The 115,343-nt window shown below is 66.1% G+C and carries 93 protein-coding genes and 4 pseudogenes (1 of these 97 running past the window's edge); 40 read left to right on the plus strand and 57 right to left on the minus strand.

What is annotated here, in order from left to right:
• The 3 genes and pseudogenes from ACSFBL_RS26615 to ACSFBL_RS26625 form a co-directional block, all read left to right on the plus strand.
• A pseudogene (locus ACSFBL_RS26615) lies at positions 1-1,172 on the plus strand (hypothetical protein); the annotation flags it as partial.
• Positions 1,162-2,085: a hypothetical protein gene (locus tag ACSFBL_RS26620; RefSeq protein ID WP_435518830.1), complete on the plus strand. Its 924-nt coding sequence runs from the start codon at positions 1,162-1,164 to the stop codon at positions 2,083-2,085. The pseudogene ACSFBL_RS26615 and the gene ACSFBL_RS26620, both read left to right, overlap by 11 nt.
• A 183-nt stretch (positions 2,086-2,268) precedes the next feature.
• A pseudogene (locus tag ACSFBL_RS26625) lies at positions 2,269-2,463 on the plus strand (SEL1-like repeat protein); the annotation flags it as partial.
• A gap of 41 nt (positions 2,464-2,504) precedes the next feature.
• Here the strand turns inward: ACSFBL_RS26625 and ACSFBL_RS26630 are convergent.
• On the minus strand, positions 2,505-3,695 hold the full coding sequence (locus ACSFBL_RS26630; RefSeq protein WP_435518831.1) for a CaiB/BaiF CoA transferase family protein: 1,191 nt from the start codon (positions 3,693-3,695) through the stop codon (positions 2,505-2,507).
• Entirely contained in the window at positions 3,688-4,620 is a 933-nt protein-coding gene (locus ACSFBL_RS26635) for a hydroxymethylglutaryl-CoA lyase (protein WP_435518832.1), read from the minus strand. Before ACSFBL_RS26635 ends, ACSFBL_RS26630 begins: the two co-directional genes overlap by 8 nt.
• Positions 4,621-4,725: 105 nt before the next feature.
• Between ACSFBL_RS26635 and ACSFBL_RS26640 the strand changes: the two genes are divergently transcribed.
• The 4 genes from ACSFBL_RS26640 (at position 4,726) to ACSFBL_RS26655 (ending at position 8,736) form a co-directional block, all read left to right on the plus strand.
• Positions 4,726-5,466, plus strand: coding sequence for an IclR family transcriptional regulator (locus ACSFBL_RS26640; protein ID WP_435518833.1), 741 nt, complete (start codon positions 4,726-4,728; stop codon positions 5,464-5,466).
• A gap of 153 nt (positions 5,467-5,619) precedes the next feature.
• Positions 5,620-6,030: a hypothetical protein gene (locus ACSFBL_RS26645; RefSeq protein ID WP_435518834.1), complete on the plus strand. Its 411-nt coding sequence runs from the start codon at positions 5,620-5,622 to the stop codon at positions 6,028-6,030.
• Positions 6,023-6,295 (plus strand): hypothetical protein, encoded by a 273-nt coding sequence (locus ACSFBL_RS26650; RefSeq protein WP_435518835.1) that lies wholly within the window; start codon positions 6,023-6,025, stop codon positions 6,293-6,295. The genes ACSFBL_RS26645 and ACSFBL_RS26650 overlap by 8 nt, the downstream gene beginning before the upstream one ends.
• Positions 6,296-6,561: 266 nt before the next feature.
• Positions 6,562-8,736 carry a malate synthase G gene (locus ACSFBL_RS26655; protein WP_435518836.1) on the plus strand — a complete coding sequence of 725 codons (2,175 nt, stop codon included), beginning with the start codon at positions 6,562-6,564 and terminating at the stop codon, positions 8,734-8,736.
• 109 nt (positions 8,737-8,845) lie between these two features.
• Here the strand turns inward: ACSFBL_RS26655 and ACSFBL_RS26660 are convergent, their stop codons facing one another.
• The 5 genes from ACSFBL_RS26660 to ACSFBL_RS26680 all read right to left on the minus strand — a co-directional run bounded on the left by ACSFBL_RS26660 (position 8,846) and on the right by ACSFBL_RS26680 (position 14,990).
• Complete coding sequence (locus ACSFBL_RS26660) at positions 8,846-10,009, minus strand: PDDEXK nuclease domain-containing protein (RefSeq protein ID WP_435518837.1); 1,164 nt, start codon at positions 10,007-10,009, stop codon at positions 8,846-8,848.
• Positions 10,010-10,254: 245 nt separating this feature from the next.
• The gene (locus tag ACSFBL_RS26665) at positions 10,255-11,520 is read right to left on the minus strand and encodes a DUF1501 domain-containing protein (RefSeq protein ID WP_435518838.1); all 1,266 of its coding nucleotides are present in this window, start codon (positions 11,518-11,520) and stop codon (positions 10,255-10,257) included.
• A gap of 136 nt (positions 11,521-11,656) precedes the next feature.
• Positions 11,657-13,156: a DUF1800 domain-containing protein gene (locus tag ACSFBL_RS26670; RefSeq protein WP_435518839.1), complete on the minus strand. Its 1,500-nt coding sequence runs from the start codon at positions 13,154-13,156 to the stop codon at positions 11,657-11,659.
• Between the two features lie 121 nt (positions 13,157-13,277).
• Positions 13,278-13,988, minus strand: coding sequence for a ProQ/FINO family protein (locus ACSFBL_RS26675; protein WP_435518840.1), 711 nt, complete (start codon positions 13,986-13,988; stop codon positions 13,278-13,280).
• 69 nt (positions 13,989-14,057) lie between these two features.
• Positions 14,058-14,990 carry a LysR substrate-binding domain-containing protein gene (locus ACSFBL_RS26680; protein WP_435518841.1) on the minus strand — a complete coding sequence of 311 codons (933 nt, stop codon included), beginning with the start codon at positions 14,988-14,990 and terminating at the stop codon, positions 14,058-14,060.
• Between the two features lie 82 nt (positions 14,991-15,072).
• On the opposite strand from ACSFBL_RS26680, the gene ACSFBL_RS26685 reads away from it, so the two are divergent.
• The 6 genes from ACSFBL_RS26685 (at position 15,073) to ACSFBL_RS26710 (ending at position 20,184) form a co-directional block, all read left to right on the plus strand.
• A complete protein-coding gene (locus ACSFBL_RS26685) occupies positions 15,073-15,390 on the plus strand; it encodes a DUF2917 domain-containing protein (RefSeq protein WP_435518842.1) in 318 nt (105 codons plus the stop codon).
• 126 nt (positions 15,391-15,516) lie between these two features.
• Complete coding sequence (locus ACSFBL_RS26690) at positions 15,517-16,695, plus strand: acetyl-CoA C-acetyltransferase (RefSeq protein ID WP_435518843.1); 1,179 nt, start codon at positions 15,517-15,519, stop codon at positions 16,693-16,695.
• Between the two features lies 1 nt (position 16,696).
• Complete coding sequence (locus tag ACSFBL_RS26695; protein ID WP_435518844.1) at positions 16,697-17,491, plus strand: enoyl-CoA hydratase-related protein; 795 nt, start codon at positions 16,697-16,699, stop codon at positions 17,489-17,491.
• A 5-nt stretch (positions 17,492-17,496) separates the two neighbouring features.
• Positions 17,497-18,660 (plus strand): acyl-CoA dehydrogenase family protein, encoded by a 1,164-nt coding sequence (locus ACSFBL_RS26700; protein WP_435518845.1) that lies wholly within the window; start codon positions 17,497-17,499, stop codon positions 18,658-18,660.
• Positions 18,661-18,703: 43 nt separating this feature from the next.
• Positions 18,704-19,960: a 6-phosphofructokinase gene (locus ACSFBL_RS26705; RefSeq protein ID WP_435518846.1), complete on the plus strand. Its 1,257-nt coding sequence runs from the start codon at positions 18,704-18,706 to the stop codon at positions 19,958-19,960.
• On the plus strand, positions 19,960-20,184 hold the full coding sequence (locus tag ACSFBL_RS26710; RefSeq protein ID WP_435518847.1) for a cysteine-rich CWC family protein: 225 nt from the start codon (positions 19,960-19,962) through the stop codon (positions 20,182-20,184). The genes ACSFBL_RS26705 and ACSFBL_RS26710 overlap by 1 nt, the downstream gene beginning before the upstream one ends.
• On the opposite strand, the gene ACSFBL_RS26715 is transcribed toward ACSFBL_RS26710, so the two are convergent.
• A complete protein-coding gene (locus ACSFBL_RS26715; RefSeq protein ID WP_435518848.1) occupies positions 20,175-21,488 on the minus strand; it encodes a zinc-binding metallopeptidase family protein in 1,314 nt (437 codons plus the stop codon). The genes ACSFBL_RS26710 and ACSFBL_RS26715 overlap by 10 nt on opposite strands.
• Before the next feature lie 111 nt (positions 21,489-21,599).
• Here ACSFBL_RS26715 and ACSFBL_RS26720 point away from each other — a divergent pair, with 111 nt between their 5' ends.
• From ACSFBL_RS26720 to ACSFBL_RS26730, 3 genes are all read left to right on the plus strand, one after another.
• Positions 21,600-23,075, plus strand: coding sequence for an MFS transporter (locus ACSFBL_RS26720; RefSeq protein WP_435518849.1), 1,476 nt, complete (start codon positions 21,600-21,602; stop codon positions 23,073-23,075).
• A gap of 150 nt (positions 23,076-23,225) precedes the next feature.
• Positions 23,226-23,990, plus strand: a complete 765-nt coding sequence (locus ACSFBL_RS26725) for a class II glutamine amidotransferase (protein ID WP_435518850.1) — start codon at positions 23,226-23,228, stop codon at positions 23,988-23,990.
• 115 nt (positions 23,991-24,105) lie between these two features.
• Positions 24,106-26,313 (plus strand): TonB-dependent receptor, encoded by a 2,208-nt coding sequence (locus tag ACSFBL_RS26730; RefSeq protein ID WP_435518851.1) that lies wholly within the window; start codon positions 24,106-24,108, stop codon positions 26,311-26,313.
• Here ACSFBL_RS26730 and gshB read toward each other — a convergent pair.
• The 8 genes from gshB to leuS form a co-directional block, all read right to left on the minus strand.
• Entirely contained in the window at positions 26,310-27,257 is a 948-nt protein-coding gene (gene gshB, locus ACSFBL_RS26735) for a glutathione synthase (protein WP_435518852.1), read from the minus strand. The two genes, ACSFBL_RS26730 and gshB, sit on opposite strands and share 4 nt — an antisense overlap.
• 1 nt (position 27,258) lies before the next feature.
• Complete coding sequence (locus ACSFBL_RS26740; protein WP_435518853.1) at positions 27,259-28,545, minus strand: benzoate/H(+) symporter BenE family transporter; 1,287 nt, start codon at positions 28,543-28,545, stop codon at positions 27,259-27,261.
• A 127-nt stretch (positions 28,546-28,672) separates the two neighbouring features.
• Entirely contained in the window at positions 28,673-30,541 is a 1,869-nt protein-coding gene (locus tag ACSFBL_RS26745) for a potassium transporter Kup (protein ID WP_435518960.1), read from the minus strand.
• A gap of 149 nt (positions 30,542-30,690) precedes the next feature.
• Positions 30,691-31,986 carry a glutamate--cysteine ligase gene (gshA, locus tag ACSFBL_RS26750; protein ID WP_435518854.1) on the minus strand — a complete coding sequence of 432 codons (1,296 nt, stop codon included), beginning with the start codon at positions 31,984-31,986 and terminating at the stop codon, positions 30,691-30,693.
• A 184-nt stretch (positions 31,987-32,170) separates the two neighbouring features.
• Positions 32,171-33,460: a glutamate-5-semialdehyde dehydrogenase gene (locus ACSFBL_RS26755; RefSeq protein ID WP_435518855.1), complete on the minus strand. Its 1,290-nt coding sequence runs from the start codon at positions 33,458-33,460 to the stop codon at positions 32,171-32,173.
• 80 nt (positions 33,461-33,540) lie between these two features.
• On the minus strand, positions 33,541-34,605 hold the full coding sequence (holA, locus tag ACSFBL_RS26760; protein ID WP_435518856.1) for a DNA polymerase III subunit delta: 1,065 nt from the start codon (positions 34,603-34,605) through the stop codon (positions 33,541-33,543).
• A gap of 6 nt (positions 34,606-34,611) precedes the next feature.
• A complete protein-coding gene (locus ACSFBL_RS26765; protein WP_435518857.1) occupies positions 34,612-35,130 on the minus strand; it encodes an LPS-assembly lipoprotein LptE in 519 nt (172 codons plus the stop codon).
• Complete coding sequence (leuS, locus tag ACSFBL_RS26770) at positions 35,127-37,769, minus strand: leucine--tRNA ligase (protein ID WP_435518858.1); 2,643 nt, start codon at positions 37,767-37,769, stop codon at positions 35,127-35,129. Before leuS ends, ACSFBL_RS26765 begins: the two co-directional genes overlap by 4 nt.
• Positions 37,770-38,065: 296 nt before the next feature.
• Between leuS and ACSFBL_RS26775 the strand changes: the two genes are divergently transcribed.
• Genes ACSFBL_RS26775 through ACSFBL_RS26800 form a run of 6 tightly spaced genes read left to right on the plus strand, consistent with a single transcriptional unit; the run spans position 38,066 to position 49,214 of the window.
• On the plus strand, positions 38,066-39,688 hold the full coding sequence (locus ACSFBL_RS26775) for an alpha-glucosidase (RefSeq protein WP_435518859.1): 1,623 nt from the start codon (positions 38,066-38,068) through the stop codon (positions 39,686-39,688).
• Positions 39,678-41,837 carry a 1,4-alpha-glucan branching protein GlgB gene (gene glgB / locus ACSFBL_RS26780; protein WP_435518860.1) on the plus strand — a complete coding sequence of 720 codons (2,160 nt, stop codon included), beginning with the start codon at positions 39,678-39,680 and terminating at the stop codon, positions 41,835-41,837. The genes ACSFBL_RS26775 and glgB overlap by 11 nt, the downstream gene beginning before the upstream one ends.
• Positions 41,834-43,891: a glycogen debranching protein GlgX gene (gene glgX, locus ACSFBL_RS26785; protein ID WP_435518861.1), complete on the plus strand. Its 2,058-nt coding sequence runs from the start codon at positions 41,834-41,836 to the stop codon at positions 43,889-43,891. Before glgB ends, glgX begins: the two co-directional genes overlap by 4 nt.
• A gap of 59 nt (positions 43,892-43,950) precedes the next feature.
• Positions 43,951-45,246: a glucose-1-phosphate adenylyltransferase gene (glgC, locus tag ACSFBL_RS26790; protein ID WP_435518862.1), complete on the plus strand. Its 1,296-nt coding sequence runs from the start codon at positions 43,951-43,953 to the stop codon at positions 45,244-45,246.
• Between the two features lie 4 nt (positions 45,247-45,250).
• Entirely contained in the window at positions 45,251-46,711 is a 1,461-nt protein-coding gene (glgA, locus tag ACSFBL_RS26795) for a glycogen synthase GlgA (protein ID WP_435518863.1), read from the plus strand.
• 31 nt (positions 46,712-46,742) lie between these two features.
• On the plus strand, positions 46,743-49,214 hold the full coding sequence (locus tag ACSFBL_RS26800) for a glycogen/starch/alpha-glucan phosphorylase (RefSeq protein WP_435518864.1): 2,472 nt from the start codon (positions 46,743-46,745) through the stop codon (positions 49,212-49,214).
• Positions 49,215-49,332: 118 nt separating this feature from the next.
• On the opposite strand, the gene ACSFBL_RS26805 is transcribed toward ACSFBL_RS26800, so the two are convergent.
• The 4 genes from ACSFBL_RS26805 to ACSFBL_RS26820 form a co-directional block, all read right to left on the minus strand.
• Positions 49,333-49,794: an ExbD/TolR family protein gene (locus tag ACSFBL_RS26805; RefSeq protein WP_435518865.1), complete on the minus strand. Its 462-nt coding sequence runs from the start codon at positions 49,792-49,794 to the stop codon at positions 49,333-49,335.
• Positions 49,795-49,811: 17 nt separating this feature from the next.
• Positions 49,812-50,510: a MotA/TolQ/ExbB proton channel family protein gene (locus tag ACSFBL_RS26810; protein WP_435518866.1), complete on the minus strand. Its 699-nt coding sequence runs from the start codon at positions 50,508-50,510 to the stop codon at positions 49,812-49,814.
• Between the two features lie 297 nt (positions 50,511-50,807).
• Positions 50,808-51,638 (minus strand): 4-hydroxy-tetrahydrodipicolinate reductase, encoded by an 831-nt coding sequence (gene dapB / locus ACSFBL_RS26815; RefSeq protein WP_435518867.1) that lies wholly within the window; start codon positions 51,636-51,638, stop codon positions 50,808-50,810.
• Between the two features lie 67 nt (positions 51,639-51,705).
• A complete protein-coding gene (locus ACSFBL_RS26820; protein WP_435518868.1) occupies positions 51,706-52,272 on the minus strand; it encodes an outer membrane protein assembly factor BamE in 567 nt (188 codons plus the stop codon).
• 86 nt (positions 52,273-52,358) lie between these two features.
• Between ACSFBL_RS26820 and fur the strand changes: the two genes are divergently transcribed.
• Complete coding sequence (gene fur / locus ACSFBL_RS26825) at positions 52,359-52,778, plus strand: ferric iron uptake transcriptional regulator (RefSeq protein ID WP_435518869.1); 420 nt, start codon at positions 52,359-52,361, stop codon at positions 52,776-52,778.
• Positions 52,779-52,887: 109 nt separating this feature from the next.
• Here fur and hprK read toward each other — a convergent pair whose 3' ends face one another.
• From hprK to ACSFBL_RS26845, 4 genes and pseudogenes are all read right to left on the minus strand, one after another.
• The gene (gene hprK, locus ACSFBL_RS26830; RefSeq protein ID WP_435518870.1) at positions 52,888-53,847 is read right to left on the minus strand and encodes an HPr(Ser) kinase/phosphatase; all 960 of its coding nucleotides are present in this window, start codon (positions 53,845-53,847) and stop codon (positions 52,888-52,890) included.
• Positions 53,848-53,875: 28 nt separating this feature from the next.
• On the minus strand, positions 53,876-54,343 hold the full coding sequence (locus ACSFBL_RS26835; protein ID WP_028251657.1) for a PTS sugar transporter subunit IIA: 468 nt from the start codon (positions 54,341-54,343) through the stop codon (positions 53,876-53,878).
• Between the two features lie 93 nt (positions 54,344-54,436).
• Positions 54,437-54,766 (minus strand): ribosome hibernation-promoting factor, HPF/YfiA family, encoded by a 330-nt coding sequence (gene hpf / locus ACSFBL_RS26840; RefSeq protein ID WP_028251656.1) that lies wholly within the window; start codon positions 54,764-54,766, stop codon positions 54,437-54,439.
• Between the two features lie 376 nt (positions 54,767-55,142).
• Positions 55,143-57,254, minus strand: a pseudogene (locus tag ACSFBL_RS26845) (ATP-dependent helicase).
• A gap of 212 nt (positions 57,255-57,466) precedes the next feature.
• On the opposite strand from ACSFBL_RS26845, the gene corA reads away from it, so the two are divergent.
• On the plus strand, positions 57,467-58,453 hold the full coding sequence (gene corA / locus ACSFBL_RS26850) for a magnesium/cobalt transporter CorA (protein ID WP_435518871.1): 987 nt from the start codon (positions 57,467-57,469) through the stop codon (positions 58,451-58,453).
• Here the strand turns inward: corA and ACSFBL_RS26855 are convergent.
• The 10 genes from ACSFBL_RS26855 to ACSFBL_RS26900 all read right to left on the minus strand — a co-directional run bounded on the left by ACSFBL_RS26855 (position 58,446) and on the right by ACSFBL_RS26900 (position 69,922).
• The gene (locus ACSFBL_RS26855) at positions 58,446-59,231 is read right to left on the minus strand and encodes a 5'-methylthioadenosine/adenosylhomocysteine nucleosidase (RefSeq protein WP_435518872.1); all 786 of its coding nucleotides are present in this window, start codon (positions 59,229-59,231) and stop codon (positions 58,446-58,448) included. The genes corA and ACSFBL_RS26855 overlap by 8 nt on opposite strands.
• Before the next feature lie 111 nt (positions 59,232-59,342).
• A complete protein-coding gene (locus ACSFBL_RS26860; protein ID WP_435518873.1) occupies positions 59,343-60,962 on the minus strand; it encodes an ABC transporter substrate-binding protein in 1,620 nt (539 codons plus the stop codon).
• Positions 60,963-60,976: 14 nt separating this feature from the next.
• Positions 60,977-61,996: a peptide ABC transporter ATP-binding protein gene (locus ACSFBL_RS26865; protein WP_435518874.1), complete on the minus strand. Its 1,020-nt coding sequence runs from the start codon at positions 61,994-61,996 to the stop codon at positions 60,977-60,979.
• On the minus strand, positions 61,993-63,012 hold the full coding sequence (locus ACSFBL_RS26870) for an ABC transporter ATP-binding protein (protein ID WP_435518875.1): 1,020 nt from the start codon (positions 63,010-63,012) through the stop codon (positions 61,993-61,995). Before ACSFBL_RS26870 ends, ACSFBL_RS26865 begins: the two co-directional genes overlap by 4 nt.
• 138 nt (positions 63,013-63,150) lie before the next feature.
• A complete protein-coding gene (locus tag ACSFBL_RS26875; protein ID WP_435518876.1) occupies positions 63,151-64,059 on the minus strand; it encodes an ABC transporter permease subunit in 909 nt (302 codons plus the stop codon).
• Positions 64,056-65,066 carry an ABC transporter permease subunit gene (locus ACSFBL_RS26880; RefSeq protein WP_435518877.1) on the minus strand — a complete coding sequence of 337 codons (1,011 nt, stop codon included), beginning with the start codon at positions 65,064-65,066 and terminating at the stop codon, positions 64,056-64,058. The genes ACSFBL_RS26875 and ACSFBL_RS26880 overlap by 4 nt, the downstream gene beginning before the upstream one ends.
• A 57-nt stretch (positions 65,067-65,123) precedes the next feature.
• A complete protein-coding gene (locus tag ACSFBL_RS26885) occupies positions 65,124-66,803 on the minus strand; it encodes a long-chain-fatty-acid--CoA ligase (RefSeq protein ID WP_435518878.1) in 1,680 nt (559 codons plus the stop codon).
• 118 nt (positions 66,804-66,921) lie between these two features.
• Positions 66,922-68,409: an NAD(P)(+) transhydrogenase (Re/Si-specific) subunit beta gene (locus tag ACSFBL_RS26890; protein WP_435518879.1), complete on the minus strand. Its 1,488-nt coding sequence runs from the start codon at positions 68,407-68,409 to the stop codon at positions 66,922-66,924.
• 1 nt (position 68,410) lies between these two features.
• Positions 68,411-68,743 (minus strand): NAD(P) transhydrogenase subunit alpha part 2, encoded by a 333-nt coding sequence (locus tag ACSFBL_RS26895; RefSeq protein ID WP_435518880.1) that lies wholly within the window; start codon positions 68,741-68,743, stop codon positions 68,411-68,413.
• Between the two features lie 48 nt (positions 68,744-68,791).
• Positions 68,792-69,922, minus strand: a complete 1,131-nt coding sequence (locus tag ACSFBL_RS26900) for a Re/Si-specific NAD(P)(+) transhydrogenase subunit alpha (protein WP_435518881.1) — start codon at positions 69,920-69,922, stop codon at positions 68,792-68,794.
• 269 nt (positions 69,923-70,191) lie between these two features.
• On the opposite strand from ACSFBL_RS26900, the gene ACSFBL_RS26905 reads away from it, so the two are divergent.
• The 5 genes and pseudogenes from ACSFBL_RS26905 (at position 70,192) to ACSFBL_RS26925 (ending at position 73,804) form a co-directional block, all read left to right on the plus strand.
• Positions 70,192-70,920 carry a response regulator transcription factor gene (locus tag ACSFBL_RS26905; protein WP_435518882.1) on the plus strand — a complete coding sequence of 243 codons (729 nt, stop codon included), beginning with the start codon at positions 70,192-70,194 and terminating at the stop codon, positions 70,918-70,920.
• Positions 70,917-71,192: a hypothetical protein gene (locus tag ACSFBL_RS26910; RefSeq protein WP_435518883.1), complete on the plus strand. Its 276-nt coding sequence runs from the start codon at positions 70,917-70,919 to the stop codon at positions 71,190-71,192. The genes ACSFBL_RS26905 and ACSFBL_RS26910 overlap by 4 nt, the downstream gene beginning before the upstream one ends.
• A 15-nt stretch (positions 71,193-71,207) precedes the next feature.
• Positions 71,208-72,596, plus strand: a pseudogene (locus ACSFBL_RS26915) (CHASE2 domain-containing protein); the annotation flags it as partial.
• 3 nt (positions 72,597-72,599) lie between these two features.
• Positions 72,600-73,340: a sensor histidine kinase gene (locus ACSFBL_RS26920; protein ID WP_435518961.1), complete on the plus strand. Its 741-nt coding sequence runs from the start codon at positions 72,600-72,602 to the stop codon at positions 73,338-73,340.
• A gap of 2 nt (positions 73,341-73,342) precedes the next feature.
• Positions 73,343-73,804: an NUDIX hydrolase gene (locus tag ACSFBL_RS26925; RefSeq protein ID WP_435518884.1), complete on the plus strand. Its 462-nt coding sequence runs from the start codon at positions 73,343-73,345 to the stop codon at positions 73,802-73,804.
• 163 nt (positions 73,805-73,967) lie between these two features.
• Here the strand turns inward: ACSFBL_RS26925 and mnmA are convergent, their stop codons facing one another.
• A complete protein-coding gene (gene mnmA / locus ACSFBL_RS26930) occupies positions 73,968-75,107 on the minus strand; it encodes a tRNA 2-thiouridine(34) synthase MnmA (RefSeq protein WP_435518885.1) in 1,140 nt (379 codons plus the stop codon).
• A 119-nt stretch (positions 75,108-75,226) separates the two neighbouring features.
• Here mnmA and ACSFBL_RS26935 point away from each other — a divergent pair, with 119 nt between their 5' ends.
• Positions 75,227-76,948 carry a long-chain-fatty-acid--CoA ligase gene (locus tag ACSFBL_RS26935; protein ID WP_435518886.1) on the plus strand — a complete coding sequence of 574 codons (1,722 nt, stop codon included), beginning with the start codon at positions 75,227-75,229 and terminating at the stop codon, positions 76,946-76,948.
• On the plus strand, positions 76,945-78,570 hold the full coding sequence (locus ACSFBL_RS26940) for a WS/DGAT/MGAT family O-acyltransferase (RefSeq protein ID WP_435518887.1): 1,626 nt from the start codon (positions 76,945-76,947) through the stop codon (positions 78,568-78,570). Before ACSFBL_RS26935 ends, ACSFBL_RS26940 begins: the two co-directional genes overlap by 4 nt.
• On the opposite strand, the gene ACSFBL_RS26945 is transcribed toward ACSFBL_RS26940, so the two are convergent.
• Positions 78,473-79,480, minus strand: coding sequence for an LLM class flavin-dependent oxidoreductase (locus ACSFBL_RS26945; RefSeq protein ID WP_435518888.1), 1,008 nt, complete (start codon positions 79,478-79,480; stop codon positions 78,473-78,475). The two genes, ACSFBL_RS26940 and ACSFBL_RS26945, sit on opposite strands and share 98 nt — an antisense overlap.
• Positions 79,481-79,555: 75 nt before the next feature.
• Here ACSFBL_RS26945 and ACSFBL_RS26950 point away from each other — a divergent pair, with 75 nt between their 5' ends.
• Positions 79,556-81,121: a phospholipase D family protein gene (locus tag ACSFBL_RS26950; RefSeq protein ID WP_435518889.1), complete on the plus strand. Its 1,566-nt coding sequence runs from the start codon at positions 79,556-79,558 to the stop codon at positions 81,119-81,121.
• 19 nt (positions 81,122-81,140) lie between these two features.
• Here the strand turns inward: ACSFBL_RS26950 and ACSFBL_RS26955 are convergent, their stop codons facing one another.
• From ACSFBL_RS26955 to ACSFBL_RS26965, 3 genes are read right to left on the minus strand one after another with little or no spacing between them, the layout of a single operon-like run.
• Positions 81,141-81,518 carry an SHOCT domain-containing protein gene (locus ACSFBL_RS26955; protein ID WP_435518890.1) on the minus strand — a complete coding sequence of 126 codons (378 nt, stop codon included), beginning with the start codon at positions 81,516-81,518 and terminating at the stop codon, positions 81,141-81,143.
• A 48-nt stretch (positions 81,519-81,566) separates the two neighbouring features.
• Positions 81,567-81,794, minus strand: a complete 228-nt coding sequence (locus ACSFBL_RS26960) for a LapA family protein (protein WP_435518891.1) — start codon at positions 81,792-81,794, stop codon at positions 81,567-81,569.
• Positions 81,795-81,844: 50 nt separating this feature from the next.
• Positions 81,845-83,275: a basic amino acid/polyamine antiporter gene (locus ACSFBL_RS26965; protein WP_435518892.1), complete on the minus strand. Its 1,431-nt coding sequence runs from the start codon at positions 83,273-83,275 to the stop codon at positions 81,845-81,847.
• A 284-nt stretch (positions 83,276-83,559) separates the two neighbouring features.
• On the opposite strand from ACSFBL_RS26965, the gene ACSFBL_RS26970 reads away from it, so the two are divergent.
• The 3 genes from ACSFBL_RS26970 to ACSFBL_RS26980 all read left to right on the plus strand — a co-directional run bounded on the left by ACSFBL_RS26970 (position 83,560) and on the right by ACSFBL_RS26980 (position 88,616).
• A complete protein-coding gene (locus tag ACSFBL_RS26970) occupies positions 83,560-84,015 on the plus strand; it encodes a glycine zipper 2TM domain-containing protein (protein ID WP_435518893.1) in 456 nt (151 codons plus the stop codon).
• 105 nt (positions 84,016-84,120) lie between these two features.
• Positions 84,121-85,947 carry an SLC13 family permease gene (locus ACSFBL_RS26975; protein ID WP_435518894.1) on the plus strand — a complete coding sequence of 609 codons (1,827 nt, stop codon included), beginning with the start codon at positions 84,121-84,123 and terminating at the stop codon, positions 85,945-85,947.
• Between the two features lie 119 nt (positions 85,948-86,066).
• Positions 86,067-88,616, plus strand: a complete 2,550-nt coding sequence (locus tag ACSFBL_RS26980; RefSeq protein ID WP_435518895.1) for an ATP-binding protein — start codon at positions 86,067-86,069, stop codon at positions 88,614-88,616.
• Here ACSFBL_RS26980 and ACSFBL_RS26985 read toward each other — a convergent pair.
• The 5 genes from ACSFBL_RS26985 to ACSFBL_RS27005 all read right to left on the minus strand — a co-directional run bounded on the left by ACSFBL_RS26985 (position 88,586) and on the right by ACSFBL_RS27005 (position 93,578).
• Positions 88,586-89,308: a response regulator gene (locus ACSFBL_RS26985; RefSeq protein WP_435518896.1), complete on the minus strand. Its 723-nt coding sequence runs from the start codon at positions 89,306-89,308 to the stop codon at positions 88,586-88,588. The two genes, ACSFBL_RS26980 and ACSFBL_RS26985, sit on opposite strands and share 31 nt — an antisense overlap.
• A gap of 274 nt (positions 89,309-89,582) precedes the next feature.
• Positions 89,583-90,083 carry a single-stranded DNA-binding protein gene (ssb, locus tag ACSFBL_RS26990; protein ID WP_435518897.1) on the minus strand — a complete coding sequence of 167 codons (501 nt, stop codon included), beginning with the start codon at positions 90,081-90,083 and terminating at the stop codon, positions 89,583-89,585.
• 65 nt (positions 90,084-90,148) lie between these two features.
• Positions 90,149-91,414, minus strand: coding sequence for a class I SAM-dependent methyltransferase (locus ACSFBL_RS26995; RefSeq protein WP_435518898.1), 1,266 nt, complete (start codon positions 91,412-91,414; stop codon positions 90,149-90,151).
• A complete protein-coding gene (locus ACSFBL_RS27000; RefSeq protein WP_435518899.1) occupies positions 91,411-92,205 on the minus strand; it encodes a DUF1365 domain-containing protein in 795 nt (264 codons plus the stop codon). The genes ACSFBL_RS26995 and ACSFBL_RS27000 overlap by 4 nt, the downstream gene beginning before the upstream one ends.
• A complete protein-coding gene (locus ACSFBL_RS27005) occupies positions 92,202-93,578 on the minus strand; it encodes an NAD(P)/FAD-dependent oxidoreductase (protein ID WP_435518900.1) in 1,377 nt (458 codons plus the stop codon). Before ACSFBL_RS27005 ends, ACSFBL_RS27000 begins: the two co-directional genes overlap by 4 nt.
• A 118-nt stretch (positions 93,579-93,696) precedes the next feature.
• On the opposite strand from ACSFBL_RS27005, the gene ACSFBL_RS27010 reads away from it, so the two are divergent.
• Together ACSFBL_RS27010 and ACSFBL_RS27015 are read left to right on the plus strand one after the other, a co-directional pair.
• A complete protein-coding gene (locus ACSFBL_RS27010; protein ID WP_435518901.1) occupies positions 93,697-94,356 on the plus strand; it encodes a sigma-70 family RNA polymerase sigma factor in 660 nt (219 codons plus the stop codon).
• Positions 94,353-95,009 (plus strand): ChrR family anti-sigma-E factor, encoded by a 657-nt coding sequence (locus tag ACSFBL_RS27015; protein ID WP_435518902.1) that lies wholly within the window; start codon positions 94,353-94,355, stop codon positions 95,007-95,009. Before ACSFBL_RS27010 ends, ACSFBL_RS27015 begins: the two co-directional genes overlap by 4 nt.
• 8 nt (positions 95,010-95,017) lie before the next feature.
• Here the strand turns inward: ACSFBL_RS27015 and ACSFBL_RS27020 are convergent, their stop codons facing one another.
• The 4 genes from ACSFBL_RS27020 to ACSFBL_RS27035 form a co-directional block, all read right to left on the minus strand.
• Positions 95,018-95,812: a DUF1295 domain-containing protein gene (locus ACSFBL_RS27020; protein ID WP_435518903.1), complete on the minus strand. Its 795-nt coding sequence runs from the start codon at positions 95,810-95,812 to the stop codon at positions 95,018-95,020.
• Entirely contained in the window at positions 95,809-96,852 is a 1,044-nt protein-coding gene (locus ACSFBL_RS27025) for an SAM-dependent methyltransferase (RefSeq protein WP_435518904.1), read from the minus strand. Before ACSFBL_RS27025 ends, ACSFBL_RS27020 begins: the two co-directional genes overlap by 4 nt.
• 72 nt (positions 96,853-96,924) lie before the next feature.
• Complete coding sequence (ydiK, locus tag ACSFBL_RS27030) at positions 96,925-97,995, minus strand: AI-2E family transporter YdiK (protein ID WP_435518905.1); 1,071 nt, start codon at positions 97,993-97,995, stop codon at positions 96,925-96,927.
• Positions 97,996-98,056: 61 nt separating this feature from the next.
• Positions 98,057-98,503 (minus strand): LapA family protein, encoded by a 447-nt coding sequence (locus ACSFBL_RS27035; protein ID WP_435518906.1) that lies wholly within the window; start codon positions 98,501-98,503, stop codon positions 98,057-98,059.
• Between the two features lie 267 nt (positions 98,504-98,770).
• Here ACSFBL_RS27035 and ACSFBL_RS27040 point away from each other — a divergent pair, with 267 nt between their 5' ends.
• A complete protein-coding gene (locus ACSFBL_RS27040; protein ID WP_435518907.1) occupies positions 98,771-101,743 on the plus strand; it encodes an ATP-binding protein in 2,973 nt (990 codons plus the stop codon).
• Positions 101,744-101,751: 8 nt separating this feature from the next.
• Here the strand turns inward: ACSFBL_RS27040 and ACSFBL_RS27045 are convergent, their stop codons facing one another.
• Complete coding sequence (locus tag ACSFBL_RS27045) at positions 101,752-102,393, minus strand: response regulator (protein WP_435518908.1); 642 nt, start codon at positions 102,391-102,393, stop codon at positions 101,752-101,754.
• Between the two features lie 143 nt (positions 102,394-102,536).
• A complete protein-coding gene (locus ACSFBL_RS27050) occupies positions 102,537-103,166 on the minus strand; it encodes a response regulator (RefSeq protein WP_435518909.1) in 630 nt (209 codons plus the stop codon).
• 367 nt (positions 103,167-103,533) lie between these two features.
• On the opposite strand from ACSFBL_RS27050, the gene uvrA reads away from it, so the two are divergent.
• Entirely contained in the window at positions 103,534-106,587 is a 3,054-nt protein-coding gene (gene uvrA, locus ACSFBL_RS27055) for an excinuclease ABC subunit UvrA (protein WP_435518910.1), read from the plus strand.
• A gap of 10 nt (positions 106,588-106,597) precedes the next feature.
• Here the strand turns inward: uvrA and ACSFBL_RS27060 are convergent, their stop codons facing one another.
• Together ACSFBL_RS27060 and ACSFBL_RS27065 are read right to left on the minus strand one after the other, a co-directional pair.
• Positions 106,598-108,739 (minus strand): KGGVGR-motif variant AAA ATPase, encoded by a 2,142-nt coding sequence (locus ACSFBL_RS27060; protein WP_435518911.1) that lies wholly within the window; start codon positions 108,737-108,739, stop codon positions 106,598-106,600.
• 6 nt (positions 108,740-108,745) lie between these two features.
• Positions 108,746-109,432 carry a toll/interleukin-1 receptor domain-containing protein gene (locus ACSFBL_RS27065; protein WP_435518912.1) on the minus strand — a complete coding sequence of 229 codons (687 nt, stop codon included), beginning with the start codon at positions 109,430-109,432 and terminating at the stop codon, positions 108,746-108,748.
• A 181-nt stretch (positions 109,433-109,613) separates the two neighbouring features.
• Between ACSFBL_RS27065 and atpE the strand changes: the two genes are divergently transcribed.
• Positions 109,614-109,856, plus strand: coding sequence for a F0F1 ATP synthase subunit C (atpE, locus tag ACSFBL_RS27070; protein WP_435518913.1), 243 nt, complete (start codon positions 109,614-109,616; stop codon positions 109,854-109,856).
• Between the two features lie 9 nt (positions 109,857-109,865).
• Here the strand turns inward: atpE and ACSFBL_RS27075 are convergent, their stop codons facing one another.
• The 5 genes from ACSFBL_RS27075 to ACSFBL_RS27095 form a co-directional block, all read right to left on the minus strand.
• Positions 109,866-110,978 (minus strand): NADH:flavin oxidoreductase/NADH oxidase, encoded by a 1,113-nt coding sequence (locus ACSFBL_RS27075; RefSeq protein WP_435518914.1) that lies wholly within the window; start codon positions 110,976-110,978, stop codon positions 109,866-109,868.
• A 32-nt stretch (positions 110,979-111,010) separates the two neighbouring features.
• Positions 111,011-111,928, minus strand: a complete 918-nt coding sequence (locus tag ACSFBL_RS27080) for an acyl-CoA thioesterase (RefSeq protein WP_435518915.1) — start codon at positions 111,926-111,928, stop codon at positions 111,011-111,013.
• A gap of 91 nt (positions 111,929-112,019) precedes the next feature.
• A complete protein-coding gene (locus ACSFBL_RS27085; protein ID WP_435518916.1) occupies positions 112,020-113,366 on the minus strand; it encodes an FAD-dependent oxidoreductase in 1,347 nt (448 codons plus the stop codon).
• A gap of 221 nt (positions 113,367-113,587) precedes the next feature.
• Entirely contained in the window at positions 113,588-114,562 is a 975-nt protein-coding gene (locus ACSFBL_RS27090) for a Bug family tripartite tricarboxylate transporter substrate binding protein (RefSeq protein ID WP_435518917.1), read from the minus strand.
• Between the two features lie 76 nt (positions 114,563-114,638).
• A protein-coding gene (locus ACSFBL_RS27095) for a Bug family tripartite tricarboxylate transporter substrate binding protein (protein WP_435518918.1) crosses the window boundary here: on the minus strand, positions 114,639-115,343 show its 3' portion. Its footprint extends 279 nt past the window's final position; only the last 705 of its 984 coding nucleotides appear in the window; its start codon lies beyond the right edge, outside the window; the stop codon is at positions 114,639-114,641.

A 115,343-nucleotide genomic window follows, 5' to 3' on the forward strand; every position in this document is an offset into this window, starting at 1 on the left:
TACTCGCCAGCTACGAGCCCGATGTGAGGACACCCGCGGAGAAAACCTACACGCCCATGGCCGAGAAGCGCGAGCGCAAGCGGCAGACCGTGGGCGGCAAGGGATTGAAGCCGAACGAGGATGAGGCCACGAGTCAGGACAAGGCGCCGCTGCATACGAGTTGCGATCCGAACAACTGGGGGATGCGCAGGCATGAGCCCGCAGGGGCTTCGGGGCAGCCTGACTACCCGGTGGCGCGGGCTTATGTGGAGGCGGTTAAGCCTGTACTCATGGGGATCGATTGGAAGCGGGGCAGTTGGCCGATGGGTGATAGTCAGCACGAATATTTGAATAGTCTGTTCAGGGCTCAACTGCGCAAGGCTTTGAATCAAGGGGCTTTCGGACTGCCGAAAGATGCGATGCCGGCGGTCCTGATTCCTACCGACCAGCAAGCCATGGACTTGGCGCTTGCCGACTTCGAGAATCCCGACCTCAAGGGCATCATGCGCCCCAAGGATTGGTTGCTCGTTGGCTACAAGGGCGGTCTGATTTCGATCTTCGATGCCGCCAACGGTGGAGGGGAGATCTCCAATGCCGTGAGGGACTTCGCGAGCACGATGTACCACGAGGCTCGCCACGCGCAGCAGTTCTTCTGGACAGCGGCGCTCGTGCAGCAGCACGCAGACGACTATGCCCACCTGCCGAGCATCCAGCGTGTGTGGGCCGACTTCATGCCGCCCGAATATCTACAGATCGCCGCACGCACGCCGCTGCCAGATGAGCCGAGCGCCCGCGTGGGCCTGCATCGGATGTGCATCGCCATGCACTACTGGTTGCTGTGCTACTACGACAGCCAGAACAAGAAGCGGCCTCACGAGCCCGGCTACATGGCCGACATCCTCCCCACCGAAATTCCATTGGCACGAAAGGCTGCATATGAACTACTTCAGGACGTTGGACTGGGCGGCAAGCCCATCGACGTGGATCAGATGGCAAAGGGGGCAGCAGGCAGCTTCGGCTACCGCATGCGGCCTTGGGAGGAAGACAGCTTCGTGTGCGACGAAGTGGTCAAGCGGTTGTGGAGCGGCAATGCTGGCGCTGTGCTGCCTCGCCCCGGTTTCTGCACAAGAGTCTTCGACATCGCTTCCGGCACGGTCCAAGGCTCAACAGGAGGGGGGCACCATGCTCACTGAGAAAGAAAGAGCTTGGGAAGCGTATCAGTCCCGCAAGCGGGCTTACCAGTCGGTCTACGACAACTTCCGCCACACCGACGCGCAGCGTGAACAGGTGATTGCATTCATCGGCGCGGCGATGAAAGTCATTCGCGGGGACGCGGAATTCGAGACCTTGAAGCGGCTGCTGCCTATCGCACGGACCCGCGTCGAGGAAGTGGACGGCCAAGCTTACCGAGGTGGAAACCGATACGCATTCGATGCGCGCTTTCTGAACGACTGGACCAGCATCTACATGCTCGGCACAACCGATGCGCAAGGCAAGGTCGAGCCGTACCACTTCCAGATTTACTTCAGGCCCGAAATGACGGTCCCGCGTGAGCGGCTCGAACAGCTGCTGCAACTCAAGGTCGGGCCGGGGTGGATTCCAGACGGCGGAAATCTCCAAACCCCCGAGGTCATGTTGCACGGTGGCGGCGTGCGCCAGCCCGCCACCTTCGAGTACAGCATTCTCAATCCGCCGCATGCGCCTTATACGGTGCACGTCAAGCTCAGTTACCTCAAGGGGGGACCGGACAAGAGCCCGTACACGGCCACCACCCTTAACAGTCTGGAAATCCGCCGCAGATACCTCCGTCCCGAAGAAATCCGTGACCGTGACCACAAGAAGCTCGGCCACCTGCCGACCACCGGCCAGCGCGTGCCCAAGCGGGGAAAATGGTTGGGCGTCTTCGCGGACGACGCATTAACCGCCTCAATACCCATGGAGCGGCGCATCTGCGGCTTTGGCGAGGGCCAGATATTCGGCCCTGTGTGGGTCTGGAGCGATGCAGCGCGTGAACGGGTGCCGGTGCAGGCGTGGTGGCAGTGGTATGCGCCCGATCCTCATGAAGAAGAACTCGAAAGGATTTTTGGCAGCAAGCGCCAAGGCTGAGGGATCCCTGCCGCATGTTCGGTGCGTGCGGCAGGACTGAAATTCCATTGGCACGAAAGGCTGCATATGAACTACTTCAGGACGTTGGACTCGGCGGCAAGCCCATCGACGTGAATCAGATGGCAAAGGGGGCAGCAGGCAGCTTCGGCTACCGCATGCGGCCTTGGGAGGAAGACCAATTCCGACCTCCGCTTCCCCAACCTAGACAAGGTGCTACCACTGCCTCCGGCTCCGCTGCCCAAGTGGGATGGCAACAAGAACACCCTGATCGAAGCGGCAAAGCAAATTGTTCCCGCGCCCGCCGTGCAGCCCACGCCGGGTTCGCAACGCACCGGCCGTGCCCACATCCCGCAAGGCTACGCACTGCCGCGCAATCCTGTGGCGTCCGCATATGAATGGCGTGGCTGGGGGGCGCCGGATCAGGCGCCGCGGGTGACTGCACTCGCCTTGAGATCTGCGATCTGCGCGTCGGTGTAGCCCACTTCGCCGAGCAGTGCGTCGGTGTGTTCGCCGAGCAGCGGGGGCTGCAGGCGGATGCCGGGGCGTTCGCCGCCCAGGGTGAAGGGCATGAGCGGCACCTTGGACTGGCTGCCGTCGTTCATGCGGATCGGTGCGAGGCCGCCGGTGGCATTGAGGTGCGGGTCGTCGAACAGGTCCTGCGGCTTGGTGATGGGGGCGAAGGGCAGTTCGTTCTTCTCGAAGACGGCGCTCAGTTCGGCTGCGCTGTGGGTCGCGAGGTGCGAGCGGAGGATGGGCATCATCCATTCGCGCGCGAGCACGCGGTCGTTGTTGGTCTTGAGGCGCGGATCGGCCAGCATCTCGTCCAGCCCGAAAGCCTTGCAGAAGATGGTCCACTGCTTGTCGCTGACGACGGCCAGGAAGATCTGCTCGCCGTCCTTGACGTTGAACACGTCGTACACGCCCCAAGCGGAGATTCGGCTCGGCATTGGGTCGGCCGCCTTGCCGGTGGCCGCGAACTGCATCATGTGCTGGGCGACGAGGAAGATGTTGTTCTCGAACAGCGCCGACTGCACTTCGCAGCCCTTGCCGGTGAGTTCGCGCTGCCGCAGCGCCGCCATCGCGCCGATGGCGCCGAACATGCCGCCCATGATGTCGTTCACGCTGGTGCCGGCGCGCAACGGGTCGCCGGCACGGCCGGTCATGTAGGCCAGGCCGCCCATCATTTGCACCACTTCGTCGAGCGCGGTGCGGTGGTCGTACGGGCCGGGGAGGAAGCCCTTGTGGCTGACGTAGATCAGGCGCGGGTTGAGCTTGTGCAGGCTGTCGTAGTCCAGCCCGAGCTTCTTCATCGTGCCAGGCTTGAAGTTCTCGCTCACGATGTCGGCGGTCGCGATCAGGCGCAATGCCGCCTCGACGCCCTCGGGCTTCTTGAGGTCGAGCGCGATGCTCTTCTTGTTGCGGTTGAAGGTCGGGAAGAAGCCGGCGCCGGAGCCCAGCAGGCGCCGCGTGTTGTCGCCCTCGATCGGCTCGACCTTGATGACCTCGGCGCCCAGGTCCGCGAGCAGCATGCCGCAGGTGGGGCCCATGACCATGTGGGTGAATTCGACGACGCGGATTCCCGCGTAGGGCAGTGGCGCGGACTCAGACATGTGCAGTTCCCTGGATGAAGCCCTTGGGCAGACCGGCCTCGGGCGTCATGCCGTAGATCGGTTCGCCCGGCAGGCCGGCGATGAGCGGCGCACGCGCCGCGATGAGCAGGTCGAGGTCGATGCCGGTGCGAACGCCCATGGCCTCGAACATGAAGACGAGATCCTCGGTGACGACGTTGCCCGAAGCGCCCGGCGCATAGGGGCAACCGCCCAGGCCGCCGAGCGACGAATCGAAGGTGCGAACGCCCTCCTCGTAGGCGGCGAGGCAGTTGGCCAGGCCGAGCCCGCGTGTGTTGTGCATGTGGGCCGCGCCCGCCTTGTCGCCCAGCTCCACGCGCAGGCGCCTGAAGAGGCGGCGCACTTGCGCCGGGTTGGCGTAGCCCACGGTGTCGGACAGGCCCGACTCGTCGGCGCCCGCAGCCACGCATTGCACCGCGAGGCGGATGACCTCGTCCTCGGGCACATCGCCCTGCAGCGTGCAGCCGAAGGCCGTCGAGATGCCGGCTTCGAGCCTGACGTGCGGCGCGATCTCGCGGCGCAGGTCGGAGATGGCACGGACTTCCTGGACCATCTCCTCGCGCGTCTTGCGGACATTGGCGAGCGAATGGGCCGCGCTGGCGGAGACCGGCATCGTCAGCTTGTGCACGCCGGCCGCGAGCGCGGACTCGGCACCCTTGCGGTTGGGCACCAGCGCCATCACGGTCAGGCCGGGCAGCGTGATCGCATGGCGCACGACTTCAGCAGCGTCCGCCATCTGCGGCAGCAGCCGGGCCGGCACGAAGGAAGCGACCTCGATCTCACGGATGCCGGCCTGATAGAGCGCATCGATCCAGCGCAGCTTGTCGGCCGTGGGCATGGTCGCCTTCACCGACTGCAGGCCGTCGCGCGGGCCGACCTCGCTGACGAGGACTTCTGGGGCTGTCATGGGGATCGTCTCCTGGAGCGGCAGAGTTTGACAGTTCTATCTTATAGAACTACATTCCGCAAAACAGAATTAGACCGGCGAGCGCGCTCCCTGTCAAGTCAGCCCATGCCACGCAAAGCCCAGACCGAATCGGTATCCGACCTCAACGCAGCGCCCGGCGGCGCCGCCGCGGTCGATCGCGCGCTGAGTCTGCTCTCCGCCTTCCAGGCCGGCGACGATGCGCTGACGCTGGCGCAGTTCGCCGAGCGCACACAGCTTTACAAGAGCACGGTGCTGCGGCTGCTCGCCTCGCTCGAACACGCGCGCCTGATCCGCCGGCAGGACGATGGCCGCTACACCCTCGGCACGGAGATCGCGCGCCTGCATGCGCTGTACGCGGCGTCGTTCTCGCTCGACGGCATCGTGATGCCGGTGCTGCGCGATCTGGTGGCCGCCACAGGGGAGAGCGCTGCCTACCATGTGCGCCAGCCCCAGGGTGATGGGTGGGCCCGGCTTTGCCTCTATCGCGTCGACTCGCCGCATCTGGTGCGCGACCACGTGCGCGCCGGCGACCTGTTGCCGGCCGACCGCGGTGCCGGCGCACGCATCCTGATCGCTTTCGGGCCTGAGGGCGAACGTCCCCGCGCCACGAAAGATCGCAAGTTCTACGCGGGGATTCGCGACCAGGGCTATTGCGCGCTGGTCGGCGACCGCACCGCCGAGCTGGCCGGCATCTCCGCGCCGGTGTTCCATGCCGACGGCACCCTGGCCGCGGCCGTCACGCTGACCATGCCGGCGCATCGCTACGACAAGCACTTCATCAAGCCGGTGCAGGCAGCCGCGCGGCGACTGAGCGGCTGGGTCTAGCGGACGCGGCGCGTGCTATTCGTCACGCTAGACACTCCATCGCCAATCCCGCAAATTCGCGTCTCGCCAGCGGTAGAGAACAGCGAAAGCCGACCTTTTCCGATGGGCACGGTCCGAATGATTTCACCGAGGCAAGCGAACAGGGAGCTGCGCATGAACCACCCCACCGACATGTCATTTGATGTGATTCACCTCATCGATCGAAACGAGCCTGACGAGCGAGCCATCATGGCGGTCCGGCGTGACGACCTCGATGCGTTGCTCGCCGCGAACCACTCCGCGGGCGAGCGATTGCAGGCGATGGTCCGGCAGCAGCGCGAGCTTCTTGGCGAAGCGCTCCAGCGCATGAAGGAGTCGGGGCTCTGCGCGGAAGGCGACCGCGAAAGCACCGACGAGCTCGCACGCAGGCTCTGGAACGAAGCCTCGATCGAGTTGAAGGCGTACACGGAAAGGGCGTTCTGTGCGCAGATCGACGCGATGGTCGTGATCGGCAAGCGCGCTGGCGAAAGAATCTTCGAGATCCGCAACCTCATCAAGGCCCATCGGCTTCACGCCCATGATTGACCACCACACCAGAGGCGTGCTGTCCGCCTTCCCGAAGGATCTGGCGTGGGACATCTTCACGCTCGACTGCATGCTGGCCACCATCGTCGCGATGGCGCTTGCCGCACTGGCCAGCCTGAGCGATGAGATCTCGCAGCGTCTCGCCGATTCCGAACAATGGATCTGGGTGACCGCGGCGACACTGGGCATCGTCGCGGTCGTCTGCTTGCTGCGACTCGTGCTCACCGACGACGAGTTCTCGCCCGTGCGCGGGTGGGACGACTGACCGCAGTCGGCCCCACCTCCCGCGGCCGCGGGGGCCGCAGTCGCGCCCCTTTCTGACAGCCCCGGCCCGACGCTGGCGCTGGCGCTGAACGCACAAACACCGACCTCTATGGCCCAATGGGGCCTGTGCCTGTTTGTCGGTCGGCGCGCGCCCTCGAGCCTCGATTACCCTCATTCCGGTCACTGATCATTCTCTTTTTCGGCTCTTACTCGCCAGTCAGGTATCGAATAAAGTCCCTGGCAGCACCCTCTCAAGGAGAAAGAACCATGACCGCCCGCACCACCGTTCACGGCCTCCAGGTCGCCGACGAACTCCACCGCTTCATCGAGGACACGGTCCTGCCCGCCACCGGCGTCGCCAGCGACACGTTCTGGAAGGGCTTCGACGCCATCGTCAGCGAATTCGCGCCGAAGAACATCGCCCTGCTCGCCGAGCGCGACCGTCTGCAGGCCGAGATGGACAAGTGGCACAAGGCCCACCCCGGCCCGATCGCCGACATGCTGGCCTACCGCACCTTCCTCGAATCGATCGGCTACCTGCTGCCGCAACCGAAGGACGTGCAGACCACCACCGCCAATGTCGACGCCGAACTCGCCCTGCAGGCCGGCCCGCAGTTGGTGGTGCCGATCCTGAATGCCCGCTATGCGCTCAACGCGGCCAACGCCCGCTGGGGCTCGCTTTACGACGCCCTGTACGGCACCGACGCGATTCCCGAGGCCGGCGGCGCGGAAAAGGGCAAGGGCTACAACCCGGCGCGCGGCGCGAAGGTGATCGAGTTCGCCCGCAACGTGCTCGACCAGGCCGCGCCGCTGGAGAACGGCTCGCACAAGATGGCGACCGGCTACAAAGTCGAGCACGGCAAGCTGTTGATCTCGCTGCAGAGCAGCAGCACCGAACTCAAGGACCCGTCGCAGTTCATCGGCTACCAGGGCGATGCATCCGCGCCGACGTCGGTGCTGCTCAAGCACAACGGCATCCACCTCGACATCCAGATCGATCGCAGCACCCCCATCGGCAAGAGCGATGCGGCCGGCGTCAGCGACGTCGTGCTCGAAGCCGCGCTCTCGACCATCCTCGACCTCGAGGACTCGGTGGCGGTGGTCGATGCCCAGGACAAGGTGCTCGCCTATTCGAACTGGCTGGGCATCCTGCAGGGCACGCTGACCGAGGAAGTCGCCAAGGGCGGCAAGACCTTCACGCGCGGCCTCAACCCCGACCGCGAGTACACCGGCGCGGACGGGAAGCCGGTCAGGCTCCATGGTCGCTCGCTGATGTTCGTGCGCAACGTCGGCCACCTGATGACCAATCCGGCCATCCTGTACGCGGGCGGCAAGGAGATCCCCGAAGGGATCATGGACGCCGTGATCACCACGACCATCGCCACCGTCGACCTGAAGCGCAAGGGCAACTCGCGCACCGGCAGCGTCTACATCGTGAAGCCGAAGATGCACGGCCCGGCCGAAGTGGCCTTTGCCAGCGCGCTGTTCGGCCGCGTCGAGGAACTGCTCGGCCTGCCCGCCAACACGGTCAAGCTCGGCATCATGGACGAGGAACGCCGCACCAGCATCAACCTCAAGGCCTGCATTGCCGAGGCAGCCGCGCGCGTGGCCTTCATCAACACCGGCTTCCTGGATCGCACAGGCGACGAGATGCACACCGCCATGCAGGCCGGCGCGATGCTGCGCAAGGGCGACATGAAGACCACGCCGTGGATCCAGGCGTACGAGAAGAACAACGTCCTGGTCGGCCTCTCGTGCGGCCTGCGCGGCAAGGCGCAGATCGGCAAGGGCATGTGGGCCATGCCCGACCTGATGGCGGCGATGCTCGAACAGAAGATCGCCCACCCCAAGGCCGGCGCGAACACCGCCTGGGTGCCCTCGCCCACGGCGGCCACGCTGCATGCGTTGCACTACCACCAGGTCAGCGTGGCCGATGTGCAGAAGCAGCTCGAGAAGATCGACGCCAACGCCGAGCGCGACAACATCCTGAACGACCTGCTGAAGGTGCCGGTCGCGCCGCACGTGAACTGGACCGACGCCGAGCGCCAGCAGGAGCTGGACAACAACGTGCAGGGCATCCTGGGCTACGTCGTGCGCTGGATCGACCAGGGCGTGGGCTGCTCCAAGGTGCCGGACATCCACAACATCGGCCTGATGGAAGACCGCGCGACCCTGCGCATCTCGAGCCAGCACATCGCCAACTGGCTGCTGCACGGCGTCGTGAAGAAGGAACAGGTCGACGCCACCTTCCAGCGCATGGCCGCCGTCGTGGACCAGCAGAACGCGGGCGATCCGCTTTACAGGAACATGGCGGGCAACTTCGACACCTCGGCCGCGTATAAGGCGGCGCAGGACCTGGTGTTCAAGGGCATCGAGCAGCCGAGCGGCTACACCGAGCCGTTGCTGCATGCGTGGCGGTTGAAGGTGAAGGCAAGCGCCTGATCATTTCGGGACAACCCTGACAGGGACGGCACCTTTGGGGTGCCGTTCGTCTTTGCGCTCTGCCGCCGCGATGGGCCGCCAGAAGGCATCGTGCGGCAGCTGCTCGAATTCAGCCCTTCGTCTTCTTCTTGCGATCGATCGCCACTGGCTCAGCCAATGACAGTTGCCTCCATTCGCGGCGCAGTTCGCGCTCCAGTTCCTGTTCGGTCGGCAGGTGGAGTTGATAACGGCTGGTGAAAATATTGCGTTCCTGTTGCTCGCCCAGGGTGTACTTCACCACCGCATCGTTCTTGTCAGGGCAGAGGATGACCCCCAGTGTCGGGTTGTCGCCGTCGGTTCGACGTTCACGATCGTAGTAGTTCACATAGAACTGAATCTGCCCGAGTTCACCGTGGGTCAGCTTGCCGACCTTGAGGTCGATCAGGACATAGCATTTGAGCACCGCGTGGTAGAAAACCAAGTCGATGTAGAAGTGATCGCCATCGATGGTGATGCGCTCTTGGCGCGACACGAACGCGAAGCCCTTGCCCAGTTCCAGGAGGAAGGTTTGCAAGTTGTGGATGAGCGCCTGCTCCAGCTTGGACTCCACCAGCCTGGGCGATTCCGGAAGGCCCAGAAACTCGATCACCATCGGATCTTTCAGCGCATCCATGGGCTGCAAGACTTCCTGCCCATGCGTTGCCAGACGCATCAAGCCTTTCTTGTCCCTGCTTTTGGCCAAACGGTCATACAACAGGCTGGCCGTCTGGCGCTGCAGCTCTCGCACCGACCATGCATTGCGAATCGCCTCGATTTCGTAGAAGGCACGAGCCTCCGGGCGCACCACGCGCAAGAGCTGTCGGTAGTGGCTCCACGACAGCGAAGGATGCAACACGCCGGGTACCCAGACCCCATCGCCCTGGGATTTCCGCGACAGCGACTCGGATCTTTCGCTCGGAGGCAAGTTCGGTGCTTCCGACGAATTCCGAGGCACCGTCTCGGAAATCAACTGGGGATAGTCGAGGTAGAACTGCCGGAACGCTTCGAGATTGTCGACCGAGTAGCCACGGCCGAACTCTGCGTTCAGCCGCTCCGACAATTCCGCCAGAAGCCTGGCGCCATAGTCCGCTCGGCGCTGCCCACGTTGCTCCTCCTCAACGATCTCGCGCCCGATCAACCAGTTGGCAGCAACCTGGGTCGTGTTGACTGTGCGCGCCACGCCTGCCCGCGCAGCATCCAGAATCTCTCGCACCCGCCTGAAAAGCGGCGGCGCGGCGTCAGCGCGCTTCTTCATCGGCTACCGCAAGAAGTTTTGTTGTGGTCAGGGCTGCACGGGGCCTGACCAGGGTGCCCGCACGCACAAAGTTGGCTAACTGATCAATCCGCCTCGACAGAAGCCAAGCGAAATCTTGCGTTTGATGAAAGGTATGGAAACTTGGCAATGCGGTTCTCTGATCTGCTCGCCTGGAATTATGCGGGGTGGGAATGATGGCCGCGTGGTGGAACAGTTCGGTGCCGCAGGCGGGGCGAAACGCGAGATCACGCGCGGACCAGATCCTTCGGCCCGGCCGCGCCGCCGGCGAAGCCGGGAAAAACCTCTCCCAGGCGTGCGTCCGGCAGGCGCAGATGCCGCTCGGCCACGGCCGCCAGCACCTGCCTGAAATCGGTGGTCACGGCCAGGTCGCGTCCTTCATGCAGCGCGCTGGTGTCCAGGCCGGGCCAGCGGCCGTGCACCTTGCCGCCGGTCACCTTGCCGCCGAGCAGCCACATCGCATTGCCGTGCCCGTGGTCGGTGCCGCCGTTCCCGTTCTGGTGAGCGGTTCGGCCGAACTCGGACATCACGACGACGACCGTGTCGTTCCATACCGGCCCGAGGCGGGTGCTCAGCGCCTGCAGGCCCTTCGCCAGCGGTCCGAGGCGATTGGCGAGTTGCCCTGTCGCGGCGCCCTGGTTGGCATGGGTATCCCATCCGCCCAGGGCCACGAAGGCGAGTTGCACGCGGTGGTCGTTGAGCATCAGCGCGGCCAGGCGTGTTGCGTCGTCCGGGAAACCGTTGGGCAGCGGCGCGCCATTGCTGGCGGCCTGCATCTCGCGGTCCAGGCTGTCCTTGTTGATCGAGGTCATCACCTCCTGGTGCGCCTTGCGGGACTCCTGGTAGGCGCGCGACAGGGCATCGTCTCCGGCATAGAGCTGACCGAAGGCGCTGGCGATCTGCGGGCGATCCAGCAATGTCGGCTTGCCGGCCGCCGGGCCGAGCGGGACATTGGCGACCGTGTTGCGGCCCGCGTAGATGCGCGGCAACACGGGGCCCATGCTAATGGCGCGCGTGGCCGCGGCCGGGGCATCCGGCTCGGCAGGCAGCGTGCCCAGCAGGCGGTTGAGCCAGCCGTCGGCGGTCGATTTCCGGCCGGGCGTGCCGGACTCCATGTAGTCCTGCGCATCGAAGTGCGAGCGCGTGGGATCCGGCGATCCCGATGCATGCACGAACCCGAGTTGGCCGGCCTGCCAGAGCGGCATCAACGGTGCCAGCGCCGGGTGCAGACCGAAGCGACCGTCGAGGTCCAGCACGCCACCCTCTTCGCCCGGGCGCGGCAGCGCGATCGACGAGCGCGCGCGATAGTAGCCGTCGTCCGCATAAGGCACGACGACGCTCAGGCCATCGACGGCACCGCGCAGGAAGACCACGACCAGTCGCGGCGGCGATGCGCCGCGGACCTCTCCCACCGCCGCCATGGCGGATCGGCCGACAGGCAGCAGCACGGCCCCCGACTGCACGGCAAGCTTCAACAAATCGCGACGCAACATGACGATCCTCCATCACAACGGACACAGCCGATCGATTCCGGAAACCCCGCGGAACCGGCTTTGCCGGGCCGCAGGGGTTGCCCCCTGAAGGGGGTTGGCGGCCACACGAAGTGAGCAAGCCTGGGGGTGAGCCATTTCAACGGCGCATGAATTCGGGGCTGCCGAGTAGCAGCGCGGCACGCAACTCCGGCGTGGAATCTGAAACGGCGGCGCGCGTCTTTGCGGAGACACCGCTGCCGAGCGTGGCCGGCAACGCATCCGCGTCGACGGGCGCGGACGGCGCATTGGGCAGGCGGCCCGACGCGAGCGCCGTCGCAAAGCCGATGCGGCGGGTGATGGCGTCCGGGTTCAGCCATGCCTCTTCTGTGCTCTTGTAGCCGTCCGGCGTCTGGCACCCGTAGAGCGGCATGCCCAGTTGCCGCAGCGTGCCGAGCAAAGGTTGCACGTTGTCGAGCGGCACGTTCGTGGCGCGCACGCTGGAGATCACGTATTCGTAGGGCGTCTTGAACTTGGCGTCCCGGACGGCGGGACTGCGGAATTCGGGGCTGTCGAACAGAACCTTGAGAACTGCGCGGATATCGCCGCCGGTCTGCAGGTACCGCTTGCCAAGGCGATCCACGAGCGCGGGCGGCGGTCGATCGCTGACGAAATACTGCGCCAGTTGGAAGCTGATGTGGCGCGCCGTCGCCGGATGCATCGCCAGCAGGTCCAGCGCCCGCTCGCCTTCGGCTTGCCCCTGGTTGCCGAAGCGCTGGCCGAGCCAGAGTTTGTCGCCGCCGTCATGCCGGCGCGCATCGAAGTAGAAGACGGACGCGCCGGTGGTGAGTCGCGCGTTGAAGGTCCAGCCGGTGAGGATCCGGGCCAGCTCGGTCACGTCCTTCTGGGTGTAGCCGCCATCCACGCCGAGCGTGTGCAGCTCCATCAACTCGCGGGCGTAGTTCTCGTTGAGCCCGGTGGCCCTGCCTGCAGCGCCGGCGGCGCCGGGGGGCTGGTAGCCCGGCGCCGCCGATTGCCAGTTGTCCAGGTAGAACAGCATGGCGGGATGGTGCGCCGTGGCGCCGAGCAAGTCGCGGAATCGACCCATTGCGTACGGGCGGATGGCCTCGCGCTCGTAGTTCTCGACCAGTACACGGTCGAGGCCCTTGCCCGCGAAGACGTTGAAGTGGTTGAACCAGAAGTCCACCATCCGTTCTTCGAGCTGGCGCGGACTGCGTGCTGCGCTCCACAGGCGCGCTTCGCCGGATTCGATGCCGACTTGCCGATACAGGTCGCGCCGCGCCGTCTTGCCGTCCTCGCTGTCGTTTTTCGCAGCTTGCGCGGCGTCGCGGAACTTCGTGATCAGCTCGCGCTGCGACGCGGCTGTCGATGACAGGGACGCAAGCTGCTCCGCCAGATCGCGCGGCAAGGGGAGACGCTCGGGATGCAGTTGCTCGTCCACGTAGCGATCGAGCCCGAGCCGCATCACACGGCCAACCTCGCCGGGCGCGGGCCCATAGGCCAGGCGATTCAGCACATGGAGGGCCTCGGGTTCCGATGCGGGCTGCGCCTGGGCGGGCGCAATGGCGAGGATCGCGACGAGGGCCCACAGCAGTGCCGCGGCGGCGACTTTGACATGCGACATCGAACGGAACGGCATGAGGGCTCCTGGCTGCGCGGCGCGAAAGCGCCGCAGACGCCATAACGACCGTGAGCGCATGCGCGTCGACCTGCCGATGGCGCCTGCCAGGTAAAGCAGCGCGCCCGGCTGACTTCGGCGGTCAGCCTTGGCGGGTATGCCCCAAGGTGCGCGCCACCTCGGCCGGATCCATGCCGTACATCTCCGCGAACTCCGCCACGGTGCGTCCGCTGACCTCGAAGGCCCGCTGCAACGCCTCGCGCTTCGCGGTCCGTGCGCCTACTTCGGCGAAAGCCTCGTCGAGCACGGCGGTCGATACTTCGTCCTGCGTGCGAACGGCCAACACGTATTCCTCGCGCGTCAAACCCGAGGCCTCGATCGCATTGACCAGCCGCGCGCGCAGCCTGGGCCGCAGGTCTTCGGCCGTGCGGGACTGCCGCCGCTTGAACACTTCGAGGATGGCGTGGTGGACGTGTTCGGGAGAAACATCCTCGACGGGCACGCCATTCAGATCGTGTCGCTTTTCGCCGGCCGCCACGGCTTCGAGGTAGCGGGTGGAGCGGGCGTGCAGGCCCAGCGCGATCTTGAGGTCTTCCTTCTTGAACTCCTCCGGGTGCAGGGCCAGCAGTTCCTGGTACACGCCGAGCTTGAGCGGCAGGAAGCGCGCGCCGAACATCTTCGGGTAGAGCTCGAAGAGCTTTTCGAGCACGGGATGGACCTTGCGCGCGCGCGGTTGCTGCGGCGCCGCCGCCTTCGGCTTGGCGTTCCGGGGATTCTGGGTGTTCTGCCGCTCGCGGCGGCCGCCCTTGCTGGCGGCGGCAGGCGCGGAGGGAGCTTCGGTTGTCGGGGTCATCGGGCTGTCTTGTCTGCGGAATCGGTTCGCCAACAGGCGAATGCGTTGCCCCGACTGTAATGCGGTCGCTCAGCCCCTTCGCGCGGCCTCGGCTTCGCCGCGCAGCCAGCGCACGAAGTCCTGCGCATCGCTGTTGCCGGCCGCGCGGCGCGAGGTCTCGATGAAATAGCCGCGGCGCGAGGCGGCGCCCTCGCTGAAAGGCGCGACCAGCTGCCCGGTCTGGACCAGCTCGCGCAGCAGCGGCAGGCGTCCGATCACCACGCCCTGGCCCGCCACCGCGGCGGCGACCGCATCGGCGTACTGGGTGAAGCGCAAGCTGTTCTTCATGCGAAGGTCGGCCAGGCCCATCACTTCGAGCCAGGGCTCCCAGTCGGCAGTTGGCGCCTCCGCATGGTTGGGCAAATCGACGGTGAGCAGCGTCTGCTCCACCAGGTCGCCCGGCACGCGCAGCGCGGCGGCAATGCGCGGCGCGCACAGCGGCATGACGGATTCCTCGAACAGCGTCGGGCCGGTGCCCCGCGCGATCGGCACGAAGCGCACGGCCACGTCGATGCGGCTGCGCTCCAGGTCCAGCACGTCGAGCGTGGCGGACACCCGCACGTCGACCAGCGGGTGGTCGGCCGTGAAGCGCGCGAGGCGGGGGATGAGCCACAGCGAGGCAAAACCCGGCGTGGTGGTGATGGCGACCTGCCGCAGCACTGGCGCGGCCCGGACCCTCGCGGTGGCGTCGCGAAGCCTTTCGAGGCTTTCGACCACCGCGCGCTGGAGCACGCGCCCGGCTTCGGTCAGCGCCAGTGAGCGATGGCGCCGCTCGAACAGCAGCACGCCCAGACTGGCCTCGAGCTGCTGGATCTGCCGGCTGACCGCCGATTGCGTGAGGAACACCTCCGCCGCCGCCTGCGTGAAGCTCAGGGTGCGCGCGGCGGCCTCGAAGCTGCGCAACAGCTCCAAAGGGGGCAGTTCGACCGCCGGTGCCAGCGCCTTCGCATTCTCTGGATGCATGCAACGAGTTCCGAATGGCCGTATGACATCGGCGCTGCGGCTCACTATATTCATTCGCATGACGAATGCCAAGGAGCCCCTGATGACCCCCCGCCCTCAGCGCCTGAGTCTCAGCATGCCGAAAAAGGCCATCTTCACCCTGCCCGACGCCCACGACGTGGACATCGAATGCCAGAGCGGCTCCCTGTGGATCACGCTGGACCACGACCGGCGCGACATCGTCCTGGAACAGGGCCAGCGCTTTCGCAGCGATTCGCATCGGCGCGTGCTGGTGGCGGCACTGGAGCCCTCGTGCGTGCGTTTCACCGCGGAGCGACTCACGGTGGCCGCCGAGCGCGCACGCCCGGAACGCCCTGCGTCGCCTTGGCGACTGTGGTCCCACGGGATGTCCCCGGCTTGACCGGGGCGCCCGGGCGTTGAACCATCGACGCTCGTGGCCATGGATGCACGGGTCTACGCGCCGTCGTGAATCGACGGCGCTTTGCCGTTCGCGCCGGGCCCTCACATCTCGGACGAAGGACATTCCATGGCAGAGGCATACATCGTCGCCACCGCGCGCACCGCGGGGGGACGCCGCGGCGGCAGGCTCGCGGGCTGGCATCCGGTCGACCTGGCGGCGCAGGCCATTGACGCATTGGTCGCGCGCAGCGGCATCGATCCCGCCGCAGTAGAGGACGTGATCCTCGGTTGCGTGAGCCAGGTGGGCGAACAGGCGACCAATGTCGCGCGCAACGCGGTGCTGGCCTCGAAGCTGCCCGAATCGGTACCGGGCACTTCCGTCGACCGCCAGTGCGGCTCGTCGCAGCAGGCGCTGCATTTCGCCGCGCAGGCGGTGATGTCGGGCAGCATGGACGCCGTGATCGCCGCCGGCGTCGAAAGCATGACGCGCGTGCCGATGTTCACGCCCAACGCGCTGCCCGCCAAGGCGGGGCTCGGCACCTACATGAGCCCCGCCATGCAGCGGCGCTATCCCGGCGTCGAATTCAGCCAGTTCACGGGCGCCGAGATGATCGCGAAGAACTACGGCCTCTCGAAGGACGCGCTCGACCGCTACGCCTTCGAGAGCCACAGGCGCGCCATCGCCGCCAGCCGCGAAGGCGCATTCAAGGACGAGATCGTGCCGGTGGAGGTCCGTCTGGCCGATGGCTCCTCCAGCGGCGAGATGCACACCGTCGACGAAGGCATTCGCTTCGAAGCAACGCTCGAAGGCATCGCCGGCGTCAAGCTGATTGCGGAGGGCGGGCGCTGCACCGCCGCCACCGCCAGCCAGATCTGCGACGGTGCGAGCGGCGTGCTGGTCGTCAACGAGCGCGGCCTGAAGGCACTGGGCGTGAAGCCGCTCGCGCGCATCCACCACATGAGCGTGATGGGACACGACCCGGTGATCATGCTGGAGGCACCGATCCCGGCGACGGCGCGTGCCCTGCAGAAGGCCGGATTGAAGATCGAGGACGTCGACCTGTACGAAGTCAACGAAGCCTTCGCGCCCGTGCCGCTGGCCTGGCTGCAGAAGCTGGGCGCGGACCCGGCGCGGCTCAATGTGAACGGCGGCGCCATCGCGCTCGGTCACCCGCTGGGCGCATCGGGCACGAAGCTCATGACGACCCTGGTGAACGCGCTCGGGCAGCGCGGCAAGCGCTACGGCCTGCAGACCATGTGCGAGGGCGGTGGCATGGCGAACGTCACCATCGTCGAGAGACTCTGAGATGAGCCCCGTTCTCTATGAGTTGAACGACAGCGTCGCGACGATCACGCTGAACCTGCCCGCCAAGCTCAACCCGATCGCGCTGGACCTGCAGACCGAACTGCGCGATGCCTTCGCTCGCGTACGCAACGACCACAACGTGCGCGCCGTCGTGCTCACCGGCGCCGGCAAGGCCTTCTGCGTGGGGGCCGACCTGAGCGCGATGCGCCAGCCCGAGGAAGGCAAAACGCTCGGCGATCAGACGGCCGACTGGATGCAGTCGATGAGCAACCCGCTGATCGAGGAATTGCGGGCGCTGCCCGTGCCGGTGGTGTGCGCGGTCAACGGACCCGCGGCCGGCGCCGGGGTGGGCCTGGCCCTGGCGTGCGACATCGTCATCGCGGCGCGCAGCGCGTACTTCTATTTGCCCTTCCTGCCCAAGCTGGGCATCGTGCCGGACCTCGGCTGCACCTGGTTCATCCCGCGCCGGGTCGGCCCCGCGCGCGCGATGGGCATGGCCCTGCTCGACGAGAAGCTCGGTGCCGAAACGGCGGCGCAGTGGGGCCTGATCTGGGCCTGCATCGACGATCAACTTCTGCTGCTCGAAGCGTCGAACATCGCACAACGGCTGGCGCAACTGCCGGTGCATGCGGTGATCGAGGCGCGCAAGGCCTTCGAGCTGTCGGAGCGGCACTCGCTGCCGGACCAGCTTCATTACGAGAGCGAGCGCCAGCGCGAGCTGATCGAGCAGCCGACCTTTGCGGAAGGCGTGATGGCCTTCCTGCAGAAGCGCGCCCCCGTGTTCCCCAAACGCTGATGACGATGATTCAACGCACTCTATTCACGCCCGACCACGAGGCCTTCCGCGACAGCTTCCGCCGCTTCATGGACAAGGAAATCGCGCCTTTCCACGACGCCTGGGAGGAGCAAGGCTATGTCGACCGCAAGGTCTGGGACAAGGCCGGCGAGAACGGCTTTCTCTGCATGGGACTGCCCGAGGAATACGGCGGCGCGGGCGCCGACCTGATCTACTCGGTGATCCAGTTCGAAGAACTCTGGATCCGCGGCTTCACCGGTGTCGGCTATGCGCTGCACAGCGAGATCGTGGCGCCGTACATCCTGCGCTACGGCACGGAGGCGCAGAAGAAGCACTACCTGCCCAAGCTCGCGAGCGGCGAGATGATCGGTGCCATCGCCATGAGCGAGCCGGCCGCCGGCAGCGACCTTCAGGGGGTGCGCACGACCGCGCTGAAGCAGCCGGACGGCAGCTACCTGATGAACGGCAGCAAGACCTTCATCACCAACGGCTGGCACGCCGACCTGGTGATCGTCGTCGCCAAGACCGACCCGGCCGGCGGCGCGAAGGGCACCAGCCTGTTCCTGGTGGAGCGCGGCATGCCGGGCTTCGAAAAGGGCAAGCGCCTGAAGAAGCTCGGCCTGAAGGCGCAGGACACCTCGGAGCTGTTCTTCAACGATGTCCGGCTGCCGGCCGATGCGCTGCTCGGCGGCCCGGCGCAGGAAAACCGCGGCTTCGTTTGCCTGATGGAACAGTTGCCGTGGGAACGCCTGCAGATCGCGATCAGCGCGGTGGCGGCGTCCCAGGCCGCCATCGACCAGACCGTGGCCTACGTGAAGGACCGCAAGGTCTTCGGCCAGCCCGTCGGCGCCTACCAGAACACGCGCTACACGCTGGCCGAGTTGCAGACCGAGGTGCAGGTGGCGCAGGTCTTCGTCGACAAGTGCATCGAACTGCTGATGCAGGAGAAGCTCGACACCGCGACCGCCAGCATGGCCAAGTACTGGACCACCGACCTGCAGTGCAAGGTGATGGACGAGTGCGTGCAATTGCATGGCGGCTACGGCTTCATGTGGGAGTACCCGATCACGCGCGCGTACGCCGACGCGCGCGTGCAGCGCATCTACGGCGGTACGAACGAGATCATGAAAGAGGTGATCACGCGCTCGATGGGCCTGCCCGGGCGCTGAAGGGGGCACTGGCATCCGGCGGAGGGCTGCGGGAGAATGCCGCATGCCCATCCTCAACGCCTTCTACGCCCAGTCCGGCGGCGTCACCTCCGTGATCAACGCCTCGGCCTGCGGCGTTATCGAGACGGCGCGCCGGCATGCCGATCGCATCGGCCATGTCTATGCCGGCCGCAACGGCATCATCGGCGCCCTGACCGAGGACCTGATCGACACCGGACGCGAGTCGGCCGAGGCGATCGCGGCCCTGCGGTCGACGCCGTCGGGTGCCTTCGGATCGTGCCGCTACAAGCTCAAGTCGCTCGAGAAGAACCGGCGCGAGTACGAGCGCCTGATCGAGGTCTTCAAGGCGCACGGCATCGGCTATTTCTTCTACAACGGCGGCGGGGATTCGGCGGACACGTGTTTCAAGGTGAGCCAGCTGTCGCAGTCGATGGGCTATCCGCTGCAAGCGATCCATGTACCGAAGACCATCGACAACGACCTGCCATTGACGGACTGCTGCCCCGGCTTCGGTTCCGTCGCGAAGTACGTGGCGGTGTCCACCCTCGAAGCCTCGCTGGACGTGCGCTCGATGGCAGCGACATCGACCAAGGTCTTCGTGATCGAGGTAATGGGTCGCCATGCAGGGTGGATCGCGGCCGCCGGCGGATTGGCGGCGGACCATGGCATTCCGGTCGTGATCCTGTTTCCGGAAATTCCCTTCGACCAGCCGGCCTTCCTTGCCCGTGTCGATGCGCTGGTGAAGTACCACGGCTATTGCACGGTGGTGGTGTCCGAAGGCTGCCACCATCCCGACGGGACCTTCCTCGCGGAGCAGGGCACCAAGGATGCCTTCGGCCACGCTCAGCTCGGCGGCGCGGCACCGGTGGTGGCGCAAATGGTCAAGGCGGCGCTGGGGCACAAGTTCCATTGGGCGGTCGCGGACTACCTCCAGCGTTCGGCGCGGCACATCGCGTCGGCCACGGATGTGCGGCAGGCCTACGAACTCGGCCAGCGCGCGGTCGAGCTTGCGCTCGAAGGGAAGAATTCGGTGATGCCGACGATCGACCGGACGTCCGACGAGCCCTACGCGTACAACATCGGCATGGCACCGCTGGATGCGGTCGCCAATGCGGAGAAGTTCATGCCGCGCGATTTCATTTCCGACGACGGCTACGGCATCACGGAAAAATGCCGCCGCTATCTGCTGCCGCTCATCCAGGGCGAGGACTATCCCGCCTACCGCGACGGCCTGCCGGTCTACGTCACGCTGCAGAACGTCGCCGTCGACAAGAAGCTGCCGGCGTTCGAGGTCCAGTAATGGGCGAGCCGGCGGCCGGGGCCGATCCTTCCCGTTGCCCGCTGTGCGGCGCAATGAACAGGTGCGCAATGGAAATCGCCCGCGAGACCGGTCAGGCGCAGCCGCCCTGCTGGTGCATGGAGGCTGACTTCAGCGTCGACCTGCTCGCCCGTGTGCCGGCCGACAAGCGTCGTCTCGCCTGCATCTGCGCGCGATGCGCCGCGCAGGCGGTGGGTCAGGACTGAACTTCCGCCGTCGGGGCAGTGTCCGCTTCCGCCGGTGGTGCGATGTCCGTCTGCGACACCATCACGGGCAGGCCGCCGCGGGCGCGCTGCTCCGTGATCACTTCGTGGATGAACTGCAGCTTGCCGACGGCCGCGCGTGGCAGCACGAAGGGGTAGTAGTCGGGCTGGCCCATGCTGCGCGACAGCTCGTTGAGCACGTTGGTGAGCCGGATCCAGCCGTTTAGGAAGTCCAGGAACTTGCCGGCGTTCGGGTCTTCCGGCTGCCACAGATCGCTCAGCTCGAAGAGATCGCTCGTGAGTTCGACGTTCTGGGCGTCGACACCGAAGCTCATCGCGGTGTCCGCCGTGTCCGCCATGTGCAGGTAGTGCGCCCAGGTCTCGGCCCAGTCTTCCCAGGGATGCGAGCTGGCATAGCTCGTCACGTAGCGATTGGCCCAGTCGGGGGGCGGGCCGTTGTCGTAGTGGTTGCGCAGTGCCGTGGCGTAGTCGGCCCGTTCGTCACCGAAGAGTTCACGGAAGCTGTCGATCCACGGTGTGGTTAGGACAAGGATGTCCCAGTAGTAGTGGCCGATCTCGTGCCGGAAGTGGCCGAGCAGCGTGCGATAGGGCTCGCGCATCTCGGCGCGGATGCGCTCGCGCACGGCGTCCTCGGCCTCCTCCGCGTTGAGCGTGATCACGCCCATTTCATGGCCGGTCAACACGTGCGGTCCGCCCGGCATGTGACTCAGGAAGTCGAAGGCGAGGCCGTGGACCGGATCGCTCAGCCGCGTGACCACCGGCAGGCCGAGGGCGAGCAACTGCGAGATGAGCCGGCGCTTCGCCAGTTCGAGGCTTCGCCACAGTTCTCCGTTGCTTTCGATGGACAGGTCCGGAATCGTGCGCGTGACGCTGCAGGAAATGCAAAGGCCCGGCACGAGCCCGTCGGTGTTGAAGCCGGGATCGTCGCCTTCGCGCGGCGCGGGCACCATCCAGTTGCAGGCGGCCTCGGTCATGAGATTGGCGCATCGGCGGTAGGCCTTGCCGTTGGTGTCGCCGAACACGGTGAAGGTGTCGGGCTCGGCGCCTTCATGCATGGCCGGCGCAAGAGGCATCACGCCGAGGCTCTCGACCACGTAGCCCAGCGGCGTCTGGCAGGCCAGGCACTGGCTGTTGCGCAGGAACACGGGGCGGCCGCACTGGCACTGGTAGGCACGGCTGACCGAGGGCGCGCTGAGTTCCGTGGCGAGCGTCGGCGCCGTGTCCGGCGAGTCGGAAGTGACGGGCGGGACAGCGAGGTCTTCGTTGTTGTCGTTTTCGGGTTCCATGGCGGCGAATCTTGTCAAGGCGGCAAAACGCATTGTGGACGCGCGAGGCGGGCGGGCGCGGTACCCAAACGCCCGTATCCTTGTAGGACGGCCCGAGCCGATTTCCCGCCCATGAACAATCCCCCCGCGCCATCCCTCAGCAGCCGCTATGGCCCGCGCTACCGCTGGTACCTCCTGTTTTCCGTGATGGTGGGCGTCATGGCCTCGATCATGTCGTCGACCATTGTCAACGTGGCGATTCCGGGCATGAGCCATTTCTTCTCGCTCGGGCAGGAGCGGGCGCAATGGGTCAGCTCGGGCTTCATGGTGGCGATGACCGTCTCGATGCTCACCACGCCCTGGCTGCTGTCGCGCTACGGCTATCGACGCACCTATGTCGGAACGATGGTGCTGCTGCTGGCGGGCGGCATGCTCGGCGGGCTCTCCAACAACTTCTCGCTGGTGCTGTTCGCCCGGGTGGCCGAAGGCCTCGCGGCTGGCGTGGTGCAGCCGATTCCGGCGATCATCATCCTGCGCGCCTTCGAGCCGCATGAGCAGGGGCGCGCCAGCGGCATCTTCGGCATGGGGGTGGTGCTGGCACCCGCGATCGGCCCGAGCATCGGCGGCGTGCTGGTCGACCTGTTCGGCTGGCGATCGATCTTCTTCATGGTGGTGCCGTTCTGCCTCGCCTCGATCGGGCTGGCCTACAAGTTCGTGCCGACCACCGCACCGGGCGGCGTGGTCGCGGCGCGCAGCGGCGGCCTCGACTGGCGCGGACTCGCGCTGGGCACGATCGGCACGCTGTGCCTGCTGAACGGCCTGGTCGCGCTGCGCGGTGACTCGCCGTGGCAGGCTGCCGCGCTCCTCGTCGCTGCGGGTCTGGCCTTTGGCGCCTTCCTCGCCTGGCAGAAGCGCCTCGCCGCAGCCGGCGGCACGCCGCTGATGAACCTATCGCTGTTCCAGTACCGGCAGTTCGCGATGGGCAGCGTGGTCGCCTTCATCTACGGAACCGCCCTGTTCGGCTCGACCTACCTGCTGCCGGTGTACATGCAGGTCGGGTTGCAGTTGTCGGCTTCGCACGTCGGCACCATCCTCCTGCCCGCCGGCATCGTCCTGGCCGTGACGATCGCGGGCGTCGGCCGGCTGGCCGACCGGCATCCGACCTACCTCCTGGTGTGTACCGGCCTTGCGCTGCTGGCGGCATCCTTCGCCCTGATGATGGTGCTGCGCCTCGACAGCGCCATCTGGTTGCTGGTGGCCTTCGCCGTCGTCGGCCGCGTCGGACTCGGCTTCATCCTGCCGTCCCTCAACCTGGGCTCGATGCGCCCCCTGGCCAAGCCGCTCATCCCCCAGGGCGCCAGCGCCATCAACTTCCTGCGCATGCTGGGTGGCGCCGCCGGCGTGAGCCTCTGCGCGATCGTCCTCGAATGGCGACTGGCCGCGCACGGCGATTCCCTGTCCAACACCGTCACCAGCCCGGCCCGCCTGGCCGCCTTCGACGAAGTCTTCGCCATGCTCGCCGCACTGTGCGCCCTGGCAATCTGCGCAGCCTGGCAACTGCGAGAACAAGCCCCAAAAACCCAAGAAGCCCCCCGTCGATTACCCTAGCCAAAGATCAACCACGAACCAACCGCCCGGCCGCGCAAAGCGCGCCGTGTCCGCAGGCTCCCGTGGAACCGGCTCCGCCGGTCCACCGGGAGCGCCCCCTGAAAGGGGGTGGAGAGCGACACGAAGTGCGCGAGCCTGGGGGTAAGCCACATGTGCCAGCTTCTGGGAATGAACTGCAACACGCCGACCGACGTGACCTTCAGCTTCACGGGGTTCGCGCAGCGGGGCGGCCGTACCGACCATCACGCCGACGGCTGGGGCATCGCCTTCTTCGAGGACCGCGGCCTGCGGCATTTCGTGGATCACCAGCCGGCCTGTGAATCGCCGGTGGCCGAGCTGATCCGCCGCTACCCGATCCAGAGCCGGAACGTCATCGCCCACATCCGCAAGGCCACGCAGGGCGCGGTGAATCTCCAAAACTGCCACCCCTTCGTTCGCGAGCTGTGGGGCCGCTACTGGGTGTTCGCGCACAACGGCGACCTGAAGGACTTCCGGCCGCGCCTGCACGGCAACTTCCATCCGGTCGGCAGCACTGACAGCGAGCATGCCTTCTGCTGGATCATGCAAGAGATGGCCAAGTCGCATGCCGGCGTGCCCAGCATCGAGGAGCTCACGCTGACCCTGCGCGAGCTGGCACCGCGATTGGCCAGGCACGGCACGTTCAACTTCATGCTGTCGAACGGGCAGGCGCTGTGGGCGCATGCATCGACGCATCTCTGGTACGTGGAGCGCAAGCATCCGTTCGTCACGGCGGAACTGTCCGACGAGGACCTGAGCATCGACTTCGCCAAGCACACCACGCCGAACGATCGGGTCGCGGTCGTGGTGACGGCACCGCTGACCACCAACGAGACTTGGACGGCCTTTTCGCCCCAGGAGCTGGCGGTGTTCGTGGACGGTCAGCGATCGGGCTGAGCCGCCGCATTCGACATCAAAGCAACGCCGCCGACGATTTGCGTCGGTCGCGCAGGGGGTTCTTGCGGTCTAGCGAAGATAATAACGGTTCTCATTTGCAAGAACGAAAACCGTCATGTCAAGCTTCCGATTCCCGCTGCGCCCAGTCGCATTCGCCACCACGTTGGCCCTCCAGTCGCTGATCGCGTCAGCGCAGACCACCCCTACGGCGCCTGCGGAGTCCGCCGCAACCTTGTCGACCGTCACGGTCGAAGCCAGCGCCGATGCGTCCGCGGAAGGCCTGAGCAAGCCCTTCGCGGGCGGGCAGGTGGCGCGCGGCGGCCGTATCGGGATTCTTGGCACCCAGGACATCATGGACACCCCGTTCTCCGTCACGACGTACACGAACGAACTGATCCAGGACCAGCAGGCGAAGAGCGTGGCCGACGTGCTGCTGAACAACCCGTCAGTCCGCCAGGCCCGGGGATTCGGCAACTTCCAGGAGTTGTACGTGGTGCGCGGATTTCCGGTCCTGTCGGACGACATCGCGTACAACGGGCTCTACGGCATGTTGCCGCGCCAGTACATCTCTTCTGAATTTTTCGAGCGCGTGGAAGTGCTCCTCGGCGCCAATGCCTTCCTGAACGGCGCCGCACCCGGTGGCAGCGGCCCGGGCGGTGCGATCAACCTGCTGCCCAAGCGGGCGCCGAACGAGGCACTGACGCGGGTCGGCGTGGGCGTCCAGAGTGGCGGCCAAGCCTCGGCGTCGGCGGACGTCGCTCGCCGCTTCGGCCCGGACCAGAGCACCGGCGTCCGGCTGAACGCGGTTCGGCTCGATGGTGGCACCGGCGTCGACAACGAGAAGCAGGACCTCACCGCGGTGGGCGTCGGGCTCGACTGGCGCAACCGCAACGTGCGCATCTCCGCCGATGTCGGATACCAGGACTACAAGCTCAGCGAGGGCCGCCCAAGCGTGACGCCGGCGTTCGGCCTGCCGATTCCGGCTGCGCCCGACGCCAAGAGCAACTTTGCGCAACCCTGGACCTATTCGAAGGAGCGCGACACCTTCGGGACCGTACGCGGCGAGGTCGACTTCACCGACAACCTGACGGGCTGGGTAGCCGGCGGCCTGCGGAGCGGGGACGAAACCAATGTGCTGTCCAACCCGACACTCACGAACATTTTTGGCGATACCCTCAGCGGCCGTTTCGACAACCATCGCGAGGACAGGATCAGCACCGGGGAAATCGGCCTGCGCGGCACCTTCAAGACAGGCTCGGTGGGCCACACCGTGATCGCTTCGGCCAATGCGTATGACAGCGAGGAGCGAAACGCCTACGCCATGTCGGCCAACACGTTGGTCAGCAACATCTACAGGCCTGTGCCGTCGCTGCCGCCCGTCGCCAACCTCTTTACCGGGGGCGTGCTGAGCGATCCGCAGGTCGTGCAGAAGACGAAGACCTCCAGCTTTGCCGTGGCCGACACGATGTCTTTCGCACAGGACACGCTGCTCGTCGCGCTCGGCGCGCGTCGCCAGACCATCGAGCAGACAGGCTACGACTACAACTCGGGCCTCGAGACCGGCAACTACGACGAAAGCAAGACCACGCCGGTCGCAGGCGTGGTCTTCAAGGCGACGAAGGAAGTCTCCGTCTACGCCAACTACATCGAGGGCCTGATCAAGGGCGATGTGGCGCCGGCAACCACGTCATCGGGGCTGCTCGTGCTCAACGCCGGCCAGATATTCGCGCCGTTCAATTCGAAGCAGAAGGAAATCGGCGTCAAGTTCGAGAACGGCAACTTGGGCGCGACTGCGGCCTTTTTCTCGACCACACAGCCGCTCGCGTTCGTCCAGAACCAGGTCTTCGGCACCTACGGTGAACAGCGCAATCAAGGCATCGAACTGACGGTGTTCGGGGAGCCCGTTCGCGGCCTGCGCGTCCTGGGCGGCCTGACCCTGCTCGACGCGAAGCAGGAGCGCACCGCCGGCGGCCTGACCGACGGCAAGGATGTGATCGGCGTGCCGAACCAGCAACTCAACATCGGTGCTGAATGGGATATTCCGGGCGTGCGGGGTCTCGCAGTCAATGCACGCTTCATCTATACGTCCAAGCAATACGCCGACGCCGCCAACACGCAGCAGTTGCCTGACTGGAACCGTTTCGACATCGGTGCCCGCTATCTGATGGACATCGGCAGCGGCCGCCTCCTCACGCTGCGCGCGCGCGTCGACAACCTTTTCAACAAGTCGTACTGGGCCTCGGCCGGCGGGTACCCCGGCTCCAACTACCTCGTGATGGGCGCGCCGCGGACCTTCGTGCTCAACGCGAGCGTCGACTTCTAAGACGCGAGTTCGGCTTCCAGCGCATCGATGAACATGGCCGGCACGTCGAAGCCGGTCTGTTCGGTGATCTCCTGGAAACACGTCGGGCTGGTGACGTTGATCTCGGTCAGCGACCCGCCGATGACGTCCAGCCCGATGAGCAGCAGTCCGCGCTGATTCAGCACCGGGCCGATGGCCTCGGCGATCTTGCGGTCCTGGTCGGTCAACGGCTGGGCAACGCCCTTGCCGCCCGCCGCGAGGTTGCCGCGGACCTCGGTGCCTTGGGGGATGCGGGCCAGGCTGTATGGCACCGGCTTGCCGCCGATCACGAGCACGCGCTTGTCGCCTTGCGAGATCTCAGGAACGAAGCGTTGCACCATGATGGTCTCGGCGCCGTTCTTGTTGAGCGTCTCCACGATCGATCCGAGGTTCAGCGCATCCGCCTTCACGCGGAAGATGCCCATGCCGCCCATGCCGTCGAGCGGCTTCAGGATGATGTCCTGGTGCTCGGCATGGAAAGCACGCACTGCCGCCGCATCGCGGGTGACCAGCGTCGGCGTGGTGAACTCCGCGAACTCCATGATCGCGAGCTTCTCCGGATGGTCGCGCAGCGCCCGCGGCTTGTTGACCACGCGCGCGCCTTCGCGCTCGGCCTGTTCGAGCAGGTGCGTCGCGTAGATGTACTCGGCGTCGAAGGGCGGGTCCTTGCGCATCAGCACGATGTCGAATTCACGCAGCGGGCGTTCCACGATCCCGTCTTCGGTGAACCACGCATCGGGGTCGCCCGTCAGCGTGATCGCACGCACCTTCGCCGTGACCGGCCGGCCGCGTTGCCAGCTCATGTGGCTCGGCTCGCAGGCCGACACGGTATGGCCGCGGCGCTGCGCCTCCCGCATCATCGAGAAGGTCGTGTCCTTGTAGATCTTGAAGTGTTCGAGCGGGTCGGCAACGAAGAGGATGTGCATGTCAGAAGGTCTTTCCGGCTGTCGGCGGCGAACTGGAGGAAGGCGATGATGGAGCCGCCTCGCCAGCGGCCCGCTTGTCGAGCCTGATCTTGCAGGCAGCCGCGATGTCCTTGCCGGCGAAGGGTTTGCGGCCGAGTTGCTGAATGCCCAACGCAACGGCGCCAGCCACCACGCCCCAGAAGGCGGAGCCGATGCCAAGGAGCGTGACGCCCGAAAGCGTGACTAGGAAAGTGATCAGCGCGGCCTCCCGGTGCGATTCATCGCGCACCGCCGCCGCGAGTCCGCTGCCGATGGTGCCCAGCAGCGCAAGCCCGGCGATCGTGGCGACCAATTCCTTCGGAAATGCCGTCAACAGGCCCGTGACCGCCGCGCCGAACAGCCCGATAACGACGTAGATCGCGCCGCAGCTCACCGCCGCGGTGTAGCGGCGCGCCGGGTCTTCGTGCGCCTCGCGGCCCATGCAGATGGCCGCTGTGATGGCGCTGAGGTTGAGCGCGAACGCGCCGAAGGGCGCGAGCACCAGCGTGAACAATCCGCTGATCGTGATCAGCCTGGACACCGGCAGGTCGTAGCCCGCGGCGCGGATGGCCGCGACGCCCGGCAGGTTCTGCGACGCCATGGTCACCACGAACAGCGGCAGCGCCAGGCTGACCGCCGCCTGCCAGGTAAAGACCGACATCGTGAACACCGGCGACGCCACGCTGAAATGCACCGCGCCCCACGCCAGTTCGCCGCGTGCAGCCACAAAGACGATGGCAACCAGCAGCGTCAGCGGAACCGCGTAGCGCGGAAGCAGGCGCTTGCCGAGCAAGTAAGTACCGAACATCAGCAGCACCAGCGGCAACGCCGTCTGCGCAGCAATGAAGGCCTGCAACCCGAAGCGCGCCAGCACGCCGGCCAGGAGCGCCGATGCGAGCGCCATCGGAATCTTGTTCATCACGCGCTCGAACCAGCCGGTCGCGCCCGCGATCGTCATCAGCACCGCGCAGACGATGAAGGCACCCACCGCCTCGTTCATGCCGTGGCCGGCCCCCGCCACGGCCAGCACCGCAGCGCCAGGTGTGCTCCACGCGATCATGACCGGCTTGCGCCACCACAACGAGGGCAGTGCCGAGGCCAGCCCCATCCCGAGCCCCAGCGCCCACATCCACGAAGAGATCATCTCCGGCGTAGCGCCGAAGGCCTGCGCCGCCTGGAACACGATGGCAACCGAACTCGTGAACCCCACGAGCACCGCAACAAACCCCGCGGTAAACGCCGAAAGGCTCAGATCCTTGAAAAAACGCATGCGCCAATTGTGCCCCGGGGGTCATCTCATCATCCAGAAACACCGCGGATCCGGCTCCGCCGGTCCGCCGGTGTTGCCCCCGGCAGGGGGTAGGCGGCCACACGAAGTGGGCAAGCCTGGGGGCGAGCTAAATCTCTATCTTCGATCCAAGCTCGACCACCGCATTGTTGGGAAGCCCCAGGAAGTCCGCCGCGCCGCTCGCGTTGTGATGCATCTGCGCGAAGAGCTTCTCCCGCCATGGCGCCATGCCGCTGCCCAGCGTGGGAATCACCACGTCGCGCGACAGGAAGTAGCTGGTCGCCATCGGCTCGAGCTGGCATCCGCGCAGGCGGGCATGCTCCAGCGCGCGCGGCAGGTCGACGTCGTTTTTGAAGCCGTAGTGCACGATCACCTGCCAGCAATGGTGGCCGAGCGGCTCCATCTCGATGCGCTTGTCCATCGGAATCCACGGCACTTCGTGATTGCGCACGGTGACGAAGAGGTTCTGGTCGTGCATCACCTTGTTGTGCTTCAGGTTGTGCAGCAGCGCATTGGGCACCACGCCCGGCTCCGCGGTCATGAACACGGCAGTGCCGTCCACGCGCGCCGGCGGGTTCACGAAGACCGAACCCAGGAAATCGCGCAGGTCGATGGCCTCGGCCATCTGCATCTCGCCCATGAGGCGTCGGCCTTCCTTCCAGGTCAGCATCAGCATGAAGATCGAGCCGCCGATCATCAGCGGGAACCATCCGCCTTCGAACAGCTTGAGCAGGTTCGAGGCGAAGAAGAGGAAGTCGACCACGAAGAAAGCGCCGGTCGCCGCGATGCACAGGGCCAGCGGGTACTTCCATGCATAGCGGATCACGAAGAAGGTGAGCACGGTCGTGATGAGCATGTCGGTGGTCACCGCGATGCCGTACGCCGCGGCCAGGTTGCTCGACGAGCGGAACATGACGACCGCGAGCACGATGGCAACGAACAGGCCCCAGTTGACGAAGGGCATGTAGATCTGGCCCGCCGTCCGCACGCTCGTGTGCTCGATGTTCAGGCGCGGCAGGTAGCCGAGCTGGATCACCTGGCGCGTGACGCTGAACGCGCCGGTGATGAGGGCCTGGGATGCGATGACGGTGGCGGCCGTGGCGAGGAACACCAGCGGCAGCAAGGCCCACTCGGGGGCCATCAGGTAGAAGGGGTTCTGCACCGCCAGCGGGTTCTCCAGCAGCAGTGCGCCCTGGCCAAAATAGTTGAGCGTCAGCGCGGGCATCACCACCGTGAACCACGCCACGCGGATCGGACGCTTGCCGAAGTGCCCGAGGTCGGCATAGAGCGCCTCGGCGCCGGTCACGCACAGCACGGTCGCGCCCAGGATGATGAAGCTGGTGCCCGGGTTGTCCCACATGAAGCGCAGCGCGTAGTGGGGGCTCAGCGCCTTCAGGATCTCGGGGTGGTGAACGATCTGCGACACGCCGAGCAGCGCGATCGTCGCGAACCACACCAGCGTGATCGGGCCGAAGAAGCGCCCGATGCCCGCGGTCCCGCGCTTCTGGACCGCGAAGAGGCAGAACAGAACGACCAGCGTGATCGGGATCACGTAGTGCCGGAACTGCGGCGAGACCACCTCCAGGCCCTCGACCGCGGACAGCACGGAGATCGCGGGCGTGATGACGCCGTCACCGTAGAAGAGCGAGGTACCGAAGATGCCGACCACCAGCAGCACGTGGCGCAGGCGCGGCCTGTCCACCACGGCCTGCGAGGCCAGCGCGAGCATCGCGACCAGTCCGCCTTCGCCTTCGTTGTCGGCCCGGAGCACGAGCACCACGTACTTGAGCGAGACGATGACCGTCAACGTCCAGAAGAACATCGACAGGATGCCGTAGACGTTCTCGATGGTGAAGGGGACGTGGCCGTGGCCGAACACCTCCTTGACCGCGTAGAGCACGCTGGTGCCGATGTCGCCATAGACGACGCCGACGGCGGCGATGATCAACGCGAGGGAGGACGATTTAGGGGCGGACACGAGGTCGATGCAAAGGGCTGTGAGCGTTCGCACACCCGGCGCGGCGCCGACCACTTCGGGCCGCCGCATCACCTCCACCCTCAAATTTGCGTTGCTATGGGGTCGCTATTTTGCCGCTGCCGCGAGGGCCCGCAAGATGTAGTGCGAAATCATTCATAAACTTCGGCATCGGGGTCGGTCGCCTCGAGCTCGTAGCTGGCCGCCACCATCGCCAGGCGGCCGATCACGCCGTACATGTAGAAGCGGTTGGGCGCACTCGCCCCGGGTTTCGCGCCTGGTTGCGGTAAGTGCGCACTCTCCGAAAACGCCAAGGGAACGAAGCTCGCGCCCGGCAGGTTCAGGTTCTCGTCAGGGTTGCGTTCCGCATGCACACGGTAGAAACCACCCACCACGTAGCGGTCCATCATGTAGACGACGGGTTCGGCCACGCCGTTGTGCACCCGTTCGTTGGTGAGCACGCCTTCCTGCACGATCAGGTCATTCACATCCTGCCCGTCGGTGGCGGCGCCGGCCTTGCCGCGCAAACGCTGCGCGAAGGCCTCGATTTCCTTGGCATCCCGCACCGTCAGCACGCCCATGCCGCGCGCACTGTTGTCGGCCTTGACCACGACGAACGGCTTCTCGTTGATGCCGTATTCCTTGTACTTGCGGCGCACCTTGGTGAGCAGCGCATCGACATGGCTCGTGAGCACGTCGATGTTCTGGCCGCTCGCGAAGCCGACATCGCCCGCCTTGGCGTACATCGGGTTGATCAGCCAGGGGTCGATGCCCAGCAGCTTGCCGAAGCGCTTCGAGACTTCTTCGTAGCTGTGGAAGTGGTTGCTCTTGCGTCGCACCGACCAGCCGGCATGCAACGGCGGCAGCAGGTACTGCTCGTGCAGGTCCTCGAGGATGCCGGGCGTGCCTGCCGAGAGGTCGTTGTTGAGCAGGATCGTGCAGGGATCGAAGTGCTTGAGGCCGAGACGTCGCTTGCTGCGCACCACCGGCTCGAGGCACACGGTCTCCCCGTTCGGCAGCTCGATCTTCTTGGGCGACTTGATCGCCGGATCGATGGAGCCCACGCGCACATTGAGCCCCGCCATGTGAAAGATGCGCACGAGTTGCGCCACGTTGGCCAGGTAAAAGGTATTGCTCGCGCGGTTCTCCGGGATCACCAGCAGGTTGCGCGCCTCGGGACAGATCTTCTCGATCGCCGCCTGCGCGGCCTGCACCGCCAGCGGCAGCATTTCCTGGGTCAGGTTGTTCCACCCACCCGGATACAGGTTGGTGTCGACCGGCGCCAGCTTGAAGCCGGCATTGCGGATGTCGGCGGAGCTGTAGAAGGGCGGCGTGTGCTCCATCCATTCGAGCCGGAACCAGCGTTCGATGGCAGGCGTGGAATCGAGAACGCGCTGCTCGAGTTCGTTGATGGGGCCGGTCAGGGCGGTGACGAGATGGGGGACCATGCGGCGGCCTTCTTGGATTTGCAGCTTGAGCTAAGAGCGGATTGTAGATTTGGGGCCTGATGCCCCAATGACAAGCGCTCCAGGCGGCTCCTTCCCCCTTTGGGGGAAGGTCGGGATGGGGGCAAGGCGCGCGATGGAGGCGCCGCGAGCCCCCACCCCAACCCTCCCCCAGCGGGGGAGGGAGTCAGGAGCGAACCTCTCCTTGGCCCAGAACCACGTATTTGAGGGAGGTCAGGCCTTCGATGCCCACCGGGCCGCGCGCATGGAACTTGTCCGTGCTGATCCCGATTTCAGCGCCCAGCCCGAATTCGAAGCCATCGGCAAAGCGCGTGCTGGCATTCACCATCACGCTGGCCGAATCCACTTCACGAAGGAAGCGCTGCGCATTCATGTGGTCGCGCGTGACGATCGCGTCCGTGTGATGGCTCGAATACCGGTTGATGTGCGCGATGGCCTCGTCCACGCCCTCGACCACCTTCACGCTGATGACGGCCGCCAGGTATTCCTCCGACCAGTCCGATTCCACGGCGTCCACCACGGCCTTGCCGGGCGCATGCAGGCCTTCGCGCAGGATGCGCGCGGCCGCCGGGTCGCAACGCATCTCCACGCCCTTGGACGCGAAGATCGCGCCGATTTCAGGCAGGAAGGTCTCGGCGATCGAAGCCGCGACCAGCAAGCCTTCGGCGGCATTGCAGGGGCTGTATTTCTGCGTCTTGGCGTTGTCGACGATCTTGAGCGCCATGTCGAGCTCGGCCGTGTCGTCCACGTACACGTGGCAATTGCCGTCGAGGTGCTTGATCACCGGCACCTTGGCGTCGCGGCTGATGCGCTCGATCAGGCCCTTGCCGCCGCGCGGAATGATCACGTCGACGAATTCGGGCATGGCGATCAGCTGGCCCACGGCCTCTCGGTCGGTGGTCTGCACCAGCTGCACCGCCTCGACGGGCAGTCCCGCCTCGGCGAGCGATTCCGATACGAGCAGGGCCAGCGCCTTGTTCGATTCGATCGCCTCCGAGCCGCCACGCAGGATCGCCGCGTTGCCGCTCTTGATTGCGAGACTCGCAGCCTCGATGGTCACGTTCGGCCGGCTCTCGTAGATCATGCCGAAGACGCCGATCGGCACGCGCATCTGCCCGACGCGGATGCCGCTCGGCTGCTGCTTCATGCCGATGACTTCGCCGATCACGTCCGGCATCGCAGCGAGTTGTTCGCAGCCCAGCGCCACGGTTTCAATGACCTTCGGCGTCAGCTTGAGCCGGTCGACCATGGGCGCGGAGAGGCCGGCGCCTTCGGCGCGCGCCAGATCCTGTGCATTGGCTTCGGCCAGGGGGCCACCGACCGCGCGAAGCTTGCGCGCGAGGGCCCGCAGGGCCTTGTTCTTGGTGGCGGCGTCCGCGCGTGCCATCTGGACGGAGGCCTTCTTGGCCTGCGAACCCAGTGCACGTACGTACTCGGGGACATTCAACATATTCATCCCCGGGATTGTGCCGTGGGGGCCAAAGGTCAGGTACGTGAAGGGACAGAAACGCACCGTCCCGGTGCATCGACGCCGACTTACGCGGCGGGCCGGGGGCTTACGCAGGCGCGGCACAGCATCAGCGCGAGCCGCTGCAAGGCCTGCCAGCCGTTGGCCGGCCAGTCGGGCTGCTTCAGCCCCTTGACGATGCCGTCGACCACGTGCGCCGCGCGCAGCATGCGTGCGAGTGCGCGATCGTCCAGGCGCGGCAGCACCCGCTCGAAGGCGCGCTCGCGCGGCCCCCAGATGCGGTTCTCCCGCAGCGCCATCGGCAAGGGGCGGCCGGCCGCCATGGCGTCCTTCACGCGCTTCAGCGCCCGGATGTCCTCGGCCAGGGTGTAGTGCACCAGCACCTCGGCTTCGCCTTCGGCCTGCAGCCCTTCGAGCATGCGCGAGACACGTTGCGGGTTGCCGGCCAGCACGGCCTCGGACAGCTTGAAGACGTCATAGCGCGCGACGTTGTTCACGGCGCCCTCGACCTGCTCCCAGCTCAGTTCCCCTTCGGCATGGAGCAATGCGAGCTTCTGGATTTCCTGGTGCGCGGCGAGCAGGTTGCCTTCCACGCGGTCGGCAAAGAACTGCAGCGTGCGCTGGCCCTCCTCGCCGGCCTTCACGCGCTGACCCTGCTGCGCCAGGCGTTGCGCGATCCATTGGGGCAATGCGTTTCGCTCGACGGCCTCGATCTGCAGGCCGACGCCGTTGTTCTCCAGGGCCGAGAACCAGGCGCCGGTGCGCGTGGCCTTGTCCAGTCGCGGCAGCATCACGAGCGTGAGCGTGCTGTCGTTGCCCTGCGCGGCCTCGGCGATCTGCTGGAGCGCTGCGCTGCCGTCCTTGCCGGGCTTGCCGGACGGGATGCGGATCTCGACGATCTGCCGATCGGCAAAGAGGCTCAGCGAGCCGCCCGCGGCGAGCACGGCGCTCCAGTCGAAATGCGCCCCGGCCACGGTATAGGAGCTTCGCTCGGTGTAGCCCTGCGCACGTGCCGCCGCGCGGATCGCGTCGGCCGCTTCCTGCGCGAGCAGCGCTTCATCGCCATGGATGACGTACAGCGGCGCCACCCGCTTGGCGAGGTGCGCGGCAAGTTGTCCCGGAGCGAGTTGCACGGGCGATCAGGCGATCTTGATCGCGGACAGGCGACGCAGGATCTGCTGGGCGATGTCCGTCTGCATGTCGCGGAACAGCAGTTCGGACTCGCCTTCCTTGGCCAGCGCCGCGGTTTCGTTGTAGGTGATGTCGCGGGTCTGCTGGATCGAGGTCGGGGCCAGCAATTCCTTGCCGCCCTGCCCGCGCACCCGGAAGCGCACGGTCAATCGCAGGTTGAGTTCGCGCACCTGGCCCGACGCATTGGTCGAAATCACGATGTTGTCGCGGTTCTCGCCCAGGATGTCGAAGATGGCTTCGGCCTTGTCGGCCTGGTCGCCGGTAAGAACCTCCACCGTGCCCGCCGCCCGCAGATTGCGTCGCAGGTAGTTCGCGAAGACCGTGTTGCCCGGCACGGCAATGCTCTTGAATGCGAAGTCGGGCGCCTTGCGCAATTCGAAGCCGCATCCGGCGAGCGCCAGCGAACCCGCGGCCACCGCAAGAAAACCACGGCGGGGAAGAACGATGCCTGCTGAAATGCGCTTCACAGGACGACGTTGACGAGACGACCCGGGACCACGATCACACGTTTGACGGGCGCGCCTTCCGCATGCTTGGCAAGCACGTCGCTCGCCAGCACGATCTTCTCGATCTCCTGCTTCGAGGCGGTCGCCGGCACATGCAGCGAACCGCGCAGCTTGCCGTTGACCTGCAGCATCAGCTCGATCTCGTCCTGCTCGAGCGCGCGGACATCGACGACCGGCCAAGGCGCATCGAGCAGATCGCCCATGTCCTTGTCGTAGCCGAGCTGCTGCCACAACTGGTGCGCGATGTGCGGCGTGGCCGGGTAGAGGCAGCGCAGCAGGATGCCGAAGCCCTCATGCACGGCCGACCGATCGCCCGCATCGCCCGCGGCGGGCTTGAAGCTTTCCAGCGCGTTGAGCAGCTTCATCGCGCCCGACACGACGGTGTTGTATTGCATGCGCTGGTAGTCGTAGTCGACCTGTCGCAGCACGGTGTGCACCTCGCGGCGCAGCAACTTGGCGTCCTTGCCGTATTCGACCTTCTTGCCCGCGGCGCCGGCATCGGCGTGCGCCTCGTGCAGCGCGACGCCGAAGTTCCAGACCCGGCGCAGGAAGCGGTAGCTCCCTTCCACCGCCGCGTCGTTCCACTCGAGCGTGGCTTCGGGCGGCGCGGTGAACATCGTGTAGAGCCGCGCGGTGTCGGCACCGTACTTCTCGATCAGGTCCTGCGGGTCGACGCCGTTGCGCTCGGTCTTGCCCATCTTGCCGACGCCGCCGTATTCGAGCTTCGTGCCGTCGGCCAGCGTGCCGCCGGTGATGCGCCCCTGCGCATCCAGCACGGGCGTGACTTCGGACGGCGGGTGGTAGTCCTTGCCGCCCTTCTCGCCGCGCGTGTAGTAGATGTGGTTGAGCACCATCCCCTGCGTGAGCAGCTTGCTGAAGGGTTCGTCGACCTTCACGAGGCCCAGGTCGCGCATGACCTTGGTCCAGAAGCGCGCGTAGAGCAGGTGCAGGATCGCGTGCTCGATGCCGCCGATGTACTGGTCCATCGGCATCCAGTACTTCGCGCCCTCGGCCACCATCGACTCTTCGTTCTGCGGGTCGCAGTAGCGCATGAAGTACCACGAGCTGTCGACGAAGGTGTCCATCGTGTCGGTCTCGCGGCGCGCGGGCTTGCCGCACACCGGGCACACGACGCCGGCGTGGAAGCTTTCGTGCTTCGCGAGCGGATTGCCCGAGCCGTCGGGCACGCAATCGGTCGGCAACACGACCGGCAGGTCCGCCTCGGGCACCGGCACCGCGCCGTGTTCGTCGCAATGGATGATTGGGATCGGCGTGCCCCAGTAGCGCTGGCGGCTCACGCCCCAGTCGCGCAGGCGCCAGGTGGTCTGCATTTCGCCCAGGCCCTTCTGGCCGAGCGCATGCGCCACCGCTCTCACGGCGCCGGCGTAGTGCATGCCGCTGAAGTTGTCGGAGTTGATGGTCACGCCGCGCTGCTTGTCGGCGTACCAGTCCTGCCAGCGGTGGTAGTCGAAGTGGGGCTCGTCGTCGACCAGCACGACCTGGATGATCTCGATGCCGTACTTGTTGGCAAAGGCGAAGTCGCGCTCGTCATGCGCGGGCACGCCCATCACGGCACCGTCGCCATAGCTGATGAGTACGTAGTTGCCGACCCAGACGGGAATCTGCTCGTCCGTGATGGGATGCTTGACCGTGAGCCCCGTGGGCACGCCCTTCTTTTCCTGCGTGGCGAGTTCGGCCTCGGTGGTGCCGCCGCTCTTGCATTCCTCGATGAAGGCCGCGACCTTGGGGTTCGACTTCGCGGCGTGCATCGCCAGCGGATGCTCCGGCGCCACGGCGCAGAAGGTCACGCCCATGATGGTGTCGGCACGCGTCGTGAAGACGTACATGCGGCCGCCCTGGATCAGTTCGCCCTTGTCGTCCTTGATCTGGTGCGTGAAGGCGAAACGCACGCCTTCGCTCTTGCCGATCCAGTTCTCCTGCATCAGCTTCACGCGCTCGGGCCAGCCGGGCAGCTTGTGCTGAGTGTGGTCGAGCAGTTCCTCGGCGTAGTCGCTGATCTTGAGGTAGTAGCCCGGGATCTCGCGGCGTTCGACGGTCGCGCCCGTGCGCCAGCCCTTGCCGTCGATCACCTGCTCGTTGGCGAGCACGGTCTGGTCCACCGGGTCCCAGTTGACGACCTGCGTCTTGCGGTAGGCAATGCCCTTCTCGAGCATCTTCAGGAACAGCCACTGGTTCCACTTGTAGTAGCCCGGATCGCAAGTCGCGATCTCGCGGCTCCAGTCGATTGCCAGCCCCATCGCCTGGAGCTGGCTCTTCATGTAGCCGATGTTCTCGTAGGTCCACTGCGCGGGCGGCACGCCGTTCTTCAGCGCCGCGTTTTCCGCAGGCAGCCCGAAGGCGTCCCAGCCCATCGGCATCAGCACGTTGTACCCGCTCATGCGCAGGTAGCGCGTGAGCATGTCGTTGATCGTGTAGTTGCGCACATGCCCCATGTGCAGCTTGCCGCTGGGGTAGGGCAGCATCGAACACGCGTAGTACTTTTTCCTGCGCGCGTCCTCGGTCACGCGATAGGCATCGGCCGCCGTCCAGTAAGCCTGGGCAGCGGACTCGACATCGCTGGGTTTGTAGCTGGGATTCATCGACGGCAATTATCACCCCCAGAGCTCCAAGCTCTCCCCACCTCCCCCCACTCCGCGCGCACCAAATTGGATGCCCAAGGGCGCAAAGCCCGCCCATAGGTGAAACACCGCCGGTCCGCTTCGCCGGCTCACCAGTGTTGCCCCCGGGCGAGCTCGGTGACACCGCGGATCCGGCTCCGCCGGTCCGCCGGTATCGCCCCCGGCAGGGGGAAGGCGAAGCGACACGAAGTGCGCGCAGCCTGGGGGCGAGCACACTTTCTGCATGCCACAATGATTTTCGAACCTGAGGGGCACGCATGGTCAAGGACTGGTGGCGCGGAGCGGTGATCTACCAGATCTACCCACGCAGCTTCATGGACAGCAACGGCGACGGGATCGGCGACCTGCCCGGGATCACCGCCAGGCTGGACCACGTCGCCGAACTGGGTGCGGACGCCATCTGGGTCTCGCCCTTCTTCCGGTCGCCGATGAAGGATTTCGGCTACGACGTGGCCGACTACCGAGAAGTCGACCCCATGTTCGGCACGCTCGCCGACTTCGACGCGCTCCTGGCACGGGCCCATGCGCTGGGCCTCAAGGTCATCATCGACCAGGTGCTCTCCCATACCTCCGACCAGCATGCCTGGTTCGCCGCCAGCCGCGCGAGCCGCCAGAACCCGAAGGCCGACTGGTACGTCTGGGCCGACCCGAAGCCCGACGGCACGCCGCCCAACAACTGGCTGTCGGTATTCGGCGGCTCGGCATGGCAATGGGATTCGCGACGGCGGCAGTACTACCTGCACAGTTTCCTCACCGAGCAACCCGATCTCAACTTCCATTGCCTCGCCGTGCAGGACACCTTGCTCGGCGAAGTGCGCTTCTGGTGCGAACGGGGCGTCGATGGCTTTCGCTTCGACGCGTGCAACCACCAGTTCCACGATGCGCGATTGCGCGACAACCCGCCGGCCGACGGCGGCGAGGTCAGCACCGTGCGCGCCGACAGCCCCTATGCGATGCAGCAGCACCTGCACGACAAGAGCCAGCCGGAGAACCTGGTCTTCCTCGAGCGGCTGCGCAAGCTGCTCGACGAATACGGCGCGGTCGCCCTGGGCGAAGTCGGAGACGAGAACGCACCGCCGGTGATGGCGCAGTACACCGAGCGCGGCAAGCGGCTGCACCTGGCCTACAGCTTCAGCCTGCTCACCAGCGAACACAGCGCGCGCCACTTGCGCACGCAGGTCGAGGCCCTGGACCAGGCGCTCGCAAGGACCGATGGCTGGGCCTGCTGGGCCGTCTCCAACCACGATGTGCCGCGCGTTGCCACGCGGTGGCATGCCGGCGTCCAGGAAGACACGCGCCGCGATCGCCTCTGGCTCGCGCTGCTGCTGTCGCTGCGTGGAAGCGCCAGCGTCTACCAGGGCGAGGAGCTCGGGCTGCCCGAGGCCGAGGTGCCCTTCGAGATGCTGCAGGACCCGTACGGCCGCGCTTTCTGGCCCGAATTCAAGGGCCGCGACGGCGCCCGCACCCCGATTCCCTGGCACGCGGCGCATCTGCACGCCGGCTTCACCAGCGGCATGCCCTGGCTGCCCGTGTCTGAAACGCACATTCCGCTGGCCATCGACCAGCAGGCCGGCGACCCGGAGTCGATGCTCAGCTTCAGTCGCGCGTTGCTGCGCTGGCGCCGCGGCCAGCCGCTGCTGCGAAGCGGCCGCATGAAATTGCTCGATGCGCCGGAACCCTTGCTGTGGTTCGAGCGCAGCGATGCGGAGGCCTCGCTCCAGGCGGTGTTCAACCTCTCGTCCGAGCCGGTTTCCCTGGCTTTGCCGCAAGCCCTGGTGCCGATTGCAGGCGCCCCATTCGCCGGTGCGCAGCTGGAAGGCCGGACCCTTGCACTGCAACCCTTCGGCGTCTTCTTCGGAGAACCCACCCATGCTGCCTGATGCCGAAGTCCGCGCCCTCATGCGCGCAGAACACGGCGACCCGTTCGCCGTGCTCGGCCCGCATGAAAGCGACGAAGGCCTGAGGGTGCGTGCCCTGCTGCCCGGCGCCAAGGCCGTGGCGGTGGTGCACGCCGGCTCGGGATGGCCGCTGGCCCAGCTCGACCGGCAGGGTGGCAGCGATCTTTTCGCCGGGCTCGTCCCGGCGTCGGAGGCGCGGCTGGGCTATCGCTTCAAGGTCGACTGGGGCACGCACGGCTCGATGCTCGACGATCCGTACCGTTTTTCCTTCGTGCTCGGGGAAACGGACGTCTGGCTGCTGGCCGAAGGCACCCACCTGCGGCCCTTCGAGCAACTGGGCGCGCACCTGCGCGAGATCGACGGCGTGCGCGGCGTCGCGTTCGCGGTCTGGGCGCCGAACGCACGGCGCGTCTCGGTGGTCGGCGACTTCAACCAGTGGGATGGCAGGCGGCACATGATGCGGCTGCGCCGCGAGTGCGGTGTGTGGGAGATCTTCGCGCCGCACGTGGCGGCCGGCGACAGCTACGAATTCGAGATCCTCTCGGCACAGGGGCAGGTGCTGCGCAAGGCCGACCCTTTCGGGTTCTCCGCGCGCCTGCGACCGGATACTGCCTGCGTGGTGCAGCCCTTGCCACTGCCGGCCAAGGTGCCGCCCGGGCGCGCCGAAGCCAATGCGCGCGGAGCGCCGGTCAGCATCTACGAAGTCCACCTTGGATCGTGGCGGCGCAAGAACGGCCACGAGTGGCTCGACTACCGCGAATTGGCCGATACGCTCGTGCCCTATGCGCGCGACATGGGCTTCACCCACATCGAGTTGTTGCCGATCACCGAACACCCCTTCGACGGCTCGTGGGGCTACCAGCCGATCGGCCTCTATGCGCCCACTTCACGCTTCGGCACGCCCGGTGACTTCCGCGCCTTCGTCGAAGCGGCCCATGCGGCCGGGCTCGGCGTCATCCTGGACTGGGTGCCCGCGCATTTCCCCACCGATTCGCATGGCCTCGGCAATTTCGACGGCACCGCCCTCTACGAGTACGCGGACCCGCGCGAAGGCTTCCACAACGACTGGCAGACGCTGATCTTCAACTACGCCCGGACGGAGGTGCGCAACTACCTGGTCGGCAATGCGCTGTACTGGCTGGAGCGCTACGGCGTGGACGGCTTGCGCGTCGATGCGGTCGCCTCGATGCTCTACCGCGACTACAGCCGCGAGCCGGGCGAGTGGGTCCCCAATGCGCAGGGCGGCCGCGAGAACCTCGAGGCCATCGATTTCCTCAGGCGCGTGAACCGCGTCGTCGGCGTCGAGCGGCCCGGCGCCGTCACCATCGCCGAAGAGTCGACGAGCTTTCCGGGCGTGACGCGTCCACCGGAGAACGGTGGGCTCGGCTTTCACTACAAGTGGAACATGGGCTGGATGAACGACACGCTGGCCTACACCGGCATCGATCCGGTCTATCGCAAGCATCATCACCAGCAGATCACCTTCGGGCTGATGTATGCGCACAGCGAGAACTTCGTGCTTCCGCTCTCGCACGACGAGGTGGTGCACGGCAAGGGCTCGATGATCGGGCGCATGCCGGGCGACACCTGGCGGAAGTTCGCGGGCCTGCGCAACCTCTACGGCTACCTGTGGGCCTATCCGGGCAAGAAGCTGCTGTTCATGGGCGGCGAGTTCGCCCAGTGGGCGGAATGGGACGCGGACCGGAGCCTCGACTGGCATCTGCTGGAGCAGGCGTCGCATCAGGGGATCCGCCGCCTGGTGCGGGACCTGAACAACGTCTATCGCCATTTCCCGGCGCTGCACGAACTGGACTGCGAATCACGCGGGTTCGAGTGGCTCAGCCACGACGATGTCGAGCACTCGGTGTTCGCCTTCGTCCGGCGGGCGCGCGATGGGGCTTTCGTGCTGGCCGTCTGCAACTTCACGCCGGTCGTGCGGCATGGCTATCGGCTGGGGGTTCCGGCCGCAGGGCGTTACCGGGAGATCATCAACACCGACAACACTGTCTACGGCGGAAGCGGCGTGGGGAACGGGGAGATCGACAGCGAGCCGGTCGCCTGGCAAGGGCAGGCGCAGTCGCTGGTGATTTCGGTGCCGCCACTCGGGACGGCCATGTGGGTGCTTGCGTGAACGGCCGGTGGTCCGGTTCAGGCGACGGCTCACCTTATCCCCTGGGCGCCACACCGGGGCCTGACGGCATCAACTTCGCCCTCTGCGCCCCTCGCGCCACCGCGGTCGAACTGTGCCTCTTCGATACGACGGGCCAGCACGAGCAGCAGCGCATGCAGGTGGCGTCATGCGTCGACGGCGTCTGGCATACGCGGCTGCCGAGCGCCCGGCCCGGCCTGATCTACGGCTGGCGCGTGCATGGCCCCTGGGCGCCGCACGAGGGCCTGCGCTTCAATGCCTCCAAGGTCCTGCTCGATCCCTACGCGCGCGAAGTGGTCGGCAGGTACGGCGGCGAGGACCTGTTCCTCGGCCACGATCCCGCCGACCCGAGCCGGCGCGATGCGCGCGACAACGCATCCGTCGCTCTCAAGGCGCGCGTTACCGCACCACTGCCGTTGTTGGGCGCGGCACGCCCTCGCGTCGATGCCGGCGCTCGCGTGATCTATGAACTGCATGTTCGGGGCCAGACCCAGCTGCACCCCGAGGTGCCTGCAGCGCTGCGTGGCACCTATGCCGGCCTCGCGGAACCCGTGGTGCTCGACCACCTGCAGCGCCTCGGCGTCACCACCCTGAACCTGATGCCGGTGCAACATCGCGCCGACGAATCAAGACTGCAGGCGCTCGACCTCAGCAACTACTGGGGCTACAGCCCCATCGGCTGGTTCGCGCCTGAAACCCGCTACTGGAGCGGCCGCGCCGGCACCACGCCTGTAGGCGAATTTCGCGCGATGGCCGACGCGGTGCACGCGCGCGGCATGGAGCTCGTGATCGACGTGGTCTTCAACCACAGCGGGGAAACCGACGAATTCGGCCCCACGCTGAGCTTGCGGGGCATCGACAACGCCCTCTACTACCACCTGCGGCCGGACGACCGGGCGCTCTACGAGAACTGGACCGGCTGCGGCAACTGCCTGAACCTGGCCGAGCCGCGCGTGGTGCAGCTCGTCATGGACAGCCTGCGCCACTGGGTCACCGAACTCGGCGTCGACGGCTTTCGCTTCGATCTCGCACCGGTGCTGGCCCGCCGCGAAGGCGGCGCGTTCGATCCGCGCGCCCCGCTTCTTGCCGCCATGGCGCAGGATCCGGTGCTCGCCCAGGCCCTCCTGATCGCGGAGCCGTGGGACGTCGGGCCCGGCGGCTATCGCCTCGGCGAATTCCCGCCCGGCTGGATGGAATGGAACGACCGGTTCCGCGACACGCAACGCGGCTTCTGGCTGCACCGGAGCGCGGGCCGCGGCGAATTCGCCCATCGCTTCGCCGCGTCGAGCGACGACTTCCGCCACGATGGCCGGGCCCCCACCGCGAGCGTCAACTTCGTCACCGCGCACGACGGCTTCACCCTGCGCGACCTGCTCAGCTACAACGAGCGCCACAACCTGGCGAACGGTGAAGACAACCACGACGGCCACGGCCACAACCTGAGCCGCAATTGCGGCGTCGAGGGCGATACCGACGACCCCGCCGTGCTGGCCGAGCGCCTGCGGCTGCAGCGGGTGCTGCTGGCGGCGCTGCTCCTCTCCCAAGGCACGCCGATGCTGCTCGGCGGGGACGAACTGGGCCGGACCCAGCGCGGCAACAACAACGCTTACTGCCAGGACAACGAGACCACCTGGCTGGCATGGAACCGCGCCGATGCGAGCCTGACCGCATTCGTCGCGCGCGTACTGGCGCTTCGCCGTGAGGCCGAACCGCTGCGCAGCACGCGGTGGTGGCCGGCGGCGCCGGTGGCCGGCGCCCCTGCGCTGCGCTGGCTGACGCCCGAAGGCCAGGGCATGACGCCGGATGACTGGGAACGGGGCGACCGGCATGCGCTGGCGATCCTGTTTGAGGCCGTGCCGCAAGCCGCGAACTGGCTGGTGATGGTCAATGCCGAAGAACGCGAGGTCGAGTTCAGGCTTCCGCCGGGATCCTGGCGGCTCCGACTGACGAGCGACAAGGACGACCTTTCTTCCGACCGACTGCTCGACGAGAGACAGACCCTGCACGCCGGCAGCCTCTGGGTCGCAAAAACATAGAAGCCAATCGCCCGTGGGGGTGCTAGGCTGGATCACCGGGATAACAACGGAGACATCTGATGGCCAATATCGAACAACCGACATTGCAGGCTCACCAACTCGTTCGCCGCACCATCGCCCTGGTGCTGGCCGGCGGACGCGGCTCCCGACTCAAGCAACTCACGGACCGACGGGCCAAACCGGCGGTGTATTTCGGCGGCAAGTTCCGCATCATCGATTTCGCGCTGTCGAACTGCCTGAACTCCGGCATCCGGCGCATGGCGGTCGTGACCCAGTACAAGTCGCACTCGCTGATGCGCCACCTCCAGCGGGGCTGGAGCTTCCTGCGTGCCGAGCTCAACGAAATGGTCGACGTGCTGCCGGCCCAGCAGCGCGTCGGCGACGAGCACTGGTACCGTGGCACGGCCGATGCGGTCTACCAGAACCTGGACATCATTCAGACCCGATCGACACCGCACGACTACGTGGTGGTGCTCGCCGGCGACCACGTCTACAAGATGGACTACTCGATCATGCTGACCGACCACGTCGCGCACGGGGTCGGCTGCACGGTCGGCTGCATCGAAGTGCCGCGCATGGAAGCGGTGGCCTTCGGCGTGATGGCCGTCGACGAGGACCGCAAGATCACCGCATTCCTCGAGAAACCGGCCGACCCGCCCGCGATGCCCGGCCACCCCGACGTGGCCCTGGCGAGCATGGGCATCTACATCTTCGATTCCGAGTATCTCTATCAACTGCTCGAGGACGACAGCGCCAACCCGGATTCGAACCACGACTTCGGCAAGGACATCATCCCGCGGGCCGTCGCCGAGGGCCGGGCGGTGGCGCATCCCTTCGGCATGTCCTGCGTGACGCGGGCCCGGCGCGGCAGCGATGCAAAGGCCTACTGGCGCGACGTGGGCACGATTGATGCATTCTGGGCTGCCAACCTGGACCTGGCCTCGATCACGCCCGAACTCGACATCTATGACACCGACTGGCCCATCTGGACCTACCAGCGGCAACTGCCGCCGGCGAAGTTCGTGCTCGATCGCGACGGCAAGCACGGCATGACCGTCAACACCATCGTCTCGGGCGGCTGCATCGTCTCGGGCTCCAAGGTGAGCAGTTCGGTGCTGTTCTCGGGCGTGCGGGTGCATTCCTTCTGCGAAATCAACGAAGCGGTGCTTTTGCCGGACGTGGAGGTGGGCCGAGGCGCCCGGCTGAGCAAGGTGGTGGTCGACCGCGCCTGTGTGATCCCCGACGACATGGTGGTCGGCGAGGACGCGGCCGCGGATGCCGCGCGCTTTGAGCGGACGGAGGGCGGTGTCGTCCTGATCACGCGCGAAATGCTCAAGCGCCTGGAGCCCCAATAAGCGCATGCGGATCCTCCAGGTCAGCGCCGAACTGTTTCCCCTGCTGAAGACCGGAGGGCTGGCCGACATCGCGGGCGCATTGCCGCTGGCGCTCATGGCCGCGGGGCAGGACGTGCGGGTGCTCTTGCCGGGCTTTCCGGCCATCGTCGCCGGTGTGGGCGATGCAGTGGTGGTTGCCGGGTTCGCGGCGCCCTGGGGCGAACGGGTGAACCTTCGCTTCGGGCGCATCGCCATCCCGGGCGCGCCGCCCATCGCGGCCTACGTGATCGAGGCACCGGCTCTCTACGACCGGCCGGGCAACCCCTACGAAGATGCCAGCCGCCAGCCCTACGGCGACAACCATCGGCGCTTCGCCCTGCTGGGCTGGGCTGCCGCGCAGATCGCGCAAGGCCTGGACCCCGGCTGGGAGCCCGAGATCGTGCATGCCCACGACTGGCACGCCGCGCTGGCGCCGGCTTACCAAGCCTTCGCGCCGCCCAACGGCCGCCCGCGCGTGGGCAGCGTGTTCACCGTGCACAACCTGGCCTACCAGGGCTTGTTCTCGCCATCGCATTTCCCGGAACTCGGCCTGCCGCCGGCGGCCTTCGGCATCGACGGTCTGGAGTATTTCGGGCAGTTGTCGTTCATGAAGGGCGGGCTCTGCTTTGCGGACCGCATCACCACCGTGAGCCCGACCTACGCGCGCGAGATCCAGACCCCCGAGCAGGGCTGCGGTCTCGACGGCCTGTTGCGCAGTCGCGCCCACGTGCTCACCGGCATCCTCAACGCCGTCGATGACCAGATCTGGAATCCGGCCAAGGACGCGCTGATTCCCCAGCGCTACGACCTGCGGCGCCTGGGCGGCAAGGCGCAATGCAAGGCCGCGCTGCAGGAGGAACTCGGCTTGGCGCCTCAGGCCGATGCACCCCTGTTCGTGGTGGTGAGCCGGCTGACCGAACAGAAAGGCCTTCACCTCGTCCTCGGCGGACTTGACGCGCTGCTGGCCCAGGGCGGCCAGCTCGCCCTGCTCGGCAGCGGCGACGGCCCGATGGAGTCGGCCTTCCGGCAACGCGCCGCGGCCGCCCCGCAATCGGTCAGTGTCACGCTCGGCTACAGCGAGGCGCTCGCGCACCGCCTGTTCGGCGGCGGCGACGTCACGCTCGTCCCCTCTCTTTTCGAACCCTGCGGCCTGACGCAGATGTACGGGCTCAAGTACGGCAGCCTGCCGCTCGTGCACCGCGTCGGCGGCCTGGCCGACACGGTCGTCGATGCCACGCTGGAAGACATGGCCAGCGGCGAAGCCACCGGATTTTCCTTCGACCACTTCGATGCCGCCGGCTACGCGCGAGCGGTGCGCCGCGCCTTCGCGTTGTACCGCCGGCCGACCGACTGGCGCGCCGTTCGCGCCAATGCCATGCGACGCCCCGCCGACTGGGGCACCGCCGCAGCCCGCTACCTCGACGTCTACGCCGAGGCCCTTGCCTGAAGCCCGTCGGAGAACCCAACCCGTTCGCATCATGACCATCGAAGACTTCAAGTACGACCACCCCGACCGCGACGTCGCCGCCTTCAAGCGCGCCGTTGCCAACAAGCTGATCTACGCGGTCGGCAAGGACCCCGTGGCCGCCAGTCCGGACGACTGGCTGCACGCCACCGCCCTCGCCGTGCGCGACCAGATCGTCGAACGCTGGATGAGCACCACGCGGGCGATCTACGCGCAGCGCCTGAAGCGCGTGTACTACCTGTCGATGGAATTCCTGATCGGGCGCACGTTCACGAACGCGCTGCTCGCCCTGGAGCTGCAGGACACCGTGAAGCAGGCGCTCGCCGATTTCGGCGTCGACATCAAGGCGCTGGCCGAGCGCGAGCCCGACGCCGCCCTGGGCAACGGCGGCCTCGGCCGCCTCGCCGCCTGCTTTCTCGACTCGATGGCCACGCTGGGCGTGCCGGGCCTGGGCTACGGCATCCGCTACGAGTACGGCATGTTCCGCCAGCGCATCGTCGACGGCCAGCAGGTCGAGACGCCCGACTACTGGCTGACGCGCGGCAATCCGTGGGAATTCCAGCGGCCGGAGGTGACCTACCGTGTGCGCTTCGGCGGCCACGTGCAGCGGCGCGAAGGCAAGAGCGCACCTTACGGCGCGGCGAACTGGGTCGACACCCACGACGTGCTGGCCGTGGCCTACGACACCATCATCCCTGGCTACGGCACGCAGGCCACCAACACCCTGCGCCTGTGGTCCGCCCGCGCGAGCGAGGAGATCGACCTCTCGGCCTTCAACCGCGGCAACTACATGGAGGCGGTGGAGAGCAAGAACCACTCGGAGAACGTCTCGCGCGTGCTGTATCCCGACGACTCCACGCCGTCCGGCCGCGAACTGCGGCTGCACCAGGAGTACTTCTTCGTGAGCGCGAGCGTGCAGGATCTCGTGCGCCGCTACCTGCGCAACCACAGCGACTTCGACGCCCTGCCCGACCAGGTCAGCATCCACCTCAACGACACGCACCCGGTACTGGCCGTGCCGGAGCTGATGCGCCTCCTGATCGACGAGCATGACCTGCCCTGGGACACGGCCTGGGCGCACACGCAGAAAGTGTTCAGCTACACCAATCACACGCTGATGCACGAGGCGCTGGAGACCTGGCCGGTGGAGATGTTCGGGCGGGTGCTGCCGCGGCACCTGCAGATCCTGTTCGACATGAACTCGCGCTTCCTGGCGACGGTGACCCAGGCGCACGGCCACGACGTGGAGTTGTTGCGCCGCCTGTCGCTGATCGACGAGTCGGGCGAGCGGCGCGTGCGCATGGCGTACGTGGCGGTGCTCGCGAGCCATTCGATCAACGGTGTCTCGGGGCTGCACTCCGAGCTCATGAAGCAGTCGATCTTCGCGGACTTCGCGAAGCTATTTCCCGAGCGCTTCAACAACAAGACCAACGGCGTGACGCCCCGGCGCTGGCTGGCGCAGGCCAATCCACCGCTCGCGGCGCTGCTCGACACGCGCATCGGCCGCGGCTGGCGGCGCGACCTCACGCAGCTCGAGGTGTTGCGGCCGATGGCGCAGCAGCACGCCTTCGTGCGCGCCTTCCGCCATGCCAAGCGCGAGAACAAGCTGCGGCTGGCCAACTGGATCGACGAGCATCTGCGCATCGACGTCGACACCGACGCGATGTTCGACGTGCAGGTCAAGCGCATGCACGAGTACAAGCGGCAGTTGCTCAACGTGCTTCACGTGATCACGCGCTATCACCGCATTCTCGACGCGCCGGATGCCGGCCACGTGCCGCGCGTGATGGTGTTCGCGGGCAAGGCGGCTTCGGCGTACCACATGGCGAAGCTGGTGATCCGGCTCATCAACGACGTGGCGCAGGTCATCAACAACGACGAGCGCGTCGGCAAGTTGCTGAAGGTGGTGTTCCTGCCGAACTACAGCGTGAGCCTGGCCGAGGTCATCATGCCGGCGGCCGACCTGTCGGAACAGATCTCCACGGCAGGCACCGAGGCTTCCGGCACCGGCAACATGAAGTTCGCGCTGAACGGCGCGTTGACCATCGGGACGCTCGACGGGGCCAACGTCGAGATGCGCGACAGCGTCGGAGCCGAGAACTTCTTCATCTTCGGCAACACGACGCCGCAGGTGGCGGACATTCGCGCGGGCGGCTACCAGCCCCGCGACGTGTACGAAAGCAACCCGGAGCTCCAGCGTGTGCTCGACAGCATTCGCGACGGCGCGTTCTCACCCACGGAGCCGGCGCGCTACCAGCAGATCTTCGACGCGCTGGTGAGCTGGGGCGACCACTACCTGCTGCTGGCCGACTACGCGAGCTACATCGAGGCGCAGGGTCGGGTCGATGCGCTCTATCGCGACCCGGACGCGTGGACGCGCATGGCGATCCTCAATGTGGCGGGCATGGGGACTTTCTCGTCGGACCGGACGATTGCGCAGTACGCCCATGAAATATGGAAGACAAGACCTGTGGTTCTGAGCTGACCCCCAGGCTCGCGCACTTCGTGTCGCTCTCCACCCCCTTTCAGGGGGCAACACCCTGCGGCCCGGCGAAGCCGGTTCCGCGGTGTTTTGCGAACGGGCCTGCTTCGCGGCCCTGGATTCAGGGCTTTTGTTGGGGAGGGGCCTCGGTGACGAAGCCGATGCGGGTGAGGCCTGCCTTGTTGGCGATGCCCATCAGTTCGACGACTTTGCCGTAGGGGACGGTCTGGTCGGCGCGGAGTTGGACTTCGGTTTCGCGGCTGGTCGTGGCGGCATTGGCGAGGCCGGTTGCCAATTCTTCCTGGGTAACCGGCTTGTCGTTCAGGTAGACCTTGCCGGCGGCGTCGACCACGAGGCTGACGAACTTCGGGGTATCGCCAGACTGGCCCGCGTCGGTGCGCGGCAGGTTGAGTTTGATGGAACTGGCCATCAGCGGCGCGGTGATGATGAAGATCACGAGCAGCACCAGCATCACGTCGACCAGGGGTGTGACGTTGATGTCGGACAGCGGGCGCTGGCCGCCGGCGCCGGTCGATCGGCCGCCGGTGGCGGTGCTGCCGAGCGATATGCGACCGAAGGCCATCGGTTGCCTTCCGGCCCTCAGGCCGGCATGGGCCGCGCGGGCGGCAGGGGCATGTCGCGCTGGCCGGGCTCGCCGAGCATGCCCAGGAGGTCGTGCGCGAAGCCTTCGAGTTCGGCCTCGATGCGGCCGACCACCCGCCCGAACACGTTGTAGGCGAGGACGGCCGGAATGGCCACGGCGAGGCCGAAGGCGGTCATGATCAGCGCCTCGCCGACCGGGCCCGCGACCTTGTCGATGGTGAAGCCGCCGGTTTCGCCGGCGATGCCCACCAGCGCGTGGTAGATGCCCCAGACCGTGCCGAGCAGTCCGACGAAGGGGGCCGTTGCGCCCACCGTCGCCAGCAGGATCTGCCCGGCCTGCAGCCGGCGCAGTGCGGCATGCAGCGCATCGCGCAGGACGCGCGTGACCCGCTGCGCGCGATCGACTGCGCCGCCCAGGGTCGACGCATCGGCGTGCGCCGCGAGGTTCCGCACGGCGCTCACCGCCGGCAGCACCAATGCCGCACGGTCAAAGGCCCTGAGGGCCTGCTCGGCGTCCCCCAGCGATTTCGACTGCCAGAACGCCGCGATGCTCCGCACCACGTCCCGCGTGCCGCCCCGCAAAAGCCAGGCCTTCCACAAAATCACCACCCAGCTCGACACCGACATGACCAGTAGGAGCGCCGCAACCCCCCGGCTGACGGCATCGCCGTGCGCAAGCAACGCCAGAACGCTCATCGTTTCAAGACCAGGAACCCCGCGGAACCGGCTCTGCCGGGCCGCTGGGGTTGCCCCCTGAAAGGGGGTGGAGAGCAACACGAAGTGCGCGAGCCTGGGGGTAAGCCCAAGAACCCCGCGGAACCGGCTCCGCCGGGCCGCTGGGGTTGCCCCCTGAAAGGGGGTGGAGAGCGACACGAAGTGCGCGAGCCTGGGGGTAAGCCCAAGAACCCCGCGGAACCGGCTCCGCCGGGCCGCCGGGGTTGCCCCCTGCAAGGGGGGGGAGAGCGACACGAAGTGCGCGAGCCTGGGGGTGTGTCACCTCAACCCCAGCACGTCGAACATGTCGAACAGCCCGGCGCGCTGGCCGGCCAGGAAGCGAACGGCCCGCAGGCTGCCTTGCGCATAGGTTGCGCGGCTCGCCGACTTGTGCGTGATCTCGATGCGCTCGCCGGTGCCGGCAAACAGCACCGTGTGGTCGCCGACGATGTCCCCGCCACGGATCGTCGCAAAGCCGATCGTCGACGGGTCGCGTTCGCCGGTGACGCCTTCGCGTCCATAGACCGCGCATTCCTTGAGGTCTCGACCGAGCGCGTCGGCGATCACTTCGCCCATCTTGAGTGCGGTGCCCGAGGGCGCGTCGACCTTGTGGCGGTGGTGCGCCTCGATGATCTCGATGTCATAGCCGGTCGACAGCGCCTTGGCGGCCATCTCGAGCAGCTTGAAGGTGACGTTGACGCCCACGCTCATGTTCGGCGCCATCATGATGGCGATGTCCTTGGCGGCCGCGGCGATCTCGGCCTTCTGGGCATCGCTGAAGCCGGTGGTGCCGATCACCATCTGCACACCGAGCTCGCGGCACACGGCGAGGTGCGCCAGCGTGCCTTCGGGGCGCGTGAAGTCAATCAGCACCTGCGCGTCCTTGAGTCCGGCGCGCAGGTCGGACGCGATCGGCACACCGCTGGTGAACCCGAGGAATGCGGCTGCATCGCTGCCGATCGCGGCACTGCCCGCGACGTCGAGAGCGCCGGCGAGGCGGCAATCCGGCGCCTCGCGCACGGCCTCGATCAGCATATGGCCCATGCGCCCGGAAGCGCCCGCGATCGCGATGCGCCGCGGAGAAGAAGATGGAGAAGAAGAGTCGGTCACGCGTTTCAACCTCTGGAAATGCGGAATTCGAAGAAAAGCGCGGCGACCTCCGTCGGCCGGCGCGGACTCAGCGCGATTCGAGCGGAGGATAGGCCGCAGGCAGTGCCGGCGGGGGGGACGTCGACACCGCGGAAGCGTCGCCGTCCGCCTTTTTGTCCGTGGGCGGATCGAACTTCTTGAGCTTGTCCTCGGGCGCTTCCAGCTCGATCACCTTGCCGCTGTGCTTGACGCGGTTGTCGAGTTGGGCGACGAACTCTTCCTCGCTGGGCATCGGGTCGCCTTCGAAGCGTTCGAGCACATCGCCGTTGAAGTAGAGCGTCAGTCGGCGCTGCTGCGCCTCGACGCCCTGGCGCCGGATCGTGAACACATAGTCCCAGCGGTTGGCATGGAAAACATCGGTCAGGAGCGACGTGCCGAGAATTTCGCGCGCCTGCTGGCGCGACATGCCGAGCTTGAGCGCCTCGACCTGTTCCTTGGACACGAAATTGCCCTGGACCACTTCGACCTTGTAGGGCGTGACGGCTGTCAGGGCGTTGCGCGCACCGTTGCCGACACTGCTGCAAGCGCCGAGACACAGGCTCGCCGCAACGGCGCCGAGGAGCGGCCAGAAGCGGCGTTGTGGAATGGCAGGCATGGAAAAAGGGTTGGGCGATATGATCAAATCATTGTAGCGGCTGGCCCCCGGCGGGCCCCTCCCGCACGGCCGGCGCAGGAATCACCATGGCGAACATCGACGAACTCAAGAACACCGGCCTCAAGGCCACCCTGCCGCGCCTCAAGATTCTCGAAATCTTCCAGAACGGCGGCCAGCGCCACATGACGGCGGAAGACGTGTTCCGCGTCCTGCTCAACGACCATTCCGACATCGGCCTGGCCACGGTCTACCGCGTGCTCACGCAGTTCGAGCAGGCCGGCATCCTCGAGCGCAGCCACTTCGAAAGCGGCAAGGCGGTCTACGAACTCAACGAGGGCAAGCATCACGACCATCTCGTGTGCACCTCGTGCGGCAAGGTCGAGGAGTTCTACGACGCGGAGATCGAGCGCCGCCAGCAGATGATCGCCAAGGACAAGGGCTGGATCCTGCAGGACCATGCCATGTCCCTCTACGGCCTCTGCGCAGACTGCACAAGCAAACGCTAGCCCGATGCACCAGAAACACCGCGGAACCGGCTTCGCCGGGCCGCTGGTGTTGCCCCCGGCAGGGGGGTCGGCGGCTACACGCAGTGAGCAAGCCTGGGGGCGAGCCTAATCACTCGTCTTCGCGGGCGCTTTCCATCGCTTTGTGGTGGCGGGCGACGAAGTCTGCGTAGGTATCGATGCCGCGCAGTTGCAGGATCGAATTGCGCACGGCGGCCTCGACCAGCACGGCAATGTTGCGGCCGGCGACGACCTGGATGATCACCTTGCGCACCGGAATGCCCAGGACGTCCTGCGTGAGCGGTGCGGAGGGCATGCGCTCGTAGTCGCGTTCGAAGCTGTCGCGCCGCACCAGGTGGACGATCAGCTTGAGCCGCATCTTCCGGCGCACCGCCGTCTCCCCGAAGATGGCGCGGATGTCGAGCAGGCCGATCCCGCGCACTTCGAGCAGGTTCTGCAGCAGTTCGGGACAGCGCCCTTCGAGCGTGGTCTGGTTGATGCGGTAGAGATCGACGGCGTCGTCGGCCACGAGGCCGTTGCCGCGCGAAATCAGTTCCAGCCCAAGTTCGCTCTTGCCGAGCCCGGACTCGCCCGTGATCATCACGCCGAGTCCCAGGATGTCCATGAACACGCCGTGCATCGAGGTGCGCTCGGCGAAGTGCTTGGAGAGATAGGCGCGCAGCACATCGATCACGAAGGCCGACGATTCACGCGTGGCAAACAGGGGCAATTGCGCGCGCTCGCAGATCGACAGGAGTTCGTCCGGGGCCGGCTGGCCGTCCGCCAGCACCAGCATCGGCGGCTCCAGCGTCACGATGCGGGCAACGCGCCGGACGCAATCCTCGGGCGTGCCGCGCGTGAGGTAGGCCACCTCGCGGGCGCCCAGGATCTGCACGCGGTAAGGGTGGATGTAGTTGAGGTAGCCCACCAGGTCGGCGGCGGACTGGGCGCGGCTGATGACGTCGGGGTCGAACTGGCGTTCCGAGGCACCGAGACCCGCCAGCCACTCCCACCGGAGCGAGCCGCGGAACTCCTCGAACATCGCGTCGGCGCTGATGACGGTCGGCTTCATGCGCCAGACCGCCCAGCGCCCACGCGCGTCACGCGACCTGGGCGGATTGCCATCCTGCGATCAGGGCGTGCAGTGCCGCGGCGTCCGAGCTCGACTTGATCTGCTCGCGCAGGTTGGCGTCGCTCAGGAGTTCGGCGATCTCGGAGAGTATTTCCAGGTGTTTCTGCGTGGCGGCTTCCGGCACGAGCAGGAAGATCAGCAGGACGACGGGCTGCTCGTCCGGCGCGTCGAACCCGATTGGATTCGCCAGCTGGAAGACGGCGGCCATCGGCGACTTGAGGCCCTTGATGCGGCCATGCGGGATGGCGACGCCGTGGCCCAGGCCAGTGGAGCCAAGACGCTCCCGGGCAAACAGGCTGTCGGTGATGAGGGCGCGGCCGAGGCCATGCAGGTTCTCGAACAGCAGGCCGGCTTCTTCAAAAGCACGCTTCTTGCTGGTGGCGTCAACGCTCACGAGCACTTGAGCGGGCGGCAGGATGGACGCGAGTCGGTTCATGTTGGGGCAGGGCGGGGGCGATTATGCACCCACCCCGAAAAAAGCAAAGGGCCGCCCGAAGGCGGCCCGCAAGAGTATTTGCCCGGAGAGGTACTACATCACGCGCTTGGGCGCCGCATGATGGTGATCCTGCAAGCGGTCCTTGTGGCGGACCACCTGCCTGTCGAGCTTGTCGACCAGCTCGTCCACGGCAGCGTAGAGATCAGCGTGACTCGACTCCGCGAACATGTCATTTCCCTTGACGTGAATATTGCATTCGGCACGTTGCCGGCGTTCCTTTTCCTTTTGCTTTTCCACCGTGAGGATCACCTTCACATCGACCACCTGGTCGAAATGGCGGGTGATGCGATCCAGCTTGTTCGTTACGTAGCTGCGCAAGGCGGGAGTGACGTCGAGGTGATGACCGCTGATCGTCAAATTCATGAATGACCTCCTGGAATTGACGGTTGGGAAAAAAGCCGCGCCTCACGAGGAGGAACAGCCGGGGAATGAAGTCGGAGTGGGGAGAAAGAGGGGGGAGAGAAGGAGAGAGGAAGGCGGGAAAAGGCGGGAAGGTCGGTTCACTATGCCCACGCTGTCATCGAAATGCAATCTTTCCGAACACGTACAAAGGGCCATTCCCCGTAGGGGATTCCCCGCACTATGATCCGATAGTTCTCACCTCGCGAGCCACACAACTTCGCCGCAAGCGCAGCGCGTTCGCGAAACACCACGGATCCGGCTCCGCCGGTCCGCAGGTGTTGCCCCGGTCAGGGGATAGGCGAAGCGACACGAAGTGCGCGCAGCCTGGGGGCGAGCGTCACCTCCAAGCGGCCCGCATTCGACTGAGCAGGTCGATCGTTGCCGCCGGCGGAGGGACATGCGGCGCACGCTCCGGCGGCGCCGGCCAGGTCTGCTGCTCGAAGCGCTCCGCGTCGGACGCCGTGATGAAGCGTGTACGACCTGCGTACAAGTGTCGGTCGCCGCGTGCGGCCTGCTGCGTGACATAGAAGCGTTGAGGCACCAGCAGATGAAGGTGATCGCGTGCCCGCGTCATCGCGACATAGAGCAGGCGACGCTCTTCTTCGAGCTCCTGCGCGCCCTGCGCGACGTCCGCAGGGATGCACCCGTCGACCACGTTCAACACATGCACCGAGGTCCACTCCTGCCCCTTGGCCGAGTGGATGGTCGAAAGGATCAGGTAATCCTCGTCAAGCAGCGGAGGCCCTGGTCGGTCGCTCGTGGCTTCGGGCGGATCGAGCGTGAGCTCGGTCAGGAAGCGCTCGCGCGACGCATAGCCCGATGCGAGTCGCGCCAGTTGCTCGACATCGCCGCGGCGCAGGCCTGCATCGTCGTGAAGGCGTTCCAGATGCGGCAGGTACCACCGAAGCGCAAGGTCCATGTCGGCAGGCCAGGCAAGGTCCGGGGACCGAAGCGCCGAGTAGATCTCGGCGAAGCGCGCCCACTCGGCCTGGGCAGCCGAAGGCGGAACGAAGGCCTGGACGACCGCGCCCGGATCGGCTGCTTCGACCATCGCATCGAGCAGCCGTGTTGCCGTGACCGGCCCGATGCCGGGAATCAGCTGCGTGACCCGGAAGCCGGCCATCCGCCCGCGCGGATTCTGCGCAAAACGCAGCACGGCGAGCAGGTCCTTCACGTGCGCGGCTTCGAGGAACTTGAGGCCGCCGTACTTGACGAACGGAATGTTGCGGCGCGCCAATTCCAGTTCGAGCGCGGCGCTGTGCGTCGAGGTGCGAAACAGCACCACCTGGGACTTCAGCGCCAGCCCGCCTTCGCGATGTGCCAGCACCCGATCGGCCACCCAGCGCGCTTGCTGCGCCTCGTCGGGCACCAGCACGAGTTGCGGGCGGCCTGCCGAGGGCTTGTCGGTCCAGAGCGTCTTCGCATGGCGCTCCGATGCGGCGGCGATCACCGCATTCGACACATCCAGGATGGGCTGCGTCGAGCGGTAGTTGCGTTCGAGCGTGACGATGCGCGCCGCCTGACTGAACTGCTGCGGGAAGTCGAGGATGTTGCGCACTGTTGCACCGCGGAAAGAGTAGATCGACTGCGCGTCGTCCCCCACCACCGTGACGCCGCGTCCGTCGGGCTTGAGCGAACGCAGGATGGCGGCCTGCAGCAGGTTGGTGTCCTGGTATTCATCGACCAGCACATGGTCGAAGCGCGCGCCGACGTGTGCCGCGAGAGACGGCTCGGCCACCATTTCGGCCCAGTAGAGCAGCAGGTCGTCATAGTCGAGCACCTGCTGCTGCTGCTTGGCCTCGACATAGGCGCCGAACAGCCGCTTGAGTTCCGCCTCCCATTCGGCGCACCAGGGAAAGGCGTGCTTGAGCACCTCCCCCAGTGGCGCGCAGGTGTTGACGGTGCGCGAATAGATGGAGAGGCAGGTTCCCTTCTGCGGAAAGCGCCGCGTGGTGGACGACAGCCCGAGATCATTGCGCACCAGCCCCATCAGGTCCTCGGCGTCGCCGCGATCGTGGATGGTGAAGTTCTTTGCGAGGCCCACCTGAGCCGCGTACTAGCGGAGCAGCCGTGCCCCGATGCCGTGGAAGGTGCCGGCCCAGGGCAGCGCCGGCGGCGCCTCGGATTTCAGGCCGAGCACACGCGCAAGGACCTGGCCGGCGCGGCGTTCCATTTCCTGCGCTGCACGGCGAGAGAAGGTCAGCAGCAGGATCCGCTGCGGATCGACGCCGCGCGCAATCAGGTGGGCCACGCGGTGCGCCAGCGTGCTGGTCTTGCCGGAGCCGGCGCCGGCGATCACGAGCAACGGCCGGTCGTCCTGTCCGCCATCGCCCACGGCGGCATCCACACCGTGCTCCACCGCCGCACGCTGTTCGTCATTGAGCTGAGCCAGCGCGGCCGCAAGCCGCTCTGCCTGGGTGGCGGGAATGGGTTTCGCGACGCTCTGCATCGGCGCCACTTTACTGGACGTCCATCCAGATACCGTCACGAATTGCGCAAGGGCGAATGACATAATCGCGCCTAGCTGCAACCGGAGCCTTTCACATGGATACCGACCCGTCTCGGCAGCTTTCACTTCCGCTCTGACATGTCCGTTGGCGAGGGAGTTGAAAGCGCCCCACCCCTTCGCCCAACCGCCAGACCATTCACGGGAGTGAGCCCATGCTCAACATCTTCACGCTCGCCAACGGGCGCCTCGTCCAGGAAGAGATCGAGGCGCTCGAGGAGCTTTCGCAGTTCCAGCCGATCTGGGTCGACCTCGAATCGCCCACGCTCGAGGAAAAGCGCTGGATCAAGCAGTACTACGGCCTCTCCATCCCGGAAGACGCGATGGACGAGGACATCGAGGAATCGGCCCGCTTCTACGAAGAGGACAACGGCGAACTCCACATCCGCAGTGACTTCCTGATCGATGACGACGAGAACCCGCGCTCGGTGCGCGTGGCCTTCATCCTCAACCAGCACAACACGGAGCTACGCAGCCGCGGCGTGCTGTTCTCGATCCATGACGAGGACGTCCCGGTGTTCCGCCTGCTGCGCATGCGCGCACGTCGCGCACCCGGCCTGATCGAGGATGCCAAGGAGGTGCTGCTCAAGCTGTTCGACGCCGACGCCGAATACTCCGCCGACACGCTCGAGAACATCTATGACGAACTCGAGGCCGCCGGCAAGAAGGTGCTGTCGGGCAACGTCAGCGACGAACTGGCGGGCGAAGTGCTCGGCGCCATCGCACGGCAGGAAGACTTGAACGGACGCATCCGCCGCAACGTCATGGACACCCGCCGGGCGGTCAGCTTCATGATGCGCAGCCGCATGCTGAACGCGGAGCAGTTCGAGGAGGCGCGGCAGATTCTTCGCGACATCGAATCGCTCGACAACCACACGGCATTCCTCTTCGACAAGATCAACTTCCTGATGGATGCGACCGTCGGTTTCATCAACATCAACCAGAACAAGACCATCAAGATCTTCTCGGTCGCGAGCGTGGCCCTGCTGCCACCGACGTTGATCGCCAGCGTCTACGGCATGAACTTCAAGTTCATGCCCGAGCTCGACCTGACCTACGGCTACGCCTACGCGATCGCGCTGATGATCGCGAGCGCGATGGTGCCCATGTGGTACTTCCGCCGTCGCGGCTGGCTTAAATAGGCCCGTCCGTCGGCAGCGTGGCCAGCCACGTATCGACCAGCGCGAGGCTGTAGCGGCTCGCCACCGACGAGACGAAGCGCGTGAAATCGCCGTGGGCCGCGTCGTCGGCCCGATCCGAAATGGTTCGCACCGCGGCGAAGGGCACGCCGTAGTCGTGGCACACCTGGGCCACCGCGGCACCTTCCATCTCGACCGCGAGCGCGTCCGGCAATGCGCGGCGCAACGCATCGCTTTCGGCCGAGGTCGACACGAAGCGGTCCCCGCTCACGATCAGTCCACGATGGACCTTCGGCGCCGTGAGGCCGAAGTCCTCCACCACCTTCTCGCCCAGCAGCGTCACCGGATCGCTCAACAGGTCTGCGGCCACGGCGGCCAGCGCATCGCTGATCGCAGTGTCGGCAGCGAAGCGCGCATGGCCGGTCAAAGGCACTTCGTACTTCGGGAAGATCGGCGAAGCGTCCAGGTCGTGCTGCAGAAGCCGTGTCGCCACCACCACGTCACCGACTTCGATGCCGGGTGCCAATCCGCCGGCGACGCCCGTGAACACGATGGCGCGCACGCCGAAGCGCTCCATCAGCACCGTAGCCGTCGTCGCAGCCGCGACCTTGCCGATGCGCGACAAGACCGCGACCACGAGCTGCCCCTGCAGGTGACCGACCCAGAAGTCCCGCCCAGCCACATGAATGCGCTGCTCGTCAGGCATCTGCGCGAGCAGCGCCGCCAATTCCTCGTGCATCGCAGCCACGATGGCGACAGGCAGGCGAGCCGAATCGCTCACACCGGCCTCAGCCCCCGGTCGGGGAATACCGCGGATCCGGCTCCGCCGGTCCGCCGGTATTGCCCCCTGCAAGGGGGTGGGCGGCCACACGAAGTGGGCAAGCCTGGGGGTTCATTTGATATCCACGCCGTAGAAGGTATGGCGACCGAAGGGGCTCAGCTTGAAGTCGACGACTTCCTTGCGGACCGGCTTCAATTGAACGGCATGCGCGATGGTGAACCACGGTGCCTGCTCCTTGAAGATGACCTGGGCCTTCTTGTAGAGCGCATCGCGCTCGGCCTGCTTCGGCACGTTCTTCGCCTGCACGACCAGGTCCTCGTAGGGCTTGTAGCAGAACTTCGCCACGTTGCTGCCGTTCGATTGCGCAGATGCGCAGCCGAGCAGCGTGTACATGAAGTTGTCCGGATCACCGTTGTCGCCCGTCCAGCCGAGCATGCCCATCTGGTGCTCACCGGCCTGCATGCGCTTGCGGTATTCGCCCCATTCGAAGGACTTGATCTCCGCCTTGACGCCGATCTTCGCGAGGTCGGCCTGCATCAGCTCGGCGATGCGCTTGGCGTTCGGGTTGTAGGGACGCTGCACGGGCATCGCCCACAGGTCGGTGGTGAAGCCATCCGGGTACCCGGCTTGCGCCAGCAGCTTCTTGGCGGCTTCCGGATCGTACGGATCGTCCTTGACCGCGTCGTTGTACGACCACATCGTCGGCGGGATCGGATTCTTGGCGGCCACACCGGTCGTCAGGTAGACGCCGTCGATGATCGCCTTCTTGTTGATCGCCATGTTGAGCGCCTTGCGCACGCGCACGTCGTCGAAGGGCTTCTTCTGCGTGTTGTAGGCGAGATAGCCGACGTTGAGCCCTGCCTGGTCCAGTACCTGCACGTTGGGATCCTTGCGGATTGCATCCAGGTCGGCGGGATTGGGGTACGGCATCACATGGCATTCGCCCTTCTGCAGCTTGGCCCAGCGCACCGATGCATCGGGCGTGATCGCGAAGATCAGGTCATCGATCTTGGCCTTGCCGCCCCAGTACTGCGGGAAGGCCTTGAACCGCACGATGGCGTCCTTCTGGTACTGCACCAGATAGAACGGGCCCGTGCCGATCGGATCCTGGTCGACCTTTTCCGGCGTGCCGGCCTTCAGCATCGCGATCGCGTATTCCTTCGACTGGATGCCGGCGTAGGGCATCGCGAGATTGGCGAGGAAGGGCGCCTCGGGCTTGTTCAGCACGAACTTCACCGTGTAGTCGTCGATGCGATCGATCGACTTCAGCAGCTTCGGCATGCCCATGTCGTTGAAGTACGAGTGGTTCGTGCTCGTGACCTTGAAGAAGGGGTCGTTCTCCTTCCACTGCCGTTCCATCATGAAGATGACGTCGTCGGCATTGAAATCGCGAGTGGGCTTGAAGCTTTTCGCCGTGTTGTGCCACTTGACGCCCTTGCGCAGCTTGAATGTGTATTCCAGGCCGTCCGGCGAGATGGTCCAGCTCTCGGCGAGGCCGGGGATGACCTTCGTGCCGCCGCGCTCGAACTCGACGAGATTGTTGTAGACCTGCGTCGTGACGTCGAAGGAGGTTCCCGTGGTGTTCACCGCCGCGTAGAAGTTTTCCGGACTGCCCTCGGAGCAGAAGACCAGCGTCTTGGCCGACGCTGCGCCGCAGGCGAGCGCAAGCGCGGCGGGCGCGAGCAGCGCGGCGGCGCGCAGCCGACGCGAAGTTTTGGAAGTGGGGGACATGTCGGACGACTCCTTCAGGGTTGAATCCGCGCAGACGCGGGCAGGGAATGATCGGCACGGACTTCCGCCGCGCCATCGAGAAACTTTTCGGCGTGATGGCAGGCCACCATGCGTTCGTCCAGCATGCGCGGCAGCGGACGCTCCGTGCGGCAGCGCTCGGTGGCATGCGCGCACCGTGTGTTGAACACGCAGCCCGGCGGCGGCGCCAGCGGCGACGGCAGTTCGCCCTTGAGCACGATCCGCTCCGCGGCGAGCCCCGGCGTCGATGCCAGCAGCGCCTGGGTGTAGGGATGCAAGGGCCGCGCGAAGATGCGTGCCTTCGGACCCTGCTCGACCGCATGGCCGAGGTACATCACCAGCACGTCGTGCGCGATGTGGCGCACCACGCCGAGGTCGTGCGAGATGAACAGGTAGGACAGTCCCAGTTCGGCCTGCAAGTCCGCGAGCAGATTCAGCACCTGCGCCTGGATGGACACGTCGAGCGCCGACACCGGCTCGTCGGCCACCAGCAGGCGCGGATCGAGCATCAGCGCACGCGCGATCGCGATGCGCTGGCGCTGTCCGCCCGAGAACATGTGGGGATAGCGATTGGCGTACTCGGGCCGCAGCCCGACGCGCGCCAGCATGTCGCGGGCCTTGGCGGCGCGCTCCGACTTGCCCAGCGTCGTGTTGATCGCCAGCGGATCTTCGAGCACGGCCGAGATCTTCTTGCGCGGATTGAGCGATCCGTAGGGGTTCTGGAACACCAGTTGCACGGCCTGCCGCAACTCGCGCCGCCGCTCGGACGGCGGATTCACCGCATCGTTGCCCACGAGCGTCAGCGAGCCGGCCGTCGGCTTCTCGATCAGCGCGACCATGCGCGCCAGCGTCGACTTGCCGCAGCCCGATTCGCCGACCACCGCGAGGGTGCGCCCCTTCTCCAGCCTGAACGAAATGTCGCCGACCGCCTGCAGATGGGCAGGCGCGCGGAACAGACCGCGTCGCACCGAATAGACGCGCTGCAGGTTCTGCGCCTCCACGACGACGTCGTTCATCGCACGAACTCCACCACCTGTGCGCCGTCACGGGCCAGCGCTTCGTCGCGACGCGGATCGCCCAGCGCGTAGTGGCAGCGCACCTGCCCGCCCATCCAGTCGCGCAAGGCCGGTCGCACGGCGCGCGAATGCGCGGTCGCGTAGCCGCATCGCGGCGCGAAGAGGCAACCGGCAGGCCGGTCGTGCACGCCCGGCACCACGCCCGAAATGGTGGCGAGGCGGCCTTCCCCTGCGGTGCGCTCCGGCAGCGCCGCAAGCAAGGCGGCGGTGTACGGATGCTGCGGCGCGGCGAAGAGCTCGGACACGCTGCGCTCTTCCATCACCTGGCCCGCATACATCACGGCCACGCGCTGCGCCATCTCGCTGACGACGCCCATGTTGTGCGTGATCAGCACCAGACCCATGCCGCGCTCTTTCTGCAGGCTGCGCAACAGGTCGAGGATCTGGGCCTGGATGGTCACATCGAGTGCGGTGGTCGGCTCGTCGGCAATCAGCAGGCGCGGATTGCAAGCAATCGCCATCGCGATCATCACGCGCTGGTTCATGCCGCCCGAAAGTTGATGCGGATAGCTGTTGAGGCGCGTCGAAGCCGCAGGGATGCCCACCTGCTCGAGCAACCCGGTCGCACGCTTCTTCGCCTCGCGCTTGTCGAGGTTGAGGTGCAGTCGCAGCGTCTCCATCAGCTGCCAGCCGATGGTGAAGCAGGGGTTGAGGCTGGTCGTCGGCTCCTGGAAGATCATCGCGACATCCTTGCCGACGAGCTTGCGCCGCTCGCGATCGGAGATGCCGAGCAGGTCCTGGCCGGCGAAGCGCAGATGCTCTGCGCGCACGCGGCCGGGCCAGGCGATGAGGCCCATCAGCGCCATCATCGTCACGCTCTTGCCCGAGCCCGATTCGCCGACGATGCCGAGCACCTCGCCCTCCTCCAGGCGAAGTGTCACGCCGTCGACGGCATGCAACGTGCCGCCTTGCGTGGGGAACTCCACGTGTAGATCGCGAATGTCAAGCAGCGGCATCAGCACTCCTCGCAGGCGCACCCGCGGCAACAAGGGCCAGAAACCCCGCGGAGCCGGCTCCGCCGGATCGCCGGGGTTGCCCCCGGAGGGGGGTGCAGAGCCACACGAAGTGGGCGAGGCTGGGGGCGAGCTTCATGCTTAGCGTTTCAGCTTGGGATCGAGGGAGTCACGCAAGCCATCGCCCAGCAGGTTGAATGCAAGTACGGCGGCAAGGATCGCGAGCCCAGGAAAAGTGACGACCCACCACGCGCGCAGCACGAACTCGCGTGCGTCGGCGAGCATGGTTCCCCACTCCGGGGACGGGGGCTGCGCGCCCAGGCCGAGAAAGCCGAGGGCTGCCGCGTCGAGGATGGCGGTCGAGATGCCCAGCGAAGCTTGAACGATCAGGGGCGCGGCGCAATTGGGCAGTACCTCGCGGAACATCAGCCGTAGCGTGCCCGCACCACTCACGCGTGCGGCCGTTACGTAATCACGCGAGACCTCGGAGATCACGGCGGCGCGCGTGATGCGAACGTAATGCGGCAGCACCACGATCGCGACCGCAAGCATCGCGTTGATCAGCCCCGGCCCGAGGATCGCGACGATCACGATCGCAAGCAGCAGGCTCGGCAGCGTGAGGATCACGTCCATGAACCGCATGATCGCGATCTCGAGCACGCCCCGGAAGAAGCCGGCGATCAGCCCCAGCGCAATGCCGACCGCGACCGAGATCGCAACCACCGCGATCCCGATCGACAGCGAGAGCCGCGAGCCGTACATGAGTCGCGAGAGGATGTCTCGCCCAATGGCATCGGTGCCGAGGATGTGCGTGATCGAGCCGCCCTCCTGCCAAGCCGGCGGCCGGAGGAAAGCGGTGCTGTCGGTCTGGTTGGGCGCATGCGGCGCGATCCACGGCGCGAACAAGGCCACCAGCAGCAGGAAGACGACCACGCCCAGCCCGATGACCGCGCCGCGATTGGCCGAGAACGAACCCCAGAACTCGCGCCAGGGACCGGGCGGCGCAGTGCTTTTCTCGACGGGGACCACTGTGGTACTCGGAGCGCTCATCGTGCCTGCCTGATGCGAGGGTTGATGAAACCGTAGGCCAGGTCGACCACGACGTTGACCACCATCACGATCACGCCGAGCAGCAGCATGCCGCCCTGCAGCACCGGATAGTCGCGCCGGCCGATGGCTTCGATCAGCCACTTGCCGACGCCCGGCCAGGAAAAGATGGTTTCGGTCAGGATGGCGCCGGTAAAGAGCACGCCGACCTGCAGGCCGATCACCGTGACCACCGGAATCAACGCGTTGCGCAGCGCATGCACGCCGACCACGCGAAGCGGGGCCAGGCCCTTCGCCCGCGCGGTGCGGATGTAGTCCTCGCCGAGCACTTCGAGCATGGCCGACCGCGTCATGCGCGCGATCACCGCCAGCGTGTTGGTGCCGAGCACGATGGCCGGCAGGATCAGGTGCTGCAGCGCCGACAGGAATGCACCCTTTTCATCCGACAGCAGCGAATCGATCAGCAGGAAGCCCGTGACCGGCTCGATGTAGTACTGCACCGCGATGCGACCCGAGACCGGTGTCCATCCCAGCTGCACCGAGAAGAACAGGATCAGCAAAAGCCCCCACCAGAAGATAGGCATTGAATAGCCGGTGAGCGAAGTGGCCATCACGCCGTGGTCGAACAGCGAGTTGCGCTTGACCGCCGCGATGATGCCGGCCGGAATGCCGAGCAGCAGCGCAAACAGGATGGCGCAGACAGCCAGCTCGACCGTGGCCGGAAACAGCGAGAGAAACTCGCTCATCACCGGCTCCTGCGTGATGACGGACTTGCCCAGGTCGCCGTGCATCACGCGCTCGATGTAGATGCCGTATTGCGTGAAGAGCGGTTTGTCGAGGCCGTAGTCCTTCAGCAATTGCGCATGACGCACCGGATCGATGCCGCGCTCGCCCGCGAGCGTCTCGATGGGGTCGCCCGGCACCAGCCGGATCAGGAAAAACGCGAGCAGCGTCATGCCGATGAAGGTCGGCACGAGAAGGCTGGCGCGTGTCAGTATGAATCGGAACATGTCAGTCCCAATATGCAAGAGCGATGCCGGGTCCGGTCCCCGGCCGAACCCTTACTTCTACTTCTTGAGGTCGCGCAGTTCGCGGCGCAGGATCTTGCCCACCGGTGTCTTGGGCAGGTCGGTACGGAACTCGATCACGCGCGGCTGCTTGTAGCCGGTGAGGTTCGCCCGGCAGAACTCGCGCACCTCGGCTTCGGTGAGGTCGGGGTTCTTCTTGACGATCACGAGCTTCACGGCCTCGCCGGTCTTGTCGTCGGCAATGCCGACCGCGGCGCATTCGAGCACGCCCGGAATCTGTGCGACCACATCCTCGATCTCGTTGGGATACACGTTGAAGCCCGAGACCAGGATCATGTCCTTCTTGCGGTCGACGATCTTGAAATAGCCCCGCTCGTCGACCACGCCGACGTCGCCGGTCTTGAAGTAGCCATCGGCCGTCATGACTTTCGCCGTTTCGTCGGGCCGCTGCCAGTAGCCGGCCATCACCTGCGGGCCCTTGACGGCGACTTCGCCTGCCTGGCCGGGCGCCACTTCGTGGCCGTCATCGTCGAGTAGCTTCACGTAGGTGCTGGGCAAGGGCACGCCGATGGTGCCCGTGTAGGCGATGCTCGTCGTCGGATTGCAGGTGACCGACGGCGATGTCTCCGAGAGACCATAGCCTTCGCAGATCGGGCAACCCGTCTTGTCGAGCCACAGCTTGGCCACCGCGCCCTGCACCGCCATGCCGCCACCCACCGAGACCTTCAGGTTCTTCCAGTTGACGGTGTTGAAGTCGGGATGGTTCGCGAGGCCGTTGAACAGCGTGTTGACGGCCGGGAAGCTGTGGAAGGTGTGCTTCGACAACTCCTTCAGCACGCCCGCGATGTCGCGCGGATTCGGGATCAGGATCAGCTTTCCGCCCGTGCGCATGCTCAGCATCATGTTCACCGTGAAGGCGAAGATGTGATACAGCGGCAACGCGCAGACGCTGGTCGGCTGCTCGCTGGCCGGCACCTTCTGCATGACGGGCTCATTCCAGGCTTCGGACTGCAGCACGTTGGCGATCACGTTGCGATGGAGCAGCACCGCGCCCTTCGAGACGCCCGTGGTGCCGCCGGTGTATTGCAGCACCGCGACATCGTCGGGGCCGATCGCCGCGGGCTTGACCGGGCGTGACGCGCCTTTTTCAAGCGCGTCGTTGAAGCGCACCGCGCCGGGCAGGCTGTACTCGGGCACCATCTTCTTGATGCTGCGCACGACATAGTTGACCAGGGCGCCCTTCAGCAGGCCGAGGCGATCGCCCATCGAGGCCAGGACGATGTGCTTGACCGGCGTGGCCGCGAGGCATTGCTGCAGCGTGGTGCCGAAGTTCTCCATGATGACGATGGCCTTGGCGCCCGAATCCTTGAGCTGATGCTCCAGTTCCCGCGGCGTGTAGAGCGGATTCACGTTGACCAGGATCAGGCCGGCGCGCAGTAGGCCCGCGACCGCGATCGGGTACTGCGGGCAGTTGGGCATCATCACCGCGACACGGTCGCCCTTGGCGAGGCCCAGCCCCTGGAGGTAGCCGGCGAATGCGCGGCTCTGCAGGTCGACTTCCGCGTAGCTGACGTCCTTGCCCATGAAGCTGTAGGCCGTGCGGTCGGCGTACTTGGAAAAGCTTTCTTCCATGAGCGCGACCAGCGAGGGGTAGTGCGAGGCGTCGATGTCGGCGGGCACGCCTTGCGGATAGCTGCCAAGCCAGGGGCGATCAATCACTTCAGTCTCCAGTGCGAAATCTTTGTAACGAAATTTGCCGCCATCGTAACTTGGGCGTCGGATGCGGCACGGGCCGCGACACTGCGCGGCCCGTGGTTTCTTGAAGCGGCGCCGGAATTTACTCGATCGCCTTGGCCATGTCCTCGACCACCTTCTTGGCGTCGCCGAAGACCATCATGGTCTTGTCCATGTAGAACAGTTCGTTGTCCAGGCCCGCATAGCCCGCGGCCATCGAGCGCTTGTTCACGATCACCGTCTTGGCCTTGTAGGCCTCCAGGATCGGCATGCCGTAGATCGGCGTGCCCTTCTGCAGCGCCGCCGGGTTCACCACGTCGTTGGCGCCCAGGATGATCGCGACGTCGGCCTGGCCGAACTCGCCGTTGATGTCCTCCATCTCGAAGACCTGGTCGTAGGGCACCTCGGCCTCGGCCAACAGCACGTTCATGTGACCCGGCATGCGGCCTGCCACCGGATGGATCGCGTACTTGACCGTCACTCCATGCTCGGTGAGCTTGGCCGCGAGTTCCTTGACCGCGTGCTGGGCCCGCGCCACGGCGAGACCGTAGCCCGGCACGATGATCACCGTCTCTGCATTGCTCAAGACGAAGGCCGCGTCGTCCGCGCTGCCGCTCTTGACCGGACGCTGCTCCTTCGCGCCGGTGGCGGCGCTCGCCGCCTCGCCGCCGAAGCCGCCCAGGATCACGTTGAAGAACGAGCGGTTCATCGCCTTGCACATGATGTAGCTCAGGATCGCACCGGAGGAACCCACGAGGCTCCCCGCCACGATCAGCATCGCGTTGTTCAGGCTGAAGCCGATGCCCGCGGCCGCCCAGCCCGAGTAGCTGTTGAGCATCGACACCACCACGGGCATGTCCGCCCCGCCGATCGGGATGATGATGAGAACGCCCATCACGAAGGCCAGCACCAGCATCGCGAGGAAGGCCGCCCAGCTCTCGGTGGCCATGTAGAGCAGGCCCAGCGCGATGGTCAGCAGGCCCAGCACGAGGTTGAGCATGTGCTGGCCCTTGAACTGCACCGGAGCGCCCTGGAACAGGCGGAACTTGTACTTGCCCGAGAGCTTGCCGAAGGCGATCACCGAGCCGCTGAAGGTGATGGCGCCGATGGCCGCCCCGAGGAAGAGCTCCAGCCGGTTGCCCGCAGGGATCGCATAGCGCAGGAAGCCGTCCACGATCATCGCGCCCTCGGGCGTGTTGACCGTGCCGCTCGCCGCCACCGGCAGCGGGGTGATGCCGAAGGCCCAGGGCTCCACGACGGCTGCCACGGCGATGAAGACAGCGGCGAGACCGATCATGCTGTGGAAGAACGCGACCAGTTCGGGCATCTGCGTCATCTCGACGGTCTTGGCGCGGTAGGCGCCGTAGCCGCCGCCGACCACCAGCCCGAGCAGCACCCAGGCCATGCCGATCATCCTGCCGCCGGAGAGCTGCACGATCAGCGCGGCGGTGGTGAGGATGGCAATCGCCATGCCGACCATGCCGAAGAGGTTGCCCCGGATGGAGGTGGTGGGGTGGCTGAGGCCCTTGAGGGCCTGGATGAAGCAGACCGAGGCGATCAGGTACAGCAGCGTGACGACATTCATCGACATGTCAGTGCCCCTTCGCCGTGGCTTCACCGGCCGCAGGCAGCTTCTTGTCCTTCTTCTTGAACATCTCCAGCATCCGCCGGGTGACCAGGAAGCCGCCGAAGACGTTCACTGCCGCCAGCGCCACGGCCAGCACGCCCATGGTCTTGCCCAGGCCGGTCTCGGTGAGCGCTGCCGCCAGCATGGCACCAACGATCACGATCGCCGAGATGGCATTGGTGACCGCCATCAGCGGCGTGTGCAGCGCCGGGGTGACGGTCCACACCACGTGGTAGCCGACATAGATGGCCAGCACGAAGATGATCAGGTTGATGACGGTGTGTGAGACGGGATCCATGGCTGCTTCTCCTCGCTTGTTCGCTGTTCTCTGTTGGCTTGCTTGGCTTTACTTCTTGGTGACCTGGCCGTCCTGCGCCATGCGGCAGGCCGCCACGATGTCGTCCTCCAGGTCGATCTTCAGCGCGCCTTCCTTGGTCACGATGAGCTTGAGGAAGTCGAGCACGTTGCGCGCATAGAGCGAGGAGGCGTCCGCCGCGACGAGCGCCGCGAGGTTGGTCTCGCCGACGATCGTCACGCCGTGCTTGACCACCGTCTTGTCGGCCTCCGACAGCGGGCAGTTGCCGCCCACGCCGTCGGGGCCCTTGCCCGCGGCGATGTCGACGATGACCGAGCCCGGCTTCATCGACTTGACCATGTCCTCGGTGATGAGGGTGGGTGCGGCGCGGCCCGGGATCAGCGCGGTGCTGATCACTACATCGGCCTGCGCCACGCGCTTGGCGACCTCGACCTGCTGGCGCGCGAGCCAGCTCGGGGGCATCGGCTTGGCGTAGCCACCGACGCCGACGGCCGCTTCCTTCTCTTCATCGGTGTCGTAGGACACCTCGATGAACTTGCCGCCGAGCGATTCGATCTGCTCCTTGACCGAAGGGCGCACGTCGGAAGCTTCGATGACGGCGCCCAGGCGCTTGGCGGTGGCAATGGCCTGCAGGCCGGCCACGCCGACGCCCAGGATCACGACCCGCGCGGCCTTCACAGTGCCTGCAGCAGTCATCAGCATCGGGAAGAAGCGCTGATAGCGATCGGCCGCGATCATCACGGCTTTGTAGCCCGCGATGTTGGCTTGTGAGGACAGCACGTCCATGCTCTGCGCGCGCGTGGTGCGCGGGGCGGCTTCAAGGGCGAAGGCGGTGAGGCCCGCGGTCGCGAGGCGCTGCAGGCCGGCTGCATCGAAGGGGTTGAGCATGCCGATCACGACGGTGCCCGGTTTCATGAGGGCGAGCTCGTTGTCGAAGGGCGAGCGCACCTTCAGCACGATGTCGGCGCCGAAGGCACCGGACTGGTCGGTGATCTCGGCACCCGCTGCCTGGTAGGCCGCATCGGTGACGCTGGCGGCGACGCCGGCCCCCGACTGCACTCGGATGACATGGCCCTGGGCCACGAGCTTCTTCGCGGTCTCGGGAGTGACGGCGACACGGGTTTCGCCTAGCGCAGTTTCGGCCGGCACGCCTATCAGCATGGACTTCTCCTCAGGGCAGCATTGGAATTCGCGCCAGAGCTTACATGAAGAAGCGCCCCGCAAGTTACCCCTCAGGCGCACCTCCAACGAGGTGCCGGCGCGTCCCCCACTGTGCTGGACGCTACCAAATCGATAGCGGAATCGGGGAATGCACCCATTGATCGCGTGAACTAATCGCTATGCCGCAATCCGTGTCGATAGTTACACTCCGTCCCCGCGCGACCGATCGACAGACTTCGGCGCGCACATAACGAGATACAGGGAATGGAATGCGAATAGCAGCGCTTGACGATGAGGCGGTCCAGCTCGAGCTGATCCGTCTCACGATGGAAGGTATTGGCCACGAGTGCCATGGCTTCAGTGATGGAAAGTCACTGTTGCGCGATCTCCGTCAACAGACTTACGACCTACTGATCCTCGACTGGGCTCTCCCTGATGTGCAGGGGCCCCGCGTGGTGCGGTGGATCCGCGAAGACCTCAACAGCCGACTCCCCATTCTCTTCGTGACCAACCGGCGCGAAGAGAGCGACATGGTCGAGGGCCTGGCGGCAGGCGCGGATGATTTCATGGTCAAGCCGATCCGCGTGGCCGAATTGCAGGCCCGTGTCCAGGCGCTCCTGCGGCGTTCGTACCCTGCAAAGCACGAGGCCGACCTCGTCTTCGGGGCCTATCACTTCGTCCCGTCGACGCGCAGCCTGCGGGTCCATGGGAAGCCGACCGAACTGAGCCATCGCGAATACGAGTTGGCCCTGTTCCTCTTTCAGAACCTCGGCCGCCTGCTGTCGCGCGAACATCTTCGCGAGGCCGTCTGGGGCATGGGGTCCGAGTCACCCTCCCGATCGCTCGACACGCACATCTCGCGCCTTCGGGTGAAGCTCGACCTGGTACCGTCGAACGGCTTCCTGCTGTCGGCCGTCTACGGACTCGGCTACCGCCTCGAGTCGATCGACGCCGACGTGCTCGCCCCCCTCTACAACTCGCCGAGCGATTCGGAATGAGCTCCGATCGCCCCCGGCATGCGCCGGAGGGGACGGCGCAGCCGCCGCGGCCGCAACGTTGGCGGTGGATGCGGCGACGCGGCCCCTGGCTGCTGCTCGCAACGGCCCTCGTTTCGCTCGTCACCGTGCTCAGCCTGACCCGGCCGATGCCGCGCGCCGACCGGCTCCTTCAGAACAGTGCGCGCAGTGCGCTGGCCGCGGCGCCGTCGAAAGACATCGTGATCGTGGCCATCGACGAAAAGAGCCTCGACGCGATCGGCCCCTGGCCATAGCGGCGTGCGCAGCATGCCGGACTGCTGCGCGCCATCGCAGCCCAGTCGCCGAAGTGCATCGGCTTCGACGTGCTCTCGGCCGAACCTGACGCCGGCCATCCGGGTGACGACGAAAAGCTCGCGGCCGCCATCCGCGACAGCGCTTGCGTTGTGTTGCCGACGGCCCTCCGGACCTTCGGTCAGCGCTCGCGGGAAATGCTGCCAACACCGCTCCTGGCTGCAGCCGCCAGTGGAATCGGCCACGTGCATCTGTCGGTCGATCGGGATGGCCTCGCAGGCGGCGCCTTTCTCAACGAAGGATTCGCCGGTCACGCGCGCCCGCATTTCGTCGTCGCCCTGCGCGACGCCGCTGCCGCTCGTGCAGACGGACGCTCTCCCCCGCCGCAAGCGCTCCATACCGACGCCCCGGGACCGGACGCCGACGACCCGCAGGCCTGGCTGCGCGACGACCATGAGGTGATCATGTTCGCGCGGGGGCCTGAACGCTTCACGACCATCTCCTACATCGACGTTCTTCGCGGCAACGTGGATCCCGATGTGTTCCGCAACCGCTACGTGCTCGTGGGTGCGACAGCACCGGAACTCGGCGATGCGCATGCCAACGCCGCGCGGAACCGTCCCGGCCTCATGCCCGGCGTGGAGATCTTCGCCCACATGCTGCAGGCGACCCTTTCGGGTCAGCACGTCAAATTCGCGAAGCCCTGGCAGGACCTGATCTTCAACCTGGGGCCGCTGGTGGTGGCGCTTCTCGGCGCGATGTGGCTGAGGCCGATCGGCGTGATCGCGCTGGTTGCGGCCATGCTGGCCCTGCAGATGGGCCTCCTCGGACTGCCGACGATCAACGTGCTGTTCGCACCGGCCGCAGGCGTCGCGGGGCTTCTGGCCCTGTACCCGCTGTGGAGCCACATGCGGCTTTCCGCGGCGGTCCGATCCCTGCGCCGCGGTACCGAGGAACTGCTGGACGACGTCGGACGTCGCCACGTTCCCGAACAGCGCCACGTCGGCGACTTGCTCGATCGCCAGATGGACACCACCTGGGCGGCCGCGCGCCGCATGCGCGACGTGCATCGCTTCGTCCGCGACGGCATCGACCACCTGCCCGACCCGACCCTCACCCTGAGCACCGACGGCCGCGTGGTCCTCGCCAACGTCGCGGCGCAACGCTACTGGCAGCGCGGCCCGAGCGGCATCACGGGCCAGGACGCCCATGGGCTGATGTCCGGCGTCCGTTGGCGCACCACCGGCGCGCCGATGATGCCGAGGGGCGCGCTGCTCGGCGAACTTCTCCCGATCATGGGCGAGGGCGAGGATGCCCGCGGCAAGGCCGTCCTGCTGCGATGCGTTCCCTTCTTCGACGCCGGCAACGAACACGCCGGCTGGATGGTCTCGCTGGTCGACATCACGGAAATGCGCCGGGCGCAGAGCCTGCGCGACGAGGCGTTGCGCTTCATCTCGCACGACGCGCGCGAGCCCAACGCGACCATCATCACCATCATCGAACTCGCGCGCGAGCGGCCCGAGACGTTCGCGGACGGCTCACTGCTCGACCGCATCGAGCGTCAGGCGCGCACCGCGCTCGAACTGGCGGACGGGTTCGTGAATCTGGCACGCGCCGAGGCGGAGCCCTTCCGCCCTGAAGGGCTCGACCTCGTCACACTGCTCCAACAGACCATCGACAACGGCTGGGCGCGGGCGCACCGGCGGCAGGTGCGCATCGTGCTGTTCGACGCACCGGAACAGGCGCTGTGCATCGTCGACCGCAACTTGCTGTCACGGGCATTCGCGAACGTGCTCGGCAACGCGCTCAAATACTCCCCGCAAGGCGCCGACGTCGAATGCAGCGTGCAGGCAGACGAACGGCACTGGCGCGTGGCGTTCCGCGACCACGGGCCCGGCATTCCGGTCGAGCTACAGTCGCAGCTGTTTCAACCTTTCCACCGGCTGAACCACGAGGCCTATCCCGACGTCGACGGTGTCGGACTCGGGCTGCTGCTGGTGCGAACGGTGGTTCATCGGCACGGCGGCACGATCGAGGTCGACAGCGCGGAGGGTTCGGGCTGTACCGTCACGCTGGTGCTTCCGAAACCGACCGTCCCCGAGCTCCAATCGCTCGCGACCGACACGGAAGCGTCTCACGAGGAATCCTGAAGATGGCAGAACGCTGGAAACCCAATGTCACCGTCGCCGCGGTGATCGAGCAGGACGGACGCTTCCTGCTCGTCGAAGAAGAATCCGCCGACGGCCTCCGCCTGAACACGCCCGCCGGCCATCTCGATCCAGGCGAATCACCGGCCGCAGGCTGCGTGCGCGAGACCCTCGAAGAAACCGCCCACCACTTCGCGCCGACAGCCTTGATCGGCATCTACATGGCCCGCGCGCGCGGAGAGGAAGACATCACCTACCTGCGCTTCGCATTCACCGGCACCCTGGGCGCGTTCGAGCCGCACCGCGCGCTGGACCACGGCATCGTCCGCACGCTGTGGATGACACCCGACGAGATCCGAGCCAGCACCGCGCGCCATCGCAGCCCCTTGCTGCTTCAGTGCGTGGAAGACTACCTGGCAGGCAAGCGCTACCCCCTGGAACTCATCCACGTCCACGCATCGGTGTAGCAGCCCATTCGCGAAACACCGCGGAACCGGCTCCGCCGGGCCGCCGGTGTTGCCCCCGGTAGGGGGTAGGCGAAGCGACACGAAGTGCGCACAGCCTGGGGGCGAGCTCAGGACACCGCGGAACCGGCTTTGCCGGGCTGCCAGTGTTGCCCCCGGCAGGGGGTTAGCGAAGCGACACGAAGTGCGCGGAGCTTGGGGGCGAGTTCAGGATGACTCCACCGCCAAGGCAGACCTCGCCGTCATAGAGCACCGCCGACTGTCCGGGTGTCACAGCCCATTGAGGCTCCGCGAAATCCAGACGGAAGGCACCGTTGGCGCCATCGAGAAGATCGCAGGCCGCATCCGCCTGCCGATACCGCGACTTGGCCCCATAAGCCCCGGCCACCGGCGCCTCGCCCGCGACCCAGCTGGCGTCGTCCGCTTCGAGCGCCGGTGACAGCAGCCACGGATGGTCATGGCCCTGCACCACCCACAGCGTATTGCTTTCCACGTCCTTGCGCGCCACGAACCACGGCGAATGGTCCCCTGCGCCGCGCTGCGCACCCTTGGCCTTGATGCCGCCGATGCCCAGCCCCTGGCGCTGACCGAGCGTGTAGAAGCTCAGCCCCTGGTGCTCGCCGATCTGGCGGCCGCGCTCGTCGCGGATGGGGCCCGGTTCCTTCGAGATGTAGCGATTGAGAAACTCGCGGAACGGCCTTTCACCGATGAAGCAGATGCCGGTCGAGTCCTTCTTCTTCGCGTTGGGCAGGCCGATCTCGTCAGCGATGCGGCGCACTTCGGTCTTGTGCAGTTCGCCGACCGGAAACAGCGTCTTCGACAGCTGCTGCTGGTTCAGCCGGTGCAGGAAATAGCTCTGGTCCTTGGCCGGGTCGAGGCCCTTGAGCAATTCGTGCCGGCCCGTTGCGTCGTTCCGGCGGACGCGGGCGTAGTGGCCCGTGGCGATCTTCTCCGCACCCAGCCGCATGGCATGGTCGAGGAAGGCCTTGAACTTGATCTCGGCGTTGCACAGCACATCGGGATTGGGCGTGCGCCCGGCCTGGTACTCGCGCAGGAACTCCGCGAACACACGGTCCTTGTAGTCCGCCGCGAAGTTGACGTGCTCAATCTCGATGCCCAGCACGTCGGCCACGCTGGCCGCGTCGATGAAGTCGATGTTCGACGAACAGTACTCGCTGTCGTCATCATCCTCCCAGTTCTTCATGAAGATGCCGACCACTTCGTGGCCTTGCTCCTTCAGCAGATGCGCCGTGACCGCGGAATCCACCCCGCCGCTCAGGCCCACCACGATGCGCTGCTTTTTCATAGGGAGCGGATTGTCCCAGCACCTGCAAGCCGTTGCCCGCATCCGGGAAATCACCGAGAGGCCGGGGCGTCCGCGTCGCCTGGGGGCTTTCACAATGGACTGCCCAACCGGAGACAACCATGGCCCCCTCCTCCTCCAGCGCCACGCCCTGGACGAAGTCCTATCCGAGCGGCATGCGCTGGGATGCCGAGCTCCCGACCCGACCGGTGCAGCAGATCCTCGACGAAGCCGTGGCGCAATGGCCCGACCGGCCCGCCATCGAGTTCATGGGCCAGGTCCTCAGCTACCGCGAATTCGGCGAGGCCGTGGACCATGCGGCCACGGGCCTGCGGGCACTGGGCGTCGGGCCCGGCGTGCACGTCGGGCTGTACCTGCCGAATACGCCGCACTACCCCATTTCGTTCTTCGCGATCCTGAAGGCCGGTGGCACGGTGGTGAACTATTCGCCACTGGACGCCGAGCGGGTGCTCGCCCACAAGATCGAGGACAGCCGGACCGACTTCCTCGTGACGCTGGACCTCGCCGCGCTCTATCCGCAGATGGCGCGCCTGATCGGCAATTCGCGCCTGAAGAAGCTGATCGTCGGCAGCCTCACGGACTACGGTGCCGCGCGCGAGGCGGTCCGGGCGCATCTGCAGGGCGCGGGCCAGCTGGCGGCGGGGCACATGTCCTTCACGCAGCTCCTGGAGAACGATGGCCGCTACGAGCCGCACGTGGTGCGATCGGTCGACGACGAGATCGTCGTGCTCCAGTACACCGGCGGCACCACCGGCCTGCCGAAGGGCGCCATGCTCACGCATACCAACCTGTCGTCGGCCTGTGCGCAGTACCTCGAATCGACCGGCGGCGATCCGCCGATCCTGGACCACGGCGTGGAGCGCGTGCTGGCCGTGCTGCCGCTGTTCCACATCTATGCGCTCAGCGTGAACATGATGCTCGGCATACGACTGGGCGCATTGCTCGTGCTCCACACGCGCTTCGACCTCGATGCGGTGATGAAGGACCTCGCGGCCAAGAAGATCACCGTGTTTCCCGGCGTGCCGACGATGTTCACGGCGATCATCAACCATCCGAAGGCCCATGAGACCGACCTGCGATCGCTGAAATTCTGCGGCTCCGGCGGCGCGCCCCTGCCGGTGGAAGTGGAGCACCGCTTCTTCGAGCTCACCGGCTGCCACCTCAACGAAGGCTGGGGCATGACCGAGACCTCGCCGACCGGCACCTTTACGCCCGCGCGTGGCATTCGCAAGGACGGCTCCTGCGGCATGCCGCTGCCCGGCATCCACATCAAGCTTGTGAGTCTGGACGATCCCGCGAAGGAGGCCGCCATCGGCGAACCGGGCGAGCTGTGCATCAAGGGCCCCAACGTCATGAAGGGCTATTGGAACAACGAGGCGGCCACCGCGGCGTCGATGACGCCCGACGGCTACTTCAAGAGCGGCGACGTGGCGAAGATGGATGCCGACGGCTTCTTCTACATCGTCGACCGCACCAAGGACATGCTGCTGTGCGGCGGCTACAACGTCTATCCGCGCGTGCTGGAGGAAGCGATGTACGAGCATCCGGACATCGCCGAGGTGTGCGTCATCGGCATTCCCGACGAATACCGCGGCCAGTCGCCCAAGGCCTTCATCAAGCTCAAGCAGGGCGCGACCGGCTTGACGCTCGACGCGCTCAAGCTGTTCCTGAAGGACCGCCTCGGCAAGCACGAGATGGTGGGCGCGATCGAGATCCGCGACGAGCTTCCCAAGACGGCCGTGGGCAAGCTGTCGAAGAAGGACCTGGTCGACGAGGAAGAACGCAAGCGGAGCCAGGCGGCTCCCGCAAGGAGCGCCCCATGATTCACCTCAGCGGCATGGACGCGTCGTTCCTGCACCTCGAAACACCCGAGTCGCCGATGCACGTCGGCAGCCTGCAGCTGCTCGACCTCCCGGCGGACTACGAGGGCGACTTCGCCGAGGACGCCAAGAAGTACCTCAGCGGCCGGCTGCACCTCGCGTCGGTGTTCGTGCGCAAGCTGACGATGATGCCCTTCGACCTGGCGAACCCGGTCTGGGTGGACGACGACGACCTGGACCTCGACCATCACATCCGCCACGTGATCATGCCGAGGCCGGGCACGATCGCGCAGCTGGAGCGACTCGTCGGCCGCCTGCATTCGACGCTGCTCGACCGCAGCCGGCCCTTGTGGGAGATCTACATCATCGAAGGCCTCCAGACGGGCCAGGTGGCGCTGTACAGCAAGATGCACCACGCCGCGATCGACGGACAGGCAGGCGTCGCCGTGGCCAAGGCGCTGTTCGACATTTCGGAGACGCCCTCGGTGGTCAAGACGCCGCGGCCCACGCGCCGGCGCGATTCGGCCCAGCTCGGCATGGCCGAGCTGGCGAGTGCGGCGCTCACCAACACCGTGCAGCAGTACGTGAAGCTCATCCAGTCGATCCCGACCACGGCGAAGGCCATCACGAGCGTCCTGATGCCGGTGTCCGAAGCGACCGGCAAGCGAAGCTTCGAGTTGCCCAAGGGCCTGAAGACCGCGCCGAAGACGCCGCTGAACGTGTCGATCACCAACCAGCGTTCGTTCGCGGGCCGGTCGGTGCCGCTGGCCGAGATCAAGCGGATGTCGAAGGCCACCGACACCAGTCTCAACGACGTGGTGCTGGCGATCTGCGCAGGTGCGCTCAGGCGCTACCTGGCGGACTATGGCTGCAAGCCCGACAAGCCGCTAGTCGCGGCGGTGCCCGTCTCGTTGCGCAGCGAAGGCAACACCGATCTCAACAACCAGGTGTCGACGATGCTGGTGAGCCTGGCCACCGACATCTCGGACCCGCTCGAGAGACTGGCTGCGATCCACGAATCGTCGAGCGAAGGAAAGAAGCTCACCGGCAATGTGAAGGCGGCGATACCGATGGACTTTCCGTCGCTCGGTATGCCGACGATCGTGTCGGGACTGGCGTCGCTCTATGGACGCTCTGGCCTCGCCGACAAGCTGCCGCCCATCGCCAATGTGGCGATCTCCAACGTGCCGGGGCCTTCGTTCCCGCTGTACTTCGCGGGCGCGAAGCTGGCGACCTACTTCCCGGTGTCGATCCCGGGGCACGGGCTCGCACTCAACATGACGGTGCAGAGCTACAACGGCTCATTGGAGTTCGGCCTGACCGCGTGCCGGCGCGCCGTGCCCGATGTGGCAGACCTGGCCGACTATGTCGTCGCGGAGCACAAGAAGCTGCTGTCGCTGGTGCTGCAACGCGAGGCTGAGACGCAGCCGAAGCCGGCCGAGGAGAAGGCGAAGGCTGCGCCGCCCAAGGCCGCCGCAGTGCCGGCAGCGGCACCTTCGAAGCCGGCGGCCAAGCGCAAGCCCGCGGCTAAGAAGACGCCGAAGAGGGCCGCACCATCGAAGTCAGCTCCGCCACGATCTCGTAAGAGCGCAGGCGCGCCTGATGGTCGAAGACCTGCGAGGTAATCATCAGCTCATCGGCGCCCGTCTGGTCTATAAATTCCTGCAGCCTGGCCTTGACCGTGGCGCGCGACCCCACAGCCGAACAGGACAGCACCGAATCGAGCAGGGCGTTCTCCGCCGGACCCACACGCTGGCGATAACCCTCGACCGGCGGCGGCAGCCGTCCAGGCCGTCCGCTGCGCAGGTTGACGAAGGCCTGCTGCCAGGAGGTCGCGCGGAACTCCGCCTCCTGATCCGTCTCGGCCGCGAACACGTTGAAGCCGAGCATCACGTAGGGCTTCGCAAGCTGCGCGGATGGCTTGAAGGTCTCGCGGTAGATGCGGATCGCCTGCATCAGTTGCTGCGGTGCGAAGTGCGACGCAAAGGCATAGGGCAAGCCCAGATGGGCCGCGAGCTGCGCGCCGAAGGTGCTCGAACCGAGGATCCACACCGGCACCTCGAGCCCCATTCCCGGCACGGCCCGCACCGGCTGCCGGGGTTCCTTGGACATGAAGTCCATCAGCTCGATCACGTCCTGCGGGAACCGGTCGGCATCGGATTGCAGGTCGCGCCGGAGCGCCTGCGCGGTGCGCTGGTCGGATCCGGGGGCGCGGCCGAGCCCGAGGTCGACGCGGCCCGGGTAGAGCGATTCGAGCGTGCCGAACTGCTCGGCGATGACCAGCGGCGAATGATTGGGCAGCATCACGCCGCCGGCGCCGATGCGAATGGTCGACGTGCCCGCGCCGATGTAGGCCAGCAGCACGGCGGTCGCCGCACTCGCGATGCCGGGCATGCCGTGGTGCTCTGCCAACCAGTAGCGGCGGTAGCCGAGCTTCTCGCCATGCTGCGCCAGGCTGAGCGAGTTGCGGAACGACTGCGCGGCGTCGCCACCTTCGGTGATAGGGGAAAGATCGAGGATCGAAAACGGTGTCATGCCGCTATCTTGGCCCGGATCCCATCGCTTCAAGTCACGAAGGGATATTCGCCCGGCAACGGGTAGTCTTGGCACATGACATTGCGTGCGTTCAGGTTCCTCGCAGCCCTGCTGCTGCTTGCGCTGGTCGGTTGCGGCTCACTTCCGGCCGACGTCCAGCGGACCGCCTCCTATGGCCTCCCGGCATCGCCCGACCAGAGCCCCCTCGCGCGGCTTGCGGCGGCACAGTTGCCGGCCGGCGCCCAGTCGGGCTTCCGGCTGCTGCCGCAGGGATCGTATGCGCTCGACGCCCGGCTGGCATTGATCCAGCGCGCCACGCGCACGCTGGACCTGCAGTACTACATCTGGGACAACGACGACTCGGGTCGCGCGATCTTCGGCGCGCTGAAGGACGCGGCCGAGCGGGGCGTGCGCGTGCGCCTGCTGCTGGACGACCTGAACACCGCAGGTGCGGAAGACCTGCTGCACGCCCTCTCCGGCGTGCCGAACATGGAGATCCGCCTGTTCAATCCGTTCTGCTGCGCCCGAGGCAGCCTGGCGGGGCGCATCGCGACTTCGCTAGGCGATCTTCCCCGGCTCGACCATCGCATGCACAACAAGCTGCTCATCGCCGATGGTGCCCTGGCCATGGTCGGCGGACGCAACATCGCCGACGCGTATTTCGCGCGCAACCCGGTCGCGAACTTCATCGACCTCGACGCGGTTGCGGCCGGCCGCGTGGTGCCGCAACTGGCGATGCTTTTCGATCGCTACTGGAACAGCGACGAGTCCTTTCCGGTGAGCTACTTTTCGGGTTCCCGCGACCGCAGTGCCTATCCGCTGTTGCTTCAACGACTTCCGCCGCCGGGCGCGCGCATAGTGCTCGACCTCCCCGAGAAGGACCTGCTCGACCAGGAGCCCGTCAGCACGGAACTCGATGCGAACCGGCTGACACTGTTGCCGGGCCTGGCCTATGCGGTGGCAGACCTCCCCTCCAAGCGCATCGAGACACCCGAGGAAGTGGAGGCCACCAGCCTGATGACGGGCGCGATGAGCCAGTTGCTCGGGACCCGCTCGGACCTGGTGGTGACATCGCCGTATTTCGTCCCGACCCGGATCGGCATGGGCGTCCTGCAGAGCCTGGAGCGCAAGGGCGTGCGCATGGTGCTCGTGACCAATTCGCTGCCTGCCACCGATTCGGCCTTCGTCTATTTCGGCTATGCGCGCTATCGACCCGCCATCGTGAAGACGGGTGTCGAACTGTACGAAGTCAGTGCGAGCACATCACCGACGTCGAAGGACAGCAAGCCGGTCTTCGGTGGCGGCTCTTCGCGCGGCCGCCTGCACGCGAAGCTGGCCGTCATCGACGAAGACGTCGTGCTGCTGGGCTCGCTCAACTTCGATCCCCGCTCGGCGCGCAGGAACACCGAACTGGGCGTTGCCGTGGACAGCCCCGCACTGGCGAAACAGGCGCTGCGCATCGTCGAGGCCATGAAGGCCGGGGCCTACCGCGTGAGGCTGGAGCCCGAAGGCGGCGCGCTCTCGTGGACACCGCCCAATGAGGACGACGACCATGCGCTTGAAGTGGAGCCCGGCGTGTCGCCATTGAACGCGCTTCAGCGGCTCCTGCTGAACCCGCTGGTGCCCGAAGACCTGCTCTGAGAGCCGTTCCGCGGCGGATTCAGGCCAGGGCCTTGGCCTTCAGTCTTGCAAATTCGTCCTGGTTGATCGTGCCCGCGTCCAGCAGCGCCTTGGCGTCCGCAATCTGCTCCGCGGGCGACTTGCCCGCCACTTCGCGGATGTACGCATCGGTGTCGGATTTGGCGCGCTGCATGCTCGCGCGCTGCCGCTCGGCCATGCCCCTGCCGCGCGCGACGATGTAGACGATGGCGGTCAGCCCCGGCAGGAAGATCAGGCCGATGAGCCACAACACCTTGGACCCGCCGCCCAGCTCCGAATCCCGGAACAGGTCGACGACGATCTGAAAGAGGATCAGCAGGTAGGCGATCAACACGAAGGTCGACAGCATCAACAGAATCAGATCCCAGAAATTGCTCATTTCACTTCCTCTCGTAGTTATCGGGTTTGAAAAGCGGCAAGGGCCGTGTCAGCGCGGTCGCGCCGTCGCCTTGTTGGTCCAGGAGCGCAGCAGTCCCAGGACGAAGCCGCCCGTGAACATGCCGAGTACGTAGACGAGGAACACCAGCACCGAGATCGGCAGCGTGACGCTCATCGAGAACAGCGACACGGTCGCCGTCTCCAGGTTCTGGAACTTGAACAGGATCACGATGCCGGCAAAGATCGCGATCAGGACGATGTAGACATAGCGGTGCATGGGTTTCCTCCAGAACGAACAAGGGGTGGCGTACAGGCATCGACCATCGGCTACACGGTGAGCAAACCCGTCGCGAGCGCGTAGACCGCGACGACCGCCGCGATGGCGAACACGGCGAAGAAGATCATCTCGGGGAAGGTGAAGAGTTGCTGCTTCTGCTCGCGCCTGGCGAGAACGTAGAGGAAGGTTCCGGGCGCATAGAGGACTGCGGAAAACAGGAGGTACTTCGCGCCACCGGCATACAGCATGCCCGCGGCATAGACGACGGCGATCGCCCCCTGCACCCTGTCGGCCGAACGCCCCGGCTCCCCAGGCTTGTAGGTTTCGCCGGTCCACGCGAGCTTGAGGCCATATGCCGCAACGAGCAGATAGGGAATGAGCGTCATCGAACTGGTCATCTTGAGCGCCAGCGTGAAGGCGTACTCGGCGAACCAGGTCACGAGCAGGAAGGCCTGGATGACGATGTTGGTCAGCCACAGTGCCGCGGCAGGCGTGCCGTTGCTGTTCTCCCCCGCGAGGAAGCTCGGCATCGTCTTGTTCTTGGCTGCCGAATTCAGCACCTCGGCGGCGAGCAGCGACCACGACAGGTAGTTGCCGAGAATCGAGATGAGCAATCCGATGCTCACGAAGACCAGGCCCCAGGGGCCGACGATGGACGCCATCACGCCGGCCATTGCGGGCGTGGGAAGCGACGCCAGATCGGGACGCAGCATCACGCCATAGCAGAGCATCGTCACCATCACCAGCAGGCACAGAACGCCGAGGAAGCCGAGCACCGTCGCAATGCCGACATCCTCGCGCTTCTTCGCATAGCGCGAATAGACGCTGGCGCCTTCGATCCCCACGAACACGAACACCGTGACCAGCATCGTGTCGCGCACCTGGCCGGACAGGCTCGCCAGCGTTCGCTCCTCGCCGCCCCAGAAGTTCAGCGCAAAGATGTCGGCCTTGAAGCCGGCGATCGCGACGAAGATGAAGACGGCGATCGGGACGAGCTTGGCGACGGTCGCGATGGTGTTCAGTGCCGCGGCTTCCTTCACGCCGCGCAGGATCAGGACATGCACGCCCCACAGCACGATCGACGCGGTGAGGATGGCCACGGCGGTCGTGCCGTCGCCGAAGACCGGGAAGAACTGGCCCAGCGTCGCCTTGATGAGCACCAGGCACGCGACATCGGCGAGACAGCAACCGATCCAGTAGCCCACCGCCGAAGCGAAGCCGAGGTAGTTGCCGAAGCCCTCCTTGGCATAGGCATAGATGCCGGTGTCGAGATCGGGCCGTCGGCGGGCCAGCGTCTGGAACACGAACGCGAGCATCAGCATCCCGGTCCCGGCGATGGCCCATGCGACCAGGGCACCGAGCCCGCCGGTCGATCGCGCGAAGGCCGATGGAACGGCAAAGATGCCCGAACCGATCATCGATCCGACAACCAGCGCCGTGAGCGCGCCGCGCGAGAGTTGCTGGTCCTGGGGGGTGGTCATGCCGGGTCAGGGATCCAATCTTGGCGTCGGAGGTCCGGTTCTCGATGTCTGTTCACACACAGGCTGCCCCATGACAGGTGCGAACTAGCATCATTGGCGCTCGGGTCTTTGTCAAGTCTGCATAGGTCGGGTGAGAGGCTGCGCAACGCCACTGCGCCTCTGGTCTTTTCGTCCGGCTGCGTGGATGATGCTGCCCCAAAGGGCAATGGCGATTGCACGTTCGGGCAGTCGCGATGCCGGTGACCAATGTCATCATGCTTTCCCCTGACGAAGGAGATCGATCCATGACAACGACAACACAACGTCTCTCGCGTTTCGCGGCCTTCGCACTCGCGCTGCTGCTGGCGGCGTGCGCGGCACCGGGCTCGCAGTCCGATTCGATGGCGGTGCGACAGGGCGTGATCGAGCAGATCTCGCCGACGCAGATTCAATCCTCGCAACACACGGGTGTCGGCGCCGTGCTGGGCGGCCTTGCCGGCGTGGGCGTCGGAAGCCTGATCGGCGGCGGCACCGGGCGCGACGTGGCGATGGTCGTCGGCGCCATCGGCGGCACGCTCGGCGGTGCCGAGGTCGCGAGAAGGTATGACCAGCCCATCGCCGGCCAGCAGATCTTCGTTCGCACGACCAGCGGCGTCCTGGTCGAAGTGACGCAGCCTGCGACGCCGGGGCTCCGCGTCGGCCAGCGCGTCTACGTCGAAGGCAGGGGCGACGCCGCGCGCGTCATGCCGCAGGCGCAATGAACTGATCGCGCCGGCGTACGACGAGGCGCGATGCCGTCATGAAGGACGGCAAGAACGACGACAAGGCCTCGTCACCGGCACCATCATGATCGGGCGGCTCGCGCGATGACCTACCAGCTCGGGATGGTCCTGGCGCTTCTCGCGAGCGCGGTCACGATGTTCGCGATCAACCGGCCGCGCACCGACGTGGTCGCGCTCATCATGATGGCTGCGTTGCCCTTCACGGGCGTGGTCAGCATGCAGGAAGTGCTGGCAGGCTTTGCGGATCCCAACGTCGTGTTGATCGCGATGCTCTTCGTGATCGGCCAGGGCCTCGTACGGACCGGCGTGGCGCGACGGCTGGGCGACCTGCTGGTCGTGCGCGCAGGGCCGAACGAGACACGGCTCATCGCCTTGCTGATGGTGATCGTGGCGGGCGTCGGGTCCGTGATGAGCTCGACGGCGGTAGTCGCGATCTTCGTGCCCATCGTGCTGCGCATCGCCAGCAACACCGGGATCGCGGCGCGGCGGCTGATGATGCCGCTCAGCGTCGCTGCACTGATCAGCGGCACGATGACGCTGGTGGCGACGACGCCGAACCTGTTGATCCATGGCGAACTCGTGCGGGAAGGTTTCGAGGGCTTTCATTTCTTCAGCTTCACGCCCTTCGGCGTGCCACTGCTCGTAGTCGCCATCGTCTACATGCTGCTCACGCGCCGCTGGCTGGCTGGACCGCTGGGCCCCGCAATTCCGCCCAGCCGGCGAACCGGCCTCGGGCACTGGATCGAGGAATACGCATTGGCCGGCCGCGAACATCGTTTCCGGGTGACGCCTCTCTCTCCCGTGGCGGGCCGGATGCTCGACGAACTCGAGCTGGAGGACGTGCCCGGCGTCAACCTGCTCGCGATCGAGCGCAGCGACCGCTTCACCCGGAACCTGCTGCCTCCGAACATCCGGATCGAGGCGGGCGACGTGCTGTTCGTCGACGTCTCCAACCCGGCCGCCGACATCGACGATCTCAGCCGTCGGCTCGGGATGGAGCGCGTTCCCCTGGCCGGCGCCTACTTTTCCGATCACGTGCAGGACATCGGCATGGCCGAGGTGATGATCCCGCCGGGATCGGGCCTGATCGGGAAGACAGTGACCGAATCACGCCTGCGCGCCATCCATGATGTTTCCGTGATCGGCCTGAAGCGTGGCACGGAGCCGGTGGAGCACGGGGTGCTGCCCGAGCGCCTGAAGGCCGGCGACACCCTGCTCGTGGTCGGCATCTGGAAGGCCATCCGCAAGCTCAAGTCGGACATGGACCTCGTGATCTTCAACCTGCCCGCCGAGTTCGACGAGATCGCGCCGGCGGCTGCCCGGGCACCTTTCGCACTGTTTTCGCTCGCGCTCGTCGTGACCCTGATGGTCACCGGCGTGCTGCCCAACGTCCAGGCCGCACTGATCGGCTGCCTGCTGATGGGATTGTTCGGCTGCATGGATCTTTCGACCGCGTACCGATCGATCTACTGGCAGAGCCTGCTGCTCATCGTCGGCATGCTGCCGTTCTCGCTCGCGCTGCAGCGCACCGGCGGTGTCGACCTGGCCGCGCAGATGCTGCTGGCGCTTATCGGCGAGGCCAGTCCCCGTGCGGTGCTGGCCGCTATCTTCGTAGTGACGTCCGTGCTGGGGATGTTCATCTCGAACACCGCCACCGCAGTGCTGATGGCCCCGGTGGCCCTCGCCGTCGCCAAGCACTTGCAGGCGTCGCCCTATCCCTTCGCGATGACCGTGGCGCTGGCTGCCTCGGCCGCCTTCATGACGCCGGTGTCTTCGCCCGTCAACACGCTGGTGGTGGGCCCTGGCGACTACAGCTTCATGGACTTCGTGCGCATCGGCGTGCCGCTCGTCGTGCTGGTCATGCTGGTGAGTGTCCTGCTGGTCCCGTGGCTGCTGCCATTCAGGGCCTGATCGGATTTGTCTTTCGGAGGATTCCGATATTCGCGAATCACGCGATGCGTACGATCGGCCGCTGCCTGACCTGAACCGCACCGCGCAAGCCTCGTTCGCCTGAGTGCAAGCGACTCGACGTGATTGCCGCCATCTTCCGCGCCCTGAACGAGCGCACCTTCATCCTGCTGTCGGCCTGCCTTCTCACTTCGGCGGCCTGTCTCTCCGGCCTGTCGCCCGCGATGGATCCGCGTTGGATGTGCGCTGTGCTCGCAGCGCTCGGCATCACGAGCCTGGGGATGGCAGAGGTCGTGCGCACCCGGCGATTCCACCGCCGCGAGGACAAGCTCTACGCGATCCTCGACGCGGTGCCCCACATCCTGTTCTTCAAGGATCGGCACTTCCGCTACCAGTCCATCAACGCCGAATTCGAACGCATGTTCCGCGTCGACATGGACGCGGCGATCGGCAAGGACGACAGCGAACTCTTCGGACCGGATCTCTTCGATCGCTTTCGCGCGCAGGACAGGGAACTCCTGTCTTCGGGCGAGTCCCGCACCTACGACGAGGACATCCTGATCGACGGCGTGCCAAGGCACATCCAGTCGCGCAAACGACCGGTCTACGACCGCCGGGGAAAGCTGCATGGGCTGGTCGGGGTCACGATCGACGTGACGGAGCAGAAGCTGCTGCAGCATCGGCTCCAAGAAGCCAACGCGCGGCTCGACATGGCGCTGGAGGGCGCGCGCATGGGCACCTGGGAATGGAACGTCACCACCGGCGAAGTCCATGCCGACCCGCGCGCCCGGAAGATCCTGGGGCTGGCCGACGGCGCGCACGACCTGTCTTCCGTGTTTGCCAGGGTCCACCCTGAGGACGTCGACGCCATCAAGGGCCGCATGGCGACCTCGCGTTCGCGGCGGCAGATGGCTGCGGTCGAGTTTCGCGTCGTCGACGACGCGGGCGCGGAGCGATGGGTCGAAGGGTTCGCATCGCCGGACCGCTTGCGCGCGGGCAAGGTCTACGTGGTCGGCGTCAACCGTGACATCACCGAACGCCGCACACGTGAACTGGAACTGGCGGCGGCCAGGAGGGATCTGGCCGCAAAGGCCGAGGAAGCCCGTTCGGCCGTGGAAGCCAAGCGCGGATTCCTTGCGATGATGAGCCACGAGGTCCGCACGCCCCTGAACGGCATGCTGGGGATGATCGAGCTGGTGCTCGACGGTCATCTTGCCGAGGCGCAGCGCACGATGCTGGAGCGTTGTCGGGAATCGTCGATGGAACTGCTCACGATCATCAACGACCTGCTCGACTATTCGAAGATCCGTGCGCGCAAGCTCGACATCGAGAACCGGCCGCTGCGGCTCACGGCCCTCATCGAGGACGTCTGTGCGAACTTCACCGCGGAGATGTTGCGCAAGTCCGCCAGCCTGAGCTTCAGCGTCGATGCCCGCTTGCCGGCGCACATCATCGGCGACCCGGTGCGCCTGCGGCAGGTGCTGATGAACCTCGTCGGCAACGCCGTCAAGTTCACCGAGCGCGGCTTCGTGAAGGTCGAGGCCCGCAAGCGCCCGGGCGGACTGCTGGAGCTGACCGTCGAAGACACCGGCATCGGCATCGCCCCGGAGGCCATGGGCACGCTTTTCGACGCGTTCACGCAGGCAGACATCTCGACCACGCGCCGCTATGGCGGCACAGGGCTGGGCCTGACCATCGTGAAGCAACTGGTCGACCTGATGCAGGGCAGGGTCGAATGCGAAAGCGAAGCGGGTCGCGGGAGTCGCTTCACCGTCACGCTGCCGCTGCACCCTTGTGAGGTGGACACCGATCCTGCGGAGGAAGCCGGTCCCCCCGATGACGTTGCCCAGGGAGAAATCGTCCCCGTTGCGCGAGGAACGCGGCTTCTGCTTGCGGAAGATCATCCGGTCAACCGCGAAGTCATCACGCGTCAACTCGCCAAGCTCGGCTTTGCGTGCGATTGTGCGGAGGATGGCGAGGATGCGTGGGAGAGGCTGATGTCACCGGATGCGCGATACGCGATGCTGCTGACGGACTGCCGCATGCCACGGCTCGATGGCTATGAGCTCACCAGGCGCTTGCGCAATCACGAAGCAAGGCTTGCCCTGCCGCGATTGCCGATCATCGCCTTGACCGCGAATGCGCTGGAGGGCGATGCCGAACGCTGCATCGCGCTCGGAATGGATGCCTACCTGCCGAAGCCCTTGCAGATTCGTGATCTGCGTGACGCGTTGATCGAGATTCTGCAACTTGAACGCCCCGTGGCCGACGCCGCATCGGTGACGTTTGAAGCCTCGCAAGCCGTCACATCCGGGCCAGTCCTCGGCTATTCGACGCTCGCCAGACTTTGCAGGGGAAATGCCCCCGACATTGCTGAATTGCTCCGGACCTTCGCGGTCGCTACGTCAAAGGATCTTCAAGCCTTTGATCGCGCGACACTGGCAGGCGACCTGAGCACTCTGCAGCAGTTGGCGCACCGCTTGCGCTCAGGCTGCCGCCAACTCGATGAAACGGAGGCCGTCGCCTCACTGCAAGCGGTGGAACGACTCGAAGAGATCGACGAAGCGATCATTGCGGCAGCGCGGACAGACCTCGAATCGGCCCTCACGCGTGCGACGCACGCGTACGAGGACGCCGCAAATCAGCAATTCAGCCCGTGCTCACGCGAGTAGACGTAGATGTCGTAGTCGCTTCTCAACCCGAGCTTCAACATGGCCACGGTTTTCTGAGTGCTGACAGTCTTGACGCTGCGCGACAGCCTTTCGGAAATGCCGGATACGGTCAAACCGGACGCAAAGAGCCGAAGCACCTCGACTTCACGCGTCGACAAGGAGGCGGCGATGTCGCCGTTGATCTTCTGCGGATTCTGAAAAAGGCCCCTTCGGAACGAGGCGCTGACGTAGTCGCGGCCGCTGGCAACGGCATCGATGGCAAGGACGGTTTCCGTGATATCGGAGGACTTGTCGACCAGGCCGCGGATGCCCGCTTCCAGGATGCTGCCGTGGACGCCCACGTTGGCCATCATCGTGAGGACCACGATCGGCAGTTGCGGGAAGTCACGTCGAAGACGAAGAAGCAGGCTGAGCCCGTCGGCCACGCGCCCGCCCGGCATCGAGAAATCCGTGACCAGCAGGTCAAGCGGCACTTGCCTCAGTACATCCAACAACGAATCCGTCGAGTCGGCTTCGGCGACCACCGCGATGTCGCTTCTTTCCTTGAGCAACATGCGAACCCCACTGCGAATCAGGGGATGGTCATCGGCAATGGCAATACGCAAGGTCACGGAAATCGAACTGTCTCTTGGAAGTGGGGCTTGAAAAACGAGGGCCGAGCGCTCGAATTGACGGAGATGCGCTTCGCTCACGCAGGCGAAGATGCGTGACGCCGAACGTGGTCCGGCCAATCGTAGCGGGATTCAGAAAGGATGGATTTGCCTTGGCATCGGGCAGATGAATGCCTTCATCTACTGTGGAAAAGCACATATCCTACCAGCCAAAGGGAAGGGCGCAACGCCTTCGGACATGGCCGCGGGCAAGGGAGAAAAGTTGGTCGCGCGCTCCGAGCCGAAGACATTTCGGGATGCGCACCAATGCGCGGCGCGCCCGCTCCGTCGCGCTACTTGATCGCGATTGCGCCGGTCAGAAGGGAATGTCGTCGTCCATGTCGTCGAAGCCCGACGACGACTTGGCCGGTGCCTGGCGCGCTGCCGGCGCAGTCGCGCGGGGCGCTGCCGCGGGCGGACGCGAATAGCCGCCGCCTTGCGAGTAGCCACCGTCATCCTCGCCCGAGGGCGCGCCCTGGCCCTGGCGGCTGCCGAGCATCTGCATCTGGTCGACGCGGATGTCGGTCGCGTACTTCTCGACGCCGTCCTTGTCGGTGTACTTCCGTGTGCGGATCTGGCCTTCGACGTAGATCTGCGAGCCCTTGCGCAGGTATTGCGCGGCGATTTCGGCGAGCCGGCCATTGAACACGAGGCGGTGCCACTCGGTGGCCTCGCGCATTTCGCCGCTCTGCTTGTCCTTCCACTTGTCGGTGGTGGCCAGCGTCGCGTTGCACACCTGGTCGCCGCTCGGGAAAGTGCGTGTTTCCGGATCGCGTCCAAGATTGCCGACGAGGATGACTTTGTTGACCGATGCCATATGCGCTGCCCCTGAGATTTCCAGAAGTCCAAGAACGAGGATTGAACCAACAAGTCTACCTCGCCTCAGGCGGCCCGCACCCCGGCATGTGTGAGGGTGTAGAGCCCGACGTCCACCCGGCCGGCGAGAAAGCCGGCCTCGCAGTAGCACAGGTAGTACTCCCAGAGGCGCCGGAACGAGGTGTCGAAGCCGAGCGCTTCGATCTGCGGCCAGGCGCGCACGAAGCGCCGCCGCCATTCGGCGAGCGTCAGGGCATAGCTCTCGCCGAAGGACAGATCCTTCACCAGCTTGAGACCTGCCGCATCGGCATGCGCTTGCATTGCCCCCGGGGACGGCAGCATGCCCCCCGGAAAGATGAAGTGCTGGATGAAGTCGGCATGACGCCGGTAGTGGTCGAAGTGTTCGTCCGCGATGGTGATCACTTGCACGACGGCCTTTCCACCGGGGGCGAGGCGCCGACGGAGCGTCTCGAAATAGACGGGCCAGTAGCGTTCCCCCACGGCCTCGAGCATTTCGATGGAAACGATCCGGTCATGCTGGCCATCCGCGTCGCGATAGTCCTGCAGGCGTGCATCGACCTTCCCGGAGAGGCCCAGCTCGGACGCACGCTGCCGCGTGTGCGCCAGTTGTTGGGCGGACAGCGTCAACGCGGTGACGCGGACATCGCGACGGCGTGCGAGCTCCAATGCCAGGGCACCCCATCCGCAGCCGATTTCCAGCACGTTCGCGCCGTCCTCCATGTCGAGCAGTTCGACGATGCGTTGCAGCTTGAGCGCCTGCGCCGCCTCCAGGGTTTCGTTGCCCTGCGCGAAGAGCGCACTCGAATAGAGCATCTGCGGATCCAGCCATAGGCCGTAGAACGCATTGCCCAGGTCGTAATGGAATGCGATGTTCCGCCGGCTGCCGCGGCGCGAGTTGACGTTCGCGCGATGCATGAGACGGCCAAGCCATCGCGCCGGCCAGGAGGCGTCCAGCGTGCGTCCCCAGGCGGCTTCGTTGCCCAAGCCCAGTTCCAGCAGCGCGGCGAGGTCCGGGGTCGACCAATCGCCGTCCCGATAGGCTTCCGCGAGTCCGATGTCCCCTCGCAGCAGCAGGCGGGCGAGAGGCCGCCAACGGTGCAAGGTGATCGAGGCGTGCGGCCCCGCAAGCGCGCCGCGGCCGTCGATGCGACTGCCGTCGGGCAAGTCGATCGACAGCGTTCCGGCGTGCAGGTTCTTCAACAAGCGCTCCAGCAGCCGCCGCAAAGGCCGCCCGGCCAGCGTCGATGGGCGGAGCTCCTGCCGCGCGCTGCCCGGCTCCAGATCGTTCGATGGTTCCGAAGATGCGCTCATCGTTCCACCGGCTCCACGTTGGTGACAGCCCGCTCCGGCACGGGCGGGCGCCGATGCAGGCGAGCGCCCTTCAGCCAGAGACGCAGGGCCTCCCAGCGAATGGCACCCGCGACCTTGAGCGTGAGCCATGGATGCGTCAGGAAAACGCGCGCCAGCATCGCGTCGTTCAGCGCGTGGCGCCGTGCGTCGAAGCCGGCCGCAAGCACCACGCCCTCGGGCCCCTCCGCCGTCACGGCGATTTGCAGTCGCTCTCGATCCGCGCGAGGCGGGTCGATGCGAAACCGGTAGGCCATTTCCATCGCCAGAAAGGGCGACACGTGGAACTGCTTGGCGCAGGTCTGGGCGAGTCGTTCGGCATGACGCTCGGATTCGGGCACGGGGATGAGATAGCTGTGCCGTTCCCCGAAGGTGTTGTTCACCTCATAGAGGATCGCTTGCAGGCCGCCGTCCGGGTGATGGCAGAAGTAGACGCTCAATGGGTTGAATGCGTATCCGAGGATGCGGGGCATGCTCAGCAGCCGTATGGCACCCCCGGCCGCCAGGTGGGATGCGGCCAGTTGTCGTTCCACGTGGGCCCGCAGGCTGCAGCCGTCGCGGGCGCCGTAGTCGCGCTCGTGCAGGCTGAACAGGTTGAAGCGGTTGACCGAGAACAGTCGAAGACGCTTCTCGAGCTGAGGCAGTTCGTCCAGGTCGATCAGCAGGGAGAACATGCGATAGCGCAGGCGATGACGTGTCGCGCCCGATCGCTGGTGCACGACGGAGCCGGTGTAGAGCGCGCAGTGACCGTTCATGAGGTCAAGGTTTCCGAAAGCGAACCCAGGCGGATGCGACCGGACTCGTTGGCGACACGCCACGGCCGACGCACGCCGCCGAGCGCCTCGGCAACGGCGAGGCCGGCCTGCAGTCCGTCTTCATGAAAGCCGGACCCGAAGTAGGCGCCGCAGAACCACGTGCGACGCCGCCTCTGCAGCGACCACAGTTCGCCCTGTGCGCGAATGGCGCCGGCGTCGAACACGGGATGCTCGTAGATCTCGGAGTGAACGAGGTGCCCGGATCGCGGCTCGCGCACGGGATTGAGCGTAAGGAACAGGGGCGATTCCTCGGGGATCCCCTGCAGGCGATTCATCCAGTAGGTCACGCACAACGCAGGCGCGCCGCCACGACGGCCAGCGTAGTTCCAGCTCGACCACACTGCGGGGCGCTGTGGCATCAAGGATGGGTCCGTGTGCAGAAGGGCGCGGTTGCGGCTGTACTCGAACGCGCTCAACACGCGCATTTCGTCGGGGCTGGCGTCCGACAGCAGGCGGAGCGCCTGATCGGCATGCGTCGCGATCACGACGTGGTCGAAGCGCTCGGGCGGTCGGCCCTGGTCGCCGAGGACCCAGGCGCCCCGGAAATCCCGACGGACCGCCACGACCGGGCTGTCAAGCCGAAGGCGATCGCCCAGGACCTGGATCATCCGCTCGACGTAGCAGCGGCTCCCACCCCGGACCGTTCGCCATGCGGGGCGTTCGGCCAACTGGAGCAGTTGGTGGTTCTCGCAGAAGCGCACGAATGCTTCGGTCGGATAGGCGCCGACGCGGTCCGCGGGGGTCGACCAGATCGCCGCCGCCATCGGATAAAGGTGGTCCTCCCGGAACGCCCGCCCGTAGCCCCGCATCTGCAGATACGCGTCGAGAGGCATCTGGCCGAAGGCCGCGGCGTCGGCCGGCGCATGACGGTAGAAGCGAACGATGTCGCGCAGCATCGACCAGAAGCGCGGGCTGCACAGATTGCCGCGCTGCGCGAAGAGCGTTCGCAGGTTCGTGCCCGAATATTCGAGCGCGCCGTCGTCCAGGCTGACTGAAAACGACATTTCGGACGCCTGCGTCTCGACGCCCAGGTGGGCGAACAAGGCCGTGAGATTCGGGTAGGCGGACTCGTTGTAGACGATGAACCCGGTGTCCACCGGGATCGCCCCACCCCTGTACGGCGCGTCGACCGTGTTGCTGTGGCCGCCGGGGCGGCCGTCAGCCTCGAAGACGGTGACGCGGTGTCGCTGCGACAACAGCCAGGCGGCCGACAAGCCGGAAATCCCGCTTCCGATCACGGCCACGTCGAGCGCGGCGCCTGGCGGCAAAGGCGCAGGCGGGCTGCGCCGCTCGGGTGCGGCAGCAAAGCTCATGGGGCCATCCTCACAACTCCTTTAAGACAGGCGTGACCGTTGTACGGGCTGGCTGGCCGCCTGGATCTCTTTTTTTGACCGCTGTGATCTAATCCCGCTCGCTCTTCGTAGGAGCAGCATGAACATCGTCCGACCGTCATCGGCCGTGGCCGCGTCGCCAACGCGGTCGCAATCGCCCTACCTGTCGGTTGTGACACCTCACCAGGGCCGGGGAGCGATGCCGACCATCGAGGAACTGAACGCGCTTGCCAGGGCCTTGGCGCTCACCGGGGACCGGGAAGCCTTCGCCGCGCTCTTCAAGCACTTCGCACCCCGCGTGAAGGCGTACCTGATGCGCTCCGGGAGCGCCGAGGGACTTGCCGAGGAACTTACCCAGGAAACGATGGTGAGCGTCTGGCGCAAGTCGGCGCAGTTCGATCCGGCCCGGGCGAGCGTTTCCACCTGGATTTTCACCATCGCGCGCAACCTGTGCGTCGACCACCACCGGCATCACGGACCCGCGGCGGTCGACATGGACGACCTCGAGTGGGACGCGATGCCTGGCTCCCAGCCGTCTCCCGACGAGGAAACCCACGTCAGGCAGCGCGAAGCCGGCGTGCGCTCGGCCCTGGGACGGTTGCCCGAGGAGCAGGCCCAGGTGCTGCGCCTTTCCTTCTTCGAAGAGCACCCCCATGCCCAGATCGCGAGCGAACTGGGCATTCCGCTCGGCACGGTGAAGTCGCGGGTGCGGCTTGCCGTGAATCACTTGCGTCGCTTGCTCGACGAGTTCGAACCATGATCTCTCACCATCCAGCCGAAGAACTGCTTCTGGCGTTTGCAGCAGGCCGCCTCTCCGGCGGACATTCCCTTCTCGTGGCCAGCCATGTCGAGGGCTGCGCGCACTGCCGGGCGCATGTGCGCCTGTTCGAAACGGTCGGCGGCGCCATGCTGGAGACGCTGGCGCCGGAAGTCCTCGAATCGCAGGCGTTGGCGCGAACTCTTGCGGCGATCGACGCGCCGGAGCCACCCAGGATGCCTCGGCCTGGCGGCACCGGCATGCGTGCCGCACTTCCCGACGGGCTGCCCTGGCCTCGCGCAATGCAAGGCTGCGCGTCGACGCCCTGGCGCTGGCTCGGGCCGGGGATGCGCTGGAGTCGCGTGACGCTGCCGGACGACAAGGCGGCCAACGTCTTCCTGCTCCGCATCGGCGCGAGAAAGATGCTGCCGCAGCACACGCACAGCGATTCGGAACTCACACAGGTGCTCTACGGCACGTTCCACGACGGCCGCGCCTCGTTCGGCCCGGGCGATTTCGATGAAACGGACGGCAGCATCCGGCACCAGCCCACGGTGCAGGCGGCCGGAGAATGCGTCTGCCTCGCCTCGGTTCAAGGCAGGGTGCTCTTCGATGGCGCCGTGGCGCGGGTGCTGGGCGCGCTGGTGGGTATGTAGGGGCGACCTCAAGTCGACGTCTTGCGAGGCGGACCGGGAATGAAGGCGTTGGTGCGTGCGACGTACGCCCGGTATTCTGGGCGGCGTTCTGCAATGTCCTTTTCGAGCAGGCTCACGCCCGACACTTTCAGTAGCAGGAGGGTCATCAGGAGGGGAGACACCACGCTCCATGCGCCGCTCCAGCCCGCAGCCCCGATCGCCATGAGCCAAAGGCCCCACCAGACGCACGCCTCGCCGAAATAGTTGGGATGACGGGTGAAGCGCCACAAGCCCCGGTCCATCACCTTGCCGCGGTTCGGAAGGCTGGCTTGAAAGCGGGCCATCTGGGCGTCGGCAATCGACTCGAAGACGATCCCGAATGCCGCAAGCGCAAGTCCTGCGGCATCGAGCCATCCCCCGGAACGACTTCCCGCGATGCCCACCAGGAGGGGCGCCGATACGACCCAAGCCAGCAAAGCCTGCAGACCAAAGACGAGAAACAGGCTCTTCCATGCGAAACCTGGCTGGTTGCGCTCGCGAATCTGCCGATAGCGCCGGTCTTCGCCGTGCCCCCAATTCCGCCAGGTAATGAAGAGGCTCAGACGCAGCGCCCACACGAGCGCGAGCGCCAGCATCCAGGGACCGGGCCCGCCCGAGGGACGAAGCAATGCGAAGTACGCAAGCCCGGCGCCAGCGATGAAGAGCGACCACATGCGATCCACCACGCTCGCGTCGCGGCGTATCAGGCTCGCCACCCACGTCAGGCCGGCCAATGCGAGCGGCACAGCAAGGCCTGCGAGCGCCGCGACATGCTGGACGTTCATTGCCGCTTCTCGAACAGGTAGTGGCTGACCCACCACCGTTGTCCCGCGTCGTAGCCGAACAGTTCTGACACCGACAGGAAGAAAAGGCGCCAGCGGGTCCACCACAAGTCGGCGTCCTCGCCATAGATGGCGCTGAAGATCGGCCACAGTTCGGTTCGGCCCTGGTCCATGTTGCTCAGCCAGGCCTCGGCGGTGCGTTGATAGTGGGTGCCGTCCCACCGCCATCGCCGCAGCAGACGGAGGTCTTCCTGAAAGTGCAGGGCCAGGTCGTCGCTCGGCATCATGCCGCCCGAGAAGAAGTGCTTGCTCATCCAGTCGCTCGCATCCCGTTCGACGAAGGGATAGGGCGCTCCGCAGTGAGCGAAGACATGCAGGAAGAACCGACCCTGCGGTCGCAGCCACTGGGCGACGTTGGCGAAGGCACGAGGCCAGTTGCGCAGGTGTTCGAACATCTCGATCGACACGACGCGGTCGAACCGCTCGGCCGTGTCGAAGTCGTTGAAGTCGCGGGTGATCACGCAGATGTTGCACAGCCCCCGTTCGACGGCCTGCGCCTCGATGTACTCGCGCTGGGCGTGGGAATTGGACACGGCGGTGATGAGGCTGCCTGGGTAGCGTTCGGCCATCCACAAGGTCAGCGAGCCCCAGCCGCAACCCAGTTCCAGCACCTGCTGGCCATCGGCCAGGCCGGCACGTTCGCAGGTCAACGCCAGCGCGGCCGCCTCGGCCTCGGCCAAGGTCGCGACTCCTTCGGGCCAATAGCAACTGCTGTACTTGCGGTGCGCGCCCAGCACGCCGCCGAAGAACCGGGCGGGCAACTCATAGTGCTGCTCGTTCGCCTTTTCCGGCTGGAGCGCCAGTTCGGCAGTGCCGAGTTCGTCAACGAACTCCTGGGTCAGTTCGCCGACGGCCTGTGCATCGTCGGCCCGAAGCTCCGCGAGCCGCGTCTTCAGCAGCCGGCGTATGCCGAGACGCACCACCGGATCGGGAACCATGCCCTGTTCGACCCAGTGGATCGCAACGGCGGTGTTTTGCGGCATGCACAACTCCATGTGGGTGACACACGGATGCGTGTGCCGGCATGGCCTGTACGCACCGCAGGGCCCGCCGGATCACTTGCCCTCGATGGCGGGCTGGTCGGCGTCCTTGAGCCAAGCGTCGATCAGGGTATAGGACACCGCCAGCATGACAGGCCCCACGAAGATGCCGACCAGGCCGAAGCCGAGCAGGCCGCCGATGACACCTGCAAAGATGAGCAGCAGGGGCAGGTCGGCGCCGCGCTTGATGAGCATCGGGCGCAGGAAGTTGTCCATGGTGCCGACGATCAGCGTCCACACGATGAGGAAGACGCCCCAGGCCGTCGAGCCATGCCAGAAGACCCAGACCGCCGCCGGCGCGAGTACCAGCGTTGGTCCGATCTGGACGATGCACAGCATGAACATCACCGCCGTCAGCAGTGCGGCGAAGGGCACACCGGCGATGGCGAGGCCGATCCCGCCCACCACCGCCTGGACAATCGCCGTCACGCCCACGCCCAGCGCCACCCCGCGGATCGCCTTGCCGGCCAGCACGACGGCGCCTTCCCCGCGCGCGCCTCCCAGTCTGCGGCCGAACCGCAGAACCTCCGCCGCCGCGGTTTCACCCTGTGCGTACATCACCCCCGCGATGACGACGGTCAGCAGGAACTGCAGCGTCAACGCGCCGACGACGCCGGCCTGCGAGAAGAGCCAACCCGTGACCTGCTTGGCGTAGGGCGTGACCTTGGCCTCGACGCCCGCCACGCCCGAAGCCACGAGTTCGTCCCAGGCCACCGTCAACTTGGGGCCGACGAAGGGCACTGCACCCACCCACCCGGGCAGCTCGGGCGGGCCCTGGCTGATCTGCAGCTTGAACCAGTCGATGACCTCGTCCGCGTTGGCCGCGATGGTGGAAATGGCCATGGTGAGCGGCAGCACGAAAAGCAGCAGCAGAATCAACACCATCACGAGCACCGCGAGGCTGCGACGCCGCCACAGCCGGGCCTCGAACCAAAGCAGTGCGGGCCAGGTGGCCACCACCACCATGACCGCCCAGATCGTCGCTCCCAGGAAGGGCCGGAGGATCCAGAGGGACGAGCCGATGAGCAGGACGATGCTCAATACGTTGAAGGTGATCTTGGCAAGGTCGGAGCGAGGTTCGGTCATGGCGTGCACCAGGTTCTTGGACAGCCCACAGTTTGCTTGACGCGAGCCTCGCCGTTAAGCCTCAGGCGACCGGCCGCGCGGAAATCGCGCGCTCCAGGACTTCGGAGCGCAGCTTGATCGCCGCCTCCACCTGTTCCACCCGCGCCAGCAGCGAGGCATGGCGCTCAGCGTTGCGCTCCAGATGGGCCTTGTCCTGCGCCGCCAGGAAGTTGCGCAGATCGGTGAAGCGCGAAGCCTCCGCCTTATCCGCGAGATGGCGCTGGGCCCGCATCTCCTTCGTGTGTCGACGCGTCTCGAGCAGCACCGCGCCCTGCAGATGCAGAAAGTAGGTGCTGAAGACGACCACCAGCACCCCGGTCAGTGCCAGCATGACAAGCCCAAGGGGCGCCGCGACTTCCATGAACCCGAGCGACATCGCAACCGGTGCGCCGAGGACACCCCAGTTCAGAGTCGCCAGACCTGCGATCAGCAGAACGACGACGACCAATACGCCTGCTCTTGTTCCCATTGCATACCTTCATTAGTTGTGAACGGCCGGATCGAAATGAACCCGGCGGCGCCCGACTCTAGAAACTCCTTGTTGCGGCGTCTGCGGGAGGGCGCTGGATCTGCGTTTGAACTTTCGAATGGTGACCCGGGAAGCTTCAGTTGATGCGTTGGTGCTCCGGAAGAGGATCGACTAGTCTCGCTGCTGCATTTTTTGTCCGGGTTCGGAGGTCTCATGTTCACGCGGGTCAGTCAATTCACGCAGGCACTTGATGGAAGCGTCGCCACAATGGCCTTGACCTGTGTGCTCGGCATCGCGACCTACTTCTTCGGACAACCGATGTCCATCGAATTGCACTGGCTCTGGATGGCCTTGGGATCGCTCTGCATCGTCGCCCTGGCCGTCATGCAGTTCGCCCGCGCGCGCCGGATCCAGCGCCGGGACGATGAACTCAGCGCGATTCTCAACGCGGTCCCACACATCCTCTTCTTCAAGGACACCGACTTCAGGTACCGGGCGCTGAATGCGGAGTTCGAGAAGGCTTTTCACATCGATGCCCAAAGCGCGATCGGCAAGACCGACAGGGAGCTCTTCGGGCCCGATCTCCACGATCGCTTTCTCTCGCAGGACCGTGAGCTGATCGTATCGGGATCGGTCAACACCTACGAAGAGGACATCGTGATCGGTGGCGTGGTTCGCACCATGCAGTCGCGCAAGCGGCCCGTCTACGACCGCCGCGGCAGGCTTCGCGGCATCGTGGCCGTCGCGATCGATGTGACCGAGGACAGGGCAACCCAGAGTCAGCTCGAAGATGCCAGCGCCCGCCTGGCCATCGCACTCGAAGCGGCCCGCATGGGCTTCTGGGAATGGAATCTGGCGACGGGCGAAATCCGCACGGACGAACGCGCCCGCAGGAACCTCGGTATCAAGGCGACGGAACGGGAGGTGTCTGCCGTCTTCGCCAATATCCACCCCGGCGACGTCGACAAGGTCAGGGCGAGCATCGAGTTCGTGCGTACCCGGCAAGAGGTCGCCGCCTCCGAGTTCCGGGTCATCGATCCAACGGAAGGGGAGCGATGGATCGAAGGGTTCATCTCGCCGGACCGGGTGCGCGGGAGCAATGACTTCCTGGTCGGCGTCAATCGCGACATCACCGAGCGACGCCGGGACGAACTCGAACTCGGCAAGGCCAAGTCGCGTGCCGATGAGGCACTCGCCGAACTCGAACTGTCGCGAAGCAACCTCGAATTGGCCCTCAGCGTTGGTGGGCTGGGCGTATGGCGCTCACTCACGCTGCTGCCCGCGCATTCGTACCTGACCGACCCCGCATTTCTCGACACGGTCGTGACGGCCGACCTGAAATTTCGCGAGCTTTACGGGCAAGGTCCGGATTCTGTCGTGACTTATCGGGATCTTTTCATGCGGCTGCATCCGAAAGACGGCGAGCGCGTCGCCGCACGGATCGACCTGACGTATCGACGCGGGCTCGCGGCGTACAAGGACCGCTTCCGCGTCTGCAGCCGCGATGGCCTCGTCCGAACGCTGGACGTGCGGGGCAGCATGTCGAGGCATGTCAACGGCGACAGCGCTGTCGTCTCCTTCACCGGCATCGCCAAGGACGTCACGAATGAAGAGGCGCTGAAGGCAGACCTGGTGGCCAAGGCCGAGGAAGCGCGATCGGCCGTGGAGGCCAAAGCGCACTTCCTTGCCATGATGAGCCACGAAGTTCGCACGCCGCTCAATGGCGTGCTCGGCATGATCGATCTCGTCATCGATACGCCATTGACGCAGGAGCAGCGGGGCATGCTGATGCGTAGCCGGGAGTCGTCGGTGGCCCTGCTCACCATCATCAACGACATCCTCGACTTCTCGAAGATCGAGGCGCGCATGCTCGACCTCGAGCACCGCCCCCTGTCATTGGACGAGCTCATCGACGACGTGTGCGCGACGCTGGCCCCGGAAGCGGAACGGAAGGGAATCCGGCTGGACATCGAGATCGATCCCCACCTGCCGTCGTTCATCGTCGGCGACTCGGTCCGGATCCGGCAGGTCCTGACGAACCTCATCAGCAATGCGGTCAAGTTCACCCATCAGGGCGGCGTGAAGGTGCAGGCGAACCGGCTGTCGAAGAAGCAGTTCGAGCTTGCGGTACAGGACACCGGCATCGGGATCGATCCGCGAATGACCAAGTCGCTCTTCGAACCCTTCCGACAAGCCGACGCCGCCACCACGCGGCGCTATGGCGGCACCGGCTTGGGGCTCACGATCGTCAAGCAATTGGTGGAGTTGATGCAGGGGCACATCGAGTGCAAAAGCCGCCTGAACGCAGGCAGCCGATTCGTGGTGACCTTGCCCTTGCATCCATCGACGCCCGTCGCTGATTCTTCAAGGAAATATGCAACGGGCACGGGCGTTGATGCCAATGACGACCAGACACCGATCGAAGCCGGGGCAGCGACGCCTGTGCCCGATGTCAGCCACAAGGTTTTGCTCGCGGAGGACCACCCGATCAATCGTGAAGTCATCACGCGGCAACTCGCCAAGCTCGGCTATGAATGCGATTGCGCAGAAGACGGGGAACAGGCCTGGGAAAGACTGGCCTCGCCCGAGGCGGACTATCTGATGCTGTTGACGGACTGTCGGATGCCATTTCTGGATGGCTACGAACTGACAAAGCGCCTGCGCGATCGCGAGGCAAGGATGGGCCTGCCGAGACTGCCGATCATCGCGCTGACCGCGAGTGCATTACAGGGCGAAGCCGAGCGCTGTCTCGCGCTCGGGATGGACGCCTACCTGTCCAAGCCTCTGCAGCTCGATGACCTTCGAAAGACGCTCACGCAGGTCATGCTTGGACGGTCGACGTCTGGCACGACGCACGTCGCTTCGAGCGCGACGCAGGACGCGCAGACGGATTGCGAACCGGCCTACGAGGGCCTGACGGCGCTCTGCAGCGGCGATCTGCGCAAGGTCGCGAAGTTGGTCGACATCTTCGTGACGACGACGGCGGAAGACCTGAAAGCGATGGATCGCGCGTACGAAGCCGGCGACCATGCAGCGCTGCGACAACTGGCGCACAGGCTGAGCTCGGCCTGCCATCAACTCGACGAGGTGGAAGCGGTTGCCCGGTTGCAGGCGATCGAAAGGCTCGAAGGAACAGACGATGCCTCGAAGGACAGGATCGGCGACCTCTATGGCGTCGCGAAAGACGATGTTTCATCGGTCCTTTCGCGCGCCTCGGAATTCACACGCCTGCACGCCTGAGCGAACGATCACGAAATCATGCCGTGCTCGCGCGCATAGGTGTAGATGTCGAGGTCGTTCTTGAGACCCAGCTTGACCATGGCGTCCGACTTCTGTCGACTCACCGTCTTGATGCTGCGTGACAAGCGCTCGGCAATGGCCGTCACGGTCATCCCGGATGCGAACAGACGCAGCACCTCGACCTCGCGCGGCGAAAGTTTGGCGGTCTCGCTGTCCTTCAGGTTGAACTGGCTTTCGAACAGATTCTGTCGGAAGGTGGTACTGACGTAGGTGCGGCCCTGCTGCACGGCCTGGATCGCAGAGGAAATCTCGGCCATGCCGGCAGCCTTGTCGACCAGGCCGGACACGCCCGATTCGAGGACGGTTCCGTGCACGGCGGCATTGGAGATCATCGTCAGGACGATCAGCGGCAGCTTGGGATGGTCTCGCCGTATGCGCTGAAGCAATGCCAATCCATCCGCTGCCTGACCGCCGGGCATGGAGAAGTCGGTGATGAGCATATCGGCGGGCGTTTCACGCAATACCGATAGCAGTTTGTCCGGGGAATCCGCCTCGGAAACGACTGTCATGCCACCTCTATCCTCGAGCAGCGTCCTCACGCCAGCGCGAATGAATGGATGGTCGTCAGCAATGATCAAGCGCAGCGCCATGGAAATCCGATCGTCCTTCACAAGCCATATTGAAGACCCTCGTGAGTGCAAAGCCCACTCGGGTTCGAGGCGGGAGGGACTATCCGACCGAACGTCAACAAGTGTCAATTCCATTGGTTTGGACGGAATCGCCTGCAGACCGCTCAGGTCACCAACTGATGGGCGCGCGAGAAATCGACCAGTTCGACCAGCGTCGAAATGCTCAGCTTCTCGAAGATCCTCGTCTTGTAGCCGCTAATGGTCTTGTTGCTGATGAGCAGGGTGTCGGCGATTTCCTTGTTGCTCAGGCCGCGCGCCAGGTACTGCAACACCGTCAACTCGCGGTCGGAGAGACTCTTGATCAATGTCCCGGGCTTGCCGTCGCCCAAGCCGGATTGCGCCTTCAGGACCGACGTCGCGAACATGCTGTAGCCGGCGAGTACCGTGTAGGCGGCCTGTACCACGCGGTCGAGATCTTCCGATTTGCTGATGAAGGCATTCGCGCCGGCCTTGACGGCCCGGGCGCCGAAGATGGCCTCTTGCTGGCCCGACAGGACCAGCAGTTTCGTCTGACGCTGAAGCTTCGTGACGCGTTCGATGACGTCGAGCCCGTTCAAGCGCGGCAAGTCCACGTCCAGGATCACCAGATCTGGTTCGTGCTCGCGGATGGTGGCGAGCGCCGATGGACCATCGGCGGCCTCGGCTGCGACTCTGAAATGGCCGGTGGCCTCCAGAGCAGTTCGGACGGCCAGCCGAATGGCCGGATGATCGTCAACCAGGACGACTGAGTGCATTTTGTATTCCCCTTGGATCTAAAGAATCTGAGCCATGTCGTGCATCTCGCAGAGGCGATCGGTGCAGTACCGATCATTCCGGGTGGCCTTTTGACTTGGGCGTGGACACCTCTGCGGGGGCAAGACATGGCTCGCAGGCGTCGAAGCATAGCGATGAAGTACTGAAATCGGCCTCACCGGGCGCTGTCAGGTGTCCTTTTCAGATTCTTCTGAGGCCGCTTCCGAGAATCTTCCCCAGTTGGGCTTTAGCCGTTGCAGGGCTGCAACGGCCCGATACGGGCGATCGCCTGGCCTGGCCACGATTCCTCCCACGCGCCCCGAAATCGCCGGGGACTTATCATGTCCGGTTGCCCAGGACCGACCGCCCGTGAATTCCCCCACCGATGACGCCTACCTCGGCGCCGTGCTCGCGCAGCAGCGCATCAGCATCCGCGGCGCCCGCACGCACAACCTCAAGAACGTCGACCTCGACATCCCGCGCAACAAGCTGGTGGTGATCACCGGCCTGTCGGGCTCGGGCAAGTCGAGCCTGGCCTTCGACACGCTCTATGCCGAAGGCCAGCGCCGCTACGTCGAAAGCCTCTCGGCCTATGCGCGGCAGTTCCTGCAGTTGATGGACAAGCCGGACGTCGACGTGATCGAGGGCCTGTCGCCCGCGATCAGCATCGAGCAGAAGGCCACCAGCCACAACCCGCGCTCGACCGTGGGCACGGTCACCGAGATCCACGACTACCTCCGGCTGCTCTTCGCCCGCGCCGGCACGCCCTACTGCCCCGATCACCACCTGCCGCTGCAGGCGCAGACGGTCAGCCAGATGGTCGATGCCGTGCTCGCGATACCCAACGAGCCCCGCCTCATGATCCTGGCGCCCGTCGCGCGCGAGAAGAAGGGCGAGTTCGTCGAGCTCTTCGCCGAGATGCAGGCGCAGGGTTACATCCGTTTCCGCGTCGATGGGCAGACCTACGAATACAGCGACCTGCCCAAACTCAAGAAGACCGAGAAGCACGACATCGACGTGGTCATCGACCGCCTGCGCGCACGGCCCGACATGCAGCAGCGCCTGGCCGAGAGCTTCGAAGCCGCGCTGCGCCTGGCCGACGGCCGCGCCATTGCGCTCGAGATGGACGCACCGGCGAGCGAGCCCGAATCCGCACCGGCGCCGAAGCCGGCGCATGAGCATCTCTTCAACGCCAAGTTCGCCTGTCCGATCTGCCACTACTCGCTGGCCGAACTCGAACCGCGGCTGTTCTCCTTCAACTCACCGGTGGGCGCATGTCCGAGTTGCGACGGCCTCGGCCATCGCGAGTTCTTCGACCCTGCACGGGTGGTCGCCTTCCCGTCGCTGAGCCTCGCCAGCGGCGCCATCAAGGGATGGGACCGGCGCAACGGCTACTACTTCAGCATGCTGGAAAGCGTGGCGAAGCACTACAAGTTCGACATCGACACGCCCTTCGAGGAACTTCCCGCCTCCGTCCAGCAGACCGTGCTGCAAGGCTCGGCGCAGGAAGACATCAAGTTCACCTACGTGATGGACAGCGGCCAGCAGGCCGGCAAGAAGCTGGTGCGCAAGCACCCCTTCGAAGGGATCATCCCGAACATGGCGCGGCGCTATCGCGAGACCGACTCCACGATGGTGCGCGAGGACCTCTCGCGCTTTCGCAACATGCAGCCCTGTCCCGATTGCGAAGGCACGCGGCTGCGGCCCGAGGCGCGCAACGTGTTCCTCGTGGACGACACGGGCCCCGAGCCCCAGCGCATGGCGATCTACGAGATCAGCCGTGCCACGCTGCGCGAGAGCTTCGCTTACTTCCAGAAGCTGCACCTGCGCGGCGCCAAGGCCGAGATCGCCGACAAGGTGGTCCGCGAGATCGGCCTTCGACTCAAGTTCCTCAATGACGTCGGGCTCAACTACCTGAGCCTGGACCGCAGCGCCGAGACGCTGTCCGGCGGCGAGGCGCAGCGCATTCGCCTGGCCTCGCAGATCGGCTCCGGCCTCACCGGCGTGATGTACGTGCTCGACGAGCCCAGCATCGGCCTGCACCAGCGCGACAACGACCGGCTCATCGGCACGCTCAAGCATCTGCGCGACATCGGCAACAGCGTGATCGTGGTCGAGCACGACGAAGACATGATCCATGCGGCCGACCACGTGATCGACATGGGGCCTGGCGCGGGCGTCCATGGCGGCCAGGTAATGGCGCAGGGCACCTACGAGCAGGTCGCCGCCAGCCCCGATTCGCTGACCGGGCAGTACCTCTCGGGCATCAAGACGATCGCGGTGCCTGCACGCCGCACGCCGTGGTTGCCGGTCGTGGCCAAGCCGGCGTTCAACGAAGGCAAGAAGCCGTCGCGCTTTCCGCAGAGCCCGGCCGCCGAACGGCGCGCTGCGCGCGAGGCGGCGCACCTGGCGTCGCAATCCGATCTGCAGGAGATCCGCGTGATTGGCGCATCGGGCAACAACCTCAAGAACGTGAACGTCGCCTTCCCCGTCGGCCTGCTGACCTGCGTGACCGGCGTCTCGGGCTCGGGCAAGTCGACCCTGGTGAACGACACGCTCTATGCCGCGGTTGCCCGCACCCTCTATCGCGCCCACGAGGAGCCGGCGGCGCACGAGGCGATCGAAGGCATCGAGTATTTCGACAAGGTCATCAACGTCGACCAGTCGCCGATCGGCCGCACCCCCCGCAGCAACCCCGCGACCTACACCGGGCTTTTCACGCCGATCCGCGAACTGATGGCGGAGACGAACACCGCGCGCGAGCGTGGCTACGGGCCCGGGCGCTTCAGCTTCAACGTCGCCGGCGGACGTTGCGAAGCCTGCCAGGGCGACGGCGTGGTCAAGGTCGAGATGCACTTCCTGCCCGACGTGTACGTGCCCTGCGAGGTGTGCCACGGCCAGCGCTACAACCGAGAGACGCTCGAAGTTCAGTACAAGGGCCGCAACATCGCGCAGATCCTCGACATGACGGTGGAGACCGCGCACGACTTCCTCAAGGCCGTGCCGACCATCGAGCGAAAGCTGCGGACCTTGCTCGACGTCGGCCTCAGCTACATCAAGCTGGGCCAGGCCGCGACCACGCTGTCGGGCGGCGAGGCCCAGCGCGTCAAGCTCGCGCTCGAACTCAGCAAGCGCGACACCGGCCGTACCCTCTACATCCTCGACGAGCCGACCACCGGCCTGCACTTCGCCGACATCGAACTGCTGCTGAAGGTGTTGCACCAGTTGCGCGACGCAGGCAACACGATCGTGGTCATCGAGCACAACCTCGACGTGATCAAGACCGCCGACTGGCTGATCGACATGGGTCCCGAAGGCGGCGCGGGCGGCGGCACGGTCGTGGGCGTCGGGACGCCGGAGGACATCGCCGCGAACGAGGCGAGCCACACGGGGCGCTACCTGAAGCGGCTGCTGCCCGGCTGACCTGCGCCGCCTACTTCTTCGGGTAGTTGGCTGCGGGCGGCGGGGACGGGACGGACGGCACCGTCCTCTGCTCCTGCGGGCCCGAAGTACCCACACGCACATTCACGCGCGTCCCGGCCGTGACCAGGCTGCCCGGTACCGGCAACTGTCCGATCACCGAACCGGGCGGCGGCGGCGTCGGATCGACGGCGCCCGTCGCCGCATCGATCACGACCAACCCGAGTCCGCGTTCTTGCGCAAGCTGCACCACCCTGCGCACGTCCAGCCCCGCGAAATCCGGGACGACCACCGGCACGACGGCGTTCGGCCCCTGTGCCGCGTTGTTCGGCGTGGTGGAGGGATACGACGCCTCTCCGTGCTGGCCTGTGCGCGAGGACATCAGGATCTGCCAGCCCGCGAGGACCACCACCGACGCGCCGATCGCCGCCAGCAGCCCCCACCAGCCCATCGACCGCGGTGCAGGGGCCAGTACGGCCCCTCCGGGCGGAGAGACGAACTTGCGCCCGGCAACGCTCTCCACCTGCGACAGCAGCGCGTCCCAATCGCGCCGGCTGTCGCGCGAAAGGTCGATCGCCTGGTAGCTCCGGTACTCCAGCGGCGGGTAGGCGCCATCGAGCAGCACGGGCACCAGCACCCCGCGTCGCCCGCCTTCGCTCGCTTCGAGCTTGACGAAGTCCGATCCGACCGAGGCCTTCGACCAGAGCACGATCACCACGTCCGACGCGTCCAGCGCGTCCGCGATCGCCCCCTGGAAACTGACGCCCGGCTTGATGTCGCGGTCGAGGAACACCTCATAGCCATGCTGGCGCAGCATGAGGTCGGCCTTTTGCGCCTGGGCGATGTCGGGCGGCGCATAGCTGATGAAGACGCGCTTGCCTTTGGAGACTGTGGGCGACGGTGGCACGACCGACGCCGGCGGCAGATCGGCGAACGGGTCCTCCGCCGCCATGCCGCCCGACGGCGGCAACCCAGGCGCGGCGGTGCCCGGCTGCACCGTACTACCCGGCATCGGCGGCGGGACTGGCGGGGTACCGAAGCCAGCCGAGGCCGGCACGGATGACGGCCCCTGTGATGTCGGCGGCGTGATCGGCGCACTGCCGCGCGGCACAATCATCGTGACCGGCGAGTCCTGCGCCATCCACGGCGGAATGTCCGCCAGCAACCTCTCGACGAACACCCGGTAGCTGTTCGCGAGCGAGAGCCGTTCGCTGCTCATCTGCCGCACCGAGATCACCTCGCCGTAGGCGACATCCGCGGACTGCTGGATCTGCACATCATCGAAGTACGCGCCCAGATCGCAGTTCTTGAGTGCGTAACAGTCCTTCAGCAGGTTCTGGAACATCGGCTGGTAGCCCGCCACGCCCGCGTCCAGGTTGCCGTAGCGCCAATGCGCGTTGAGCCGCTCCATCGACACTTCGATTCGCGAGGGGAGCGGGTAGACCAGCAGCGGCCGCAGGTCGTCGGAACCCAGCCGGTATGAAGTGGCGCGCACGACCAGCTCGCGCACACCGGTGAGGCTCTGCCGGTTCGGCGTGAAGACCACGACCAGCTTCTCGGGCAACAGCGACGTGCAGATGCCGCTGATGTCGGTGACGCCGGTGCGCGAATCGACCAGCACGTAGCGGTAGCGCAGGCCCAGCGCCTCCGCGACCCTGCGGTAGATGCCTGGAGCGCGCTTGAACAGGCCCTCCCAATCGAAGGTGTTGACCCGGCGCGAATACAGGCCGTCGTCGTTGCGCCCCGCGCGAATGATGTGAATGTTCGGCACCTCGGTATCGCCGATGAAGCTGCCGATATCGATGCGCGACATCGCGGTTTCCGCGGCCTCCTCGGCTTCGTCCGCGGACGCCGGTTCCGCCTCGGGCAGTGCCTCGCGGATCGCGATGAAGAGATCGATCAGGCCCCTTTCGGCACCCAGGCCGGTGTCGATCGCGGGACCCCGCGACCGCAGCCGCGCCGGCAGGAACTGGTGCAGCCCGGGCGCTTCCAGGTCCCAGTCCACCACCAGCACTTTCTCGCCGGCATCGGCATTCACGCGCTCGGCCAGCACGCAGGCCGTGTTCGCGAGCGCCATCGTGCGGCCGGTGCCGCCCTTGTACGAATAGAAGGTGATGATGCTGCCGGGGGTCCGCGCGGGTGCGGCGCTCGTCATGTCCGTCTAGCGGTTCGGGAAGCTGGGCTGCCACGCGGTCGCGACATTCGCGGCGGCCATCGGCCGCCAGGGCGCGACATCGGCTTCGGCCGGCAGACTGAAGGCCATGCACTCCTTGCAAGGATCATCGCCAGCCGCGCTGAGCGCCTTGAAGTGCTCGTAGATCTGCTGCGCGATCTCCTGGATGCGGGCGACGAAATCGGGGTTGCGGCTCATCTCCTGCGTGGCCAGGGTGAAGTGCGAGAAATCGATCGCCTGGCGCCCCTGCTGGATGCGCGCCGGAAGATCCTTGAAGCCGCGCAGCACGACCGGGATGATCAGCCCGCGGGGTTCGCCGTCCTTGGCGAGCAGCGCGAGCCGCCGCGCCTCCAGCCGGACCATGGCCTCGAACTCGCGGCCGCAGTAGGGTCGCCGCTCGTAGACCGGCGAATAGATCACCACCATGCACACGCTCTGGCAGATCGCCTGCGCGAGCGCCTCGTTGTACATGTAACTCGCCTTGAGGCGGTCGATGTCGACGTACACCTCTTCCTCCATGTACGGCTCCAGGTACGCCTTCAGCGCTTCCTTGAACTGATCGATGAAGGTCTTGACGAGCGCCTGTTCGCCGTGGCTGTAGCTGATGAAGCAGGCGTACTTGAATCCGCTGGACATCGCGCGTTGCCCCGCGAGGGGAGAGGTGGAGGCGGCCACAGGATAGTCCCTTCATTTCGCGACGACAACCCGACCTTCGGAAAGTGCAACCCGACTTTCGGCAGAGGCACGGGGCGCATCGCCATCACCTCGGAGGTCATCGACGGCGTGCGCGCCTGCGGCGACATTGGTCCCAGGCCGGAACCAACGGGGCGACGGCGGCAACCAGAGAAAGCGACTCATGAACGGCTTCGACATCCTCCCCCTCGCAGTGGCCCTGCTGATCGGCATCGCGGCGGTGGGCTCATGCATCGGCATCGGCATCGTCGGGTCGAAGCTCCTCGAAGGCACGGCGCGCCAGCCGGAACTCAAGGACACGCTGCAGACCCTGTTCTTCCTGATCGCGGGCGTCACCGACGGGGCCTTCATCATCGCGACCGGCATCGGCCTCTGGTTCGCGACGGCGAACCCCTTCAAGGGCTGACGCGTGCGCTCAGCGCTGCCCGATGCGGGCGTCGCCGAAGAGCGCCTTGAGGTCGCGCGGCTGGGAGCGCCAGTACTGCGGCGGCGCCTCGACCTGGGCACCCAGTTCGGCGGCCGCGCGCCACGGCCAGTGCGGCTCGAACAGGATCGCCCGGGCCAGCGCCACCAGGTCGGCCTGCCCTTCTGAGAGGATGGCCTCGGCCTGCGCAGGCTCGGTGACGAGTCCCACCGCGATGGTCGGGAGCCCGGCCGCCGTCTTGATGCGCTCGGCCAGCGGCACCTGGTAGCCGGGAGACAGCGGAATCTTCTGCAGCGGCGACACACCGCCCGACGACACATGCATGTAGCTGCAACCGCGCTGCGCAAGCGCCTTCGCGAACACGATGCTCTGCTCGACATCCCATCCGCCGTCGACCCAGTCGGTGGCCGAGATGCGCACGCCGACCGGCATGCGCGACGGCACGGCGGCACGGACCGCATCGAACACCTCCAGCGGAAATCGCATGCGGTTCTCGAGCGCGCCGCCCCAGGCGTCGTCGCGCTGGTTGGCGATCGGCGACAGGAACTGATGCAGCAGGTAGCCGTGCGCGGCATGCACCTCGATCGCATCGAGGCCCAGCGCGTCCGCGCGCTGCGCCGCACGCACGTAGGCCGCCTTCACGCGCGCCAGGCCCTCGGCGTCGAGCGCCACTGGCGGCGGCTCGCCCGCCGCATGCGGAATCGCGGACGGCGCCACCGTCTGCCAGGCGCCTTCGTCCGGCGTCAGGCACTGGCCGCCTTCCCATGGCACGCGGCTCGACGCCTTGCGGCCCGCATGGCCGAGCTGGATGGCGACCGGGATGCGGGAGTAGCGTCGGATGGCGGCCAGCACACGCGCCAGCGCAGCCTGGTTGTCGTCGGAATAGAGGCCGAGGTCGCCGGGCGTGATGCGCCCGATTTCCTCCACCGCCGTCGCCTCGATGGTGAGCAGGCCGGCGCCGGACAGCGCGAGTTGCCCCAGATGGACCATGTGCCAGTCGCCCGCGTTGCCGTCGTCGGCGGAGTATTGGCACATCGGCGCGATGACGACGCGGTTGCGAAGCTGCAGCGGGCCCAGGTCGTAGGGCGAGAACAGGACACTCATGGGCGGCAACCGTTAGGGGATGAAGTCCTCCCTTATATCGGTGCCGCGCCCCCGGCGCTCGACGAGGGGCTTCCCGCGCGCAGGATGCGCAACATGCCTTCCTGCGCGGTCGATGCGACGAGCCGGCCGTCGCGCGTGAAGATGCTGCCCCGGCACAGCCCGCGGGCGCCGCTCGCGCTCGGCGAATCGATGCTGTAGAGCAGCCAGTCGTCCATGCGGAAATCGCGGTGGAACCACATTGCGTGGTCGAGGCTGGCGGGGCGCACTCGGCCGCTCATGAAGCTCATCCCGTGGGGCAGCATGGCGGCGCGCAGCAGGCCGTGATCGGACGCATAGGCCAGCAAGGCGCGGTGCACGTTGGGATCGTCCGGCAGCGGCGCGATGGCGCGCATCCAGAGGGCGCTTTCCGACGCGCGCCGTTCCGGCGCAAGCAGGTCGTCGGGCTCGACGCGGCGGTATTCGATGCCATGCGGCACCAGTCCCTTGGCGCGCCAGCGTTCGGGCAGCCGCTCGCCGAGCGCAATGCGCTGGTCCAGTTCGCTCGGCAGGCCTTCGGGCCCGGCCGCTTCCGGCATCGGAAGCTGGTGCTCGATGCCGTCGTCCACCGTCTGGAACGACGCGGACATCTCGAAGATGATCCGCTCGCCCTGCCGCGCGACCACGTGCCGCGTGGTGAAGCTGCGGCCGTCGCGCACGCGGTCCACCGCGTACTCGATCGGCGCGTGCTCTCCCGGCAGGAGGAAGTAGGCGTGCATCGAATGGGCCGGACGATCGGTCGCGACAGTCTGGCTGGCCGCCATCAGCGCCTGTCCCAGCACCTGCCCGCCGAAGACGGCGGGCGTGCCGATGTCCTCGCTCTGCGCCAGGAAGCGATCGTTGCCCAGCGGTTCGAGGCGCATCAGTTCGACGAGTTCGTCGACGAGTCGGGCGGCGGTGGCGGAATCGGTCATCGGGGGCAAGGCGTTCGCAGGCAGGGGAGAGCCTGCGACGATAGCAAAGAGACGGCCGCGGCGGTGTCCCGCGGCTGTCACCCGGCAGGAATCAGCGGTCCAGATCGACGCCGTCGGCGGCCAGCATCTGCTGGAGCTTCGGCACATCGACCGACGCGAAGCTGCCGCTTCCCAGCGAGGCCGCAGCGGTGCCTGCGGCCTGGCCCATCACGAAGCAACCCCCGCTCGCGCGCGCGGCGGACTGGCCCTCATGAGTCATCGACGCGCAGCGGCCGGCTACCAGCAGGTTGTCGACCCCGCGCGGCACCAGCATGCGCCAGGGCAGCTGGTTGTAGGTGCGGTTGTCGTCGCGCGGAAACGCCCATTCGATCTTGCCCGCGGCATGCATTTCCATCGGCCAGGCGTTGATGCCGATGCTGTCGTCGAAACGCGCGGACGACAGGATGTCCTCACCCGTCAGCGCATAGACGCCTTCGATGCGGCGCGTCTCGCGGATGCCGACCTGCGGCGCGATCTCCACGATGGCCGATTGCTCGAAGCCCGGCACCTCGGCCTTGAGAAAGCGGAAGTACTCGCCGATCTGCCGGCGCCCTTCGACCTCGCCGTCACTGAGCTGGCGCGCATCGACGCCGTTCATCGCACCACCCTCCGCGTTGCGGATCTGCGTGACGTTGACACGCCATTCCCGCGGATCAATCTGCGGCCGCAGGATCGCGCCCTCGCGCGGGAAGCGGTAGGCCTCCGGATCGCGTTCACGCGCATTGGCCATTAGGTCGTTGATGGCCCTGAACTCGCCCACCGCCGCCAGTGCGCGCGACGCATCGACATGCCCGACGCGAAACATGGTGGACGGAAACAGCCCACTGCCATGGCCGTCACCCACCGCGAAAGGCACGCCCGCAAATGCCGCGACGTCGGCATCGCCGCTGCCGTCGATGAACGCGTTCGCCCGAATCGCCTGCCGCCCCGACTTGGTCTCGACCACCAGTGCGGCGATGCGCGTGCCTTCCATCACCACGGCCGCCGCCCATGCGTGGAACAGCAGGTCCACCCCCGAACCCAGCAGCAACTGATCCGCCGCGCACTTGTAGACCGAGGTGTCGTAGGACCGCACGCGGATGCGCCCTTGCATCCCATCCTGCGGCTTGTTGAGCCCGCCCATCGCGTCGATGCGCGCAAGCAGGTCGTCCGCGACCCCATGCACGAGCTGCGTCATCTCCCCATTGCGCTTGCCATACAGGCCCGCGAAATTGGTAACGCCACCAGCCGTCCCCATGCCGCCAAGAAAGCCGTACCGCTCCACCAGCAGCGTGCGCGCGCCATGGCGCGCAGCACTCACACTCGCGGCGATGCCCGCAGGCCCGCCGCCAACCACGACGACGTCGTACTCGCCAAACACCGCCAGATCGCGCGCAGGGTCACGAATGATCGAGTTCATATCAACAGTTCCATAGTCCCAACACCTTCGGAAAACACCGCGGAACCGGCTCCGCCGGGCCGCCGGTGTTGCCCCCGGCAGGGGGTAGGCGGCTACACGAAGTGAGCAAGCCTGGGGGCGAGTTCAGTAACACCGCGGAACCGGCTCCGCCGGGCCGCTGGTGTTGTCCCCGGCAAAGGGTAGGCGGCTACACGAAGTGAGCAAGCCTGGGGGCGAGCCAGTTATTGAAGTTTTATGCCATTCGTGGCAATGATCTTCGACATGATCGCGGACTCTTCCTTCACCCGCGCACGCATGCCGTCCGCCGAAGTACCCACCGCCTGCCACCCTTGCTCGAACAGCTTCTGGCGCACTTCCGGCGACTTCATGATGATCGCGAGCTCCTTCGAGATGCGGTCCTGCGCGGTCTTCGAGAGGTTCGCGGGGCCGAGCAGCGCCGTCCACACCTCGAGGTTGAAATCGCGCACGCCCGCATCCGACAGCGGCGGCACGTCCGGCGCCAGCGTGCTGCGGCCGCTCGTGAGACCGACGGCCTTGACCTTGCCGGCCTTGATCTGAGGCAGCGCCACGCCCGGGGGAATGAGTGCCATCTGGATCTGGTTGCCGATGAGGTCGGTCATCACCTGCGGATTGCCCTGGTAGGGCACGTGCTCCGCCTTCAGCCCCGGCACCTTGCTCTTGAGCAGTTCCATGCCCAGGTGGCCGACAGAGCCCACGCCGACGGAGCCATAGCTCCACTTGTCGCCGCCCTTGCGCGCGGCGTCGAAGAAGGCGGCGCCGGTGGGCAGGCTGCTTTGCGACACGAGCACCAGCGGCGCCGTGGCGATCAGCGAGAGATAGGTGAAGTCCTTCCCCGGGTCGTAGGGCAGCTTGGGATACAGCATCTTCGACGAGGTCAGGTTGCCGTTGATGACGATACCGATCGTGTGGTCGTCCGTCGCCTTGGCCACCTGGTCGGCCGCGATGTTGCCGGATGCGCCGGGCTTGTTGTCGACCACCACCGGCTGCCCGAGTGCCTTGGACAGTGGCTCGGCGATGGTGCGCGCCGCGATGTCGGGCGTGGACCCGCCGGGGAAGCCGACGACGAGTCGCACCGGCTTGGTGGGCCATGTGCCTTGCGCCGAGGCGATCACGGGCAACGCGCCCGCGGCCAGGCCGCAGGCCGCAATCAGGAGGGCTCTCTTGGATGCATGCATAGAGGAAATGAAGCGGGGGAAGGAATTGAAAGGAGGAACGAAGGATAAGCCCCGCGCGTAACAAGACGTCAGGAGATCAATCGAGGCTGATGTTCCCGCGGCGGACCAGCTCGCCGTAGATCTTCGACTTGGCTTCGGCATTGCGCTCGATCTCCTCCGGCGACCAGGCCAGCGGCTCGAAGGCGAAGGTCTCGAAGCGCGCGCGGATCTCCGGATCGGCGATGACCTTCGCCACGTCGGCGTTGATGCGGGCCTTGATCGCCGGTGGCACGCCCTTGGGCGTCAGCAGCGACACGAAGGAGTTCACCTCCAGGCTGGCCGGGCCGCCGGCCTCCGCCATGGTGGGCACGTCCGGCATCTGCGGAATGCGCTTGGGCGCCGCGATGGCGATGTAGCGCAGCTTGCCGGCCTTGTAGATGCCCTGGCTCGACGGAATGCTCGCGAAGCTCCATTGCACTTCGCCCGAACCGACGTTCGCGAACAGTTGCGACACCTCGCGATACGGCACGTGCTGCATGTGCGTGCCGGTCAGGGCTTCGAGCTGCTGGCCGCCGAGATGGCCGGGGCTGCCGACGCCCCACGATCCATAGCTCACCTGCCCCGGCTTCTCCTTGGCCGACGCGATGAGGTCCGTCATGTTCTTCCACTTCGAATCGGTCGGCACGGCGACGAAGAAGGGCGTGCGGAACAGCGACGCCACCGGATCGAAATGCTGCAGCGTCACGAAGTTGCGCGACTTGTAGAGATGCGGCAAGGCGGCGATGTGCTCGCTGTCGAGCTG

The sequence above is a fragment of the Variovorax glacialis genome (genome assembly GCF_051216375.1).
Classification (GTDB): domain Bacteria; phylum Pseudomonadota; class Gammaproteobacteria; order Burkholderiales; family Burkholderiaceae_C; genus Variovorax.

Coding starts and splice junctions, on each gene's coding strand:
- ACSFBL_RS26690 (WP_435518843.1), top strand. CDS start 15,517: ATGGCAGAGGCATACATCGTCGCCACCGCGCGCACCGCGGGGGGACGC.
- ACSFBL_RS26865 (WP_435518874.1), bottom strand. CDS start 61,996: ATGAACGACGTCGTCGTGGAGGCGCAGAACCTGCAGCGCGTCTATTCG.
- ACSFBL_RS26740 (WP_435518853.1), bottom strand. CDS start 28,545: ATGCGTTTTTTCAAGGATCTGAGCCTTTCGGCGTTTACCGCGGGGTTT.
- ACSFBL_RS27040 (WP_435518907.1), top strand. CDS start 98,771: ATGGCCTTGACCTGTGTGCTCGGCATCGCGACCTACTTCTTCGGACAA.
- atpE (WP_435518913.1), top strand. CDS start 109,614: ATGAACGGCTTCGACATCCTCCCCCTCGCAGTGGCCCTGCTGATCGGC.
- ACSFBL_RS26975 (WP_435518894.1), top strand. CDS start 84,121: ATGACCTACCAGCTCGGGATGGTCCTGGCGCTTCTCGCGAGCGCGGTC.
- gshA (WP_435518854.1), bottom strand. CDS start 31,986: ATGGTCCCCCATCTCGTCACCGCCCTGACCGGCCCCATCAACGAACTC.
- ACSFBL_RS26920 (WP_435518961.1), top strand. CDS start 72,600: ATGCGCCGGGCGCAGAGCCTGCGCGACGAGGCGTTGCGCTTCATCTCG.
- ACSFBL_RS27035 (WP_435518906.1), bottom strand. CDS start 98,503: ATGGGAACAAGAGCAGGCGTATTGGTCGTCGTCGTTCTGCTGATCGCA.
- ACSFBL_RS26720 (WP_435518849.1), top strand. CDS start 21,600: ATGAACAATCCCCCCGCGCCATCCCTCAGCAGCCGCTATGGCCCGCGC.
- ydiK (WP_435518905.1), bottom strand. CDS start 97,995: ATGACCGAACCTCGCTCCGACCTTGCCAAGATCACCTTCAACGTATTG.
- ACSFBL_RS26645 (WP_435518834.1), top strand. CDS start 5,620: ATGAACCACCCCACCGACATGTCATTTGATGTGATTCACCTCATCGAT.
- hpf (WP_028251656.1), bottom strand. CDS start 54,766: ATGAATTTGACGATCAGCGGTCATCACCTCGACGTCACTCCCGCCTTG.
- ACSFBL_RS26960 (WP_435518891.1), bottom strand. CDS start 81,794: ATGCACCGCTATGTCTACATCGTCCTGATCGCGATCTTTGCCGGCATC.
- ACSFBL_RS26755 (WP_435518855.1), bottom strand. CDS start 33,460: ATGAATATGTTGAATGTCCCCGAGTACGTACGTGCACTGGGTTCGCAG.
- ACSFBL_RS26670 (WP_435518839.1), bottom strand. CDS start 13,156: ATGCCGTTCCGTTCGATGTCGCATGTCAAAGTCGCCGCCGCGGCACTG.
- ACSFBL_RS26665 (WP_435518838.1), bottom strand. CDS start 11,520: ATGTTGCGTCGCGATTTGTTGAAGCTTGCCGTGCAGTCGGGGGCCGTG.
- ACSFBL_RS26775 (WP_435518859.1), top strand. CDS start 38,066: ATGGTCAAGGACTGGTGGCGCGGAGCGGTGATCTACCAGATCTACCCA.
- ACSFBL_RS27080 (WP_435518915.1), bottom strand. CDS start 111,928: ATGACCGATTCCGCCACCGCCGCCCGACTCGTCGACGAACTCGTCGAA.
- ACSFBL_RS26715 (WP_435518848.1), bottom strand. CDS start 21,488: ATGGAACCCGAAAACGACAACAACGAAGACCTCGCTGTCCCGCCCGTC.
- ACSFBL_RS26910 (WP_435518883.1), top strand. CDS start 70,917: ATGAGCTCCGATCGCCCCCGGCATGCGCCGGAGGGGACGGCGCAGCCG.
- ACSFBL_RS26705 (WP_435518846.1), top strand. CDS start 18,704: ATGCCCATCCTCAACGCCTTCTACGCCCAGTCCGGCGGCGTCACCTCC.
- ACSFBL_RS26800 (WP_435518864.1), top strand. CDS start 46,743: ATGACCATCGAAGACTTCAAGTACGACCACCCCGACCGCGACGTCGCC.
- ACSFBL_RS26810 (WP_435518866.1), bottom strand. CDS start 50,510: ATGAGCGTTCTGGCGTTGCTTGCGCACGGCGATGCCGTCAGCCGGGGG.
- ACSFBL_RS26935 (WP_435518886.1), top strand. CDS start 75,227: ATGGCCCCCTCCTCCTCCAGCGCCACGCCCTGGACGAAGTCCTATCCG.
- mnmA (WP_435518885.1), bottom strand. CDS start 75,107: ATGAAAAAGCAGCGCATCGTGGTGGGCCTGAGCGGCGGGGTGGATTCC.
- ACSFBL_RS27045 (WP_435518908.1), bottom strand. CDS start 102,393: ATGGCGCTGCGCTTGATCATTGCTGACGACCATCCATTCATTCGCGCT.
- ACSFBL_RS26695 (WP_435518844.1), top strand. CDS start 16,697: ATGAGCCCCGTTCTCTATGAGTTGAACGACAGCGTCGCGACGATCACG.
- ACSFBL_RS26940 (WP_435518887.1), top strand. CDS start 76,945: ATGATTCACCTCAGCGGCATGGACGCGTCGTTCCTGCACCTCGAAACA.
- ACSFBL_RS27000 (WP_435518899.1), bottom strand. CDS start 92,205: ATGAACGGTCACTGCGCGCTCTACACCGGCTCCGTCGTGCACCAGCGA.
- hprK (WP_435518870.1), bottom strand. CDS start 53,847: ATGAAGCCGACCGTCATCAGCGCCGACGCGATGTTCGAGGAGTTCCGC.
- ACSFBL_RS26950 (WP_435518889.1), top strand. CDS start 79,556: ATGACATTGCGTGCGTTCAGGTTCCTCGCAGCCCTGCTGCTGCTTGCG.
- ACSFBL_RS26620 (WP_435518830.1), top strand. CDS start 1,162: ATGCTCACTGAGAAAGAAAGAGCTTGGGAAGCGTATCAGTCCCGCAAG.
- ACSFBL_RS26860 (WP_435518873.1), bottom strand. CDS start 60,962: ATGTCCCCCACTTCCAAAACTTCGCGTCGGCTGCGCGCCGCCGCGCTG.
- ACSFBL_RS27060 (WP_435518911.1), bottom strand. CDS start 108,739: ATGACGAGCGCCGCACCCGCGCGGACCCCCGGCAGCATCATCACCTTC.
- ACSFBL_RS27010 (WP_435518901.1), top strand. CDS start 93,697: ATGAACATCGTCCGACCGTCATCGGCCGTGGCCGCGTCGCCAACGCGG.
- ACSFBL_RS26945 (WP_435518888.1), bottom strand. CDS start 79,480: ATGACACCGTTTTCGATCCTCGATCTTTCCCCTATCACCGAAGGTGGC.
- ACSFBL_RS26700 (WP_435518845.1), top strand. CDS start 17,497: ATGATTCAACGCACTCTATTCACGCCCGACCACGAGGCCTTCCGCGAC.
- ACSFBL_RS27015 (WP_435518902.1), top strand. CDS start 94,353: ATGATCTCTCACCATCCAGCCGAAGAACTGCTTCTGGCGTTTGCAGCA.
- ACSFBL_RS26875 (WP_435518876.1), bottom strand. CDS start 64,059: ATGAGCGCTCCGAGTACCACAGTGGTCCCCGTCGAGAAAAGCACTGCG.
- ACSFBL_RS27075 (WP_435518914.1), bottom strand. CDS start 110,978: ATGAGTGTCCTGTTCTCGCCCTACGACCTGGGCCCGCTGCAGCTTCGC.
- ACSFBL_RS26880 (WP_435518877.1), bottom strand. CDS start 65,066: ATGTTCCGATTCATACTGACACGCGCCAGCCTTCTCGTGCCGACCTTC.
- ACSFBL_RS26630 (WP_435518831.1), bottom strand. CDS start 3,695: ATGTCTGAGTCCGCGCCACTGCCCTACGCGGGAATCCGCGTCGTCGAA.
- ACSFBL_RS26805 (WP_435518865.1), bottom strand. CDS start 49,794: ATGGCCTTCGGTCGCATATCGCTCGGCAGCACCGCCACCGGCGGCCGA.
- ssb (WP_435518897.1), bottom strand. CDS start 90,083: ATGGCATCGGTCAACAAAGTCATCCTCGTCGGCAATCTTGGACGCGAT.
- ACSFBL_RS27025 (WP_435518904.1), bottom strand. CDS start 96,852: ATGCCGCAAAACACCGCCGTTGCGATCCACTGGGTCGAACAGGGCATG.
- ACSFBL_RS26870 (WP_435518875.1), bottom strand. CDS start 63,012: ATGCCGCTGCTTGACATTCGCGATCTACACGTGGAGTTCCCCACGCAA.
- ACSFBL_RS27050 (WP_435518909.1), bottom strand. CDS start 103,166: ATGCACTCAGTCGTCCTGGTTGACGATCATCCGGCCATTCGGCTGGCC.
- ACSFBL_RS27085 (WP_435518916.1), bottom strand. CDS start 113,366: ATGAACTCGATCATTCGTGACCCTGCGCGCGATCTGGCGGTGTTTGGC.
- ACSFBL_RS26640 (WP_435518833.1), top strand. CDS start 4,726: ATGCCACGCAAAGCCCAGACCGAATCGGTATCCGACCTCAACGCAGCG.
- ACSFBL_RS26820 (WP_435518868.1), bottom strand. CDS start 52,272: ATGCCTGCCATTCCACAACGCCGCTTCTGGCCGCTCCTCGGCGCCGTT.
- ACSFBL_RS26965 (WP_435518892.1), bottom strand. CDS start 83,275: ATGACCACCCCCCAGGACCAGCAACTCTCGCGCGGCGCGCTCACGGCG.
- ACSFBL_RS26730 (WP_435518851.1), top strand. CDS start 24,106: ATGTCAAGCTTCCGATTCCCGCTGCGCCCAGTCGCATTCGCCACCACG.
- ACSFBL_RS26835 (WP_028251657.1), bottom strand. CDS start 54,343: ATGAACCGACTCGCGTCCATCCTGCCGCCCGCTCAAGTGCTCGTGAGC.
- ACSFBL_RS27005 (WP_435518900.1), bottom strand. CDS start 93,578: ATGAGCTTTGCTGCCGCACCCGAGCGGCGCAGCCCGCCTGCGCCTTTG.
- ACSFBL_RS26925 (WP_435518884.1), top strand. CDS start 73,343: ATGGCAGAACGCTGGAAACCCAATGTCACCGTCGCCGCGGTGATCGAG.
- fur (WP_435518869.1), top strand. CDS start 52,359: ATGGCGAACATCGACGAACTCAAGAACACCGGCCTCAAGGCCACCCTG.
- ACSFBL_RS27090 (WP_435518917.1), bottom strand. CDS start 114,562: ATGCATGCATCCAAGAGAGCCCTCCTGATTGCGGCCTGCGGCCTGGCC.
- glgA (WP_435518863.1), top strand. CDS start 45,251: ATGCGGATCCTCCAGGTCAGCGCCGAACTGTTTCCCCTGCTGAAGACC.
- ACSFBL_RS26710 (WP_435518847.1), top strand. CDS start 19,960: ATGGGCGAGCCGGCGGCCGGGGCCGATCCTTCCCGTTGCCCGCTGTGC.
- ACSFBL_RS26900 (WP_435518881.1), bottom strand. CDS start 69,922: ATGCTGATAGGCGTGCCGGCCGAAACTGCGCTAGGCGAAACCCGTGTC.
- ACSFBL_RS26685 (WP_435518842.1), top strand. CDS start 15,073: ATGACCCCCCGCCCTCAGCGCCTGAGTCTCAGCATGCCGAAAAAGGCC.
- ACSFBL_RS27020 (WP_435518903.1), bottom strand. CDS start 95,812: ATGAACGTCCAGCATGTCGCGGCGCTCGCAGGCCTTGCTGTGCCGCTC.
- glgB (WP_435518860.1), top strand. CDS start 39,678: ATGCTGCCTGATGCCGAAGTCCGCGCCCTCATGCGCGCAGAACACGGC.
- ACSFBL_RS26970 (WP_435518893.1), top strand. CDS start 83,560: ATGACAACGACAACACAACGTCTCTCGCGTTTCGCGGCCTTCGCACTC.
- ACSFBL_RS26890 (WP_435518879.1), bottom strand. CDS start 68,409: ATGTCGATGAATGTCGTCACGCTGCTGTACCTGATCGCCTCGGTCTGC.
- ACSFBL_RS26675 (WP_435518840.1), bottom strand. CDS start 13,988: ATGACCCCGACAACCGAAGCTCCCTCCGCGCCTGCCGCCGCCAGCAAG.
- corA (WP_435518871.1), top strand. CDS start 57,467: ATGCTCAACATCTTCACGCTCGCCAACGGGCGCCTCGTCCAGGAAGAG.
- ACSFBL_RS26895 (WP_435518880.1), bottom strand. CDS start 68,743: ATGGATCCCGTCTCACACACCGTCATCAACCTGATCATCTTCGTGCTG.
- ACSFBL_RS26650 (WP_435518835.1), top strand. CDS start 6,023: ATGATTGACCACCACACCAGAGGCGTGCTGTCCGCCTTCCCGAAGGAT.
- ACSFBL_RS26635 (WP_435518832.1), bottom strand. CDS start 4,620: ATGACAGCCCCAGAAGTCCTCGTCAGCGAGGTCGGCCCGCGCGACGGC.
- ACSFBL_RS26725 (WP_435518850.1), top strand. CDS start 23,226: ATGTGCCAGCTTCTGGGAATGAACTGCAACACGCCGACCGACGTGACC.
- ACSFBL_RS26660 (WP_435518837.1), bottom strand. CDS start 10,009: ATGAAGAAGCGCGCTGACGCCGCGCCGCCGCTTTTCAGGCGGGTGCGA.
- ACSFBL_RS26655 (WP_435518836.1), top strand. CDS start 6,562: ATGACCGCCCGCACCACCGTTCACGGCCTCCAGGTCGCCGACGAACTC.
- glgC (WP_435518862.1), top strand. CDS start 43,951: ATGGCCAATATCGAACAACCGACATTGCAGGCTCACCAACTCGTTCGC.
- leuS (WP_435518858.1), bottom strand. CDS start 37,769: ATGAATCCCAGCTACAAACCCAGCGATGTCGAGTCCGCTGCCCAGGCT.
- gshB (WP_435518852.1), bottom strand. CDS start 27,257: ATGCACATCCTCTTCGTTGCCGACCCGCTCGAACACTTCAAGATCTAC.
- ACSFBL_RS26905 (WP_435518882.1), top strand. CDS start 70,192: ATGCGAATAGCAGCGCTTGACGATGAGGCGGTCCAGCTCGAGCTGATC.
- ACSFBL_RS26955 (WP_435518890.1), bottom strand. CDS start 81,518: ATGAGCAATTTCTGGGATCTGATTCTGTTGATGCTGTCGACCTTCGTG.
- ACSFBL_RS26995 (WP_435518898.1), bottom strand. CDS start 91,414: ATGAGCGCATCTTCGGAACCATCGAACGATCTGGAGCCGGGCAGCGCG.
- ACSFBL_RS26680 (WP_435518841.1), bottom strand. CDS start 14,990: ATGCATCCAGAGAATGCGAAGGCGCTGGCACCGGCGGTCGAACTGCCC.